The 112,286-nt window shown below is 72.3% G+C and carries 104 protein-coding genes, 1 pseudogene and 1 riboswitch (2 of these 106 only partly in view); of the genes and pseudogenes, 61 read left to right on the top strand and 44 right to left on the bottom strand.

Annotation, left to right across the window (positions count from 1 at the left end; all coding sequences use genetic code 11):
• Window positions 1–655, bottom strand: partial view of an APC family permease gene (locus tag ACIO6U_RS08355; RefSeq protein WP_401716627.1) — the 5' portion only. It extends 608 nt beyond the left edge of the window; 655 of the gene's 1,263 nt are visible here — the first part of the coding sequence; its start codon is at window positions 653–655; its stop codon lies beyond the left edge, outside the window.
• A gap of 216 nt (window positions 656–871) precedes the next feature.
• On the opposite strand from ACIO6U_RS08355, the gene ACIO6U_RS08350 reads away from it, so the two are divergent.
• On the top strand, window positions 872–1,711 hold the full coding sequence (locus tag ACIO6U_RS08350) for a hypothetical protein (RefSeq protein WP_401716624.1): 840 nt from the start codon (window positions 872–874) through the stop codon (window positions 1,709–1,711).
• 114 nt (window positions 1,712–1,825) lie between these two features.
• On the opposite strand, the gene ACIO6U_RS08345 is transcribed toward ACIO6U_RS08350, so the two are convergent.
• The 3 genes from ACIO6U_RS08345 to ACIO6U_RS08335 form a co-directional block, all read right to left on the bottom strand.
• Window positions 1,826–2,866, bottom strand: coding sequence for a rod shape-determining protein (locus ACIO6U_RS08345; RefSeq protein WP_355336408.1), 1,041 nt, complete (start codon window positions 2,864–2,866; stop codon window positions 1,826–1,828).
• Window positions 2,863–3,378, bottom strand: a complete 516-nt coding sequence (locus ACIO6U_RS08340; RefSeq protein WP_355336409.1) for a hypothetical protein — start codon at window positions 3,376–3,378, stop codon at window positions 2,863–2,865. Before ACIO6U_RS08340 ends, ACIO6U_RS08345 begins: the two co-directional genes overlap by 4 nt.
• A 226-nt stretch (window positions 3,379–3,604) precedes the next feature.
• Entirely contained in the window at window positions 3,605–3,832 is a 228-nt protein-coding gene (locus ACIO6U_RS08335) for a dodecin (protein WP_355336410.1), read from the bottom strand.
• A gap of 161 nt (window positions 3,833–3,993) precedes the next feature.
• On the opposite strand from ACIO6U_RS08335, the gene ACIO6U_RS08330 reads away from it, so the two are divergent.
• Window positions 3,994–5,100, top strand: a complete 1,107-nt coding sequence (locus ACIO6U_RS08330) for a PP2C family protein-serine/threonine phosphatase (RefSeq protein WP_401716620.1) — start codon at window positions 3,994–3,996, stop codon at window positions 5,098–5,100.
• A gap of 13 nt (window positions 5,101–5,113) precedes the next feature.
• Here ACIO6U_RS08330 and ACIO6U_RS08325 read toward each other — a convergent pair whose 3' ends face one another.
• From ACIO6U_RS08325 to ACIO6U_RS08310, 4 genes are all read right to left on the bottom strand, one after another.
• Entirely contained in the window at window positions 5,114–6,514 is a 1,401-nt protein-coding gene (locus ACIO6U_RS08325; protein ID WP_355336412.1) for a glutamate decarboxylase, read from the bottom strand.
• A 134-nt stretch (window positions 6,515–6,648) separates the two neighbouring features.
• Window positions 6,649–7,173: a DUF664 domain-containing protein gene (locus ACIO6U_RS08320; protein WP_391043018.1), complete on the bottom strand. Its 525-nt coding sequence runs from the start codon at window positions 7,171–7,173 to the stop codon at window positions 6,649–6,651.
• A gap of 110 nt (window positions 7,174–7,283) precedes the next feature.
• Complete coding sequence (locus tag ACIO6U_RS08315) at window positions 7,284–7,649, bottom strand: YbjQ family protein (protein ID WP_355336414.1); 366 nt, start codon at window positions 7,647–7,649, stop codon at window positions 7,284–7,286.
• A 55-nt stretch (window positions 7,650–7,704) separates the two neighbouring features.
• Complete coding sequence (locus tag ACIO6U_RS08310; protein WP_401716616.1) at window positions 7,705–9,108, bottom strand: ABC transporter ATP-binding protein; 1,404 nt, start codon at window positions 9,106–9,108, stop codon at window positions 7,705–7,707.
• 165 nt (window positions 9,109–9,273) lie between these two features.
• On the opposite strand from ACIO6U_RS08310, the gene ACIO6U_RS08305 reads away from it, so the two are divergent.
• Window positions 9,274–10,008: a VTT domain-containing protein gene (locus ACIO6U_RS08305; RefSeq protein ID WP_355336416.1), complete on the top strand. Its 735-nt coding sequence runs from the start codon at window positions 9,274–9,276 to the stop codon at window positions 10,006–10,008.
• A 344-nt stretch (window positions 10,009–10,352) separates the two neighbouring features.
• A complete protein-coding gene (locus ACIO6U_RS08300) occupies window positions 10,353–11,771 on the top strand; it encodes a threonine/serine exporter family protein (RefSeq protein ID WP_391043026.1) in 1,419 nt (472 codons plus the stop codon).
• An 83-nt stretch (window positions 11,772–11,854) separates the two neighbouring features.
• On the opposite strand, the gene ACIO6U_RS08295 is transcribed toward ACIO6U_RS08300, so the two are convergent.
• Window positions 11,855–12,349, bottom strand: coding sequence for an inorganic diphosphatase (locus ACIO6U_RS08295; RefSeq protein ID WP_188283474.1), 495 nt, complete (start codon window positions 12,347–12,349; stop codon window positions 11,855–11,857).
• A gap of 87 nt (window positions 12,350–12,436) precedes the next feature.
• Here ACIO6U_RS08295 and dacB point away from each other — a divergent pair, with 87 nt between their 5' ends.
• From dacB to ACIO6U_RS08220, 15 genes are all read left to right on the top strand, one after another.
• Window positions 12,437–13,846 (top strand): D-alanyl-D-alanine carboxypeptidase/D-alanyl-D-alanine-endopeptidase, encoded by a 1,410-nt coding sequence (dacB, locus tag ACIO6U_RS08290; protein ID WP_401716612.1) that lies wholly within the window; start codon window positions 12,437–12,439, stop codon window positions 13,844–13,846.
• Window positions 13,847–14,277: 431 nt separating this feature from the next.
• Window positions 14,278–15,447, top strand: a complete 1,170-nt coding sequence (locus ACIO6U_RS08285) for a zinc-dependent metalloprotease (RefSeq protein ID WP_355337274.1) — start codon at window positions 14,278–14,280, stop codon at window positions 15,445–15,447.
• Window positions 15,448–15,620: 173 nt separating this feature from the next.
• Window positions 15,621–16,616: a tRNA lysidine(34) synthetase TilS gene (gene tilS, locus ACIO6U_RS08280; RefSeq protein ID WP_355337277.1), complete on the top strand. Its 996-nt coding sequence runs from the start codon at window positions 15,621–15,623 to the stop codon at window positions 16,614–16,616.
• A 54-nt stretch (window positions 16,617–16,670) separates the two neighbouring features.
• On the top strand, window positions 16,671–17,225 hold the full coding sequence (hpt, locus tag ACIO6U_RS08275; protein ID WP_355337280.1) for a hypoxanthine phosphoribosyltransferase: 555 nt from the start codon (window positions 16,671–16,673) through the stop codon (window positions 17,223–17,225).
• Window positions 17,226–17,483: 258 nt separating this feature from the next.
• Window positions 17,484–19,535 carry an ATP-dependent zinc metalloprotease FtsH gene (gene ftsH / locus ACIO6U_RS08270; RefSeq protein ID WP_355337283.1) on the top strand — a complete coding sequence of 684 codons (2,052 nt, stop codon included), beginning with the start codon at window positions 17,484–17,486 and terminating at the stop codon, window positions 19,533–19,535.
• Between the two features lie 145 nt (window positions 19,536–19,680).
• Window positions 19,681–20,289, top strand: a complete 609-nt coding sequence (gene folE / locus ACIO6U_RS08265) for a GTP cyclohydrolase I FolE (protein WP_188283469.1) — start codon at window positions 19,681–19,683, stop codon at window positions 20,287–20,289.
• A 222-nt stretch (window positions 20,290–20,511) separates the two neighbouring features.
• The gene (locus ACIO6U_RS08260; RefSeq protein WP_355337286.1) at window positions 20,512–22,356 is read left to right on the top strand and encodes a phosphatidylglycerol lysyltransferase domain-containing protein; all 1,845 of its coding nucleotides are present in this window, start codon (window positions 20,512–20,514) and stop codon (window positions 22,354–22,356) included.
• Between the two features lie 23 nt (window positions 22,357–22,379).
• The gene (folP, locus tag ACIO6U_RS08255; RefSeq protein WP_391043034.1) at window positions 22,380–23,249 is read left to right on the top strand and encodes a dihydropteroate synthase; all 870 of its coding nucleotides are present in this window, start codon (window positions 22,380–22,382) and stop codon (window positions 23,247–23,249) included.
• Window positions 23,246–23,779 (top strand): nuclear transport factor 2 family protein, encoded by a 534-nt coding sequence (locus tag ACIO6U_RS08250; protein WP_355337292.1) that lies wholly within the window; start codon window positions 23,246–23,248, stop codon window positions 23,777–23,779. The genes folP and ACIO6U_RS08250 overlap by 4 nt, the downstream gene beginning before the upstream one ends.
• Window positions 23,780–23,915: 136 nt before the next feature.
• Window positions 23,916–24,275 carry a dihydroneopterin aldolase gene (gene folB / locus ACIO6U_RS08245; protein WP_355337295.1) on the top strand — a complete coding sequence of 120 codons (360 nt, stop codon included), beginning with the start codon at window positions 23,916–23,918 and terminating at the stop codon, window positions 24,273–24,275.
• Window positions 24,272–24,895 carry a 2-amino-4-hydroxy-6-hydroxymethyldihydropteridine diphosphokinase gene (folK, locus tag ACIO6U_RS08240; protein ID WP_355337298.1) on the top strand — a complete coding sequence of 208 codons (624 nt, stop codon included), beginning with the start codon at window positions 24,272–24,274 and terminating at the stop codon, window positions 24,893–24,895. Before folB ends, folK begins: the two co-directional genes overlap by 4 nt.
• A 106-nt stretch (window positions 24,896–25,001) precedes the next feature.
• Window positions 25,002–25,496, top strand: a complete 495-nt coding sequence (locus ACIO6U_RS08235) for a DUF3180 domain-containing protein (protein WP_355337301.1) — start codon at window positions 25,002–25,004, stop codon at window positions 25,494–25,496.
• Between the two features lie 457 nt (window positions 25,497–25,953).
• Window positions 25,954–26,481 (top strand): cysteine dioxygenase, encoded by a 528-nt coding sequence (locus tag ACIO6U_RS08230; protein ID WP_355337304.1) that lies wholly within the window; start codon window positions 25,954–25,956, stop codon window positions 26,479–26,481.
• Window positions 26,478–26,918 carry a rhodanese-like domain-containing protein gene (locus ACIO6U_RS08225; protein WP_391043039.1) on the top strand — a complete coding sequence of 147 codons (441 nt, stop codon included), beginning with the start codon at window positions 26,478–26,480 and terminating at the stop codon, window positions 26,916–26,918. Before ACIO6U_RS08230 ends, ACIO6U_RS08225 begins: the two co-directional genes overlap by 4 nt.
• Window positions 26,919–27,361: 443 nt before the next feature.
• The gene (locus tag ACIO6U_RS08220) at window positions 27,362–28,396 is read left to right on the top strand and encodes a hypothetical protein (protein ID WP_401716603.1); all 1,035 of its coding nucleotides are present in this window, start codon (window positions 27,362–27,364) and stop codon (window positions 28,394–28,396) included.
• A 13-nt stretch (window positions 28,397–28,409) separates the two neighbouring features.
• Here the strand turns inward: ACIO6U_RS08220 and ACIO6U_RS08215 are convergent, their stop codons facing one another.
• The 3 genes from ACIO6U_RS08215 to ACIO6U_RS08205 form a co-directional block, all read right to left on the bottom strand.
• Window positions 28,410–29,390: a sigma-70 family RNA polymerase sigma factor gene (locus ACIO6U_RS08215; RefSeq protein WP_401716600.1), complete on the bottom strand. Its 981-nt coding sequence runs from the start codon at window positions 29,388–29,390 to the stop codon at window positions 28,410–28,412.
• Window positions 29,391–29,470: 80 nt separating this feature from the next.
• Window positions 29,471–30,613: an NADH-quinone oxidoreductase subunit D gene (locus tag ACIO6U_RS08210; protein WP_355337313.1), complete on the bottom strand. Its 1,143-nt coding sequence runs from the start codon at window positions 30,611–30,613 to the stop codon at window positions 29,471–29,473.
• A 59-nt stretch (window positions 30,614–30,672) separates the two neighbouring features.
• Complete coding sequence (locus ACIO6U_RS08205) at window positions 30,673–31,653, bottom strand: SAM-dependent methyltransferase (RefSeq protein ID WP_401717157.1); 981 nt, start codon at window positions 31,651–31,653, stop codon at window positions 30,673–30,675.
• A gap of 224 nt (window positions 31,654–31,877) precedes the next feature.
• On the opposite strand from ACIO6U_RS08205, the gene ACIO6U_RS08200 reads away from it, so the two are divergent.
• Window positions 31,878–32,912, top strand: a complete 1,035-nt coding sequence (locus ACIO6U_RS08200; protein WP_355337316.1) for a carbohydrate-binding protein — start codon at window positions 31,878–31,880, stop codon at window positions 32,910–32,912.
• Window positions 32,913–32,931: 19 nt separating this feature from the next.
• Here ACIO6U_RS08200 and ACIO6U_RS08195 read toward each other — a convergent pair whose 3' ends face one another.
• The 3 genes from ACIO6U_RS08195 to ACIO6U_RS08185 all read right to left on the bottom strand — a co-directional run bounded on the left by ACIO6U_RS08195 (window position 32,932) and on the right by ACIO6U_RS08185 (window position 36,179).
• Window positions 32,932–33,891 (bottom strand): 1-phosphofructokinase family hexose kinase, encoded by a 960-nt coding sequence (locus ACIO6U_RS08195; RefSeq protein ID WP_355337319.1) that lies wholly within the window; start codon window positions 33,889–33,891, stop codon window positions 32,932–32,934.
• A gap of 192 nt (window positions 33,892–34,083) precedes the next feature.
• On the bottom strand, window positions 34,084–35,247 hold the full coding sequence (nagA, locus tag ACIO6U_RS08190) for an N-acetylglucosamine-6-phosphate deacetylase (protein ID WP_355337322.1): 1,164 nt from the start codon (window positions 35,245–35,247) through the stop codon (window positions 34,084–34,086).
• Window positions 35,247–36,179, bottom strand: coding sequence for an ROK family protein (locus ACIO6U_RS08185; RefSeq protein ID WP_355337325.1), 933 nt, complete (start codon window positions 36,177–36,179; stop codon window positions 35,247–35,249). Before ACIO6U_RS08185 ends, nagA begins: the two co-directional genes overlap by 1 nt.
• 418 nt (window positions 36,180–36,597) lie before the next feature.
• Here ACIO6U_RS08185 and ACIO6U_RS08180 point away from each other — a divergent pair, with 418 nt between their 5' ends.
• The 3 genes from ACIO6U_RS08180 (at window position 36,598) to otsB (ending at window position 39,073) form a co-directional block, all read left to right on the top strand.
• Window positions 36,598–37,848, top strand: coding sequence for an extracellular solute-binding protein (locus ACIO6U_RS08180; protein WP_355337328.1), 1,251 nt, complete (start codon window positions 36,598–36,600; stop codon window positions 37,846–37,848).
• A 74-nt stretch (window positions 37,849–37,922) separates the two neighbouring features.
• On the top strand, window positions 37,923–38,159 hold the full coding sequence (locus tag ACIO6U_RS08175; protein ID WP_188285385.1) for a DUF3263 domain-containing protein: 237 nt from the start codon (window positions 37,923–37,925) through the stop codon (window positions 38,157–38,159).
• 71 nt (window positions 38,160–38,230) lie between these two features.
• On the top strand, window positions 38,231–39,073 hold the full coding sequence (otsB, locus tag ACIO6U_RS08170; protein ID WP_391043051.1) for a trehalose-phosphatase: 843 nt from the start codon (window positions 38,231–38,233) through the stop codon (window positions 39,071–39,073).
• Window positions 39,074–39,088: 15 nt separating this feature from the next.
• Here the strand turns inward: otsB and ACIO6U_RS08165 are convergent, their stop codons facing one another.
• Both ACIO6U_RS08165 and ACIO6U_RS08160 read right to left on the bottom strand, forming a co-directional pair.
• Window positions 39,089–40,510 (bottom strand): trehalose-6-phosphate synthase, encoded by a 1,422-nt coding sequence (locus ACIO6U_RS08165; protein ID WP_355337335.1) that lies wholly within the window; start codon window positions 40,508–40,510, stop codon window positions 39,089–39,091.
• Window positions 40,511–40,627: 117 nt separating this feature from the next.
• A complete protein-coding gene (locus ACIO6U_RS08160; RefSeq protein WP_391043052.1) occupies window positions 40,628–41,596 on the bottom strand; it encodes a glucosyl-3-phosphoglycerate synthase in 969 nt (322 codons plus the stop codon).
• 205 nt (window positions 41,597–41,801) lie between these two features.
• A riboswitch (SAM riboswitch) is annotated at window positions 41,802–41,931 on the top strand.
• A gap of 17 nt (window positions 41,932–41,948) precedes the next feature.
• On the opposite strand from ACIO6U_RS08160, the gene thrC reads away from it, so the two are divergent.
• From thrC to ACIO6U_RS08105, 11 genes are all read left to right on the top strand, one after another.
• A complete protein-coding gene (gene thrC / locus ACIO6U_RS08155) occupies window positions 41,949–43,241 on the top strand; it encodes a threonine synthase (RefSeq protein ID WP_401309971.1) in 1,293 nt (430 codons plus the stop codon).
• Window positions 43,238–43,513, top strand: a complete 276-nt coding sequence (locus ACIO6U_RS08150; protein ID WP_188285379.1) for a MoaD/ThiS family protein — start codon at window positions 43,238–43,240, stop codon at window positions 43,511–43,513. Before thrC ends, ACIO6U_RS08150 begins: the two co-directional genes overlap by 4 nt.
• Before the next feature lie 476 nt (window positions 43,514–43,989).
• On the top strand, window positions 43,990–44,196 hold the full coding sequence (locus tag ACIO6U_RS08145; RefSeq protein WP_093715500.1) for a cold-shock protein: 207 nt from the start codon (window positions 43,990–43,992) through the stop codon (window positions 44,194–44,196).
• A 308-nt stretch (window positions 44,197–44,504) separates the two neighbouring features.
• Window positions 44,505–46,130, top strand: coding sequence for a chaperonin GroEL (groL, locus tag ACIO6U_RS08140; RefSeq protein ID WP_188285378.1), 1,626 nt, complete (start codon window positions 44,505–44,507; stop codon window positions 46,128–46,130).
• Window positions 46,131–46,427: 297 nt separating this feature from the next.
• A complete protein-coding gene (locus tag ACIO6U_RS08135; protein ID WP_355337346.1) occupies window positions 46,428–47,609 on the top strand; it encodes an ATP-binding protein in 1,182 nt (393 codons plus the stop codon).
• Between the two features lie 8 nt (window positions 47,610–47,617).
• Window positions 47,618–48,022 carry a roadblock/LC7 domain-containing protein gene (locus ACIO6U_RS08130; RefSeq protein ID WP_355338031.1) on the top strand — a complete coding sequence of 135 codons (405 nt, stop codon included), beginning with the start codon at window positions 47,618–47,620 and terminating at the stop codon, window positions 48,020–48,022.
• Window positions 48,019–48,393, top strand: coding sequence for a DUF742 domain-containing protein (locus ACIO6U_RS08125; RefSeq protein WP_355337348.1), 375 nt, complete (start codon window positions 48,019–48,021; stop codon window positions 48,391–48,393). The genes ACIO6U_RS08130 and ACIO6U_RS08125 overlap by 4 nt, the downstream gene beginning before the upstream one ends.
• Window positions 48,368–48,985, top strand: coding sequence for an ATP/GTP-binding protein (locus ACIO6U_RS08120; protein ID WP_355337351.1), 618 nt, complete (start codon window positions 48,368–48,370; stop codon window positions 48,983–48,985). Before ACIO6U_RS08125 ends, ACIO6U_RS08120 begins: the two co-directional genes overlap by 26 nt.
• Before the next feature lie 54 nt (window positions 48,986–49,039).
• Window positions 49,040–50,389, top strand: a complete 1,350-nt coding sequence (locus ACIO6U_RS08115; protein ID WP_355337354.1) for a cytochrome P450 — start codon at window positions 49,040–49,042, stop codon at window positions 50,387–50,389.
• A 594-nt stretch (window positions 50,390–50,983) separates the two neighbouring features.
• Window positions 50,984–51,895, top strand: a complete 912-nt coding sequence (locus ACIO6U_RS08110; RefSeq protein ID WP_355337357.1) for a cytochrome P450 — start codon at window positions 50,984–50,986, stop codon at window positions 51,893–51,895.
• Between the two features lie 47 nt (window positions 51,896–51,942).
• On the top strand, window positions 51,943–52,707 hold the full coding sequence (locus tag ACIO6U_RS08105; RefSeq protein WP_355338034.1) for an enoyl-CoA hydratase/isomerase family protein: 765 nt from the start codon (window positions 51,943–51,945) through the stop codon (window positions 52,705–52,707).
• Window positions 52,708–52,725: 18 nt separating this feature from the next.
• On the opposite strand, the gene murQ is transcribed toward ACIO6U_RS08105, so the two are convergent.
• On the bottom strand, window positions 52,726–53,670 hold the full coding sequence (gene murQ / locus ACIO6U_RS08100; RefSeq protein WP_355337360.1) for an N-acetylmuramic acid 6-phosphate etherase: 945 nt from the start codon (window positions 53,668–53,670) through the stop codon (window positions 52,726–52,728).
• A gap of 40 nt (window positions 53,671–53,710) precedes the next feature.
• On the bottom strand, window positions 53,711–54,679 hold the full coding sequence (locus tag ACIO6U_RS08095) for an SIS domain-containing protein (RefSeq protein ID WP_391043062.1): 969 nt from the start codon (window positions 54,677–54,679) through the stop codon (window positions 53,711–53,713).
• An 89-nt stretch (window positions 54,680–54,768) separates the two neighbouring features.
• Between ACIO6U_RS08095 and ACIO6U_RS08090 the strand changes: the two genes are divergently transcribed.
• Together ACIO6U_RS08090 and ACIO6U_RS08085 are read left to right on the top strand one after the other, a co-directional pair.
• Window positions 54,769–55,122, top strand: a complete 354-nt coding sequence (locus tag ACIO6U_RS08090; RefSeq protein WP_391043064.1) for a hypothetical protein — start codon at window positions 54,769–54,771, stop codon at window positions 55,120–55,122.
• A gap of 25 nt (window positions 55,123–55,147) precedes the next feature.
• Window positions 55,148–55,414, top strand: a complete 267-nt coding sequence (locus ACIO6U_RS08085; RefSeq protein WP_355337366.1) for a DUF4031 domain-containing protein — start codon at window positions 55,148–55,150, stop codon at window positions 55,412–55,414.
• 15 nt (window positions 55,415–55,429) lie between these two features.
• Here the strand turns inward: ACIO6U_RS08085 and ACIO6U_RS08080 are convergent, their stop codons facing one another.
• Window positions 55,430–56,110, bottom strand: coding sequence for a hypothetical protein (locus tag ACIO6U_RS08080; RefSeq protein ID WP_355337369.1), 681 nt, complete (start codon window positions 56,108–56,110; stop codon window positions 55,430–55,432).
• Window positions 56,111–56,170: 60 nt separating this feature from the next.
• Here ACIO6U_RS08080 and ACIO6U_RS08075 point away from each other — a divergent pair, with 60 nt between their 5' ends.
• The 3 genes from ACIO6U_RS08075 to ACIO6U_RS08065 all read left to right on the top strand — a co-directional run bounded on the left by ACIO6U_RS08075 (window position 56,171) and on the right by ACIO6U_RS08065 (window position 57,861).
• A complete protein-coding gene (locus ACIO6U_RS08075; RefSeq protein ID WP_391043066.1) occupies window positions 56,171–56,881 on the top strand; it encodes a copper homeostasis protein CutC in 711 nt (236 codons plus the stop codon).
• A gap of 103 nt (window positions 56,882–56,984) precedes the next feature.
• A complete protein-coding gene (locus ACIO6U_RS08070) occupies window positions 56,985–57,404 on the top strand; it encodes a helix-turn-helix domain-containing protein (protein WP_391043567.1) in 420 nt (139 codons plus the stop codon).
• 52 nt (window positions 57,405–57,456) lie between these two features.
• Window positions 57,457–57,861 (top strand): VOC family protein, encoded by a 405-nt coding sequence (locus ACIO6U_RS08065; RefSeq protein WP_188285367.1) that lies wholly within the window; start codon window positions 57,457–57,459, stop codon window positions 57,859–57,861.
• Between the two features lie 43 nt (window positions 57,862–57,904).
• Here the strand turns inward: ACIO6U_RS08065 and ACIO6U_RS08060 are convergent, their stop codons facing one another.
• A complete protein-coding gene (locus ACIO6U_RS08060; RefSeq protein ID WP_401716586.1) occupies window positions 57,905–60,019 on the bottom strand; it encodes a HelD family protein in 2,115 nt (704 codons plus the stop codon).
• 415 nt (window positions 60,020–60,434) lie between these two features.
• Here ACIO6U_RS08060 and ACIO6U_RS08055 point away from each other — a divergent pair, with 415 nt between their 5' ends.
• Genes ACIO6U_RS08055 through ACIO6U_RS08045 form a run of 3 tightly spaced genes read left to right on the top strand, consistent with a single transcriptional unit; the run spans window position 60,435 to window position 62,508 of the window.
• Window positions 60,435–60,605, top strand: a complete 171-nt coding sequence (locus ACIO6U_RS08055; protein ID WP_391162493.1) for a hypothetical protein — start codon at window positions 60,435–60,437, stop codon at window positions 60,603–60,605.
• Window positions 60,606–60,664: 59 nt separating this feature from the next.
• Window positions 60,665–62,035 (top strand): glycosyltransferase 87 family protein, encoded by a 1,371-nt coding sequence (locus ACIO6U_RS08050; protein ID WP_401716583.1) that lies wholly within the window; start codon window positions 60,665–60,667, stop codon window positions 62,033–62,035.
• Window positions 62,032–62,508 (top strand): hypothetical protein, encoded by a 477-nt coding sequence (locus tag ACIO6U_RS08045; RefSeq protein ID WP_355337386.1) that lies wholly within the window; start codon window positions 62,032–62,034, stop codon window positions 62,506–62,508. The genes ACIO6U_RS08050 and ACIO6U_RS08045 overlap by 4 nt, the downstream gene beginning before the upstream one ends.
• Window positions 62,509–62,584: 76 nt before the next feature.
• Here ACIO6U_RS08045 and ACIO6U_RS08040 read toward each other — a convergent pair whose 3' ends face one another.
• The 3 genes from ACIO6U_RS08040 to ACIO6U_RS08030 form a co-directional block, all read right to left on the bottom strand.
• Window positions 62,585–63,172: a hypothetical protein gene (locus tag ACIO6U_RS08040; RefSeq protein WP_401716580.1), complete on the bottom strand. Its 588-nt coding sequence runs from the start codon at window positions 63,170–63,172 to the stop codon at window positions 62,585–62,587.
• 91 nt (window positions 63,173–63,263) lie between these two features.
• On the bottom strand, window positions 63,264–64,910 hold the full coding sequence (locus tag ACIO6U_RS08035) for a DNA repair helicase XPB (RefSeq protein ID WP_355337392.1): 1,647 nt from the start codon (window positions 64,908–64,910) through the stop codon (window positions 63,264–63,266).
• 172 nt (window positions 64,911–65,082) lie between these two features.
• On the bottom strand, window positions 65,083–65,703 hold the full coding sequence (locus ACIO6U_RS08030; RefSeq protein WP_401717196.1) for a hypothetical protein: 621 nt from the start codon (window positions 65,701–65,703) through the stop codon (window positions 65,083–65,085).
• A 19-nt stretch (window positions 65,704–65,722) separates the two neighbouring features.
• Between ACIO6U_RS08030 and ACIO6U_RS08025 the strand changes: the two are divergent.
• Window positions 65,723–65,842 (top strand): annotated as a pseudogene (locus ACIO6U_RS08025) (LPXTG cell wall anchor domain-containing protein); the annotation flags it as partial.
• 117 nt (window positions 65,843–65,959) lie between these two features.
• Complete coding sequence (locus ACIO6U_RS08020) at window positions 65,960–67,009, top strand: VanZ family protein (protein ID WP_401716577.1); 1,050 nt, start codon at window positions 65,960–65,962, stop codon at window positions 67,007–67,009.
• On the opposite strand, the gene ACIO6U_RS08015 is transcribed toward ACIO6U_RS08020, so the two are convergent.
• Window positions 66,972–69,500, bottom strand: a complete 2,529-nt coding sequence (locus tag ACIO6U_RS08015; protein WP_401716575.1) for a helicase-associated domain-containing protein — start codon at window positions 69,498–69,500, stop codon at window positions 66,972–66,974. The two genes, ACIO6U_RS08020 and ACIO6U_RS08015, sit on opposite strands and share 38 nt — an antisense overlap.
• Window positions 69,501–69,626: 126 nt before the next feature.
• Here ACIO6U_RS08015 and ACIO6U_RS08010 point away from each other — a divergent pair, with 126 nt between their 5' ends.
• Window positions 69,627–70,637 carry a hypothetical protein gene (locus tag ACIO6U_RS08010; protein WP_401716572.1) on the top strand — a complete coding sequence of 337 codons (1,011 nt, stop codon included), beginning with the start codon at window positions 69,627–69,629 and terminating at the stop codon, window positions 70,635–70,637.
• Window positions 70,638–71,047: 410 nt separating this feature from the next.
• Window positions 71,048–71,701 carry a haloacid dehalogenase-like hydrolase gene (locus ACIO6U_RS08005; protein ID WP_391043085.1) on the top strand — a complete coding sequence of 218 codons (654 nt, stop codon included), beginning with the start codon at window positions 71,048–71,050 and terminating at the stop codon, window positions 71,699–71,701.
• Between the two features lie 58 nt (window positions 71,702–71,759).
• On the opposite strand, the gene ACIO6U_RS08000 is transcribed toward ACIO6U_RS08005, so the two are convergent.
• A complete protein-coding gene (locus tag ACIO6U_RS08000) occupies window positions 71,760–72,008 on the bottom strand; it encodes a hypothetical protein (RefSeq protein WP_355337403.1) in 249 nt (82 codons plus the stop codon).
• 165 nt (window positions 72,009–72,173) lie between these two features.
• Between ACIO6U_RS08000 and ACIO6U_RS07995 the strand changes: the two genes are divergently transcribed.
• Window positions 72,174–72,557 (top strand): cold-shock protein, encoded by a 384-nt coding sequence (locus ACIO6U_RS07995; RefSeq protein ID WP_033173507.1) that lies wholly within the window; start codon window positions 72,174–72,176, stop codon window positions 72,555–72,557.
• Between the two features lie 155 nt (window positions 72,558–72,712).
• Here ACIO6U_RS07995 and ACIO6U_RS07990 read toward each other — a convergent pair whose 3' ends face one another.
• The 4 genes from ACIO6U_RS07990 to ACIO6U_RS07975 all read right to left on the bottom strand — a co-directional run bounded on the left by ACIO6U_RS07990 (window position 72,713) and on the right by ACIO6U_RS07975 (window position 76,348).
• Window positions 72,713–73,597 (bottom strand): 1,4-dihydroxy-6-naphthoate synthase, encoded by an 885-nt coding sequence (locus tag ACIO6U_RS07990; RefSeq protein ID WP_355337408.1) that lies wholly within the window; start codon window positions 73,595–73,597, stop codon window positions 72,713–72,715.
• Window positions 73,587–74,246 (bottom strand): futalosine hydrolase, encoded by a 660-nt coding sequence (locus tag ACIO6U_RS07985; RefSeq protein ID WP_401716568.1) that lies wholly within the window; start codon window positions 74,244–74,246, stop codon window positions 73,587–73,589. Before ACIO6U_RS07985 ends, ACIO6U_RS07990 begins: the two co-directional genes overlap by 11 nt.
• 77 nt (window positions 74,247–74,323) lie before the next feature.
• Window positions 74,324–74,815, bottom strand: a complete 492-nt coding sequence (locus ACIO6U_RS07980; protein ID WP_355337414.1) for a hypothetical protein — start codon at window positions 74,813–74,815, stop codon at window positions 74,324–74,326.
• Between the two features lie 153 nt (window positions 74,816–74,968).
• A complete protein-coding gene (locus tag ACIO6U_RS07975) occupies window positions 74,969–76,348 on the bottom strand; it encodes an MFS transporter (RefSeq protein WP_391043088.1) in 1,380 nt (459 codons plus the stop codon).
• 259 nt (window positions 76,349–76,607) lie between these two features.
• On the opposite strand from ACIO6U_RS07975, the gene ACIO6U_RS07970 reads away from it, so the two are divergent.
• Both ACIO6U_RS07970 and ACIO6U_RS07965 read left to right on the top strand, forming a co-directional pair.
• Window positions 76,608–77,516, top strand: a complete 909-nt coding sequence (locus tag ACIO6U_RS07970; protein WP_401716566.1) for a DUF3027 domain-containing protein — start codon at window positions 76,608–76,610, stop codon at window positions 77,514–77,516.
• A 114-nt stretch (window positions 77,517–77,630) separates the two neighbouring features.
• Window positions 77,631–80,867 carry a sacsin N-terminal ATP-binding-like domain-containing protein gene (locus ACIO6U_RS07965; protein ID WP_401716563.1) on the top strand — a complete coding sequence of 1,079 codons (3,237 nt, stop codon included), beginning with the start codon at window positions 77,631–77,633 and terminating at the stop codon, window positions 80,865–80,867.
• A gap of 21 nt (window positions 80,868–80,888) precedes the next feature.
• On the opposite strand, the gene ACIO6U_RS07960 is transcribed toward ACIO6U_RS07965, so the two are convergent.
• Both ACIO6U_RS07960 and ACIO6U_RS07955 read right to left on the bottom strand, forming a co-directional pair.
• Complete coding sequence (locus ACIO6U_RS07960; protein WP_401716560.1) at window positions 80,889–83,360, bottom strand: HAD-IC family P-type ATPase; 2,472 nt, start codon at window positions 83,358–83,360, stop codon at window positions 80,889–80,891.
• 30 nt (window positions 83,361–83,390) lie between these two features.
• Window positions 83,391–83,669: a DUF2530 domain-containing protein gene (locus tag ACIO6U_RS07955; RefSeq protein ID WP_355337425.1), complete on the bottom strand. Its 279-nt coding sequence runs from the start codon at window positions 83,667–83,669 to the stop codon at window positions 83,391–83,393.
• 173 nt (window positions 83,670–83,842) lie between these two features.
• On the opposite strand from ACIO6U_RS07955, the gene ACIO6U_RS07950 reads away from it, so the two are divergent.
• Window positions 83,843–85,252 carry a solute carrier family 23 protein gene (locus ACIO6U_RS07950; RefSeq protein ID WP_391043570.1) on the top strand — a complete coding sequence of 470 codons (1,410 nt, stop codon included), beginning with the start codon at window positions 83,843–83,845 and terminating at the stop codon, window positions 85,250–85,252.
• Here the strand turns inward: ACIO6U_RS07950 and ACIO6U_RS07945 are convergent.
• On the bottom strand, window positions 85,222–85,473 hold the full coding sequence (locus tag ACIO6U_RS07945; protein WP_401716557.1) for a ribbon-helix-helix protein, CopG family: 252 nt from the start codon (window positions 85,471–85,473) through the stop codon (window positions 85,222–85,224). The two genes, ACIO6U_RS07950 and ACIO6U_RS07945, sit on opposite strands and share 31 nt — an antisense overlap.
• 144 nt (window positions 85,474–85,617) lie before the next feature.
• Between ACIO6U_RS07945 and ACIO6U_RS07940 the strand changes: the two genes are divergently transcribed.
• From ACIO6U_RS07940 to thpR, 3 genes are all read left to right on the top strand, one after another.
• Entirely contained in the window at window positions 85,618–86,058 is a 441-nt protein-coding gene (locus ACIO6U_RS07940; protein WP_355337431.1) for a MarR family transcriptional regulator, read from the top strand.
• Window positions 86,059–86,302: 244 nt separating this feature from the next.
• A complete protein-coding gene (locus ACIO6U_RS07935) occupies window positions 86,303–87,832 on the top strand; it encodes an MFS transporter (protein ID WP_401716554.1) in 1,530 nt (509 codons plus the stop codon).
• Window positions 87,833–88,279: 447 nt separating this feature from the next.
• Window positions 88,280–88,873, top strand: coding sequence for an RNA 2',3'-cyclic phosphodiesterase (gene thpR, locus ACIO6U_RS07930; RefSeq protein WP_401716551.1), 594 nt, complete (start codon window positions 88,280–88,282; stop codon window positions 88,871–88,873).
• 325 nt (window positions 88,874–89,198) lie between these two features.
• On the opposite strand, the gene ACIO6U_RS07925 is transcribed toward thpR, so the two are convergent.
• Together ACIO6U_RS07925 and ACIO6U_RS07920 are read right to left on the bottom strand one after the other, a co-directional pair.
• A complete protein-coding gene (locus tag ACIO6U_RS07925) occupies window positions 89,199–90,194 on the bottom strand; it encodes an aldo/keto reductase (protein WP_401716548.1) in 996 nt (331 codons plus the stop codon).
• A gap of 103 nt (window positions 90,195–90,297) precedes the next feature.
• Window positions 90,298–90,978: a GDSL-type esterase/lipase family protein gene (locus tag ACIO6U_RS07920; RefSeq protein WP_355337443.1), complete on the bottom strand. Its 681-nt coding sequence runs from the start codon at window positions 90,976–90,978 to the stop codon at window positions 90,298–90,300.
• Between the two features lie 47 nt (window positions 90,979–91,025).
• Here ACIO6U_RS07920 and ACIO6U_RS07915 point away from each other — a divergent pair, with 47 nt between their 5' ends.
• Window positions 91,026–92,081: a hypothetical protein gene (locus ACIO6U_RS07915; RefSeq protein WP_401716545.1), complete on the top strand. Its 1,056-nt coding sequence runs from the start codon at window positions 91,026–91,028 to the stop codon at window positions 92,079–92,081.
• Between the two features lie 157 nt (window positions 92,082–92,238).
• Here the strand turns inward: ACIO6U_RS07915 and serC are convergent, their stop codons facing one another.
• On the bottom strand, window positions 92,239–93,357 hold the full coding sequence (gene serC, locus ACIO6U_RS07910; protein WP_391043108.1) for a phosphoserine transaminase: 1,119 nt from the start codon (window positions 93,355–93,357) through the stop codon (window positions 92,239–92,241).
• A gap of 193 nt (window positions 93,358–93,550) precedes the next feature.
• Window positions 93,551–94,651, bottom strand: a complete 1,101-nt coding sequence (locus ACIO6U_RS07905; RefSeq protein ID WP_355337452.1) for a citrate synthase 2 — start codon at window positions 94,649–94,651, stop codon at window positions 93,551–93,553.
• A gap of 364 nt (window positions 94,652–95,015) precedes the next feature.
• Here ACIO6U_RS07905 and pdxH point away from each other — a divergent pair, with 364 nt between their 5' ends.
• Entirely contained in the window at window positions 95,016–95,654 is a 639-nt protein-coding gene (pdxH, locus tag ACIO6U_RS07900) for a pyridoxamine 5'-phosphate oxidase (protein WP_401717153.1), read from the top strand.
• 353 nt (window positions 95,655–96,007) lie between these two features.
• Entirely contained in the window at window positions 96,008–97,504 is a 1,497-nt protein-coding gene (locus ACIO6U_RS07895) for a PAS domain-containing protein (protein ID WP_391162475.1), read from the top strand.
• Window positions 97,505–97,655: 151 nt separating this feature from the next.
• Here the strand turns inward: ACIO6U_RS07895 and ACIO6U_RS07890 are convergent, their stop codons facing one another.
• Window positions 97,656–98,417 carry an SIS domain-containing protein gene (locus tag ACIO6U_RS07890; RefSeq protein ID WP_355337455.1) on the bottom strand — a complete coding sequence of 254 codons (762 nt, stop codon included), beginning with the start codon at window positions 98,415–98,417 and terminating at the stop codon, window positions 97,656–97,658.
• 124 nt (window positions 98,418–98,541) lie between these two features.
• On the opposite strand from ACIO6U_RS07890, the gene ACIO6U_RS07885 reads away from it, so the two are divergent.
• Window positions 98,542–99,234 (top strand): metal-dependent transcriptional regulator, encoded by a 693-nt coding sequence (locus ACIO6U_RS07885; RefSeq protein ID WP_188279958.1) that lies wholly within the window; start codon window positions 98,542–98,544, stop codon window positions 99,232–99,234.
• Window positions 99,235–99,575: 341 nt separating this feature from the next.
• Complete coding sequence (locus tag ACIO6U_RS07880; protein ID WP_401310046.1) at window positions 99,576–100,574, top strand: alpha/beta fold hydrolase; 999 nt, start codon at window positions 99,576–99,578, stop codon at window positions 100,572–100,574.
• 115 nt (window positions 100,575–100,689) lie between these two features.
• Here ACIO6U_RS07880 and ACIO6U_RS07875 read toward each other — a convergent pair whose 3' ends face one another.
• The 5 genes from ACIO6U_RS07875 to ACIO6U_RS07855 form a co-directional block, all read right to left on the bottom strand.
• Entirely contained in the window at window positions 100,690–101,481 is a 792-nt protein-coding gene (locus ACIO6U_RS07875; protein WP_401716539.1) for a hypothetical protein, read from the bottom strand.
• The gene (locus ACIO6U_RS07870; protein WP_401716536.1) at window positions 101,478–102,383 is read right to left on the bottom strand and encodes a hypothetical protein; all 906 of its coding nucleotides are present in this window, start codon (window positions 102,381–102,383) and stop codon (window positions 101,478–101,480) included. The genes ACIO6U_RS07875 and ACIO6U_RS07870 overlap by 4 nt, the downstream gene beginning before the upstream one ends.
• Window positions 102,384–102,540: 157 nt before the next feature.
• Window positions 102,541–103,422 carry a hypothetical protein gene (locus ACIO6U_RS07865; RefSeq protein WP_401716533.1) on the bottom strand — a complete coding sequence of 294 codons (882 nt, stop codon included), beginning with the start codon at window positions 103,420–103,422 and terminating at the stop codon, window positions 102,541–102,543.
• Window positions 103,423–103,563: 141 nt separating this feature from the next.
• Window positions 103,564–104,907: a putative T7SS-secreted protein gene (locus ACIO6U_RS07860; protein WP_355337470.1), complete on the bottom strand. Its 1,344-nt coding sequence runs from the start codon at window positions 104,905–104,907 to the stop codon at window positions 103,564–103,566.
• A 5-nt stretch (window positions 104,908–104,912) separates the two neighbouring features.
• Window positions 104,913–105,134 carry a hypothetical protein gene (locus ACIO6U_RS07855; RefSeq protein WP_317452509.1) on the bottom strand — a complete coding sequence of 74 codons (222 nt, stop codon included), beginning with the start codon at window positions 105,132–105,134 and terminating at the stop codon, window positions 104,913–104,915.
• A 287-nt stretch (window positions 105,135–105,421) separates the two neighbouring features.
• Between ACIO6U_RS07855 and ACIO6U_RS07850 the strand changes: the two genes are divergently transcribed.
• Window positions 105,422–105,922 (top strand): hypothetical protein, encoded by a 501-nt coding sequence (locus ACIO6U_RS07850; RefSeq protein ID WP_391043120.1) that lies wholly within the window; start codon window positions 105,422–105,424, stop codon window positions 105,920–105,922.
• A gap of 39 nt (window positions 105,923–105,961) precedes the next feature.
• Here ACIO6U_RS07850 and ACIO6U_RS07845 read toward each other — a convergent pair whose 3' ends face one another.
• On the bottom strand, window positions 105,962–110,500 hold the full coding sequence (locus tag ACIO6U_RS07845; RefSeq protein ID WP_401716529.1) for an FtsK/SpoIIIE domain-containing protein: 4,539 nt from the start codon (window positions 110,498–110,500) through the stop codon (window positions 105,962–105,964).
• Window positions 110,501–111,006: 506 nt separating this feature from the next.
• Between ACIO6U_RS07845 and ACIO6U_RS07840 the strand changes: the two genes are divergently transcribed.
• Both ACIO6U_RS07840 and ACIO6U_RS07835 read left to right on the top strand, forming a co-directional pair.
• Complete coding sequence (locus tag ACIO6U_RS07840; protein WP_355337480.1) at window positions 111,007–111,672, top strand: hypothetical protein; 666 nt, start codon at window positions 111,007–111,009, stop codon at window positions 111,670–111,672.
• A 19-nt stretch (window positions 111,673–111,691) separates the two neighbouring features.
• Window positions 111,692–112,286, top strand: partial view of a hypothetical protein gene (locus ACIO6U_RS07835; RefSeq protein ID WP_391162466.1) — the 5' portion only. It continues 209 nt past the right edge of the window; 595 of the gene's 804 nt are visible here — the first part of the coding sequence; the start codon lies at window positions 111,692–111,694; the stop codon falls past the right edge of the window.

Here is a 112,286-nt window from a genome sequence, read left to right as displayed (position 1 = left end):
CGGTCCGCGCCGGGTCCTTCACCTCCTCGCCGAGCGTGGCGATCCTGGCGTACCCCGCGAAGGCGAAGAAGAGCAGACCGGCGGCCTGGAGCAGGCCGTGCGGGCCGGAGGCGGCACCGTCCCACGCCAGCCGTCCCGCGTCGGCCCGCGTACTGGTCAGGCACGCGGTGACCGCCGCCGCGAGGACCGCGAGGGTCACCGCCACGATCAGCCGGGTCAGCCAGGCGGCCTTCCGTACGCCCAGGCAGTTCACAGCCGTCAGGGCCACCACGGCCGCGACCGCCACCGCGCGGCGGTGCTCGGGCCACGCGTACGCCCCCACCGTCAGCGCCATCGCCGCGCACGAGGCCGTCTTGCCCGCCACGAAGCTCCACCCGGCCAGGTAGCCCCAGAGGGGGCCGAGCCGCTCCGTGCCGTACACATACGTCCCGCCGGAGCGCGGGTGGCGGGCCGCCAGACGCGCCGAGGACGTCGCGTTGCAGTACGCCACGACGGCAGCGACCGCCAGGGCCGCGAGGAGCGCGGTGCCCGCGGCGCGGGCCGCGGGAGCGAACGCCGCGAAGACCCCGGCGCCGATCATCGCCCCGAGGCCGATCACCACGGCGTCCCCCACACCGAGGCGCCGCCTCAACTCTCCCGCCGCCGCACCCGTCACGCCCGCATGCTCCCAGCCCCCGGGCGCCCCCCGCGATCCCCGCCGACCACATTTCCGCCCCCGGCCACGCCGTGTTCACCTCCGGCGGCCGCGGCGGCGGGAGCCGCGAGGACCCGCGCCGGTCAGTGGCGAGCGGCGGGCCCGGCTGCTGCAACTGGCGGGAGGTCGGGGGGCGTCCTGGGGGGAGAGGGCGGGTGGGAACACCGGGGGGGTGGCATGGGCCGACGGGTGCCGGACGGGGTGGCGGACTGGCTGCGGGCGAGGGACCCGGCGCCGGGCGGGCCGAGGACGACGGAGCCGAAACCGTGGCTGCGGGCCGACGTACCGGGAGCGTGTCCCGTACCGGACAGGGAGCGGGCCTGGACCGAGCGGTGGCTGCGGTGGTGCGCCGAGGAGTTCGGGCCCGCGACCGCGCACCGCGAGATCGCGCTGCCGGGCTTCGTCCCCGCGGACTTCAGCGGCACGCGGGAGCGGGTCGAGCCGCTGGTGCGGCGGATCGGCGCGGTGATGGGCGCGGACGTCTCCGGCGTCCGTGTGCTGCTGGTGGACTCCCCGGAGCAGGTCCCGGGCAAGAGGCACCAGGTCGCTGAATACCGCAAGGTGCTCGGCCGGGCGGTGATCGAACTGGACCGCGGTGTGGCCGCGCGGCCCGACGCGTTCGCGGGGCTCGTCGCCCACGAGCTGGCGCACGCCCGGCTGGTCGGCGAGCGGCGGGTGGCCGGGCTGGGCATCTCCCGCGCGCAGGAGGAGCGCCTCACCGACCTGGTGACCGTCCACCTCGGCATGGGCGTCCTGACGGCCAACGCCGCGGACGACTACGTGAAGGCGGCCGGGTACTCGGTGGTGCCGGTCGGCGATCTCACCGACCGGATGCTCACCGGCCGCGGGGACGAGCCCTGGTACCGGATGGGGTACCTGAGCCCGGCGGAGTACGGCTACGCCCTCGCCTGCTGGAGCACGGCGCGCGGCGAGACCGACCCGCCCTGGGCCCGGCAGCTGAGGGCGAGCGTGCGGGACGCCTTCGTACGGGGCCTGGCGTACCGGGCCGCGCGCTGAAGGCGCGTCCTGGGAGGGCACCCGCCGTGGGGGGAGGGTGCCCTCGGACGGCCCTGGGTGTAGGGACCCGGAGGGTTGTCGACGCGGGTGACGGGGGGCTGGTGGTCAATACGCCTAGACCGTCAGGGGGTCGAGGACCATGGGGCGGACCCGGCCCTCGATCATGGCGCCGAGGCCCTGGACGGCGACGGTGTCGGGGCGGGGGGCGATGTGGACGGGCATGCCGGTGGCCTGGCCGAGCATGAGGTCGAGGCCGGGCATGAGGGCGCTGCCGCCCGCCAGCATGATGCCCCGGTCGGCGAGGTCGGCGACCAGGTCGGGCGGGCAGGCGCGCAGCACGGTGGTGATGGCGTCGAGCACGGAGGTGAGCGGGGTGCGCATCGCGTGGCGCACGCCCTCGGTCTCGACGAGGACGGAGCGGGCGAGGCCGCTGACGACGTCGCGGCCGTGGACCTCGGTGGTGACCGTCCCGCCGGTGCCGGGGGAGCCGAGCATCTGGTGCAGCGGCCGTACCGACTGGCTGGGCAGCATCAACTCGTGGTGGTTGCGCAGGTGCTGCACGACCGCGCGGTCGATGGCGTCACCGCCGACCGGCACCGTCTCCGCGGCCACGATGGACCCCAGCGACAGCACGGCGACCTGCGTCGTACCGGCGCCGCACACCACGATCATCGTGGCCTCGGGGTGCTCGACGGGCAGCCCGCAGCCGACCGCCGCGGCGATCAGCGTGTCCACCAGCTCGACCTTGCGCGCGCCGAGCCCGTACAGCGTCTCGATGGCCGCGCGCCGCGCGATCGGCTCGCTGCCGTGCGGCATGCACACCGCGGCGCGCAGCACCGGCATGCGCCGCCACCGCTTGCCGAGCTTGTCGCCGAGCACGTGCTTGAGCATGCGCCGCGCCATCTCGATGTCGACGACCGCGCCGCCCGCGACCGGCCTGGCCACCCGGATGTGCCCGGGGGTGCGCCCGGCCATCTGCTCGGCGCGCTCGCCGACCGCGATCAGCGCGCCGGTGCGTACGTCGACCGCGGCCACGCTCGGCTCGTCGGCGACGACGCCGACGTTGCGGACGTAGACGCGGGTACGGGCGGCGCCGATGTCGACGGCGACCGTGCAGCGGCGGAGCTGTTCCAGTGTGGGGCTCGTGTACGTCACAGCCGGCCCCCGGCGCCCGGGGCGGAGGTGCCGTGCCGCCCGCCGTGCGAGCCGCCGTGCGACCCGTGACCGTGCCCGGCCGGTTCGTACGTGGCCAGCGCCCAGATGATGAAGACGTCGATGGCGATCATGACCACGGCCCAGACCGGCTGATACGGCAGGAACATGAAGTTCGCCACCAGGTTGAGCCCGGCGATCAGGATGCCGCCCCAGCGCGCCCAGGCGGAACCGGCCAGCAGGCCGAAGCCGACGAGGACGGCGACCACGCCGAGCGCCAGGTGGATCCAGCCCCAGGACGTGACGTCGAACTTGTAGACGTAGTCCCGCGTGGAGACGTACACCGAGTTCTTCCTGATGCCGACGATCCCCTCCAGGATCGCCAGCGCGCCGCCGAACACCAGCATCATCCCGGCGAAGACGGTGCCACCTGCGGCCCACGCGGACTCGCGGGGCGTGGGCGGCGGGGGTGTGTACCCCGGCGGGGGCGGCGGGGTGGGCGTCTCCTGGCTCATACGGGCTCCCGAGAGTGCGTCAGCGTCCACGGCGGGGCCGAATCCGGCTATGACCCGCCTTAATGACAAAAGGATCTGACGCCCTGTCGGATACGGCGACCGGTGATACGCCGAACGGGGGCCGGGCCGCGCCGAGCGGGTGACGCCGTACGGCCGACCGGGGCGGTGCCGCACCGCCCGTCGCGGGCCCGGCGCCCCTGACGGGGCGCACCCCGTGCGGCGGGCGCTACCCGGCGGAGCCGTCCGTGTCCTCCAGACGGAACCCCACCTTCAGCCCCACCTGGTAGTGCTCGACCTCGCCGTCCACGATGTGCCCGCGGACCTCGGTGATCTGGAACCAGTCGAGACCGCGCAGCGTTTGCGCGGCCCGCTTGACGCCGTTCCTGACGGCGGCGTCCACGCCTTCGTGCGAGGTGCCGACGATCTCGGTGACCCGATAGGTGTGCTCGGCCATGACGGACCTTTCCTTCGGAGGTCCCTCCACCGTGCCGCAGACGGGCGCGGCCCGCATCACCGCGGGACGCATCCGTCCCGTTCCGTCCCGGACGGCTCCGCCGGGGCATCCCCTTCACCCCGAATCGGGCATATTATCCTCAAGTGGACGATGTGCGGACTGTGACCCCTTGGCCCACCGCCATGATGCGCTGGGTCCCGGCCGCCATGATCGTCGGCGGACTGGTCTTCGACCTCGTCACGCCCAATCCCTACACCGGCGACACGATGCTGGCCGGAGCCTGTGTCCTGGCCGGCGCGATCCAGTCCGCCCGCATCGCGGTCCTCACCTGTCTGGCGTCGCTGGTGGGCGTCTTCGTGCTCACCGTCCACGGCGGCATCATCCGCGAGGGCGTCGGCGTGGCCGAGATCCTGAACGTGGTGCTCTCCGCCGTCATCGGCCTCGCCGTCAACCGGGCGCTGACCCGTTCGGGGCGGCGGCTCGCCACCGTGCGGGACGTCGCCGAGTCGGCCCAGCGCGCCCTGCTGCCCGACCCGCCGCCCCGGATCGGCCCGCTGGCCATAGCCGCCCGGTACGAGGCCGCCCAGAGCGGGGCGCGGATCGGCGGTGATGTCTACGCGGCCGAGCAGACCCGCTACGGCGTACGGCTGCTGATCGGGGACGTGCGCGGCAAGGGGATGGGCGCGGTCGCCAGCGTCGCGGTGCTGCTCGGCGCCTTCCGCGAGGCGGCCGACGAGGAACCCGACCTGCCGGGCCTCGCGCGGCGCCTGGACCGGGCGCTGGACCGGGACCGGGAGCGGCGCGGCGGCGGCAGCGGCGAGGAGTACCTGGAGGGCTTCACCACCGGGCTGCTGGCCGAATTCGTCCACCGCCCCGAGGACCCCGAGGAGGTGTGCGACACCCTGCGGCTGCTCAACCGCGGCCACCCGCCGCCGTACCTGCTCGACGGCGGCACCGTACGTACCCTCGAAGCCGCCGCCCCCGACGTGCCGTTCGGCATGAGCGACCTCGGCGGAGTCCGTACGGTGCCCGAAGAGCTGTCCTTCCCGCCGGGCGCCACACTGCTGCTGGTCACCGACGGCGTGACCGAGACCCGCGACCGCGAAGGCGTCTTCTACGACCCCGAGATCCGGCTCTCCGGCCTCGGCCCGGTGACCGGCCCGCAGCACGCCATCGACGTCCTGCTGCGGGACCTGGTCACCTGGACGGGCGGCGCGCCCGTCGCCGACGACCGCGCGGTGCTGGCGGTGAGCCTCAGCCAGCCGTGAGACCCCCGGACAGCTAGTGGTGGAAGGCGGTCGCCACGTTCTCCGGGCGGTTCAGCGGGTGCGGCTGGCGGCGCAGCTCCGGCAGCAGGCGGCCCAGGTCCTCCATCAGCAGGTCCGCCAGGTCCTCGGAGAAGCCGTTGCGGCAGACGATGCGCAGCACCGCGAGATCGGTGCGGTCGGCCGGATAGGTGTACGCCGGGACCAGCCAGCCGCGTTCGCGCAGCCGCCGCGACACGTCGAAGACGTCGTAGTTCTCCACCCCCGGCGCGGTGGTGAAGGCGAAGACCGGCAACTGGTCACCCGCGCTGACCAGCGTGAAGTCCTCCAGTTTCGCGATCCGCGCCGCCAGCGACATCGCCACGTCCCGGCTGGCCTGCTGCACCGCGCGGTAGCCGTCCCAGCCCAGCCGCAGGAAGGAGTAGTACTGCGCCACGACCTGCGCGCCCGGCCGCGAGAAGTTCAGCGCGAAGGTCGGCATGTCACCGCCGAGGTAGTTCACCCGGAAGACCAGCTCCTCCGGCAGTGCCTCCGTGTCCCGCCACAGGGCCCAGCCCACGCCCGGGTACACCAGGCCGTACTTGTGGCCCGAGGTGTTGATCGACGCCACCCGCGGCAGCCGGAAGTCCCACACCAGGTCCTCGTCGAGGAACGGCGCGATCATGGCGCCGGACGCGCCGTCGACATGCACCGGGATGTGCGTACCGGTCCGCTCCTCGTACGCGTCCAGCGCCGCGCAGATCTCCGCGACCGGCTCGTACGACCCGTCGAAGGTCGAGCCCAGCACGGCCACCACACCGATGGTGTTCTCGTCGCACAGGGCGAGCGCCGACTCCGCGTCCAGGTGCAGCCGGTCGCCCTCCATCGGCGCCAGCCGCGCCTCGACCTCCCAGAAGGCGCAGAACTTCTCCCAGCACACCTGCACGTTCGCGCCCATCACCAGATTGGGCCGCGCGGTCGCCGGATAGCCGGGCGTGCGCCGCATCCAGCGGCGCTTGAGGGCCATCCCCGCGAGCATGCACGCCTCGGACGAGCCGGTGGTCGAACAGCCCACCACCGAGCTGGGGTCCGGCGCGTTCCACAGGTCGGCGAGGATCGCCACGCAGCGGCGCTCCAGCTCCGCCGTACGCGGGTACTCGTCCTTGTCGATCATGTTCTTGTCGGCGCACTCCGCCATCAGCACACTGGCCTGCGGCTCCATCCACGTCGTGACGAACGTCGCCAGATTCAGCCGCGAATTGCCGTCCAGCATCAGCTCGTCGTGCACGATCTGGTACGCGGTGTGCGGCGGCATGGGTCCGTCCGCCAGCTTGTGCTTGGGCGGAGCCGTCATCCGGCCGTCGACCGGGTCCGCCTCACCGAAGAACGGGTTGACGGCGATGTTGCGGGCGGAGTCCGTGCCTTTGTGCAGTGACATGTCAGCCTTCCGTGGCGAGCCCGGCAGCGCGTGCGCGGGCGTCTTTCCCGACCCGCCCAGCCTGCACCCGCCCGCCGCCCCGCGCCCGCTCCCGCCCCGGAACTTCCCCCAGGAGACTGGGCCGCGCGTCCGGCTCAGGACTCGGTGAGCACGAGCCACTTCCTGCCGTCGATCAGCTCACGGACGGCGTCCAGGTGACCCGCGTGGCAGGCCGTCTCCACCGTGACGTGCAGGATCGCCTCGCGCAGGTCCCGAATGCCGCCGTCGGGCCCGAAGAGTTCGGTCGGCCACCAGGCCGGGGCGGCGCTCGGCGCCGTCGAGGTGATCACGGCGTCCGCGAGCGCCGTCTCCTGGCGGTAGAGGTCGAGCACGCCCTTGGCCGAAACCTCCGGGCCCACCTTCCAGGCATCGTCGGGGCCGGTCAGCGCCGCGTCGATCACGGCCTTCTCCCCGGCCACCACCCCGCGGAACCAGAAGCGCTCCACGTCCAGCGCGAGGTGCCGCACCAGCCCCGCGCAGCTCCACCCCGACGGCAGCACCGGCCGGTGCAGCGCCTCCTCGTCCAGCCCCTCCAGAATCCCCAGCACGTGACGCCGCTGGGCGTCCAGGTACGACAGCAGCATCGTGGTCTCGGGGTCCGGGGACGAGGTGTCCTGCATGGCATCCTCCTTGAGGTCGGCGACGCCCAGCATTCCACCGGGGTACGACAAGACCCCGGACCGGGCGCCGCCCCTCAGGTGCCCCGGACCTCATGCGCCCCGCGCGGCGGCTACTCGCGGGCGAGGACCACGGCGGTGCCGTACGCGCAGACCTCGGTGCCGAGGTCCGCGGCGTCGGTGACGTCGAAGCGCATCATGAGGACGGCGTTGGCGCCGCGCGCCTTGGCCTGTTCGACGAGGCGCTCCATGGCCTGGTTACGGGTCTGCACCAGTGTCTTCGTCAGGCCCTTGAGCTCGCCGCCGATCATGGACTTCAGCCCGGCGCCGATCTGACTGCCCAGGTGCCGCGAGCGGACGGTGAGGCCGAAGACCTCACCGATGACCCGCTCGACCCGGAAGCCGGGCACGTCGTTCGTCGTGACGACAATGATCTCGGCGCCCTGCTCCTGGCCGCCGCCGTACTCTTCGATTCCCATATCGGCAGCCTGCCCCGCACCTCCCCGCTCCGCACCCGCGAATACGCCGACGCGGCTATTCCAGGCGGGGGGCCTGGACCGGGGCGGGACAGATGCGCTGGCCCTCGTGGTCGAAGACGTACAGGTGGGCGAGGTCCACCAGCAGGGGCACGCGGTCACCGCGGCGGACGCGGATGTCGGGGCCGGTGCGGACCACGAGGTCGCCGGTCTGGGTCTCGGGCGCGCCCAGGGGGCGGTCCATCACCGTCACCGGAGCGCGGCCGGGCGCGTGGTTCGGCCGCGGCGGGACGCCGCCGTTGGAGCCGCCGTCCCGCGCCGGCACCGACGCCTGGATGCGCCGCGCGGCCTTCTGCGCGAGCTTGCCGAGGCTGGTGCCCGAGCCGTTCGCCGCGCGCCGGTTGCCCGAGCGGGACGGCGCCTGCGCGGGCCGCGGGGCCTCCAGCTCGGGGACGACGGCGGGCCGCGACCCGGTGTTGAGGTGCACCAGGGATTCGTGGCCCTGGTACTCCACGTGCTCGACGATCCCGCTCAGCACGACCTCGCCCGCGTGCGCCTGGCTCGGCTGCGCGATGCGGACGGCCTCCGAGCGCAGCCCGACGATGATGCGGCGCCCCTGCTGGATGCGGAGCATCTGGTGGTCGAGGCTGAGCGGTTCCGGCATGCCGAGCCGCTGGCGGCCGAAGTCGATCCACATGCCGCCGCCGAGCGGCGCCAGGACCGTCGCCTGGAGGAGATTGATCCGGGGCGTGCCGACGAAAGCAGCGACGAACACGTTCTCCGGCAGGTGATACGCCTCACGCGGCGTGCTGATCTGCTGGAGGACACCGCTGCGCATGATCGCGACGCGGTCGCCCAGCGACATGGCCTCGGCCTGGTCGTGCGTCACGTACACCGTCGTGACGCCCATGCCGTGGGTCAGCCGGGCGATCTCGGCGCGCAGGTGCGCGCGCAGCTTCGCGTCGAGGTTGGACAGCGGCTCGTCCATGAGGAAGACCGAGGGGTGCCGGGAGATCGCCCGGCCCATCGCGACCCGCTGCCGCTCGCCGCCGGAGAGCTGTCCGGGGTAGCGGTCCAGGATCTCCTCGATGCCGAGGATGCGGGCGGTCTCGTCGACCCGGGGCCCGTGCTCCTCACCGGGCATCTCGAAGCGCAGCGGGAAGCCGATGTTCTCCCGGCTGGTCATGCTGGGGTACAGCGCGAAGTTCTGGAACACCATCGCCATCCGGCGGTCGCCGGGTGCGAGGTCGTTGGAGTACTCCCCGTCGAGCAGCAGCTCGCCGGTGGTGATGTCCTCCAGACCCGCGATCATGCGCAGGACCGTGGACTTGCCGCAGCCGGACGGGCCGAGCAGCACCAGGAACTCTCCGGGTGCGATGTCGAGCGAGAACCGGTCCACAGCAGGCGACGGCTGCTTCGGGTAGTACTTGGAAACTTCGTGCAGTGCGATGGCGCGAGTCATAACGGGAGCCGCCAGGTGGTCGGACGCGGTGACGGGGCACGTGGGGGGAGAGATGCCAGACTTGCGAAACTTAGGGTGGTGCGTGGATGACGCTGCGGAGAAGGTAGTGCACCAACCGCAGGTTGCGGAACGTTTGTATCAACACTGGATTGATAGTTTTGGTCCGTGACGACCATCGCGCTCGGCCCGAGCTGGCTCGACCCGGACCATCTGATCAACACGTACGGCCTGTGGGGCGTACTGCTGATCGTGTTCGCCGAGTCCGGGCTCCTCATCGGCTTCTTCCTGCCCGGAGACTCACTGCTGTTCACGACCGGTCTGCTGGTGGCGACCGGCACGCTGCACCAGCCGCTCGCGCTGGTGGCCGCGCTGATCGCGGTGGCGGCGGTGCTCGGCGAACAGGCGGGATATCTGTTCGGCCGCAAGGTCGGACCCTCGCTGTTCCGCAGGCCCGACTCACGCTTGTTCAAGATGGAGAATATCGAGAAGGCACATGCCTTTTTCGAGCGCCATGGACCCAAGGCGATCGTGATGGCCTGCTTCGTGCCCATCGTACGAACGTTCACCCCAATCGTCGCAGGCGTCAGCCGAATGAACTACCGCACCTTTGTCACCTTCAACCTCATCGGCGCGACACTGTGGGGTGCGGGTGTCACCGTACTCGGATACTGGCTCGGCCAGATCGAATTCGTGCACAAGAACATCGAAGCGATGCTCGTCCTGGTCGTGCTGCTCTCGGTGGTGCCGATCGGCATCGAATACCTGCGGTCGCGCGGCAAGGCGAAAAAGGAGGCCGTGATTCCGGGGGCGGGCGCCGGTGCGGGCCCGGCGGCGGGTGGCCCCGAGCCGGTTCCCGCCGCGCCGCGCACCCCCGGCCGGCACCGCGCGCAAAAGCGCTGACCTGCGGGAACCGACGCCGTAACGGGGGAACGGGGGCGTCGGCGGGATTCCCGTGATTCACAGGATTCACAGAAACGCGGATTGCGGAAAGGAGAGCACGACCGGTGTCCGACGACGGAAAACCTGAGTCGGACGAGGTCCGCTCCGAATTCACACCCCCCACAGGCACCACATTCCCCCCGGTCGTCACGGGCAGCGCATTCGCCCCGCCCGGCGGAACGGCGGGAACAGCGGGAACAGCGGGAACGCCCGGAGCAACAGGAGCACCGGGAACAGCCGGAGCTTCCGGAACAACGGGTACGACGGGCCCGACAAGCCTCACCAGCACCACCGGGAGCATTCCGATGGTCGTCCTGCCGCCCACCGACGCGCGGTGGCAGGACCGGATGCGGGCCATGGTCCGCATCCCCGTCACCGAGCGCCCCGCACCCGAGACCCCCGCGGACCGCCAGGAAACCGCGCACCTGGTCCCCGTACCGCGCGTCCTCGACCTGACCCTGCGCATCGGCGAACTGCTGCTCGCGGGCGGCGAGGGCGCCGAGGACGTCGAGGCGGCGATGCTCGGCGTCAGCTACGCGTACGGACTGGCCCGCGTCGAGCCGAACGTCACCTTCACGCTGCTGGGCATCTCCTTCCAGCCCTCGCTCACCGACCCGCCGCTGACCATGAGCCGCACGGTGCGCCGCCGCGGCACCGACTACACCCGGCTCGCCGCGGTCTTCCAGCTCGTCGAGGAGATCACCGCGCACGAGGCGACGCTGGAGGACGCGTACCGCCGGCTCGCCGAGATCCGCCGCAACCGGCACCCGTACAGCTCCTGGGCGCTCACCGGCGCCGCCGGGCTGCTCGCGGGCGCGGCCAGCGTCCTGGTCGGCGGCGGCCCGGTCATCTTCGCCGCCGCCGCGCTGGCCGCGATGCTCGGCGACCGGCTCGCGTGGCTGCTCGCCGGGCGCGGGCTGCCGGAGTTCTACCAGTTCGCGGCGGCGGCGATGCCCGCCGCCGCGATGGGCGTCCTCATCGACCGGTACGCGCACTGGATCCCCGGCGCCAACGGCGTCCAGGCGTCGGCGGTGATCACCGGCGGGCTCTTCGCGCTGCTGCCGGGCCGCGCGCTGGTCGCCGCCGTCCAGGACGGCCTCACCGGCTTCTACATCACCGCCTCCGCCCGGCTGCTGGAGGTGATGTACCTCGTCGTCGGCATCGTCATCGGCGTCACCGTCATCCTCTACGCGGGCTTCACCACCCTCGGCGCCGACCTCAACCCCGACCAGGCGCTGCGCGCGTACGACCACCCGTGGGTGCAGCTGCTGGCCGCGATGGTGCTGACCCTCGCCTTCGCGGTGCTGCTCCAGTGCGAGCGCGGCGTCCTGCCGCTGGTCACCCTCAACGGCGGCATCGCCTGGACGGTCTACGGCGTCCTGCACCAGCAGGCGGGCGGCAACCAGGTCGCGGCCACCGCCGCCGCGGCCGGACTCGTCGGCCTCTTCGGCCAGTTGATGGCCCGCTACCGGTACGTGTCCGTGCTGCCGTACGTCACCGCCGCCATCGGCCCGCTGCTGCCCGGATCCGCCACGTACTTCGGGCTGCTCGCCCTCACCAACAACCACTCCGACCAGGCGTTCACCCTGCTCACCCGGGCCGCCGCCCTCGCCCTGGCCATCGCCATCGGCGTCAACCTCGGCGGCGAGCTGGCCCGCCTGGTCCTCAAGCCGCCGGGCCCCGCCGCCCCGCGCGGCGCGGCCAAACGCACCCGCGGCTTCTGACCCCGCTCGGGCACGGAAACGCCGGGCGGCCGACACGTCGCTGATGACGTGTCGGCCGCCCGGCGTTCAGGTGCGGCGGGGCTTCAGTGGCCCGGGCCCTGCTCCTTCAGACGGCGGAAGGACTCCTCGATCTCCGTCTCGGCCTCGGTGCGGCCGACCCAGTTGGCGCCCTCGACGGACTTGCCGGGCTCGAGGTCCTTGTAGACCTCGAAGAAGTGCTGGATCTCCAGCCGGTCGAACTCGCTGACGTGGTGAATGTCACGCAGGTGCTCCACGCGCGGGTCCGACGCGGGCACGCACAGCACCTTGTCGTCGCCGCCGGCCTCGTCCGTCATGCGGAACATGCCGATCGCCCGGCACGTGATGAGGCAGCCGGGGAAGGTCGGCTCGTCCAGGATGACCAGCGCGTCCAGCGGGTCGCCGTCCTGGCCGAGGGTGTTCTCGATGAAGCCGTAGTCGGCCGGGTAACTGGTCGAGGTGAAGAGCCTGCGGTCCAGGCGGATACGACCGGTCTCGTGGTCCACCTCGTACTTGTTCCGCGAACCCTTCGGGATCTCGATCGTGACGTCGAACTCCAAGGCCCTACTCCTCCATGATCAGCGCATACTGCGGGTGATTAAGTGTCTCCCACGCATGTGGGTGGTCGCGAAAGGGGCTGGTCGGGGGTGCCGCACGGCAAGACGTGGCAGGTCGTGGCGGGGTCGGCCGCGATAGGTCTGGCGGTGGCGGCCGGGGCGGTGGCCGCGGCAGGCCCGTGGGACGCAGGCCAGCGTACGGCCGAGCGCGAGCACGCGGCCGACCGGGACCACGTCGTGGCCTCGGGACCGCGCACCGCCGTGCCCACGCCCCGGATCACCCCGCCCGCGCCCTCCGCCGCCCCCGTACTGGCCCCGGTGCCCGCCGCCGCGCCCGGTACGGGCAAGGGCTCGTCCGCCGGTACGCCGCCGGACCCGGCCGCCCTCAAGGCCCTCCTCGACCCGCTGATGAACGCCGACGGGCTCGGCACCGTACGCACCGGGACCGTCATCGACGTGGCCACCGGGACCGTCGTGTACGACCACCGGGCCGGTACGCCGTCCACCCCCGCCTCCACCACCAAGCTCGCCACCGCGACGGCCGCGCTCGGCACGCTCGGGCCCGGCCGCCGCCTCACCACGACCGTGGTGGTCACCGCGGTCGGCCGGGTCGTCCTGGTCGGCGGCGGCGACCCGACCCTCGAACTCGGCGGGCTCGCCGACGACACCGCCGCCGCGCTCAAGGCGCGCGGCACCACGTCCGTACGGCTCGGCTACGACACGTCCCTGTTCAGCGGCACCGCGCTCCACCCCATCGGGCCCAACGAGAACCTCGCGCCGGTCACCGCGCTCATGGTCCGCGAGGGGCGGCTCGACCACAGTTCGAGCGGGCCCGCACAACGCGCCGACGATCCGGCCGAGTCGGCCGCCGACGCCTTCGCGGACCTGCTGCGGGACCGGGGGATCAGGGTCAAGGGCGAGGCGGCGCCCGCCAGCGGGCACGGGGGTACGCGGCTGGCGGCCCATCAGTCCGCGCCGCTGTCGGAGCTGGTGGAGCGGATGCTGACCGACAGCGACAACGACGTGGCCGAGGCGCTGGCCCGGCATGTGGCCCGCGCGCTCGGGCGGCCCGCCAGTTTCGCCGGGGCGGCGAGCGCCATTCCCGACGCCCTGCGGCGGCTCGGGGTGCCGCTCGCCGGCGCCGCCTTCCACGACGGGAGCGGGCTCGACGGGGACGACGCGCTGTCGGCCACCACGCTGGCCCGGATTCTCGCGCTCGCGGCGAGTCCCGCGCATCCCGAGATGCGGTCGGTCCTGACCGGGCTGCCGGTCGCCGGTTTCACCGGCACGCTCGCCGACCGCTTCCGGGGCGGCGGGGGCGCCGGGGTGGTCCACGCCAAGACCGGGACGCTCACCGGGACCAACACGATCGCCGGCACCGCCGTGTCCCCCGCGGGGCGCCTCCTCGCCTTCGCGTTCCTCACCCACGGCACGGATTCGCCTGGCGGCGCGCAGAAAGCCCTCGACCACCTGGCCGCCGCCCTCACCACCCACCCCTAGCCCGCGTCCCCGATGTCCTCAATCGCCGGACGGGCTCGAAGAAACGGGCGCGGGCCACGGGCCGGTGTCCTCAATCGCCGGACGGGCTCGAAGAAGCGGGGTTGGGGCACGGGCCGGTGTCCTCAATCGCCGGACGGGCTGAACCGTTGCTTCTGGCGCGCCCGCCAGGCCCTGGCTTCGTCCGCGAACGCCGGTCGGGCTGAAACATTGCTTCTGGCGCGCCCGCCAGGCGCTGGCTTTGGCCTTGAACGACGTCTCCGGCTGGGGTGCCCCCCCGGCAGGGGGAAGGGCGGGTGGGTGGGGGGAACAGCCCCGCCGGCGTTTGAGGCGGCGTTAGCCGGAGGGGCTGAAGCCGTATTTCGGGGGGCGGCCGGAGGGGGAACCTGTTGGCGGGGGAGCCCAAAGGGGGAGCGGCAACGTACCGTGAAGGCATGACGAGCATCGGTGGAAGCGAGATGGTCGACTGGAACCTCGCCGTGGCGACCGCGCAGCGGTTGACGCGGCCGGGGCCTGAGGTGAGCCGGGACGAGGCTCGGGCCATCGTGGCGGAGCTGCGGGCGCACGCGCAGGAGTCGGAGGCGCACGTCAGGGAGTTCACCCGGATGTACGGGGACGCGGAGGTGCCACCGCACGGCACCCCGGTGCTCATCGTGGACCGGGCGGGCTGGGTGAAGGCCAACGTGGCCGGGTTCCGGGAGGTGATGAAGCCCCTGCTCGGAAAGATGCAGGCGCGCCGCCCCGGCGGCCCCGGCGGAGTCGTGCTCGGCACGGTCGGCGGCAAGGTGACCGGCGTCGAGGTCGGCATGCTGCTGAGCTTCCTGTCCTCGCGGGTGCTCGGCCAGTACGAGACCTTCGCGCCGCCGAGCCGCGACATGCCCGCGGGACCGGTCAAGCCGGGCCCCGGCGAGTCCCGCGCCGGACGGCTGCTGCTGGTCGCGCCGAACATCGTGCACGTCGAGCGCGAGCTGGACGTCGACCCGCACGACTTCCGCCTGTGGGTGTGCCTGCACGAGGAGACGCACCGTACCCAGTTCTCCGCGGTGCCGTGGCTGCGCGACCACATCGAGGGCGAGATCCAGGCGTTCCTCGGCGAGACCGAACTGGACGCCTCGACGGTGATCGAGCGGGTCAGGGAGGCCGTGCAGTCCTTCACCGGCTCCGGCGGCGGCAAGGAAGAAGACGCCGACAAGGACCGGGACGAGGACCGCAGCCTGGTCGACCTGGTGCAGACCCCCTCCCAGCGGGAGATCCTGGCCCGGCTGACCGCCGTGATGTCGCTGCTCGAAGGCCACGCGGACTTCGTGATGGACGGCGTGGGACCCGAGGTCGTGGCGACCGTCGCCGAGATCCGGGAGAAGTTCAGCCAGCGCAGGGCCAGCGGCGCGGGCCGCCTGGACCAGGCGCTGCGCAAGCTCCTCGGCCTGGACGCCAAGCTCCGCCAGTACCGCGACGGCGAGCGCTTCGTCCGGGCGGTCGTCGACGAGGTCGGCATGGACGGCTTCAACCGGGTGTGGACCTCGCCCAACACGCTGCCCACCAAGGCGGAGATCGCCAAACCCGCCGAGTGGGTCGCGCGGGTGCACAGCCGTAGCGAATCGTGAGGGCGTAACCGCTCATGAAGGCCGTGTCCGCCCTCGGGTTCACCCGTCCGAGGGACCGTAGGCGCAGGGTAGCGCGTGCGATGCTCGGGTAAGCCCCGAGCTTCTGTCACCATCTGGATACCCTGCGTCACTTCGGCGCTTTCCTCATAGCCTCCTCAGGAGGGAAACCGGACATGGGACCCCACCCCACGGTCGCGGCGATACGCCTGGCGGTCCGCCGCGTCCTGCACGACGTCCTCACCGCGTCCACCGACCCGCACCCGTTGGTGCTCGCCGCGTGCAGCGGCGGAGCCGACTCCATGGCGCTGGCCGCCGCCCTCGCTTTCGAAGCACCCCGGCTCGGCGTGCGCGCCGGAGCCGTCACCGTCGACCACGGCCTCCAGGCGGGCTCCGCCGGCCGCGCCCAAGAGGTCGCCGGGCGGCTGCGCGGCCTCGGCCTCGACCCGGTCGACGCGATCGGCGTCACCGTCGGCCGCCAGGGTGGTCCCGAAGCCGCCGCCAGAGACGCCCGGTACGCGGCGCTCGACTCCGCCGCCGAATCGCACGGCGCCGCCGCCGTCCTGCTCGGCCACACACGTGACGACCAGGCAGAAACGGTGCTCCTGGGCCTCGCCCGCGGCTCCGGCACCCGCTCGCTGGCCGGAATGGCCGCGGTCTCCGGTACCGGCGGCCGGTACCGGCGCCCCTTCCTGCTGCTGGACCGCGACACCGTACGCAAGGGCTGTCTCGCCCAGGGCATCACCGTGTGGGAGGACCCGCACAACCACGACCCCGCGTACACCCGCTCCCGTGTCAGACACGAAGCCCTGCCCGTCCTGGAGAAGTCCCTCGGCAAAGGCGTCGTCGAGGCGCTGGCCCGCACCGCGCAGCTCTCCAGGGACGACGCCGACGCGCTGGACCAGTGGGCCGCGGACGCCGAGGCCGACGCGGCGGGCGACGACGGCAGCCTGGACGCGCTGCGGCTGCACGGCCTGCCCGCCGCCGTACGCCGCCGCGTCCTGCGCCGCGCCGCCATCGCCGCCGGCTCGCCCCCCGGCTTCCTCTTCGCCCGGCACATCGAGGAGGTCGACCGGCTGGTCACCGGCTGGCACGGACAGAAAGCCCTCAACCTGCCGGGCGGCGTCGCCGTTCTCAGGGCCAATGGCAGACTGGTGTTCTCGCCGTCGTAGAGCTGCCGTCGCCCAGCGACCCGGGAGCCGACTACTTGAGGGACATACCGCGCAGTGAACGAGAACGACATGGGCGCCGATCTTGAGAAAGTGCTCATCTCCAAGCCAGAGATCGACGCGAAGCTCAGCGAGCTCGCCGCGCAGATCGACCGGGACTACGCGGGCAAGGACCTGCTGATCGTCGGTGTCCTCAAGGGCGCCGTGATGGTGATGGCGGACCTCGCACGGGCGCTGTCGAGCAACGTGACGATGGACTGGATGGCGGTGTCCTCCTACGGCGCCGGCACCAAGTCCTCGGGTGTGGTGCGCATCCTCAAGGACCTGGACACCGACATCGCGGGCCGTGACGTCCTGATCGTCGAGGACATCATCGACTCCGGGCTGACGCTGTCCTGGCTGATCAGCAACCTGGGCTCGCGCGGCCCCGCCTCCCTGGAGGTCTGCACGCTGCTGCGCAAGCCCGAGGCGGCCAAGGTCCAGCTCGACGTGAAGTACACCGGGTTCGACATCCCCAACGAGTTCGTGGTCGGATACGGCCTGGACTATGCGGAGAAGTACCGCAATCTCCCGTTCGTGGGCACACTCGCCCCGCACGTATACGGTGGCTGACTCCCGTCGGCCCGCCGCCGGCGGTCCGGCGCGGCACAGTCATGACGTCGGCCACACCCCGTTCGGCCCCGGGAACCCCAGTCGGTTTCCCGCCGTTGGAGCAGGGGAAGGCGGGATTGTTAACGGTCGGCGGCAACCTCGGGTGACAATGCTGGGGTACCGTCCGAAGGTCGGGTCATACACCGGCATGCACGCGCGGCCAGCAGGCGGCGGTGCCTCACTGTGGCAGGAGGGACGGGGCGACTTCGCCCCGCATGGATGGACGTGAAGCGCTATTTCCGTGGGCCAGTCATGTGGATCGTGCTGGCTGTCCTCGCCGTGGTCGTGTTGATGCAGGTCGTCGGGTCCGGCGGCGGCTACAAGACGGTGGATACCGGCGAGGTTCTACATGCGATCGAATCAAACCAGGCCAAGTCCGCCGAGCTGACGACAGGCGACGACAACTCCATCAAGATCCAGCTCAGGGACGGATCCAAGGTCGAGGGCAGTTCCAAGGTCCGCGCCAGCTACATCGGCAACCAGGGCTCGGCCATCGCCGCGGAGCTGCAGAACATCGTCGACGGCAAGGTGAAGGGGACCACCCTTCCCGACGGTTACACCGTCTCGCCGTCGAAGCAGAACGCTTTCGTCGGCATTCTGCTGTCGCTGCTCCCGTTCGTCCTCATCGTCGTGGTCTTCCTGTTCCTGATGAACCAGATGCAGGGCGGCGGCTCGCGCGTCATGCAGTTCGGCAAGTCCAAGGCGAAGCTGATCACCAAGGACACGCCGAAGACGACGTTCTCCGACGTGGCCGGCTGCGACGAGGCGGTGGAGGAGCTCCAGGAGATCAAGGAATTCCTCCAGGAGCCCGCGAAGTTCCAGGCCGTCGGCGCCAAGATCCCCAAGGGCGTGCTGCTGTACGGCCGTCCGGGTACCGGCAAGACCCTGCTGGCCCGCGCTGTCGCGGGTGAGGCGGGCGTGCCGTTCTACTCGATCTCCGGCTCCGACTTCGTCGAGATGTTCGTGGGTGTCGGCGCCAGCCGCGTCCGCGACCTGTTCGAGCAGGCCAAGGCGAACGCCCCGGCCATCGTCTTCGTCGACGAGATCGACGCCGTCGGCCGGCACCGCGGTGCGGGTCTGGGCGGCGGTCACGACGAGCGCGAGCAGACCCTCAACCAGCTCCTGGTCGAGATGGACGGCTTCGACGTGAAGGGCGGCGTGATCCTCATCGCCGCCACGAACCGGCCCGACATCCTGGACCCGGCGCTGCTGCGTCCCGGCCGTTTCGACCGGCAGATCGCGGTCGACCCGCCGGACCTCCAGGGGCGCGTGGAGATCCTCAGCGTGCACCAGAAGGGCAAGCCGGTCGCACCGGACGTCGACCTCATGGCCGTCGCCCGCCGCACCCCCGGCTTCACCGGCGCCGACCTGAGCAATGTGCTCAACGAGGCGGCGCTGCTGACCGCGCGCAGCAACAAGAAGGTCATCGACAACGCCACGCTGGACGAGGCGATCGACCGCGTCGTGGCCGGTCCGCAGAAGCGCACCCGGATCATGTCGGACAAGGAGAAGAAGATCACCGCGTACCACGAGGGCGGACACGCCCTGGTCGCGGCGGCCTCGCCGAACTCCGACCCGGTCCACAAGGTGACGATCCTGTCCCGCGGCCGCGCGCTGGGCTACACGATGGTGCTGCCCGACGAGGACAAGTACTCCACGACGCGCAACGAGATGCTCGATCAGCTCGCCTACATGATGGGCGGCCGGGCGGCGGAGGAACTGGTCTTCCACGACCCGACCACCGGCGCGTCGAACGACATCGAGAAGGCCACCGCGACCGCCCGTGCCATGGTCACGCAGTACGGCATGACCGAGCGGCTGGGCGCGATCAAGTTCGGTTCCAGCGACTCGGAGCCGTTCCTCGGCCGTGAGATGGGTCACCAGCGCGACTACTCGGAAGAGGTCGCCGGGCTGGTGGACGAGGAAGTCAAGAAGCTCATCGAGACGGCGCACAACGAGGCGTGGGAGATCCTGGTCGAGAACCGGGACGTCCTGGACAACCTCGTTCTGAACCTGCTGGAGAAGGAGACCCTGAACAAGGAGCAGATCGCCGAGATCTTCGCTCCGATCGTCAGGCGTCCCCCGCGTCCGGCCTGGACGGGCTCCGCCCGTCGTACGCCGTCCACCCGCCCGCCGGTGCTCTCTCCCAAGGAGCTGGCACTGACCAACGGCTCGCAGCCGGCCAACGGCATCACGACGGGTTCGGTCAGCACGACCAAGCCCGTCGCGGAGCCGGTCGACCGTCCCGAGGACGGCACGCCGGAGAGCTGACCGGCGCGAGCCGGTCAGGCACGAGAACAGGCAGTCCGGGCCGGACCCGGAATGCAGGCAGTGGCCCCAGGGTTTTAACCTTGGGGCCATTGCCGTTTTTGGGCCAGCTTTCCCACTTCGCCGAACTTCGGAGGAACGAGGCATCATGACCGACCCCGTGACGATCGACGGCGAGGGTTCGATCGGCGAGTTCGACGAGAAGCGGGCCGAGGCCGCGGTGCGCGAGCTGCTGTACGCGGTCGGCGAGGACCCCGACCGGGAGGGCCTGCGGGAGACCCCGGCGCGGGTGGCGCGCGCGTACAAGGAGATATTCGCCGGGCTCTGGCAGACGCCGGAGGACGTGCTGACCACCACCTTCGACCTCGGGCACGACGAGATGGTGCTGGTGAAGGACATCGAGGTGATGTCGTCCTGCGAGCACCACCTGGTGCCGTTCGTCGGCGTCGCGCACGTCGGCTACATCCCGGCCGTCAGCGGCAAGATCACCGGCCTGTCCAAGCTGGCCCGGCTGGTCGACGTGTACGCCCGCCGCCCACAGGTGCAGGAGCGGCTGACCACGCAGGTCGCCGACGCCCTGATGCGCATCCTGGAACCGCGCGGGGTGATCGTGGTCATCGAGTGCGAGCACATGTGCATGACGATGCGCGGGGTCCGCAAGCAGGGCGCGAAGACCATCACCTCTGCCGTACGCGGCCAGCTCCGCGACCCCGCGACCCGCGCGGAGGCGATGAGCCTGATCCTCGGGCGCGGCTGACCGGGCACGGGCTGCCTCCGGGCACGGGCTGCCTCCGGGCATGGGCCTGCTCGGGCACGGGCCTGGCGGCCCCGGTAGGCACGGTGCGGTACCGGGCCGCCGTAGCCGTTACGTAGACGCGCCGTAGCTGTCACAGTTGCGTTGCCCGCGAAGGAACCCACAGACAGGGTTTCGCGTCCTACTGGGCGCCACTCACTCGCTCGTACTGGACCCTGGTGAAGCATGTCCGCTGACCGTGCCTGTGCCCCGCGTTCGCGCCGCTGGCGGCTGCGACCCTCCGCCGTCCCGGGGATCATCGGCAGCGCCGCCGCGGTCATCGGGCTGCTGGACGTGGTCTCCGCGGTCTTCCCGGCCTTCCGCAACGGCCGGATGCACCACATGGCCGCGGTCTTCCCCGGCACCGTCAGCTCGCTCGCCGCCGCCACCGCGGTCGTCACCGGCGTCCTGCTGCTGATGCTCGCGCACGCGCTCAAGCGCGGGAAGGTCCGCGCCTGGTGGGCGGCCGTCGTGCTGCTGCCGGTCGGCGCGGCCACCCAGCTCGTCTACCGGCACTCGATCTTCGGGGCCCTGGTCTCGCTCGGCCTGCTGTGGGTGCTGATCTCCTACCGCGACGAGTTCACCGCGCTGTCCGACCCGCGCACCCGCTGGCGGGCCCTGCTGAACTTCGTCGGCCTCAGCACCGTCGCCTTCTCCCTCGGCCTGGTCATCACCAGCGCCCACCCGTCCTCCGAGCGCGGCAACCCCGGCTTCCTCGACCGCTGCGAGCACGTCCTGCTCGGCCTGTTCGGCTTCGAGGGACCCGTCACGTACACCAGCGACCGGGTCAACGACCTGGTCGGCTACTCGCTGGGCGGCCTCGGCCTGCTCATCGCGATCTCCACCGCCTTCCTCGCGCTGCGCCCCGGACGCCCGGTCGCCGAGCTGAGCGAGGCCGACGAGGACCGGCTGCGCGCCCTGCTGGCCCGGCACGGCGCCCGCGACTCGCTCGGCCACTTCGCGCTGCGCCGCGACAAGTCCGTGGTCTTCTCGCCCAGCGGCAAGGCCGCCGTCTGCTACCGCGTGGTGTCCGGCGTCATGCTCGCCAGCGGCGACCCGATCGGCGACGTCGAGGCGTGGCCCGGCGCCATCGAGCAGTACATGGAGCTGGCCCGCGCGCACGCCTGGCTGCCCGCCGTCGTCGGGTGCAGCGAGACCGGCGGCGAGGTGTGGACCCGCGAGACCGGCCTGGACGCCCTGGAGCTGGGCGACGAGGCGATCGTCACCACCTCCGCCTTCACCCTCCAGGGCCGCGCCATGCGCAATGTCCGCCAGATGGTCAAGCGCATCGAGCGGTCCGGATACGTGTGCCGGGTACGCCGGGTGCGGGACCTCAGCGAGGACGAGAAGCACCGCGTACGGCTGGCCGCGGACGCCTGGCGCGGCACCGACACCGAGCGCGGCTTCTCCATGGCGCTCGGCCGCTTCGGCGAGGATCTGGACGGGGACTGCGTGGTCGTCACCGCGCACAAGGACCGCGAGCCCGGCGCCCCGCACCCCGAACTGGGCGACCTGCGGGCCGTGCTGCACTTCGTGCCCTGGGGCGCGGACGGCATGTCCCTGGAGCTGATGCGCCGCGACCGGGCCGCCGACCCCGGCCTGAACGAACTGCTGATCGTCGCCGCGCTCCAGGAGGCGCCCGCCCTCGGGATCGCCCGCGTGTCGCTGAACTTCGCGATGTTCCGCTCCGCGCTGGCCCGCGGCGAGCGGATCGGCGCGGGCCCGGTGCTGCGCGGCTGGCGCGGTCTGCTGGTGTTCCTGTCCCGCTGGTTCCAGATCGAGTCGCTGTACAAGTTCAACGCGAAGTTCCAGCCCGAGTGGGTGCCGCGCTTCCTGGTCTTCCCCAACTCCCGTGACCTGCCCAGGATCGGCTTCGCCATCATGCAGGCCGAGGGCTTCGTCACGCTGTCCCTTCCGCTGCCCGACGCCGTCCAGCGTTTCCTGCCCGGGCGCGCCACCCGCCCCCCGCACCGGCACAAGCCCGGCTACGCGACGTCGGTGGACGCGACCGAGCGGAGTGCGGTGGCGTAGGGCGTAGCCCCTACGCTGGGCGCATGAGTACGTTGCTGGGCCGCGTCAGGCCCGTCGGACTGCCGGAGTGGGACCGCTGCGCGGTCATGGGCGTGGTGAACGTCACGCCCGACTCGTTCTCCGACGGCGGGCGGTGGTTCGACCCGGAGCTGGCCGTCAAGCACGGCCTCGATCTCGTGGCGCAGGGCGCCGACATGGTGGACGTGGGCGGCGAGTCCACCCGGCCCGGCGCCAAGCGGGTCGACGAGGCGGAGGAGTTGCGCCGGGTCGTGCCGGTGGTGCGGGAGCTGGCCGCGGCCGGGGTGCTGGTCAGCGTCGACACGATGCGCGGCTCGGTCGCCGAGCAGGCGGTCGCCGCGGGCGCCCGGCTGGTCAACGACGTGAGCGGCGGCCTCGCCGACCCCGCGATGGTCCCCGCGGTCGCCGCCGCCGGGGTGCCGTTCGTCGTCATGCACTGGCGCGGCCAGAGCATCGACATGAACAACCGGGCCGTCTACACCGACGTGCTCGGCGAGGTCGTCACCGAACTGCGCGCGGGCCTGGACCGGGCGGTGGCCGGCGGCATCGACCCCGGCCTGGTGATCCTCGACCCGGGCCTGGGCTTCGCGAAGACCGCGGACCACGACCTGACGCTGCTGGCCCACCTGAGCGCGCTGCGCGAACTGGGCCGTCCGCTGCTGGTCGCCGCCTCCCGCAAGCGGTTCCTCGGCCGCATCCTGGCCGGTGACAACGGCGAACCGCCGCCCGCCAGGGAACGCGACGCGGCCACCGCGGCCGTCACCGCCATCGCCGCCCGCGAGGGCGCCTGGGCGGTCCGCGTCCACGAGGTGCACGCCAGCGCCGACGCCGTCCGCGTCGCCCGCGCCATCGAGATCGGGGGGGTCCGCGCATGACGCCGCGCACCGCGGAGGCCCGCGCCGTCGAGCGGGCCAACCAGGCGTTCTACGACGCCGTGGAGACCTCGGACCTGGACGCGCTGGAGTCGGTGGTCCTGGACGGGCCGCTGGCCGAGTCGGTGGCCGTCGTGCACCCCGGCTGGCCGGTGCTGCGCGGACGCCGCGAGGTCATGCGGTCGTACGCGCTGATCATGGCCAACACGGACTACATCCAGTTCTTCCTGACCGACGTGGAGGTCGCCGTCGACGGCGACAGCGCGGTGGTCACCTGCACCGAGAACATCCTGACCGGCGGCCCGGCCGAGGAGGACGGCTCCGCGGGCTCGCTCGTCGGCGGCCTGGTGGTGGCCACCAACGTCTTCCGACGCACCGCCGACGGCTGGCGGATGTGGGTCCACCACGGCTCGCCGGTGCTGGCCGAGGACGACGACGAGGACGACGAGGACGGCGAGGGCCCCGGCGGATCCGGCGGTCCCGGCGACGATCTGCTGGACGACGAGGGCTTCGACGGGACGGCGGGAGCGTGACCGCGGGCCGCCCGTGACCGGCTCTGTCGGTGACCGACGGTAGATTCGGAGCAGACGACGGGGCGGACCGCCCCGTCCGCCGCCGGCCGGGGCACCCCGGACGGCGGCCGTCCGACCGACCGGCGGGAGAGAGTTCGTGGATCGTGTCACGCTGCGGGGCCTGAAGGCCCTGGGCCACCACGGTGTGTTCGAGCACGAGCGCGAGGACGGCCAGGTCTTCGTCGTGGACCTCGTGCTGGGCCTCGACACGGCCCCCGCGGCGGCCGATGACGACCTCACCAGAACCGTGCATTACGGTGTGGTCGCCGAAGAGGTCACGGCCGTCGTCTCCGGCGAACCGGTCGACCTCATCGAAACCCTCGCCCAGCGCATCGCCGACACGTGCCTGGCGCACGACGTCGTGCAAGAGGTCGAGGTGACCGTGCACAAACCGGACGCGCCGATCACCGTGCCCTTCGACGACGTGACCGTGACCATCACCCGGAGGCGCCCGTGAACTCCCCCCGTCGGGAGCACGCCCACAAGCCCGCGTTCGACCCGACCGTGCAGCCCGTACCGGCCTCCGTGGTCGCGCAGGTCGACGCGGCGGACTTCACCCTGAACAACCCCAAGACCGCGGTGATCGCCCTCGGCGGCAACCTCGGCAACCGGCTGGAGACCCTGCAAGGCGCGGTCGACGCGCTGGAGGACACCCCCGGCGTCCGGGTCAAGGCCGTCTCGCACGTGTACGAGACCGAGCCCTGGGGCGTGCCCGAGGGCTCCCAGGCCACGTACTTCAACGCGGTGGCGCTGGTGCGCACCACGCTGCCGCCCGAGTCGCTGCTGGAGCGCGCCCAGGCCATCGAGGAGGCGTTCCTGCGGGTGCGCACCGAGCGCTGGGGGCCGCGCACCATCGACGTCGACATCATCGCGTACCAGGACGTGGCCTCCGACGACCCGGCGCTGACACTTCCGCACCCGCGCGCCCACGAGCGTGCCTTCGTGCTCGTGCCGTGGTACGACGTGGACCCGGCGGCCGAACTGCCGGGGCACGGCCCGGTCGCGGAACTGATCGGGGCGGTCGGCTCCGCGGGGGTGCGACGGCGCACGGACGTGGAACTCCGGCTGCCCGAATAATCGTTGGGACCTGCGTACCGCGCATCCGCCACGGGCGGGCGCGGGCGGACGAGCGCACACAGGCGCGCGGACGGCGCACTGCACAGAAAGTGGAGGCGGGCACTCGGTGAGGACGCTGCGGATCAGGACGCTGGCGGGGCTCTTCGCGGTGGCGGGCGTGCTCTCATGGGCCGCCGCGCGGCTGTGGGACCACGTCGGGACGCTGCCGGGCGTGCCGGTCGCCGCGCCGATCGTGCTCGCGCTGATCGCCGTCGCGCTCCTGGCCACCGCGCTGTCGCTGCGCGCCCGGCTCAAGGCGCAGCGCGAACGGCACCCGGGCGCCAAGGGCGTCGACCCGCTGGCCGCCGCCCGCGCGGTCGTCTTCGGCCAGGCCAGCGCCCTCGTCGCGGCCCTCGTCGTCGGCATGTACGCGGGCACCGGGCTCTACCTGGTGATGTACGACCTCGACATGGACCCGCGCCGCCAGCAGGCCATCTACGCGGGCCTGGCCGTCGTCGCCGGGATCGCGGTGATCGCCGCCGCGATCTTCCTGGAGCGGGTCTGCCGCCTCCCCGAGGACGACGACACGGTGCCGCACGGCACGACCCCGCACCGCCGCTGACCCGCGCCCGAGGTGCCCGCGTCCCGGCCGCACCTCCCGCCCCGGGGTACGTATCCCGCATCCTGAGACGTATCCGACACCCGTGGTCCCCGCCGTTGCGGGGCCGACGCCACCACTCGGACGTCCGGCTTGACCGGCGGGCGGGTGGCGTGGTTCAGTCCGCTACGTGAGCGAACCCGGATGGCATCTGCACCGGAAGGTCCACCTGGACCTCGTCCGGTACGCGGGCTGCATCTGTACGACCGCGCGCTGACGCGCGCCTCCGACGTCCTTCGTTCATCTTTCGCGTCGTAGCCGCAGCCCCGGCCTGATTTTCGTACGAACCCGGCACGCTTCATTCTCAAGGGATCTCTCGTACGCACGCCCCCGCTGCCCGCCGACGCGGCGTATCCCCGGGTGGTGTCCCTTGAATTCCGCTGCTCCCTCGTCCGAACCCGCCGCCGCTTCCGCCTCCGCCGTGTCCACTGTCTCCACCGCGCCCTCGACCGCTCCCGCCGCGCCCACCGCCGCCGATCTCCTCGACTTCGCCCGCAAGGTGGCCGCCGACCCCGCCGTCGTCGGCGATCTGCCGCTCGACCCCGAAGGCCGCACCTGGGTACGGCTGGAGGGCCCCGGCGGCGCGGAGGCGTGGCTGATCGGCTGGCCGCCCGGCGCCGAGACCGGCTGGCACGACCACGGCGGCTCGTACGGCGTCTTCGTCACCGCCGCCGGTGAGCTGACCGAGCAGTCGCTGTCCGTGCCGCTGCCCTCCGAGGGCTGGCGCTCCCTGGAACTGGCCGAGGGCCTGGACCGCAGGCGCGTGCTGCCGGAAGGCGTCGGCCGCGCCTTCGGCCGCAACCACGTCCACCAGGTCACCAACAGCTCCCCGTCCTCGCACGCCGTCTCGGTGCACGCCTACTACCCGCCGCTGCCGCTGATCCGCCGCTACAGCCGCAAGGGCAGCACGCTGCGCCTGGAGCTGGTCGAGCGCCCGGAGGAGTGGTGACCGCGCTCGACGCGCGCCTGGCGGCCGTACGGGCCCGGCTGGACCGGCTGGGCCCCGAGGCCGCCGCCCGCGCCGCGGAACACGACGGCGCCCTGCTGGTCGACATCCGCTACGGCGCGCTGCGCGACCGCGACGGCACGATCCCCGGCGCCGTCATCGTCGAGCGCAACGAACTCGAATGGCGGCTGGACCCCGAGGGCACCCACCGCCTCCCGCAGGCGACGGGCCCCGGCCTGACCGTCGTCGTGATCTGCAACGAGGGGTACGCGTCCTCGCTCGCCGCCGCCTCCCTCCAGGACCTCGGACTGCGCGCGGCCACCGACCTGGACGGCGGTTTCCAGGCGTGGCGCGCGGCGGGCCTGCCGGTCACCGCGCCGGACGGCACCCCGACGGTCCCCACCGCGCACATCGCGGCACAGGCCGAAGGCGCTTTCTGATCCGCTACTGATCCCGCTACCGATCGCGACTCTGATCGCGGCACTGATCGCGGCTCTGATCCCGTCGCGGGGAAGCTCAAGATCAAATTCCCGGAGTGCGTCGGGGAATACCCCAACAACCCCTTCCGTGAACCGGAGTTGACGTCGGACCCAGGTCGCCGAACCTGGGTATCGGCGCCGCCGTAATCGCCCGCGCGGGCCCGGCACCGGACCCCGCGCCGGGCCCAACGGGGGCGGCCCCGGGGCCCGGTGGGGCGGCGCGGACGGCCCTCGGCGCCGCCGCGGCGGCACATGAGGACGGCATTGGCCGACGGCACATGGGGGGACACATCGTGCAGCGCCGAATGCCCTCCGTATTCGCCGGACGAATCGCCGTGAGAATCCGCCCAGATATTCGGGACCCGCCTCCCCACGATCCCTTCACACACGCTAAATTTCTGGCCATGCCCCGTGGACGTCACCGCCATTCGCAGCCGCTGCACCGGATGCTGCCGCCGCTGACCGTCGTCGGCAGCGCCGCGGTCCTCGCCGCCGCCGCCCTGTTCTCCGGCGATACGGGCGTGATCCGGGTGCTCACCGTCGCCACCGCGCTGACCGCGTGCGCGGGCGCCGCCCTCGCCCGCACCTGGGACCGCTCCGCCGGCCGTACGGTCGCCGAACTCGAAGCGGCGCGCGTCCGCGAGGAGTGGCGGACCGACGAGCGGGCCGCCGAGTTGGAGACGGACCTGGAGGAGTCCCGCGAGATACGCGGGCGCCTGGAGCAGAAACTCCGGGCCAAGCGCGGGGAATTGGCCAGGCTCCGCACCGAGCACGCCGACCTGCTCCGCCGGTACGCCACCGCCGAGAGCGAGCGCGCCCAGGTGCTGGAGAGCCGCCGTCAGCTCCAACTGGACTCCGCCCCGCGGCAGCTCGCCCTCACCGGCGGTGCCTCGCCGGTCGGCCCCGCCGCCTTCCTCAAGGCCGATCAGGCGCTGCGGGACCTCGGCCGCAACGCCGCCCGCCAGCAGGCCAGGCGCACCGTCGAGGACGCCCGCCGCCGCGACACCGCGGGCCCCGAGGACGAGCCGCAGGGCCGCCACGCGGCGGAGGCCGAGAGCCACACCCGGACCGCCGCGCCCGCCACGTCACCGGCCGGACTGCCGGTCCGCGAACACCGCCTCGTCCCGGCCGTCGCCGCCGCCGTCCTGCCCTACGCGCAGCCCCAGCGCTCGCCGGGCGCCCCCGGCGGCAACGGCAGCCGGGCCATCGGCGGCTTCGACTTCTTCGGCACGCAGAAGCCCGCGGCCGGTGCGGACCCGGAGGACGTCTCCGGGGTGGACGCGCTGGACGACGTGGCCGACCTGGACGACGTCGTGGGGGACGAGGCCGTCGCGGAACACGCCCAGGCCGTCGCGGAGTCGGGCCCCGAGGTCATCGACCTCACGGCCCACGACGAGACCGAACAGCTCGACATGTCGGAACTGCGCGCCCAGGCCTGACGGCGCGGGGGATTCACGCCAGCGGGCGCACGTCCAGCGCGGCCAGCCGCCCCGGCTCGGTGACGATGTCGACGGCCGTGATCCGCCCGTCCGCCGCCGAGACCGCGAAGGTCAGGACCCGCGCGTCGGCGGTGTCCAGGTCCACCGCCGCCGCCAGGAGCCCGTCGACCAGCACCAGCCGCGCCGTGGAGGCCATCGCGGCGTAACTGACCGCGCCGCGCGCGACGTTGGCCGCGCCCCGGCGGGTGGAGGTGACGCCGGGCCGCCCGGGGACGTCTGAGCGGACGGTGACCTCGGGGTCCAGGACCGCGAGGAGCGCGTCGAAGTCCCCGTCGCGCGCCGCGGCGAGGAACGCCTCGACGGCCGCGCGCCGCAGCGCCGGGTCGGGGTCGGAGACCTCGGTGCCGCCCTGGACGCGGCGCCGGGCGCGGCTGGCGAGCTGGCGGGCGGCGGCGGGGGTGCGCTCCACGATGGGCGCGATGTCGTCGAAGGGCACGGCGAACATGTCGTGCAGCACGAAGGCGAGCCGTTCGGCCGGGTCCAGGGTCTCCAGGACGACGAGCAGGGCGAGCCCCACCGAGTCGGCCAGCAGGGCCTGTTGCTCGGGCCCCGGCGCGGGCAGCGTCACCGCGCCCACGTACCCGTACTCGTATCCGTCCGGCGCGGTGATCGGCTCCTCGCGGCGGGTGCGGCGCGAGCGCAGCATGTCCAGGCAGATCCGGCCGACCACCGTGGTCAGCCAGCCGCCGAGGTTGCGGACCTCGGCGGCGTCGGTGCGGTTCAGCCGCAGCCACGCCTCCTGGACGGCGTCGTCCGCCTCGTCGGCCGAGCCGAGCATCCGGTAGGCCACGGCCCGCAGATGGGCGCGGTTCGCCTCGAACCGCGCCGCCAGCAGCTCTCTGTCGTCCTTGCCGTCGTCCCTGCCGTCTTCAAGGCCGTCGGGCACGCCGTCGTGCCCACCGTCGTCCAAGCCGTCGTCCATGGGTGCGTCCATCGGTCGGTCCTCCGTCACATGCCGTCACTCTCCTGACGGACCAGTGACCCCGAATGTGACGCGCGGACCGCCCGGCGGCGCTACTTGTCGACGTCGCCGACCACGAAGAACATCGACCCGAGGATCGCGACCATGTCCGACACCAGCGTGCCCGGCAGCAGCACCGCCAGCGCCTGGATGTTGTTGTACGACGCGGAGCGCAGCTTCAGCCGGTACGGCGTCTTCTCGCCCTTCGACACCAGGTAGTAGCCGTTGATGCCGAGCGGATTCTCGGTCCACGCGTAGGTGTGCCCCTCGGGGGCCTTGAGCACCTTCGGCAGCCGCTGGTTGATCGGCCCCGGCGGCAGCTCCGCCAGCCGGTCCAGGCACGCGTCCGCGAGGTCCAGCGCGTTGTGCGTCTGCTCCAGCAGCACCTCGAAGCGCGCCAGGCAGTCGCCCTCGGTCCTGGTGACCACCCTCAGGGTGTCGCCCAGCTCCCCGTACGCCAGATACGGCTCGTCGCGCCGCAGGTCGAAGTCGACGCCGGAGCCGCGCGCGATCGGCCCGCTGACGCCGTACGCGTGCACGGCCTCGCGGGACAGGACGCCGACACCGCGGGTCCTGCCGCGGAAGATCTCGTTGCCGAGCACCAGGTCGTCGAAGCGGCCCATCCGCGACCGCACCCCGGCGACCGCCTGGCGCACCCGCCCCTGCCAGCCGTTGGGCAGGTCCTCCTTCAGGCCGCCGACCCGGTTGAACATGTAGTGCATCCGGCCGCCGGAGACCTCCTCCATCACGTGCTGGAGGTTCTCCCGCTCGGAGAAGGCGTAGAAGATCGGCGTGATCCCGCCCAGCTCCAGCGGGTACGAGCCCAGGAACATCAGGTGGTTCAGCACCCGGTTCAGCTCCGCGAGCAGCGTCCGCGTCCACACCGCGCGCTCCGGCACCTCCATGCCGAGCATCCGCTCGACCGACAGCACCACACCCAGCTCGTTCGCGAACGCCGACAGCCAGTCGTGCCGGTTCGCCAGCATCACGATCTGCCGGTAGTCCCGCGCCTCGAACAGCTTCTCCGCGCCCCGGTGCATGTATCCGACGATCGGCTCCGCGCTGCGGATCCGCTCCCCGTCCAGCACCAGCCGCAAGCGCAGCACCCCATGCGTGGACGGGTGCTGCGGCCCGATGTTCAGCACCATGTCGGTGCCCTCGGCCGCCCCGCCCACTCCGATCGTGGTCTCCGTCATGCCGCCATCCTCTCAGGACTCCCCACCCGTATCCCACGGGCGGTGCCGGGCCCGCGGGCTCAGCGCGCCCGCGGCGACCGCCGTGCGTCCGCCGAGTCCTGAACCGCCGCCAGGACGCCGGTCACGCCGACCTCCGTCACCAGCCAGGTGAAGTCGCCGAGGCCGCCGCGGGCGGTCAGTTCGGCGGCCTCGCCCGCGGCGGCGAGGCCGCGGACGTAGGCGGCCGGGTCGGTGGCGGCCAGGGCGAGCGGGGGGCGGGCGGCGGAGAGGCCGAGGGAGCGCAGGGCGGCGCGTTGGGGGAGCGCCGTGCCCGGCAGGGCGTCGAGGGCGACATGGGCGGTGAGGTCGCGGGAGCCGTCGGGGACGGGCTCCACCTGGCGGCCGTCGCGGTAGCCGGTGAGCGTGCCGTACGGGGGCCGCGCCGCGCGCGTGTGGGCGTAGTCGACGGCGACGGCCGCCCCGGCGTCCAGCGAGCCGACCGCCTCGGCCCAGGCGGCCTCGCGCGGCAGCCCGATCTCGGCGCGGGCGCCGGGCTCCGGCGACGGCGGCCACCACCGCTCCAGCCACCGCGCGTCGGCGCCGCGCACCGGCTCACCGAGGCGCTCCGCGCCGTCGGCCGGGCGGACCAGCACCTGGCGGGGCACGCCCGCCCCGTCCGTCTCGGCGACGTCGAGCGGCACATTGTCCAGCCACTCGTTGGCGAAGAGCAGGCCGCGCACACCGCGCGGCGGCCGGTCGCTCCAGGTGATCCGCGGGTCGAGGCCCGGCGGGCGCGGCGCGCGTTCGACGGCGTGGACGCGTACGCGGCCGGCGACCGGCGCGGGGAGCGCGGCCAGCACCCCGGAGCACAGCTCCGCGCGGCCCGCGCCCATGTCGGTGAAGGCCAGCGCGGCCGGGTGCCCGAGGGCCGCGTCGACCCGGACCAGCAGCTCGGCGACGGCCCCCGCGAAGAGCGCGGAGGCGTGCACGGAGGTACGGAAATGCGCCGCGGGCCGCTCCCGCACGAAGAAGCCCTCGGGGCCGTACAGGGCGCGGTCCATGGCCTCCCGCCAGGGCACCCACCGCTCCCGCCACTCGCTGTCCACGGGGTTAACGGTACGTGTCCGGTGAAGTGTGCCTGCTCACAGGGGAACCTTCCTGACCTGGAGATGCGTCGAAGGCTTGAGCGGGGTGTCTCTCGGGGCCGGTAGTGTTCCGGAGATACCACAGGCGCCGCGACGGCGTGTGCAGCGTGTGTGCAGTGCAGTGAGGGAGTGGACAGCGGATGACTGCCGGAAACGACGGCGCCCCTGAGAACGACGACCCGTTCGGTTATCTCTACCGGTCGGAGGGGGGCGAGCAGCAGCCCGAGCAGGCCCCGGTGCAGCAGCCGGGCATGCCGCGTACCTCGCACCACCAGATCCAGCGGGTCGGTGAGCGTCGTCCGCAGCCGCCGCAGACACCCTCGGGCTACGGCTACCCGCAGCAGCAGTCGCCCTCCGGTTACGGCTATCCGCAGCAGACCCAGCAGCAGACGCAGGCGTACGGCCAGCAGCCCGGCCAGCAGCAGTACGGCGGCCAGCAAGGGCAGCAGGGCCAGCAGGGATATCCGGGTCAGCAGGGTTATCCCGGTCAGCAGCCTCCCGCGCAGCCCCCGCACACCCGTCGCGCGGGCGGCGGCGGCCAGCAGGGCGGCGGCGCGCCCAACCGCAAGGGCCTGCTGATCGCGGCGGTCGCCGTGGTCGCGGCCGTGGCCATCGGCATCGCCTTCGCGATGACCAACGGCTCGGGCGACGGCGACAAGAAGGCCAGCGACAAGCCCTCCAGCCCGGCGGTCACCTCGGCCGCGCCCACGGAGACGACGCCGTCGGCCTCCGCGGAGCCGACCCCGTACGACTCGAAGAAGACCGACGCCTCGACGCTCGTCCTGACGGGCGGCGCGCAGACGAGCACCGAGCACCCGGGCGCGAGCGCGGCGGGCGGCACCTATGTCGACCACCTGACGCAGGTCGGCGCGACCGTGACGTGGACGGTGACGGTGCCGAAGGACGGCCCGTACACGCTCTTCACGTACTACGGGAACGCGGGCGACGACGCGACGCTCACCCTCGGGGTGAACGGCAAGGCGCGCAGCGGCCCCGTCAATCTGAAGAACTACGGCCACTACACGGACTGGGCGAAGGCGTGGAACAACCACACCTACTCCTGGATCGACCTCAAGGAGGGCTCCAACACCGTGACGCTGAGCTGCCAGCAGGGCAATCAGTGCGCGGTCAACCTGGACCAGTTCGAACTCAAGCAGGGCCAGGTCACCGAGTAGCCGCCGCCGGGGCCCGCCCTCACACCGCCGCGCCGGGCTCCGCGGGCACCACCGTCACCTGGGGCAGCAGCTCCGCGTAGACGGCCGCGTCGAATTCGCCCGCCGCGGGCGCCGCGACCGTGGCCGCCGACAGCGCGACCGCCCGCGCCAGCCGCCGCGGCCACGTCAGGCCCTCCGCGAGCCCGGACAGCAGCCCCGCCACCGCCGAGTCGCCCGCGCCCGTCGGATTGCCCGCCAGGCGCGCGGGCGGCAGCGCCTGCCAGCCGCCCTCCTCGGTCAGCGCCAGCATCCCGTCCTCGCCGAGCGAGGCGGCCACCGCGCGGGCGCCGCGCCGCCGGGCGTCACCGGCCGCGCGGGCGGGCTCGGAGAAGCCGGTCAGGCCGGTCAGCTCCACCGCGTTCGGCTTGATCAGGTCGGGGCGCGCGGCCAGCCCGCGGCGCAGCGGCTCCCCGCTGGTGTCCAGCAGCACGAACACCCCGGCGGCCCGCGCCTCGCGCACCAGCTCCGCGTACGCGCCCACCGGCAGCCCCGGCGGCAGGCTGCCGCACAGCGCCACGGCCGTCGCGCGGCCGTCGGCGAGCAGCGCGCGGTAGCGCTCCAGGAACCCGCCCCACTCGCGCGGGGTGACCGTGGGCCCCGGTTCGTTGAACATCGTCGTGTCGCCGGTCGTGTCGTCCACGACGCCCACCGTGCGGCGGGTGGTGCCCGCGATGGGCACCAGCGCGTCGGTCAGCAGCCCGTCGTCGTACTCGGCGGCCCGCTCGGCGAGCCGTTCGCGCAGCTCGGCGCCGACCGGGCCGCCGACGAAGCCGGTGACGACGGCGGGGCGGCCGAGCGCGGCCAGCACGCGGGCGACGTTGAGTCCCTTGCCGCCGGGGCGTTCCGCGGTGTGGGTGACCCGGTGGGTGGAGTGCGGTCGGAGCGACGGGACCCGGTAGGTCACATCGAGGGCGGCGTTCAGCGTGACGGTGATGATCACCTGACGATGATGACAAAAGTACGGCGGTCGGCCCAGTGCGCGCCGACCGCCGTTACGCAGCTTTTAGCGAGAATCCGCGAAAATCGGGTGAACTCACCGCCCGGACGCCCCCGCACTCACCGCCCGGACACCCCCGCACACGCCTGCCGGACGCCCCCGGACACACCTGCCGGGCGCACCCTCCGGCGACGGCTAGTCGGGCCGGACGACCCACTCGCCCTTGCGCATGACGCCCACCAGGTCGTACGCCGCGTCCAGCACCACCAGGTCCGCGTCCTTGCCGGGCTCCAGCGTGCCGATGCGGTCGTCCAGGCCGAGCAGCCGCGCCGGGTTGGTGGAGATGGCGCGTACGGCGTCGGTCAGCGACAGCCCGTCCAGCGTGACGGCCCGCTTGAAGGCGGTGTCCAGGGTGAGCGTCGACCCGGCGATCGAGCCGCCCTCGACCAGCCGCGCGACCCCGTCGAGCACCTCGACCTTCATCGGGCCCAGGTCGTAGTGGCCGTCGCCGAAACCGGCCGCGTCCATCGCGTCGGTGATGAAGGCGACCCGCCCGGCGCCCGCGCTCCCGAAGGCCAGTTCCAGGACGGCCGGGTGCAGATGCGTACCGTCGTTGATCAGCTCGACGGTCACCCGCTCGTCCTCCAGCAGCGCCGCGATCGGGCCGGGCGCGCGGTGCTGGAGCGGCGGCATCGCGTTGAACAGGTGGGTGGCCACGGTCGCGCCCGCGTCGATGGCCTCCAGCGTCTGCTCGTACGTGGCGTCGGTGTGGCCGATCGCCGCGATCACGCCGAGGTCGGCCAGCAGCCGTACGGAATCGATTCCGCCGGGCAGTTCGGCCGCCAGGGTGACCATCCGGACGGCCCCGCGGCCCGCCTCGACCAGCTTGCGCACATCGGCCGGGTCGGGGTCGCGCAGCAGCGCCTCGTCGTGCGCGCCCTTGCGGCACGGCGAGATGAACGGGCCCTCGTAGTGGATTCCGGCGAGGTCGCCCTGCTCCACCAGCTCGGCCAGCAGCCCGGCCTGCTTGGCCAGGACGTCCAGCGCGTTGGTGACGGTCGAGGCGACCACCGTGGTCGTGCCGTGCGCGCGGTGGGTGCGCACACCGGTGAGGATGTCGTCGGCGGTGCCCGAGGTGAAGGACGCGCCGCCGCCGCCGTGGTTGTGGATGTCCACGAAGCCGGGCACGACGGTGTGGCCCGCGAGGTCCACGGTGGCCGTCGAGACGTGCTCGTCGGCCTCGTTCGCCGCGATCCGGGTGCCCTCGACGGTCAGCCGGCCGCCTTCCACCACACCTGACGGCAGGACCACACGGGCACCCGCCAGCACCGTGCGCTGCGTTGTCGTTACGGGGGCCATCAGGCGGTTACCTCCACGGAGAGTAGATCCCAGGCGAGCAGGCCGGCGCCCAGGCATCCAGCGGTGTCCCCCAGCGCGGCGGGGACGATGAGGGGGAGTTTCTGGAAGGTGATACGTGCCTCCACGGCCGCGCGCAGCGGCCCGAAGAGGGTGTCCCCGGCCTCCGCGAGCCCGCCGCCGATGATCAGCACGCGCGGGTCCAGAAGGGTGAGCCCGGTGACCAGGCCGTCGGCCAGCGCGCCGATCGCCTCGCCCCACACCGCGAGCGCCCGCGGGTCGCCGGTCTCGACGGCGCGCGCGCAGTCCGCGGCGTCCGCGTCCGGGTCGCCGCTCGCCTCGGCCCAGGCGCGCGAGACCGCGCCCGCCGAGGCCAGCGCCTCGAGACAGCCGCGCTGCCCGCAGCCGCACTCCGGGCCGCCGGGGCGGACCACGATGTGCCCGATCTCGCCCGCGTAGCCGTGCGCGCCCGCCTCGATCCGGCCCTCGATGCCGATGGCGCCCGCGATGCCGGTGCCCAGCGGGAGGAAGAGGAAGCGGTCGGCGCCGTTGCCCGCGCCGATCCGGCCCTCGGCGAGGCCGCCGGTGCGGACGTCGTGGCCGAGCGCCACCGGTACGCCGTCCAGCCGCTCGGACATCAACGCCCGCAGCGGGACGTCCTTCCAGCGGAGGTTCGCGGCGTAGACGGCGATCCCGTTGACGTCGTCGACGATGCCGGGCACCGCGACCCCGGCCGCGGCGGCGGGTTCGCCGTACTCGCGCACGCCGTGGTCGCGCAGTTCGGCCGCGAAGTCGAGGATCGCGGCGACCACGGCGTCGGGGCCGCGTTCTCTGCCGGTCGGACGGCGCGCCTGGTGCAGGAGCGTTCCGTCCGCGCCGACCAGCGCGGCCTTCATTCCGGTGCCGCCCACATCGAGAGCGATGACATGTCTCACGGGGACAGTGTCGCGGCTAACACCTAAAAAGGTCTAGTCCACTCCGCGAGGAAAGATCACGCGTCAGGCGGCGTTTGCGGAGCAACGGGACACTCGGGCGCGCCGCGACGGGACATCCGGGGGACACACGACGGACGCCCGCCGGACGTACGCCGGTTCCGTGCCGCTTTCCGTGCCGCTTTCCGGGCCGGTCCCGCGCAGGTCGCGTGCCGCTCTCCCGCCGGTCCCGGAGCGCGCCCGTCGCCGGTCCGCGCGCGGACCCGTCGCCGGTCCGCGCGCGGACCCGTTGCGCAAGCGATACCACTCATGGTGTAGACCTTGGGCAAAGGTGTGGGGAAGACTCGACGCTTCCGTAGCGGTACGCGAGCAAGTGTGCAAGAAGGCGGTAGGAACGGTGCAGCGGCGACGACTTCACGGCTTGGCGGCGATCGGCATCACGTCGGCCCTGGCGATCACCACTCTTACGGCGTGCGGCAACAGTTCACCGCTGAACAGCGACGTCACCCTGCACTTCGTCGCCGCCGACTACGGCGACCCGAAGACGAACAACAGCTCCAAGACGTACTGGGACGACCTCGCGCGCTCCTTCGAGGCGCGCAACCCGCACATCAAGATCAACGTCGAGATCATCGACTGGGACCACGTGGACGACAAGGTCGCCCAGATGGTCAAGGCGAACAAGGCCCCCGACGTCGCGCAGATCGGCTCCTACGCGGCCTACGCCGCCGGCAAGCAGCTCTACAGCGCCGACGAGCTGTTCCCGATCAGCATGCAGTCGGACTTCATCCCCTCGATGGTCAACGCCGGTTCCGTGGACCGCACCCAGTACGGCATACCCTTCGTCTCCAGCTCGCGCATGTTCTTCTACAACAAGAAGCTCTTCAAGAGCGCGGGCATCAAGCACGCCCCCGAGACCTGGGACGAGCTCAAGGCCGATGCGGTCAAGCTCAAGGCCGACGGCGTGAAGGTGCCCTACGGACTGCCGCTGGCCCCCGAGGAGGCGCAGGCCGAGTCCCTGATGTGGATGCTCGGCGCGCAGGGCGGCTACACCGACACCGTCGGCAGCTACACCTTCGACTCCGCGCCCAACGTCGAGGCGTTCGCCTGGGTCAAGAAGAACCTCGTCCAGACCGGCCTGGTCGGCCCGACCGACCCCGCCAAGACCAACCGCCGCGACACCTTCGCCGCCTTCCTGGCCGGCAAGGCGGGCATGGTCATGGGCCACCCCACCCTGCTCACCCAGGCCAAGGCCGCCGGTATCGACGTCGGCGTCGTCCCGCTGCCCGGCCAGAGCGGCCCCAGCAGCGACACCCTCGGCGTCGCCGACTGGATGATGGCGTTCAAGCAGAACGGCAACCGGGACGCGGACGGCAAATTCCTCCAGTTCGTCTTCAACGAGCAGAATTCGCTGAAGTTCCTCAACCAGTACGGGCTGCTGCCGGTGACCATCACCGCGTCCCAGGCGATGCGGAAGAACCCGGCCAACAAGGACCTGGTCCAGTTCCTGAACCTGCTGCCCGACGCCGTGTTCTACCCGGTCAACAAGACCTCGTGGGGCCCGGTCAGCGACGAGGTCAAGAAGAACATCGGCCAGGCCGTGCACGGCGACCCGAAGACGGTCCTGTCCGACCTCCAGCGCTTCGCGCTCACGACGGACTCCGGCAAGTAGCGGCCCGCGGCGGTACGGTGACGGCCGTCGGGTACGCCGACGGCCCGACCGCACCGACAGGGGAGAGGGGCGCCATGACACGGGAAGAACCGCTCTCCGCGCGCGACATCGCCGTCCTGGCCATCGCCGCCCGCACCTGGACCGGACCGGGACCGCGCGAACGGGCCATACGCGAACGCCTCGGCATGTCCCCGACCGCGTACTTCCAGCTCCTCAACGCCCTGCTGGACGACCCCCGGGCCGTCGCCCACGACCCGGTGACGGTCAACCGGCTGCGCAAGGAGCGCGACGCCCGCCGCGACCTGCGCTGACGGCCCGCGGGGGGCGCGCGTGCCACCGTACGCCGGGCATGCGCCCGGGGGACGCGGGTAGGGTCGGCTGCATGGCCTCCGCCGACATCCCCGCCCCCACCACGCCCGAGGGAAAGGAAGGTCTCGCGGCGCTGCTCGCGCGGCCGGAACGCGCCGTCGTCGCCCTTGACTTCGACGGCACCCTCGCCCCGATCGTGCCCGACCCCGAGCAGGCCCGCGCCCACCCCGGCGCCGTCCCCGCCCTCGTCAGGCTCGCCCCGCACCTCGCCGCCGTCGCCGTCGTCACCGGCCGCCCGGCGGGCGTCGCCGTACGCTACGGCGGCTTCGCCGGGGTCGCGGGACTCGAACACCTCGTCGTGCTCGGCCACTACGGCGCCGAGCGCTGGGACGCGCCCACCGGCTCCGTCCACACCCCCGGCGACCACCCCGGCGTCACCTCGGTCCGCGCCGAGCTGCCCGGCTTCCTCGACCGCAACGGCGCCTGGCGCGGCACCTGGGTCGAGGACAAGGGCCGCGCGGTCGCCGTCCACACCCGCCGCGCCGAGGACCCCGACGCCGCCTTCGAGGCGCTGCGCGGTCCGCTGGCCGAACTCGCCGCCAGGCACGGCCTCATGGTCGAGCCCGGCCGCTTCGTCCTCGAACTGCGCCCGCCCGGCGTGGACAAGGGCGTCGCCCTGGCCGCCTACCTCCGCGAGGTCGGCGCCGGCTCGGTGCTCTACGCGGGCGACGACCTCGGCGACCTCGCCGCCTTCGCCGCCGTCCAGGCCCTGCGCGAGGACGGCCTGCCCGGCCTGCTCGTCGCCAGCGCCGCGCCCGAGACGCCCGAGGAAGTCCTCCGCGCCGCCGACCTCGCCGTCCCCGGCCCCGAGGGCGTCGTCTCCCTCCTCGACGCCCTCGCGGACGCCCTGGACTGAGCCCGGACCCTGTGCTCAGCCGTCCAGGGCGTGCAGCTGGTCCAGGAACCAGCGGGACGGGGGGAGCGCGGTGGCCGCGTCGGCGAGGCGCTTGGTGCGCTCGGCGCGGTCCGCCTCCGGGAGGGTGAGGGCCGTGTGCAGGGCGGCGGCGGTCTCGCGGATGTCGTACGGGTTGACGACGATCGCGTCGTCGCCCAGCTCGGCGAAGGCGCCCGCCTCGCGGGACAGCACCAGGGCCACCCCGTTGTCGGAGACGACGGGGACCTCCTTGGCGACGAGGTTCATGCCGTCCCTGATCGGGTTGACCAGGGCCACGTCGGCGAGCCGGTAGGCGGCCAGGGAGCGGGCGAAGTCGTCGTCGACCTTGAGCAGCACCGGCTGCCAGTCGGGCGTGCCGAATTCGGCGTTGATCTCCTCGGCCAGCCGGGCGACCCCCTCGGTGTACTCGCGGTAGACCGCGAGATCCTGCCGGGAGGGGTAGGCGAAGGCGACGTGGACGACCCGGCTGAGCCATTCGGGGTGCTCCTGGAGGAGCTGCCGGTAGGCGAGCAGGCCGCGCACGATGTTCTTGGACAGTTCCGTACGGTCCACGCGCACGATCAGCTTGCGGTCGGCACCCGTCTCCGACCGCAGCCGCGTGATGCGCTCGGCGACGTCCGGGCGGTGCGAGCGCTCGCGCAGGAAGTCGCCGTCGGCGCCGAGGCCGTGCACGCCGAGCCGGGTCGTACGGCCGCGGTGGGTGACCGCCCGGCCGTCGTCGCCGAGCGTGGCGCCCAGCACGCTGACGCAGCACGCGGCGAAGGCGTCGGCCCAGCGGCGGGTCAGGAACGCGGCGCGGTCCGCGCCGAGGATGCCTTCGAGCAGTTCTGCGGCGATGTCGTCGGGCAGCAGCCGGAAGTAGTCCGGCGGCGCCCACGGGGTGTGCGTGAAGTGGCCGATCCGCAGGTCGGGGCGGCGGGCCCGGAGCAGCGCCGGGACCAGCGACAGGTGGTAGTCCTGCACCAGGACGTGCGCGCCGTCCGCCGCCTCCTCCGCCAGCGCCTCGGCGAACGCCTCGTTGTACGCCTGGTACGCCGCCCACTGGCCGCGGAAGTCCTCGTCGAAGAGCGGCTCGAACGGCGTCTGGTAGAGCAGGTGGTGGACGAACCACAGCACCGAGTTGGCGATGTCGTTGTACGCGGCCTCGAAGACGCTCTCCTCGACGGCGATCATCCGGGCGCCCGGCTCGCCGACCCCGCGCCGTACCGCCTCACGGTCGCCCTCGCCCAGGGCCGCGCACACCCACACCGCGTCCGCCTCGGGTCCGATCGCGCTCAGGCCCGACACCAGGCCGCCGCCGCCGCGTCTGCTGCTCAGCTCCCCGTCGTCCCCCAGCGCATACGAAACCGGCCCCCGATTCGAAGCGACCAGAATCCGTGCCGCACGCGTTTCGACCATGCCGCCAGCCTAGCCGCGCGGGCTCCGCCCCAAACGTCGTGGACCCTCCTGCTCCGTAGGAGACCGCGCCGGTCAGCCCCGCGGCCCCGGCGGCGCGGGCGCCTGGAGGGGGAGCCGTCAGGCGGCGCGGCGGGCGAGGTATTCGGGCAGGTGGGCCATGGGCGGACGTTCGTCGACGTCGACGGGGTGGGTGAGCGGGGTGAACCCCCCGGAGGGGTCCCGGTGGAACTGGGTGAGGCGGGGGCGGACCAGGGGCGCCCGGGACAGCCGCAGGCTCGCCGTGCGATAGATGGCGGCCGACATCCGCCCGAGCGCCTGCCCGTCCTGATGCCGGTGGTGCCGGACGCCCACGTCCACCTGCCCGAGCGCGTCGAGCCCCGCCAGGGACAGGGCGTCGATGAGCATGCCCAGCTCCACGCCGTACCCGACGGGGAACGGCAGCCGCTCCAGCAGCGAGCGCCGCGCCGCGTACTCCCCGCCCAGCGGCTGGACGAAGCCCGCCAGCCGAGGCCAGTGCAGATTGAGCAGCGGCCGGGCGACCAGCTCGGTGACCCGCCCGCCGCCCGCCGGCACCACCGCGCCGCCGGTCTCCAGCGGCCGGTCGTACATCGCCTTGACCAGCTCCACGTCCGGCTCGGTGAGCAGCGGCCCGACGATCCCCGACACGAAGCGCGAGTCGAACGAGCGCAGGTCCGCGTCCACGAAACAGACGATCTCGCCGCGGGTGACCAGCAGCGACCGCCACAGCACCTCGCCCTTGCCGGGCAGCGCGGGCAGCCGCGGCAGGATCGCGTCGCGCTGCACCACCCGCGCCCCGGCCCGCGCCGCGACCTGCGCCGTACGGTCGCGGGAGCCGGAGTCGACCACGACCAGCTCGTCGACCAGCGGCACCTCGTCGGTCATCAGGTCGCGGCGGATCGCCGCGACGATCTCGCCGACCGTCGCCTCCTCGTCGAGCGCGGGCAGCACCACGCTGACCGTGCCCTGCGGCCCCGCGGCCCGCTTCGCGGCGAGCAGCAGGTCGAGCGGCCGGTCGGCGGCGGACCAGGACCGCCGCTCCAGCCACCGCTCCACCTCATCGAGCACGATCCCGTCCCCTTTTCGTACGGTGGGAGCCCTCAGAAACCAGCCGGACGGCCGCCCCAGCGGCCATCTCGCCGTTCGGACGACTATCTCAACTGTCACGCTTGTCGGTTACAGTCTTGAACAACGCGTATGACCGCCGCATGCCGGGGGTCGTAGCGCGGGACAAACGCGTCGCCGCCGCACAGAAGGCGGGCAGGCGCCATACCGCTCATCCAGAGGGGCAGAGGGAACGGCCCGTTGAAGCCCCGGCAACCCTCCCGCCGACCGCGAGGTCACACGGTGGGGAAGGTGCCAATTCCGTCTTGTGGCGACGTACGTCACAAGGAAGATGAGGAGAAAGGGCCTCGCCATCATGGCTGTGCAGACCGTCGCCAGCACCCACGACAGCACCAGCACTCCCCCCTTCGGACCGGCCTCCGCGCTGTCCTGCCGGGAGTGCGGCACCCGCTTCCCGCTGAGCCCGGTCTTCGCCTGCGAGGAGTGTTTCGGGCCCCTCGAAGTCGCGTACGACCTGCCGCTCGGCGACCCCGAGTCGCTGCGCAAGCGGATCGAGGCGGGACCCACCAGCATCTGGCGGTACGCGCCGCTGCTGCCGGTCCCCGCCGACGTCACCGACAAGCCCAACCTCCACCCGGGCTGGACCAAGCTCGTCAAGGCCGACAACCTCGCCCGTGAACTGGGCATCACCGGCGGCCTGCACATCAAGGACGACTCCGGCAACCCGACGCACTCCTTCAAGGACCGCGTCGTCGCCATCGCCCTGGAGGCCGCCCGCACCTTCGGCCTCACCACGCTCTCCTGCTCCTCCACCGGCAACCTCGCGGGCGCCGTCGGCGCCGCCGCCGCGCGCGCCGGTTTCCGCTCCTGCGTGTTCATCCCGCACGACCTGGAGGCGGGCAAGGTCGTCATGGCCGCGGTCTACGGCGGCGAACTGGTCGGCATCGAGGGCTCGTACGACGACGTGAACCGCTTCTGCTCCGAGCTGATCGGCGACCCGATCGGCGAGGGCTGGGGCTTCGTCAACGTCAATCTGCGGCCCTACTACGGCGAGGGCTCCAAGACCCTGGCGTACGAGATCTGCGAACAGCTCGGCTGGCGCATCCCCGACAACCTGGTGATCCCGATCGCGTCCGGCTCCCAGCTCACCAAGATCGACAAGGGCCTGCGCGAGCTGATCGCGCTCGGCCTGGTCGAGGACAAGCCGTACAAGATCTACGGCGCCCAGGCCGAGGGCTGCTCGCCGGTCTCGGCGGCGTTCAAGGCGGGGCACGACGTGGTGCGGCCGGTGAAGCCGGACACCATCGCCAAGTCGCTGGCGATCGGCAACCCGGCGGACGGCCCGTACGTGCTGGACATCGCCCGGCGGACCGGCGGCGCGGTCGACGACGTGAACGACGAGCAGGTCGTGGACGCGATCAAGCTGCTCGCGCGCACCGAGGGGATCTTCGCGGAGACCGCGGGCGGGGTGACCGTGGGGGTGCTGAAGAAGCTGATCGAGACCGGGCAGCTCGACCCGGCCGCCGAGACCGTCGTCCTCAACACCGGCGACGGACTGAAGACTTTGGACGCGGTGGCACCGACCACCGGCCCGACCGCCACCATCCGCCCGACCCTTGACGCGTTCCGAGAGGCTGGCCTCGCATGAGTGCTTCTGTTCGTATCCCCACCATTCTCCGCACCTACACCGGCGGCCAGGCCGAGGTTCCGGCCGAGGGCGGCACGCTGGCCGAGGTGATCGACTCGCTGGAGAAGAATCACGCGGGCATTTCGGCGCGCGTTCTCGACGACACCGGAAAACTCCGTCGTTTCGTGAACGTCTATGTCAACGACGACGATGTTCGCTTTTCCGACGGTCTCGCCACCGCTGTCCCCGACGGCGCGAGCGTTTCGATCATTCCGGCGGTAGCGGGCGGCTGATCAACTTCCCGTAACGGCCCGGCTACACCTGCCGTTTTGTGCCCCATTCACCCTTTTGCGGTGGATGGGGCACAGTGCTGTAGGGGGGCCGGACCGGGCCGAACGGCCGTGTCCGGGGCGGTAGTTGAAAGGTTGTACTGTTGCCACGGGCAAGTTGCCGCCGCGAACGGTCAGTGCGGCGATTTATCGCCAAATTCACGTGTGGATTGTCGCATAGGCGACGTATGTCCGGTCCGAGATGCCCCGCCATAGCGCCCTATTCTGGTGTATTTCCGATCGGTCGCTCCCCGAATTCTCGTCCGATTGACCTGTTGCAGAGGGCATCCGTGCAGATACATTCAGCCGCGGTCGACGCGTTCCGGCGCACACCACCAGGGATCCCCTGTCGCTCAGACAACGGCTTCCCCGGCGGTGAGGTCTGACCCGGACCCGCGGAGTGCGGGGCCGCGATAGGGCCAGTAATAGGGGAGTTAGGAATGGCTCAGGGCACCGTCAAGTGGTTCAACGCGGAGAAGGGCTACGGCTTCATCGCGGTCGACGGTGGTGCGGATGTCTTCGTCCACTACAGCGCGATTCAGATGGACGGTTACCGCACCCTCGAAGAAGGCCAGCGGGTCGAGTTCGAGATCTCGCAGGGTCAGAAGGGGCCGCAGGCGGACATGGTCCGGCTGGCCACCGCCTGACGGCCCGGCGCGCTCGGCGACCGACACGACGCACTCACGCACCAAGGGTCCGTACCTCTTAGGGGGGACGGGCCCTTCGTGCGTGGCCCGGAGTTGTCCACAGGCGCTTGCACTCGATGGGGTCGAGTGCTAATCATTGGCGTTAGCACTCTCCTAGTGAGAGTGCTGAAGGACCGGGTCGGTGAGGCCCGCCCGGCCGCCGGGAAGGAACCGGCGACCAGGTCGGCCGTCCGTCGCGGGCACCACACGGTCCGAGCCGTCGCCCCCTGCTCCGGTGGGGGAACCCCAGTCCGCGGAGGACACTTCACATGGCAAAGATCATCGCGTTCGACGAGGAGGCACGGCGCGGTCTCGAGCGCGGGATGAACCAGCTCGCCGACGCCGTCAAGGTCACCCTCGGCCCGAAGGGCCGCAACGTCGTCCTCGAGAAGAAGTGGGGCGCCCCCACGATCACCAACGATGGTGTGTCCATCGCCAAGGAGATCGAGCTCGAGGACCCGTACGAGAAGATCGGCGCCGAGCTGGTCAAGGAGGTCGCGAAGAAGACCGACGACGTCGCGGGTGACGGCACCACCACCGCGACCGTCCTGGCCCAGGCCCTGGTCAAGGAAGGGCTGCGCAACGTCGCGGCCGGCGCCAACCCGATGGCCCTCAAGCGCGGCATCGAGAAGGCCGTCGAGGCCGTCTCCGCCGCTCTGCTGGAGCAGGCCAAGGACGTGGAGACCAAGGAGCAGATCGCTTCGACCGCCTCCATCTCCGCCGCCGACACCCAGATCGGCGAGCTGATCGCCGAGGCCATGGACAAGGTCGGCAAGGAAGGCGTCATCACCGTCGAGGAGTCGCAGACCTTCGGGCTCGAGCTCGAGCTCACCGAGGGCATGCGCTTCGACAAGGGCTTCATCTCCGCCTACTTCGCGACCGACCTGGAGCGTATGGAGGCGTCGCTCGACGACCCGTACATCCTGATCGTCAACTCCAAGATCTCCTCGGTGAAGGACCTGCTCCCGCTGCTGGAGAAGGTCATGCAGTCCGGCAAGCCGCTGCTGATCATCGCCGAGGACGTCGAGGGCGAGGCCCTGTCGACCCTGGTGGTCAACAAGATCCGCGGCACCTTCAAGTCCGTCGCCGTCAAGGCGCCCGGCTTCGGTGACCGTCGCAAGGCCATGCTCGGCGACATCGCCATCCTCACCGGTGGCACCGTCATCTCCGAAGAGGTCGGCCTCAAGCTGGAGAACGCGGGCCTGGACCTGCTCGGCCGCGCCCGTACCGTCGTCATCACCAAGGACGAGACCACCATCGTCGACGGTGCCGGTGACAGCGACCAGGTCGCCGGGCGGGTCAACCAGATCCGCGCCGAGATCGACAACAGCGACTCGGACTACGACCGCGAGAAGCTCCAGGAGCGCCTGGCGAAGCTGGCCGGCGGCGTGGCCGTCATCAAGGCCGGTGCCGCCACCGAGGTCGAGCTCAAGGAGCGCAAGCACCGCATCGAGGACGCGGTGCGCAACGCGAAGGCCGCCGTGGAAGAGGGCATCGTCGCCGGTGGCGGCGTGGCCCTGCTCCAGGCGACCGCGGTCTTCGAGAAGCTGGAGCTCGAGGGCGACGAGGCGACCGGTGCCAACGCCGTGAAGCTCGCGCTGGAGGCCCCGCTGAAGCAGATCGCCGTCAACGGTGGTCTCGAAGGCGGCGTCATCGTCGAGAAGGTGCGCAACCTGCCCGTCGGCCACGGCCTCAACGCCGCGACCGGTGAGTACGTCGACATGATCGCCGAGGGCATCATCGACCCGGCGAAGGTCACGCGCTCCGCGCTCCAGAACGCGGCCTCCATCGCCGCGCTGTTCCTCACCACCGAGGCCGTCATCGCCGACAAGCCGGAGAAGGCCGCCCCCGGCGGCGCTCCGGGCGGCATGCCCGGCGGTGACATGGACTTCTGATCCACGGGGCGCGAGCCCGGATCAGCAGGACCGCACGACGGCACCCCCCGGTCACCCGGGGGGTGCCGTCTTTGTGTCCGGCGCATTGTTCGGAACAACTCACCAAGACTGTCCCAAAACGGGGCAATTTTGAATTACCGTCAGATGCCGGTAGCAGGACAAGTACGGGGGGTACCGGGGTCAAACCTGCTGCTAGGCTCTCATTGCTTGGCAAGTGTCATGCGCAAGTGTTCCGCATTTTTGTTCGGATTTGAAAGAGATTCCGCAAATGGCGGCCCCTCGCCTGAAGAGAGCCTCATGACGTCCTACTTACATGATCCAGCACTTTGGGGCCTGATCGCAGGTACTCCTGTCGCCGCGACCGCGATTGCGCTCAGCCGGAAAACTAATGCGAAGCTCCGTGCCGCGCTCGCCGAGCAGTCGGCGCGCCGCGCCTCCCTGGAAGTCGGCCGCGAGCAGATCGTGGATGAGGCCAGACGCCGGGCCGAGGAGGGCACCAAGAGCGTGCTCAAGGCCGCCATGCGCACCCTCCAGGGTCTGGCGGGCGAGCAGCAGGTCGCCATCGCGAAGCTCCAGCGGGAGAACGGCGAGCACGCGGCGCTCCAGGGCCTGTTGGACGTGGACCACGGCAACGCGCAGTTCACCCGGCGCGCCCAGTCCATAGCCGTGCTCTGCGACGGCTGGCTCGGCCGCCGCAAGAACGCGGCGTCGGTCTACGACGTGGTCCGCAGCGCCAAGGGGCGCATCCGGCATTTCACGCGCGTGGAAATCCGTTCGCAGAGCAATTTCGCGGTGGTGAGCCGCGCGGTCGAACCGGTCGCACTCGCTCTTTCCGAACTGCTCGACAACGCCACGAGTTATTCGGCCCCTGAAACGTCCATCGAAATCAATATCCAGCCCGTGCCCAAGGGCGTCTGCATCGTCGTCGACGACGCGGGTGTCGGCATGAGCGACGAAGAGAAGACGCTGGCGGGAGAACTCCTCACCGGCCAGCGCACTCCGGGTGTCTCCGGCCTCGGAAATCCGCCGCAATTCGGTTTCGCGGTGATCGGCGTACTCGCCAACCGTTACGGATTCAGCGTCTCGGTGGATTCCACCTCGCCGTACGGCGGAGTGCGCGCCGTGCTGCTGCTCCCCGACGAACTCCTCACCACCACCATCGAGCCCGAGGAGACTCCCGTCGTGGGTGAAGCGTCCGAGCCGGTGGAGCAGAGCGCGCCCGAGCCGGTGGTGCCCGCCACCACCTTCGGCGGCCTGCCCAAGCGGCGGCGCTTCCGGCACCCGATCTCGATAGTGCCCACGGCCGAGGAGCGGTCCGACGACAGAACCGGTGACAGAGCCGGGGACAGAGTCGAGCGGGCGCCCGAGCCGGTGCGCGACAGCCACGAAGTCGCCTCCCGCATGGGCGCGTTCCAGCGGGGCACTCAGTCCGGCCGCCGTTCCATCGGCGCGAGCAGCGAAGGGCAGGACGCCCAATGAGCCCAATGATCGGAAGAGATCTGTCGTGGATGCTCGACAGCGCCCTTGAGGTGCCCGAGGCCCGGCACGCGATCCTGGTGTCGGCCGACGGTCTGCTGATGGCCCGCTCCAACGAGGTCGGCAGGGACCACGCCGACACCGTCGCGGCGGCGATGAGCGGCATGCAGTCGCTGAGCCGTACGGTGTCCGACTTCGTCGGCGGCGACGACCGCCGCCAGGAGTGGCGGCAGACCCTGGTGGAGTTCGACCACGGCTGGGTCTTCCTCATCTCGGCAGGTGAAGGCGCCTATCTCGCGGTCTCCGCGTCCCCGGACGCGGACCTCGCGGAGATCACCTTCCGGATGCAGCAGCTCGTCGGCCAACTCGGCAAGGTGCTGACCACACCTCCTCGCGAGAACGCTGACGTCAATTGACGGGCGAACCGGAGCTGGAGTTAGAAGCCACGGAATTAGTACGCCCGTATGTGATCACCAACGGTCGCGAGCTTCCGGTCGACGGCGGCTTCACGATGATCACACTGGTCGCCGTATCCGAAAACGCGCCCCGGACAAGGGTTCTTGATCCCGAGAAGCTGCGGGTGATGGAACTGTGCTCGGGCGGTTATCTCGCGGTCGCGGAGATCGCCGCGCACACCGGGCTGCCGATGGGCGTGGTCAAGATCCTTCTGTCGGATCTGGTGGAGGACGGGTATCTGCTCGCGCGGGCACCCGTTCCCCGCGCGCAGTTGGTCGAGAGGGAACTGCTGGAGGAGGTGCTGCATGGGCTCCGGGCTCGCTTCGGATAGGGACAGTGCTCCCCAGACGCCGCGCGAGAACGTCTATCTGCCCAGTTCGGTACGGACGGTCGCCAAGATCCTCGTGGTCGGGCACTTCGCCGTGGGCAAGACGACGTTCATCGGCACCATGTCGGAGATCCCGCCGCTGCGCACCGAGGAAGTGATGACGCAGGCCAGCGCGGACATCGACGACCTCAGGGGCGCGCCCAACAAGACCACCACCACGGTCGCGATGGACTTCGGCCGGCTGACCCTCAGCGACGAACTGGTGCTGTACATGTTCGGTACGCCGGGCCAGCAGCGGTTCGTGCGGCTGTGGGAGGACCTGTCGCGCGGCGCGCTCGGCGCGCTCGTGCTGGTCGACCCGCTGCGGCTCCAGGAGTCCTTCCCCGTGATGGACCTCGTGGAGCGGCACGGTCTGCCGTACGCCATCGCCGTGAACCGCTTCGACGGTGCGCCCCCGCACTCGCTCGAAGAGGTGCGCGAGGCGCTGGATCTGCTTCCCGAGACCCCCGTGGTCTCGTGCGACGCACGCGACGAGCGGTCATCGGCGGGTTCACTGATCGCTCTGGTGCAGTATTTGCAGTCTCGCCTCAACTAGTAGGTCACCGCAGGTAGTTCAGGTAGCTCAGGTATTTCAACGAGGAGCACAGGCATGCAGACCCCTCCGGACTTCCAGGCCCCGCCGCCCGGCTGCCCCGCGCACGACAGCGGCCAGAGTGTGCCGCTGTACGGCCCGGAGTTCGCCGCCGCTCCGGAGGCGTTCTACTCCTACATGCGGCAGTTCGGCCCGAGCGCTCCGGTGGAGCTGGCGCCGGGCGTGGAGGCCGAACTCGTCACGGACTACACCGAGGCGCTGCGGGTCCTCCAGAACCCGGGCACCTTCGCCCGCGACTCGCGCCGCTGGCGCGCGATGAACGAGGGTCAGATACCGGCGGACAGCCCGGTGATGGGGATGATGGCCTACCGGCCGAATCTGCTGTTCTCCGACGGCGCCGAGCACATGCGGCTGCGGCAGGCGGCGACCGACAGCCTGGCCATGGTCGACTCGCACCGGCTGAGCCGGCACGTCGACCAGGTCGCCTCGTATCTGATCAGCCAGTTCAGCGCCAAGGGGCGGGCCGACCTGGTCGCCGACTACGCGCAGCAGGTGCCGCTGCTGGTCTTCAACGACCTCTTCGGCTGCACCGAGGACATCGGCAACCGGCTGGTGTTCGGGATCTCCGGCATCTTCGATGGCATCGATGTCGAGAAGTCGCTGGAGGTGCTGACCGGGGCGCTGGTCGAACTGGTCGAGCTGAAGCGGACCACGCCGGGCGAGGACATCACCTCCTGGATGATGCAGCACCGCTCCGCGCTGACCACCGAGGAGATGATCCACCAGCTCTTCCCGATGATCGCCGCGGGTACCGAGCCGGTGCAGAACATGATCTCCAGCGCGCTGCGGCTGCTGCTGTCCGACGACAAGTACGCCGACAGCCAGCACATGGCGGGCCTGCTGGTCGAGGACGCGCTCAACGACGTGCTGTGGAACTACCCGCCGATGGCCAACTACGGCGTGCACTACCCGGTGCACGACGTGGACCTCGCCGGGATCACGCTGCGCGCGGGCGACCCCGTGGTGATCAGTTACGCGGCGGCCAACACCGACCCGAGCCTGGGCGGCGGCGGCCAGACGATGAGCAAGCGGGCGCACCTGGGCTGGGGCGCGGGTCCCCATGTCTGCCCGGCCAAGGACCCGGCCACGCTGATCTCGCTGCGGGCCATCGAGAAGCTGCTCAACACGCTGCCGGACATCGACCTGGCGGTGCCGGTGGAGAGCCTGACCTGGCGTCCGGGCCCCTTCCACCGCGCGCTCACCTCGCTGCCCGCCCGGTTCACCCCGGCGCGGCAGCCGGTGCGCTCGCAGGAGAGCCAGTCGGCTCAGGCTCCGGCCGACCACACGCAGGGCAAGCCGAAGGCGGCCAGCCGCTGGAGCTCGTTCCTCAACTGGCTCAAGGCGTAACACGCGGCGACGCACAAGTCGAAAACCGGCCGACCGCGGCTTCGCGGTCGGCCGGTTTCGATAAAGAACGGACCTGGCCGGAAATCATCGCCGACGGTGTGACGCTTGCCACAATTACGAGCAGTGTCCGATCGGATACGCATCTCGTGCCCGGGGTATGCAGGACAGGTCAATCCGGCCTGGCATTGAGGACCAAGGAGAAATGCCGCCATGGTCACACCGTATTCGGTCGCCCCCACCGACCGGCGAAGAGTTGTATCACTTTTTTCCCGACTCCGTAAGCCCGGCGGACAGGAAAGTCCGCTGCCTCTTTACGACGAGCTTCGCTCGATGGGGGATGTCGTCCCAGCGCCCTGGGGCGGCCACCTGATCACGTCGTTCGGCCTCAGCGACCAGGTGCTGAGGGACCGGGCCTGGCGTGTGACCGACAACGAATGGGCCGCCAGGCAAGGCCAGGGAACGCGCTGGAGCGCGCCTTCCTCACGGCAGATCGGTCAGACTCTGGTCCGGCTCAATCCACCGCATCACACATTGATGCGCCGCTCGGTCGGAAATATGTTCGACCGGAGGGCGCTCGGTGACATTCGGATATCGGTGGAAAAGACAACGGACCGCCTGGTCGGCCGGCTCGCGGAACGCCTGCGCGACGGAGTGGCCGATTTTGTCTCACTGGTGAGCGAGGAGCTGCCGGTGCGCGCGATAGGGGAGTGGATGGGTTTGCCCTCCGCTGACTTCCCCCTTTTGCGGGACTTGACCCACGCCCAGGTGTTCACCCAGGAGCTGCTGCCCACCCCGAGCCAGCTCGCGATCTCCGACGAAGCCACCGTGACACTGCACCAGTACTTCGCCGCGCTGGTGCGCGAAAGGCGCAGGTCACCGGGGGACGACCCGGTCTCGCAGTGGCTGCGCACCTGGGACGGGCTGGAGCCGGACCGCGACCGCGCCGACGAGGCCGTCTACTACCTCGCGCTGCTGGTGGTGCTCGCCGCCCTGGAGACCACCTCCAATCTGCTGTCCACCATGACGTGGCTGATCGCCGAGCACCCCCGCCAGATGGGCTGGCTGCGCGCCCACCCGCAGGACATCCCCGGCGCCGTCGAGGAGGTGCTGCGCTACGACCCGCCGATACACGTCGTGACGCGGGTCGCGGGCGACGACATGACGCTCGCGGGCATCGAGGTGCCCAAGGACGAGACCGTCCACCTGATGCTCGCCGCCGCCAACCACGACCCCGCGCAGTACGCCGACCCGCACATCTTCGACATCCGCCGCAAGGTCAGCCACCTCAGCTTCGGCGGCGGCATCCACTACTGCGTCGGCGCCCCGCTGGCCAGGATGGAGGCCACCGCGCTGCTGACCGCGCTGCTCAGGAAGCTGCCGGGACTGAGCGTCCACCGCGACCCCGAGTGGGCGCCGCGGGTCGCCTTCCGGCGGATGACGACACTGACGGTGTCCGACTCCGCGTCCGCCCGCGTCCCCGAACAGGCGGGCCCCAGAGACCTGTAGGCCGCACACGGCACGACCGTACGAGAGAACCGGTGGCGAACGACAGCATGATGAACTACTTCAAGGTCCTGCGCGTCAGCCAGGAAGGAGCGCTGCTGCGCGTACGGCTGAACACCCCGGAGACCGGGAACGCCGTCACCGGCCCGGTCCTGGACGAACTGCTGGCCGTACTGCGCTCGGTGCAGGACCACCCCGGCATACGGGTGCTCGAACTCTCCGGCGCCGGCGAGCACTTCTGCCTCGGCGGCGACCGCAGGGAATTCGCCGAGTCGCTGGCCGCCGACCCCACGGGGTCCGGCCTGCGCACCATGGGCAACAAGGCGCGGCAGGTGTGCGAGGCGCTCGCCACGCTCGGCGCCGTCACCGTCGCGCGGGTGCACGGCGACGTGATCGGCGCGGGCGTGGCGCTCGCGATGTTCTGCGACCTGCGGGTCGGCGCCGACACCAGCCGGTTCCGGCTGCCCGAGCTGGCGTTGGGCCTGCCGCCCGCCTGGGGCGGCATCCTGCCCCGGCTGCTCAACGAGGTGGGAGCCGCCCGCATCCGCGAACTCGTCCTCACCGGCGAGGCGTTCGACGCGGCCAGGGCCGTCGAGCTGTCCGTCCTGCACAAGGCCGTGCCGGAGGCCGGGCTGGACGCCGCCGTCGACCAGTGGGCGCGGCCGATGCTCCGCCGCTCCCCGGCCGCGCTGCGCGCCGCCAAGACGATGCTCAACGCGTACGGCGGCGCCCACCGCCTGGCGGACGCCACCCTCTTCGACGGCGAATGGCTGGCCTCGGTGCTGATGGCGGCCGAGTCCGCCAAGCGCCAGTGAACTCCCGCTCCCGCGCGGCTACTTCGGCGCGGCCTCCAGCGCCTGCCGCAGGTGGCCGCCCGACTCCGTCAGCAGCCGGGCCGCCGTGGCCGCGTCCACATGGGCGAGCAGCGTCAAGATCGCGTGCTTGACCTCGCCGTCGGTGGCGGTCAGCGCGTCCTCGATCGCCTCCTCGTCCGCGCCGGTGGCCAGCGCGACGATCCGCCGCGAGCGCGCCCGCAGCTTCTCGTTGGAGGCCCGCACGTCGACCATGAGGTTCCCGTAGGTCTTGCCGAGCCGGATCATCGTGATGGTCGAGAGCATGTTGAGCACGAGCTTCTGCGCGGTGCCGGACTTCAACCGGGTGGAACCGGCGATCAGTTCGGGCCCGACGACGACCTCGATGCCGTGGTCGGCCGCCGCCGCGAGCGGCGAGTCAGCGTTGCAGGACAGGCCCACGGTGAGCGCCCCCGTGGCGCGCGCGTACTCCACCGCGCCGACCGCGTAGGGAGTGCGCCCGGAGGCGGAGACGCCGACGACGCTGTCGGCCGGGGTCAGTCCGAGCGCGGCGAGGTCGGCGGCGGCCAGCTCCTTGCTGTCCTCCGCGCCCTCGATGGAGGTGATCATCGCGGACGGGCCGCCCGCGATCAGTCCGAGCACCTCGCGTCCCGGCGTGGTGTTGAAGGTCGGCGGGCACTCGCTCGCGTCGAGCACGCCGAGCCTGCCCGCCGTACCGGCGCCCGCGTAGATCAGCCGTCCGCCGCGTTCCATCCGGGCGGCGATCCCGTCGATGGCGGCGGCGATCACGGGCAACTGCCCGGCGACCGCGGCCGGAACGGTGGCGTCCTCACCGTTCATGGTCCGCGCGATCTCCAGGGTGGGCATCCGGTCGATCTCGGCGAGCTCGGGCCGGAACGCCTCGGTGGTGAGGGTCTCCAGCTCGCGGCGCAGCTCGGTGTAGTGCGACATATGCGGCTCGTTCATCCTTCTGCTGTGGGGGTCGTGGAGTGGTGCGGACCGGCCGTCAGGCGCGGCCCGAGCGGGGACTGTGCCGGTGCGCGAGCGCTTCGTACGAGGCGGACAGCGCCGGGGCCGCGGTCTCGTAGGTGCGCTGCGCGACGCCGATGAACAGACAGTCGACGACGAGGAGCTGACTCGTACGACTGGACATCGCGGCGGGCCGCAGCTCGCTCTCGCGGGAGGTGGACGTGGTCAGGACCAGATCGGCGTACTGCGTGACCGCGCCGTCCGCCCGGCCGGTGATGGCGATGGTCGTCGCCCCCCGGTCGAACGCGGCCCGCAGCGGCTCGATGACGTCGTGCGTACTGCCCGAGTGCGTGATGGCCAGCGCCACGTCGCCCGGCTTGAGCTGTACGGCGTTGGTGACCGCCAGGTGCGGGTCGGCGTGCGCGTGCGCGATCAGGCCGATCCGCAGCAGCTTCTGCGCCAGGTCCTGGCCGACCAGCGCGGACGCGGCTATCCCGTAGATGTCGGTCCGCCGGGCGGCGGCCAACGCGGCGACGGCGGCCTCCAGTTGGCCCATGTCGAGCTGGGCGGCGGTGTCGGCGAGGGTCTGCTGCTCCTCCATGGCCAGCTTGGTGACCACGTCGGCGAGCGGGTCGTCGACGGCGATGTCGGCGGTGACGGCGGGCGGCGCCCCGGTGGCCTGCTGGGCGGCGAGCGCGGCCAGCGCCAGCCGCAGATCGCGGTAGCCGGGGTAGCCCAGCAGCCGGGCGGTGCGGACGACGGTCGCCTCGCTGGTGCCGGTACGCACCGCGAGCGCCGTGACGGTCAGATGGGCACAGCCCGCCGGATCACCCGCGACGGCTTCCGCGACCCGGTGCATGGACCGGGTCATCGACGGCGCGAGGGTGCGGACCTTGGCGGCGAGGGCCCCCGGGTCGGGGGGCGTGACGGGGAGGACGGGCGCGCCGGACACGCCGCGGAGGGCGCGGACGCTCGGGGAGAAAGTTTCCTTCACGCTATAGGTCACCTTCTGAAAGGTATTTTCAGAGACGGCCGTACGTCAAGGCACCCGACGATCACGGCGTCCGCGTCCGCCGGGCTTGCGACAATGGAGGGATGGAAGGTGAAACCGTGCTGCATGGTGCCCGCGCTCTCGTGCTGTCCGACCTCAGCGCCCGCGGTGTCGCGGAGGCCGATATCGTCTCGCTGGTCGAGGACGCCGTCAGCAAGCGCCGCTGGTGGCTGGAGCAGTGGCCGGACGGCGCGGAGTACATCCCCGGGCTGCTCGCCCAGGACGTCCAGGACGCCCTGCTCGAACGCTACGGGCGCTGGCCGCTGTGCCCGGACTGCGACGACCCGCACGCCCTGGCCGTCGAACCCGAGCTCGGCCCCGACCCGCACTGGGTCTGCGAGGCCCGCGGCGCCGTCGTCGCCCCCGTCGGCGCCCTGACCCCGGTGAACCCGGTATGACCCACGACACCGAGTCGGACCCCTCATGACCCTCTACATCGACCCGCCGACCTGGCCCGGCCACGGCCGCCACTGGTCCCACCTGGTCAGCGACGTCTCCTACGCCGAACTGCACGCCTTCGCCGCCCGCCTCGGCGCCCCGTCCCGCGCCTTCGAACGCGACCACTACGACATCCCCTCCGAGCGGTACGCCGACGCGGTCGCCCTCGGCGCGGTCGAGACCGGCAGCAAGGAGATCGTCCGCCTGCTGACCGCCGCGGGCCTGCGGCGGCGCAAATACGTCAGGCCGTGAGCAGGTCCGGCTCCGTCAGGCCGTGAGCAGCTCCAGCTCCGTCGTCAGATTGCGGCGGGCCGTGCGCTCCCACTGGTCCTTGCCGTAAGGGGTGCGGAACAGGGCGGGGAGGGCGAGGAGTTGGCGCAGGACGGCGGCGCGGCCGGCGCGGAAGGCGTCGTCGGGGACGAAGCCGTACTCGGAGCGGACGGCGGCGGCGTAGGCCGCGTAGGCGGCGGGGTCGCCGGCCAGGACGGCGAGGTCGGCGTCGCAGAGGACCTCGCCGTTGTGGTCGCCCTCGGCCGGGTCGTGGGTGACCGTCAGACGCACCAGGCGGGCGACCTCGGCGGTGCGGTCGGCGGCCACGCCCGCCTCGGGCAGGGCGCGTTCGGCGAGGTGGGCGCTGCGCTCCTCGTTCTCCGAGCGGTCGGGGCGGTAGACCGCGTCGTGGAACCAGGCGGCGAGGGCCACCGCGTCCGGATCGGCGGCGTACGCGGTCAGTTCGGTGGCGTGGTCCAGGACCGCCTGGAGATGGTCCAGCGTGTGGTAACGCCGCTGCGGTTCGGCCCAGCGGCCGAGCAGATCGGCGCCGTACGGCGCGGGGTCGGGGGCGGGCGCGTCGTCCGCTGTCGGCTCCTGGCAGCGGCGCAGCAGGTCGCACCACTCGGCGAGCAGGGCGTCGTAGCGGGGGTGAGGGGCGGCGGGCGTGAAGGACATGCCGGTAATTGTGCGCTACACGTCTCGCGCGGGAGTGACGCATGTGGCACCCTTGCTCATATGTCTAGACCAATCTTCGAGGTGATCGCCCTCGGCGCGGACGATGCCGTAGCGGCCCGGGACGGCGGCGCGGACCGCCTCGAACTGGTCACCGACATGGCCGCGGACGGGCTCACCCCCTCCCGCGCCACCTTCGGGGCGATCAGGGCGGCCGTCGACATCCCGCTGCGCGTCATGCTGCGGCTGTCCGACGGATTCAGCGCCGGTGACGCGCGCGACCTCGACGCCCTGTGCGCCGCCGCGCAGTCCCTGCGGTCCGAGGGCGCCGACGAGTTCGTCCTCGGCTTCCTCGACGACGGCGGGCGCGCCGACCTCGACGCCGTGCACGCGCTGGTCGACGTCATCGACGGCTGCCGCTGGACCTTCCACCGGGCCATCGACCGCGCCGCCGACCGCGACGCGCTCCGCCTCCAGCTCGCCGGGCTGCCGGGCCTCGACACATACCTCACCGCGGGCGCCGCGGACGGCGTGCCCGCCGGGCTCCCGGTGCTCTGCGACGAGGCCGCGCGCACCGGCGAGCCGGGGTACGAACCCCAGCTCCTCGTCGGCGGCGGCCTGCTCCTGGAGCATGTGCCGCACCTGCGCGGCGCCGGGCTCGACGGCTTCCACGTCGGCGGCGCCGTGCGCCCCGCGGGCTGGGCCTCCCCGGTCGACGTCCGCGCCGTCGCCCGCTGGCGCGCCGCCCTGGACACCCCGGTCCCGGTCTCCTGAGGCCGGGCGGTACGGCCGTCGCGCCGCCCCGGACGGTCCCGCCGGGCCGGGGCGCGTACCGGCGGTTGTCGTACCCCCGCGCCACAATGGAGCCATGAGCGTCATGGACCTGGACGAGCTGCGGCTCCTTCGGCGTGCCCGCGACCGTATGGACCGCGAGTACGCCCAGCCGCTCGACGTCCCGGCCCTGGCCCGGACCGCGCTGATGTCGACCGGCCACTTCAGCCGCCAGTTCCGCGCGGCGTACGGCGAGACCCCGTACTCCTACCTCATGACCCGCCGCATCGAGCGCGCCACCGCCCTCCTGCGGCGCGGCGACGTCAGCGTCACCGACGCCTGCTTCGCCGTCGGCTGCACCAGCCTCGGCTCCTTCTCCGCCCGCTTCACCCAGATCGTCGGCGAGACCCCCAGCGCCTACCGCGCCCGCGACCACAGCGACTTGGAGGTCGTCCCCGGCTGCCAGGTCATGCTGGTGACCCGCCCCCGCAAGACGGGCGGCGCCGCCGCGCGCTCGCCGCTGTGAGCCCGCGCCCGTCGCCTCCGATATCGGCCGCACAGGCCCTAGCATCGGCCGTATGACCGTTTCCATCAGTGCCGTGCACGTCTTCGTCGACGATCCCGACGCCGCCCTCGTCTTCTACCGGGACACCCTCGGTCTCACCGTGCGCAATGAGGTCGAGCACGACGGCTTCCGGTGGATCACGCTGACGACCAAGAGCCAGCCGGAGATCCAGATCGTGCTGTCGCAGCCGCACGCGGGGCGGTCGAAGGAGGACGGGGACACGCTGGCGGCGCTGCTGGCCAAGGGGGAACTGCGGCCGCTGCACTTCCGCAGCGACGACCTCGACGCGACGTTCGAGGCCGTCGCGGGGGCGGCGGGGGCCGAGGTGCTCCAGGAGCCCGCCAGCCAGCCGTGGGGGGTACGGGACGGCGCCGTACGGGATCCGGCGGGCAACTTCTTCCGCATCGAGCAGGCGTAGCGCGCAGCGGCGCGCCCGCCAGACGAGACCTTGCGGACGCGGCCTAGGCCGGGGCCAGGGCCTCGGGGAGCGGCGCGGTGTGCAGCACCGCGAGGCCGGAGACGGCGCGGGTGAGGCAGACGTACAGGCGTCGCAGGCCGGTGCGGACGTCGGGCTCGGCGGCCACGATGTCCGCGGGCTCGTCGAGCACGACGTAGTCGTACTCCAGGCCCTTGGCCAGGGACGCGGGCACCAGCGTGACGCGGGCCTCGGCGGAGGTCTCCTCACCGGGCGAGACGTACTGGATTCCGGCGGCGTCAAGTGCCGTGGCCAGTACGGGAATTCGCGGGTCGGCGGCGATCAGGCCGACGGACCCCTCGTGCCGGAGCGCCGTGTCGCAGGCCGCGAGCACGGCCGCGTCCAGCGCGCCGGCGGCGACGGCCCGTACCGACATCGTGCCGGCCGCCTCACGGACGGACGTGGCGGGCGCGAGGCCCGGCGCGATCTGCGGCAGCAGCCGCGTGGCGTACGCGATCACCTCGCGCGGCACACGGAAACCGGCCGTCAACTCCTCGACGCGGGCGTCCGGTTTGCCGAGATGGCCCAGCGCCTCGGCCCACGAGCCGGTGGCCCAGGGCGTGGTGCCCTGCGCGAGGTCGCCGAGCACGGTCGCGGACCCGGTCGAGCAGCGCCGCCCCACCGCGCGGTACTGCATCGGCGACAGGTCCTGCGCCTCGTCCAGCACCACATGCCCGAGCGACGACGTCCGCTGCACGAGGTCGTACGCCTCGTCGATCAACACCGCGTCGGCGGCTGACCACTTGGCCGACGCGAGCCCCCGCGCGGGCTTCGCCCACAGGATCGTCCGCTGCTCCTCGGCGTCCAGCACCCCGTCCGCCGCCTCGGCCAGGAACTCCGGGTCCGACAGCAGCCGCAGCACCGTCTTGGCCGGATCGACCGCGGGCCAGCACGCCTTGACGGCCGCCTTCACGGCGGGAGTTCGCGCCACCGCGTCCTGCACGCGGTCGTCCGGCGCCTCGCCCGAGCGCTCCATCTGTACGAGGACGACGTGCGCGATCCGCTGCGGCAGCGCGTCGTGCGCGGCGCCGTACCGGATGTCGCGGGCCGCCAACTCCTTGACGATCTCCTCCAGTTCGTACGCCGGGACCCGCCAGCGCCGCGAGCCGCGCACCACCATCACCGGCTCGGTGGGCATCCGGATGCCGGACCGCACCGCCCGTCGCAGCACCTCCGCCATCCGCGCGTCGCCCTTGACCGTGGCCGCCGCCGCCGAGTCGGTGCCGCGCACCTCGACATGGGCCACCAGGTCGTCCACGGTGGCCTGCTTGACCTGCAACTCGCCCAGCGCGGGCAGCACTTGCTCGATGTACTGGAGGAAGGACCGGTTCGGCCCGATCACCAGCGTGCCGGTCCGCGCCAGCCGCTCGCGGTGCGCGTAGAGCAGATACGCGACCCGGTGCAGGCCGACGGCGGTCTTCCCGGTGCCGGGCGCGCCCTGCACGCAGACGCTGCCGGTGATGTCGGCGCGGACGATCTCGTCCTGCTCGGGCTGGATGGTGGCGACGATGTCGCGCATGGGGCCGACGCGGGGCCGTTCGATCTCGCTCTGGAGCAGCTTGCTCGACGTCCCCGGATCCGCCGCGCCCTCCGGCGGGTCGGTGAGGTACTCGTCCTCGTACGCGGTCAGGTCCCCGCCGGTGTAGCCGAACCTGCGGCGCAGCCGTACGTCCATCGGCTTGCGGCGCGACGCCTGGTAGAAGGGCTGCGAGACCGGCGCGCGCCAGTCGATCACCATCGGGTCGCCGTCCGCGTCGTGCACATGGCGGCGGCCGATGTAGAACTGCTCGCCGGTCGCGCCCTCGGCCAGTTCCGTGCCGGGCGCGTGCAGGTAGTCCAGGCGGCCGAAGAAGAGCGGGGTGTCGGCGAGGTCGGAGAGCGCCTTGATGCGGTCGTCGATCTCGGCGGCGAGGATCTTGGCGTTGACCCAGTTTCCCGTCACGTCCGTGATGTCGAGCGACTCCACGTCGTGCCGCATGGCGCGCAGCGCGGTACGGGACGAGGCGAGGTGGGAGCGTTCCCTGCCGAGCGGGTCGGGGGAGTGGTCGGTGCGGTCCTGCGGGCTGGGGCTGCTGCCCTGGGTCGGGACGTGCGAGGGCACGGCTTTGCCTCCGGCTGATACGAGTGCGTACGCGAGGGGTCGTCGGCGAGGCGACGAGCCGACCGGTTTCCGTCCGGCCGGCGGCACTCCCGTGGGGAGGCGGCAAGACCGGCGATCATACGCGTCCGCGCGGGGAGCCGCGAATGAATTTCGCCCCCCGTTCGACCTGCGGTCGGACGGGGCGGGGGCGGGGCTCGGGCCGGGCGGGGACGCGGCGCGGGCGGGGCCTGGGCGGGGTGCGGGCGGCGCGGCGGCGCGGGGGATCGGGGCCCGGGGGAGCCGCAGGTCGTAGGGCCTCAGGGTGACCCTGATACCCGGGTCAGGGTCCGGTGTCAGACCAGAGTCGGACACGGAGCGTGCGAGTTAAGCCCTGAGCCCGACGTAGGCCGTATGCCTGATTTCGTACGGTGGATTCATGACCACCACCACCGTTGCCCCAGGTCCCACCGTCCACGGCGGCACCGCTCTCGGTGCCCGCCCCGATCACCCCCGCCACCTGCTGGGAAGCACGCTGCGCGCGGTCCGTGTCTTCGCCGTCACGGCCGTCGAAGTGGTGCTGCTCGGCAACGAGGGCAAGCGCCACTGAGCGGCGGCCCCGCGCCGCGTTGACGATCACCGGCGGGCAGGTCCACTACTGTCGCCGCGGTGACCGCTCCCGCGCTCGGCCCGGCGCCCCCCGCCGACCGTCCCGCCGACCCTCGCCGTCCCCGTAGCGCCCGCTGTCCCGGCACCACCGCGCTGGCGCTCGCCGCGCTCGCGCTCTCCCTCGCCCTCTTCGCTGCCTGGTGGCTCCGCCGCCCGGTCCCGATGGCCGACCTTCAGGTCTACCGCGCCGAAGGCGCCGCCGTACTCGGCGGCCGGGACCTGTACGGATTCCGCGTCACACGCTGGCGGCTGCCCGCCACGTATCCGCCCTTCGCGGCCCTGCTCTTCACCCCGGTCGCCCGGCTCCCGCTGTCGGCCGCCCGCGCGGCCTGCGTCGCCGCCAATCTGGCCCTGCTGGCCGCCCTCGTCCGCCTCTCCCTGCGGCTGGCCGCGGACACCGGGACCGCCGCCGCCGACGCCGTACGGTCCCGGCGGTACGCGGCGCCCGTCCTGCTCGGCACCGCGGGCGCGCTCTGGCTCGAACCCGTCTTCCAGACGGTGGTCTTCGGGCAGATCAACCTCGCCGTCGCCGTCCTCGTCCTGTGGGACCTCACCCGCCCCGAGGGCGCGCGCGGCAAGGGTTTCGCGCTGGGCCTCGCGGCGGGCGTCAAGATCACGCCCGCGCTGCTGGCCGTGCACCTCGCGCTCACCGGCCGCCGCCGGGAGGCGGCCCGCGCCGCCGCCGGATTCGCCGCGAGCGCGGCGCTCGGGCTCGCCGTCCTGCCCGGCGCCTCGCTGGACTTCTGGACCGCCCGGCTCTACGAGACCGACCGGGTCGGCGAGGTCTGGATCGTCGACAACCAGTCCCTCCAGGGTCTGCTCGCCCGTGTCCTGCACACCCCGGCCCCCGGCCTGCTCTGGGCCGCGTCCGCCCTGGTCACCGCCGCCGCGGGACTCGCCGTCGCCGCCCGCGCCCACCGCGGCGGCCGGCCCGCGCTCGGCCTGCTCTGCGCGGCCGTCACCGCGCTGCTGGTCTCGCCGGTGAGCTGGTCCCACCACTGGGTCTGGTGCGTGCCCCTCCTGGCGTTCCTGGCCACGCGCCTGTCCGCGGAGGGCCCGGGCCCAGGCAGCGGGCCTGGCCCCGGCTCCCGTACGGCACGGTCGCGCGGCCCGCGCGCCGCCGTCCTGCTCGGCCGCCGCGCCGCGTTCCTCGGGTGCGCCGCCGTCTTCTACGGCCGCAGCATGTGGCTCGTGCCGCACCAGGGCGACCGCGACCTGCGCTTCTCCTGGTGGGAACAGCCCCTCGCCGCCCCCTACCCCCTGCTCGGCCTCGCCCTGCTGGCCGGAACCGCCCTGAGTACCCGCCCACGCCGACCTGAGTACGACGCCGGATCCGGCCCGGCCGTCCGGTCCGTTGAATGGATGACATGACCAACAGCCGCCCGTACGTCCCGCAGGACCCGTACGGCCCGCCGCAGCCGCACGAGTGGCAGCACGGCGCGGGCGCCCGTCCGCAGGTCCGGCAGAGCCCCGCCTACGGCCCCGCCCCCGTCATGCCTCCCTTCGTGCCCCGCTTCAGGCCGCCGGACCACGACAGCCACGCCTACGTCGCCCCGCTGATCGCCACCGTCCTCGGCGGCCCGGTCATCGCCTTCTGCGGCCTGATCGCGATGTTCTCCCCGATGGCGACGGACTCCTGCACGCCGAACGGCTGCCAGGCGCTGACCACCATGCTCCTGGTCGCCCCCGCCGTCCTCCTGCTCGCCGTCGTCGCGCTCGTCGTGTCCTGGGCCCTCCCCTGGCGCCTGCGCCACCGCACGACCCGCGCCGTCGCCTCCCTCGCCGCCCCGCTCCTCGCCGTCACCACCCTCCTGATCTACTTCCACCTCCCCGCCGCCGGCTGAGCCCCGTCGTCATGACGCCGGGCCCGCACGGCAGCGGTCGCAGTCGCCTCCGCGGACTTCCGCCCGCCGCCTGGATCTACGGCGGCGGCCACCGGACTCCGTTTGCCGCCAAGCGGTTCCGATGCCGCGCGAGTCTGAGCCGCGCGATGCCGAGCCCGATCAGGTACACGGCGAAGAAAGCCAGCCATACGCCCGCGCCGACGAGGACGTGACGCACGGTGTATCCGGGAAACAAGAGGACGACCGCTATGACGACGAGCAGCACCAGGATGTTCTTCCGCACCCGTCGGCCGTAGCGCAGGCACGCGTCGACGACCATCCGCGAATGGATCAGGCGCACCTCACCCGCCGCCGACTTCGCGGGCCGCAGTCCGCGTCCCTCGACCATCCCCGGCAGCGGACCGCCCCCGGCCGGGTCGGGATACCGGGCCGCGGTCCGCGCGGCCAGATCCCCCGACTCCGGGCTCCGCCGGAAGGTCATCAGCGGCTGGTTCATCGAACGGCTGCCGGGCGCCGGGCCCGCGTACCGGTAGCCGAACTGCTCGGCCACATAGGCGTAGGCGGCGAGTTTCCTCAGGCCCGGAGAGGTGAGCCGCACCTCGTACTGGTCGCGTCCTGTGGCGACGGCGTCCCTCAGCGCGGTGAGCGCAGTCCCGTGTGGCATGAAGCGCTGCTCACCGCCCTCTCCCCGGCTGTCGGACGCCGTGTCCGCGCATACGGAGATCCCCTTCGTGGCCTTGGAGATCGGAAACGGTCTAGGCCGTCTCGCCTTCCAGGAGGCCGTCGGCGTCGATGATGCGATAGGCGTAGCCCTGTTCGGCGAGGAAGCGCTGGCGGTGGGCGGCGAAGTCCTGGTCGATGGTGTCGCGGGCGACGACGGAGTAGAAGCGGGCCTCGTGGCCGTCGGCCTTGGGGCGCAGGACGCGGCCGAGGCGCTGGGCCTCCTCCTGGCGGGAGCCGAAGGTGCCGGAGACCTGGATGGCGACGGTGGCCTCGGGGAGGTCGATGGAGAAGTTGGCGACCTTGGAGACGACCAGGACGGAGATCTCGCCGTTGCGGAAGGCGCCGAAGAGCTTCTCGCGCTGGGCGTTGGTGGTCTCGCCCTTGATGACGGGGGCGTTGAGGTGCTCGCCCAACTCGTCGAGCTGGTCGATGTACTGGCCGATGACGAGGGTCTGCTGCCCCTTGTGCTGGGCGACCAGGGCCTCGGTGACGCGCCGCTTGGTGGCGGTCGTGGCGCAGTAGCGGTACTTCTCCTCGGGCTCGGCGGTCGCGTAGGCGAGCCGCTCGGAGTCGGTGAGGTTGACGCGGACCTCGACGCAGTCGGCGGGCGCGATGTAGCCCTGCGCCTCGATCTCCTTCCAGGGCGCGTCGAACCGCTTCGGGCCGATGAGGGAGAAGACGTCGGACTCGCGGCCGTCCTCGCGCACCAGCGTCGCGGTCAGGCCGAGCCGCCGCCGGGCCTGGAGGTCGGCGGTGAACTTGAAGACCGGCGCGGGCAGCAGGTGCACCTCGTCGTAGAGGATCAGGCCCCAGTCGCGGGAGTCGAACAGCTCCAGGTGCGCGTAGACGCCCTTCCGCTTGGTCGTCAGCACCTGGTACGTGGCGATGGTGACCGGCCGGATCTCCTTGCGGGTGCCGCTGTACTCGCCGATCTCCTCCTCGGTCAGCGACGTCCGCTTGATCAGCTCGCTCTTCCACTGCCGCGCCGAGACGGTGTTCGTCACCAGGATCAGCGTGGTCGCCTTGGCCTCGGCCATCGCGCCCGCGCCGACCAGCGTCTTGCCCGCGCCGCAGGGCAGCACGACGACACCGGAGCCGCCGTGCCAGAAGTTCTCCACGGCCTGCCGTTGGTACGGCCGCAGCGCCCAGCCGGTCTCGTCCAGCTCGATCGGGTGCGCCTCGCCGTCCACGTAACCGGCGAAGTCCTCGGCAGGCCAGCCGAGCTTGAGCAGCACCTGCTTGATCTGGCCGCGCTCGGAGGGGTGCACCAGCACCGTGTCCGGGTCGATCCGGGCGCCCACCAGCGGCTGGATCTTCTTCGAGCGCAGGATCTCCTCGAGGACCGGGCGGTCGGTGCTGGTCAGCACCAGGCCGTGGGTGGGGTGCTTGCTCAGCCGCAGCCGCCCGTAGCGGTCCATCGTCTCGGCCACGTCGACCAGCAGCGCGTGCGGCACCGGATAGCGCGAGTACTCGACCAGCGCGTCCACCACCTGCTCGGCGTCGTGGCCCGCCGCCCGCGCGTTCCACAGGCCGAGCGGGGTCAGCCGGTAGGTGTGGATGTGCTCGGGGGCGCGCTCCAGCTCCGCGAAGGGCGCGATGGCCCGGCGGCAGGCGTCCGCCTGCTCGTGATCGACCTCCAGGAGGAGCGTTTTGTCGCTCTGCACGATGAGACAGGACACGCATTACCTCCGCTGACGGGACCGAACAGAGAATTGTACTGCGAATGGCGGTCAAGACCGCGTGTCGCGGTTCACCCCGATGGCGGCCAACCCTGCGCGCAACCGTTCGCCATCCGAGCGAAGCTGCGCCGATCGCGTACGTGGCGACCGGCGCGTCGCACCCGACCTGCTGTTATCTGCCCGCTATGGACAACCCACTGTCTCCTCCCCCCGCGCTTCCCCCCGCAGACCCGCGTGAGCGGGGGAAGCTGCGGGCCGTAGCGGCCTCCACAGCCGTCGTCGGCGCCGCGGTCATGGCCGCGGCCGGGCTGCTGCTCCCCGGTTCGGCGGCCGGCGCGGCCCCGAGCCCGGCGGACGGGCCCTCGTACAGCGATACGGGATGGTCGTCCGCCCCCGACACCGGGTGGCCGTCGCCCAGCGAGAGCACGTCGTGCCCGCCGACGACCCCGCCGTACTCGTCACCGCCCACGACGCCTCCCACGACGCCTCCGACCTCGCCTCCCACGTCCCCGCCCACCACGCCGCCGACGACGGGCTGGACGACGCCGCCGACGACGCCGCCCACCTCGCCTCCGACCACGCCCCCCACGACCCCGCCCACGACGGGCTGGACGACGCCGCCCACCTCGCCTCCGACCACGCCTCCCACGACGCCCCCGACCTCCCCGCCGACCACGCCCCCCACCTCACCTCCGACGACACCCCCCACCACTCCGCCCACGACGGGCTGGACGACGCCCCCCACCACTCCGCCCACGACGGGCTGGACGACGCCCCCGACCTCCCCGCCCACGTCCCCTCCGACCTCGCCCCCCGGACACCTCCCGCACACCGGTGCGGAGACCGAGTGGCTGGCCGTCGCGGCGGCCGGAGCGCTGGGAGCGGGCGGGCTGCTCGTCGCGGCGACGCGACGCAGGGGCCGCCACGGCTGAAGTCCCCTGCCGCCCAAGGAGATCGGCCGTCCGAGTCGTCGTGTGCGGACGGCGTACGGCGGCCGGTCGCGGGTATGCGCCGCCATGACGGTGCCTATCCGAGGGGGGCAAGGGTTCATGGCGGTGAGGATGGCGCTGTTCCGCACGGCGCCGAAGGAACCGAAGGACGGGCCGAAGGCGAAGGCGCCGAAGGCCACGACGGACCCGGCCCCCACGGCGAAGTCCGCGGCCAAGCCCGCACGCACCCCCGTACGCAAGGCCGCCCAGCCGCGTACCAGCGCCCAGGCCAGGACCCGTCAGAAGGCACCGGCGAAAGCACCCGCGAAGACGGCAGCGACGGCACGGACGACGGCTCGGGACACGGCGCCCGCCCGGACCTGGCCCTGGACGAAGGCCGCGCCCCCGGCCGCCGAGGCCGGTCCGAAGGCGACCCCGCAGCCCGAGCCGAGGCCCACGCTGAAGTCCAGGTTCGGGCCGAAGCCCAAGGCCGCGCCCGTCGTCGAGCCCGAGCCGGTCGAGGAGCCGTACGTCCCCCTGCTGCAACGCCGTTCGTGGGGCGCGACGCTCGCCCGCGTGGTGGTGCTCGCGGCGGCGATCGTCGGGATGGTGGCCTTCGCGGTGGCGCTGGCGAAGGTCACGCTGGTGCCGTCACCGGCGTCCGTCTCGCTGATCCACTCCAACCTGCATCCGGGCCACTCGATCAGGGCCTACCTCAACGGGCCGAGCACGCGCGACGCGGTGAAGCAGATCGGCGGGAACATCCTGCTCGGCGTGCCCTTCGGAATCCTGCTGCCGATGCTGTTCCCGAAGGCGCGCGGCCTGCTCAGGGTGGGCGTGCTGACCGGTCTGGTGATGCTGACGGTGGAGACCACCCAGGGCGTCATCATCGTGGGCCGGTCCTTCGACATCGACGACGTCATCCTCAACACCGCGGGCGCCCTCATCGGCTACCTGCTGCTGGGCCTGCGCCTCGGCCGCGCCCTCTACCCGCGCCGCCACCACTGGTGGCAGCGCAGGCGCCCGGACAGCGGACCGCGCCAGGACGGGCGCCGCGACGGACGCCGGGACGTCCGGCGGGGCCTGCGGCAGGAAGGGATCGCGCGGCCGGAAGGGACCGTGCGGGCGCGCGTCAGGCCGGGTCGTCGGCCAGCTCCGAAACGCCCGTGACCCGGTGCAGCGCGAAGGTGCGCACCTCGTCCACGGTGTGGTCGTACGCCGTCACATAGCCGCCCTCGACCCGTACCGGCGCGATCACCCGCTGACTCGCCGCGCCGTCCGCGTTGACGTAACCGATCCACAGCGACTCGCCGCTCAGCACCGCCGCCTGCATGGTGGCGAGCGTGTCGGCCGCTGGCGTACGGGGCAGGCCGCCGTCCGCGCTCCCGGCGGCGGTCGAGGACACCGCGGAGTCCGGCGAGCGGCGCACGGCGGTCGAGGCGCGGTCGCCCGCGCGGACCGCCTTCACCGCGGCCCCCAGCAGCGCCTCCGCGGGCACCGGCGGCCCGTCCGTGACGGGCGTGGGCGGCGTACGCGGCGGGGTGCGGCGGGCGTCGGCGCGGGTGATCAGCACATCGCCGTCCGCGGACTCGGCGGCGGGCGCCAGGCCCATCGCGCGCAATTTGTCGAGCAGCACGGCCGGTTCGGACTGGGCCGCGAGCACCGTCGGCGCCAGGCGGCGCAGCCCGAGGCCCGACGCGCGCCGGTCGGCGAGCAGTTCGGTCAGCAGCGCGTCGTCGTCGCAGCGCAGATACGCCGACGCGGCCCCCACCCGCAGCGTGCCGTGCCTGCGCGCCACGTCGTCGATCAGGTAACTCAGCGGCTGCGGCACCGGCGTGCGCGAGTGCGAGGTCAGGAAGTCCTGGAGCTCCGCCGCCGTGCGCCCGGCGTCCAGGGCGCGCCGTACCGACTCCGGTGTGAAGCGGTAGACCGTCGCGCCGCCCTTGGACTCGATGTCGGCCAGCACCCCGAGCGTCTCGGCGAGCGGCGCCATCAGCGGCCCCGGCGCGACCGCCGTCAGGTCGGCCTGGAGCAGCACGTGGTCCAGCGGCTCGGGCAGCAGCGGCGCGAGCAGCCCGGCCGCGGCACCGGCCGCCGCGGCGGACTCCGCCGCCGTGCGGGTCCCCGCGCCGCCCAGCAGCGGCCTGGCGTGCGCGGCGAGCGCCCCGCGCCCGGTCAGGCCCAGATTCTCGGCGTCCTGGAGCGTCCAGCGCAGCAGGTCGGCGCGGAGCGCGTCCGCGCCGGGCCGCAAGGGCCGTTCCCAGCGCAGCCGGGCCAGCAATTCGTCGGGGGCCGCTGCCGAGCCCGGCGGCAGATCGGCGAGGACGCGCAGCGCGCGGCGGCGCACCCGGGGCGCGAGCGACCGGTCGAGGTCGGGGCCGAGCGCCGACAGCGCGCGGCCCTTGGCGTCCTTGCTGCCGACCACGCCCGGCGTCCGCGTCGCCGTCAGCCAGGCGCTGGCCAGCGTCGCCCACCGCTCCTGCGCGGGCAGCAGCAGCCACTCGTCGGCCGCGGGCGTCGGCGCGTACGCCTCGTCCAGCTCGCCGTCCGTCGCGATCAGCCCGGCCGCGTAGGCCAGCTCCAGCCAGAAGGCGGCCTGCGCCTCGGTCAGGTCGAGCGCGGTCGCGGTCCGCTTGAGGTCGCGGACGCTGATGCCGCCCGCGCGCAGGACCGAAGGACCGCCGGTCTGCCACTCCTTCAGCAGCTCGCCGACCGTGCTGACGGCCGTGAACGCCTGCCCCGCCGCCGTCATGTCCACGGTCCGCTCGGTACGCGGCACCGGCGCGACGGCGGGCGGCAGCGGCTCCGGCGTACGGTGCGCCCGGCCGCCGCGCAGGCTCAGCGCGGCCTCGCGCGGCAGCAGCACATTGTGCTGGCCCGCGGGCAGCAGCAGGCCGCGGGCGAGCAGCCACTGCACGGGCGTCACCGCGTCCGCGGCCCGCACCGGCACGGTCGCGTCCCGTACCTCGCCGTACGGCGGCCCCCACACCAGCCGGTCGAGCACCTTGCGCGCGTCCCCGTCCGGCGCGGTGTCCAGCAGCGCCGCCGTGCGGTCGCGGTCCGCGAAGAGTCCGGCCAGCGCGGTGACCGCGCTCATCGGGTCGTGCGTCGGATCGAGCCCGGCGTCCGCCAGGATCTCCTGGAGCCGGGAGGGCGACATGCCCGAGGTCGCCTCGCTCACCGAGGGCCCGAGGCCGGTCGCGGACGGCACGGTGGCGGCGGGCGCCAGCACGTCCCGCGCGGTGCGCACCAGCCGCAGCCGGTCGTCGGGGCCCCACAGCAGCGCCCGCGCCCGCAGGACGTCCACGGCGCGCGGCAGCGCGGCGGTCACCGCGGCCACCAGCTCCGCGTCCAGCGGCTCCGCGTGCCCGGTGCCCTCGGGGCCGCCCGTCATCAGCGTGAGCAGCGTCCCGTACGAGCACGGGTCCCGCGTCACCGACAGGGCCTCGGCGACCTGCTGCGTGAAGCGGTCCAGGTGCTCCAGCGCGCGGACCACCGACGTACGGGTGGAGGCGCGGGTCGCGAGCTGCGTCAGGTCGTTCGGTACGGGGCTCAGCAGGTCCGGCCGGGCGCGCAGCAGCCGCCCCAGCGCCTCGTCGTCACGTGCGCGCAGGTCCTCCGCGAGCGTGCGCGGGACAGATCCTTGCCCTCCGGTCGTCATCCGTTCCACATTAGCCCCCCTCGTCGCGGCGGCCATGGATGGCGGCCGCGGATGAGGACAGCGGTGACGGCGGACGGGTACGGTCGGTGCAGGGTCGGACACGGGCGCGGACAAAGGGGCTTGGCGGTGGGTGTCGAGAGCGACCAGATGGTGTTCGACTACCTCAGCCGGATCGGCGACCTCGCGCAGACCGCGCTGCCCGCCTCCCAGCGCATGCGGCTGGTCGCGCAGCTCCGCACCGACATCGACCGGGAGCGCAAGGACAGCGACAACCCGGCGACCGTCCGCCGCATCCTGGGCCGGATCGGCAGCCCGGACGCCGTCGTGGAGGCCGCGGCAGGCGGCTCCGGCGACGCCTCGTCCGGCGCCGCCGCCCCCGAGGTCCCGGCCCCGCCCTCGTCCCCGTCCGCGCCCGCCGGGGGCCCCTACGGCCCGTACGGCGTGCCGTCGATGCGGAAGACGGCGGGCAGGGACGGTACGGAGAAGGCCGACGGCGGCAAGGGCGGCGGCGGCAGGGGCGCGGGGAAGAAGGACGACTGGTGGGACCGGGACGAGCGCCGCGACGGTCACCTCAGGGCCGGTGACGAACTCACGGGCCTGCCCGGTATGACCGGCGGCGTCTTCATCCCCTTCGACGACGAGGATCTGGACGACGACGGTGAGACCCGGGCCAGGGTCAGGCCCGGGGCGCCGCGTGCGCCGGTCGAGGAAGAGGCCGAGGAGGAGGCCGCGTACGAGGAGGAGGTCGCCGCCCGTCCGCGCCGCCGCTGGCTGCCGCGCCGCCGCGCCGCCCGTACCGTCACCTGGGGCAGCCCGCTGCTCCTGCTCGCCGCCGCCCTTCTCGTCGCGGGCGCCGTCATCGGCTCCTGGATTCCCCTCGGCCTCGGCTGGCTCGCCGGTTATCTCTCCCGCCAACTCACCCGACGCCAGGCCAAATTCGGCATCCTCGGGATTCCCGGGGCCGCCGCCCTCGGGCTCGTCGTCTGGGTCTGGGGGCGCGACACCGGCAAATGGGGCGATCCCATCGCCCAGGGGCAGATGGGCCACGCCTTCCAGGACGCCTATCCCTTCGCGGTCCGCGTCGCCGCCGTTGGCTCCGCCCTCTACCTGATCCTCCGCGCCCGCCGCCGCGCCTAGGGCTCCGCCCCGGTACGGCCCCCCTCGCGAAGGCCGGTTCTCCCCGGGGCGCGGCCCCGATCGCCCCCTTTGCGCCGGGCGGCGGCCCGATCTTTCAGGGGCGCGGCCCCAGGCGGTCCCTTTCCGCTGGGCGGCGGGCCGATCTTTTAGGGGCGCGGGGAACTGCGCGCTCAGCCACGATGCTCCCGCAGGTCACCACCGGCCCCAGAGGGGCAATTCGGTGGTGTCCCGACCACCGGCCGGTGGGGGCGGGCCGCGCAGTTCCTCCCCCAGCTACCGCTGGGAGGTGCCCCCAGCGCCCCTTCGGGGGCACGATCCGCCGTGCGGACAGCGCGCCGCCGCGACGGCTGGTCGCGCAGTTCCCCGCGCCCCCTACGGGGACGAAAATCGGGTTGACCCGGCAGGGGAGAATGGAGGGCGTGACCAGCGACCTCAGCCCCGTACCGCCCCGGCCCACCCTCACGGTGGGCTTCGACCTCGACATGACCCTCATCGACTCCCGCCCGGGGATCAAGGCCGTGTACGACCGGCTCTCGGCGGAAACCGGCGTGTGGATCGACTCGGAGCTGGCGGTCACGCGGCTGGGCCCGCCGCTGGACGACGAGCTGGCGAACTGGTTCCCCGCGGAGCGCGTGGCCGAGATCGGCGATCTGTACCGGGCGCTGTATCCGGACCACGCCATCGCGCCGACGCCCGCGATGCGCGGTGCGGCGGAGGCGGTCGCGGCGGTGCGGGCGGGCGGCGGGCGGCCGGTGGTGGTGACGGCGAAGTACGGGCCCAACGCGGAACTGCACCTGGCGCACGTCGGGATCGAGGCCGAGGTGCGCGGCTGGCTGTGGGCGGAGCAGAAGGCGCAGGCGCTGATCGAGTACGGCGCGAGCGTGTACGTCGGCGACCACGTCGGGGACGTGCGCGGCGCGCGGAAGGCGGGCGCGCTGTCGGTGGCGGTGGCCACGGGCCCGTGCGACGCGGCGGAACTGCGGGCGGCCGGAGCCGATGTCGTCCTGGACGATCTCACCGAATTTCCGGCCTGGTTCGCGGCCCACACGTCCGCGGCTGCCTGAGCGCACCGGGGACGGCGCAAGCCGCCGCCGGCTTCGGCGGGAGAGCCCGGCGGCCGGTTCAGGAACCGGCCGCGCCCCGCTCCCGTGAGGTCTGCCGCTGCGCGAGGGCCGACCGCAGCAGCCCGCACAGCGCCACCGCCATACCCACGCCCATCAGCATGGACACGAAATACGCGGGCGTCGGCAGCGTATGCGTGCCGAGCAACAGCGGCGCGACGGTGACGAGAGTGCCGACCGCGCCCACGAGGAAGACGATCGCGCCGACACGGACCAGGAGGTCACCGGCGCCCATGGTTTGTTTGCTCACCGGACAAGGGTAGATCCGTTCAGGGGGCGGTCGAACGGCCGGGGAACGGGACCTTGGCGTCTTGTCACACAGCACCAGGCCATTAGCCTTGGTGCCAGCGGGTCTCCGATGGACCCGCTGAAGTCTTATTCAGAGTCGTTTCGAGCAATGAGGACGAGGTCGGACGTGCCTACCGGCAAAGTCAAGTGGTTCAACAGCGAGAAGGGCTTCGGCTTTCTCTCCCGCGATGACGGCGGCGACGTCTTCGTGCACTCGTCGGTGCTGCCTGACGGAGTCGCTGCGCTCAAGCCCGGCCAACGCGTGGAATTCGGCGTCGTCGCAGGACAGCGCGGTGATCAGGCGCTTTCGGTGACACTTCTGGATCCCGCTCCCTCGGTGGCGGCGGCACAGCGCCGTAAACCCGATGAGCTGCTGCCGATCGTCCAGGACCTCACCACGCTGCTCGAAGACGTCGCGCGTTCCCTCCAGCGCGGCCGGTATCCCGACAAGGCGCACGGACACAAGATCGCTTCCGTACTGCGCGTTGTCGCCGATCAGCTCGACGTATGAGTCCGCTATGACGTAGGGAAGTCGACCGTTTTTAGCGCCGCTTTGCCGGAAGCCCGCCTTCCGGTAAAGCGGCGAAGTGCCGAAGTACGCAAGTGCCGAAGTGCGCAAGTGCGCAACGGGCACGGTGAATTCCGGCCACCCGACGAAAATCTCGGTCAGAATGCGAGCGCGTCGGGGGCGAGCGGCGGCACCAGTCCCTCGGCGGCGGCCCGCGTCAACAGTCCGCGTACGGCGGCGTATCCGTCCTCGCCGAGATCGGCGGTGAACTCGTTGACGTACAGCCCGATGTGCTGGTCCGCGACCGCGGGGTCCATCTCCTGCGAGTTCTCCAGCACGTAGTCGCGCGACGGCTCCGGGTCGTCCCACGCCATCCGCACCGACGTACGGGCCGACTCGGCGAGCGCGTGCAGCCGCTCCTTGCCGAGCGAGCGCTTGGCGATGATCGCGCCCAGCGGGATCGGCAGCCCGGTCGTCGCCTCCCAGTGCTCGCCCATGTCCGCGAGCTTGTGCAGGCCGTAGTTCCGGTACGTGAAGCGCGCCTCGTGGATCACCAGACCGGCGTCCACCCGGCCGTCCCGTACCGCGGGCATGATCTCGTGGAACGGCAGCACCACGATCGCCCCGACCCCGCCCGGCACCTCGGTCGCCGCCCAGAGCCGGAACAGCAGATACGCCGTCGACCGCTCGCTGGGCACCGCGACCGTCTTGCCCGCCAGGTCCGCGCCCGGCTCCCGGGTCAGCACCAGCGGCCCGCAGCCGCGCCCCAGCGCCCCGCCGCACGGCAGCAGCGCGTACTCGTCCAGCACCCACGGCAGCACCGCGTACGACACCTTCAGCACGTCGAACTCGCCGCGCTCGGCCATCCCGTTGGTGATGTCGATGTCCGCGAAGGTCACGTCGAGCGGCGGCGCCTGCGGCACCAGGCCGTGCGCCCACGCGTGGAAGACGAAGGTGTCGTTGGGACAGGGGGAGTACGCGATCCGCAGCGCGGCGTCGTGCGGCGCCCCGGCCGGGCCCGTGTTCGCGGTGTCAGTCGTCATGTGTGGCTTCAACCTCCAAGGCGGCCGGGAGCTTCCCGAACGCCACCGTCAGGGCCGCCAGCGCGTCGCCGATCCGCCACGCCTCGCGGTCACGGGGGCCGACGGCGTTCGACACCGCGCGGATCTCCAGCATCGGCACGTCGTGCGCCGCGGCGGCCTCCGCCACCCCGAAGCCCTCCATCGCCTCCGCGACGGCGCCCGGGTGACGGCCGCTCAGCTCCGCGGCCCGCTCCCCGCTGCCGGTGACCGTGCTCACGGTCAGCAGCGGGCCGTACGCCGCGCCCAGCGCCCGCGCCACGCCCCGGCTCAGCCGCGCGGGCGGCCGGTGCTCAGAGGTGCCGAAACCCAGCTCCACGACCGGTACGAAGCCCTCGTCGGTCTGCGCGCCCAGGTCCGCCGCCACGACCGTCTCCGCGACCGTCACATGGCCCACGGGCGCGACCGGCGCGAAACCGCCCGCGATCCCGGCGCAGACCACCAGGCCGTACGGAGCGCCCGCCGCCTCGGCCAGCGCCAGCGCGGTCGCGGTGCCCGCCGCCGCTGCCGCCGGACCCACACCGGCGGCGATCACGTCCGCCGTCACGGCGGGCGGTGGCGCCGCGCTCAGCCCGGCCTCGACGGCCGCGCGTTCGGCGTCCACCGCGGTCACGACGAGGAGCCTGCCATAAGGCGCGGGCGCGGGACCGGGTTCCGGGCCGGGCGCGGGACCGGCGGCGCGGTCGGGTGTCACTTGCCGCGGACGAGCTTGATCTTCCAGATGCCGTACGTCTTGCGGCCCGTCAGGTCGCCGGACTCCACGATGTTCAAGGTGACTTCCTTGACCTGCGTGGACTGGCCGGTCTGCTGGTCCTGCACGGTGAACAGGGTGCCGCTGTCGAGCGTCCAGTACGTCTGGTTCTTGAGCAGTTCCTGCGTGACGAGCTGGGTGCCGTTGGCGAGCAGCCAGCCCTTCTTCGCCAGCTTCGGGTCGACGCCGATGCGTACCTGGTCGCCCAGGCCGACCGTGAGGTGGTGCTTGGGGGCGGCCGTCAGACACGCCTCGAAGATCGCCTGGGGGAGCAGCTTGCCGTGGGCGTAGCACTTGTCCACGGCTTCCGCGGTCACGGACCGGGTGCCCACGGTCACGGTTGCCAGGGGGGTCGGCTTGTCGCAGGCGGTCAGGGCGACGAGCCCGAGGGAGACGGCACCGATGGTGGTGGCAGCGCGGCGAATGCTCATGGCAGGAGGCTACCGGGCTGTTGCCCCCAGGCTGCGCGGGGGTGGGACGTGTCCCGCGACGGCCCGGCGATCACCGCCGCCGTACACCCGTACCGGTTACGGCCGGACCCCCGCCGCGTACGCCAGGGCCCCTACCGCGTACGGCCGGTGTCCTTACGCCACCCGTGCCGACGCCGTGTTGCCGCCGCGCCGCGCCGAGCCGAACAGGCCGCGTACCGACACCACGAACGCCACCAGCACCAGACAGGCCGCGACCGACATGCCGAGCTGGCCGTTGAGCGGGAGCACTATGCCCAGGCCGCCGCCGACCACCCAGGAGAGCTGGAGGGCGGTCTCGGAGCGGGCGAAGGCGGAGGTGCGCACCAACTCCGGCACGTCGCGCTGGATCAGCGCGTCCAGCGACAGCTTCGCCAGGGCCTGCGAGATGCCCGCGACGGCCGCCGCGGCGGCGACGGTGACCAGGCCGTACCAGGTGGCCGCGGCGATCGTCGCCGTCAGCGAGCAGATCAGGACGCTGCCGATGATGATCTCGGGGCCGCGCGCCTTCAGCCACGCGCCGAGCGCCGTGCCCAGCGCGTTGCCCGCGCCGGCGGAGACGACCACGACGCCCAGGGAGGTCGCCGCGGTGAGGCCGCCCAGCGGATGCTCGCGCAGCATGAACGCCAGGAACATCGTCAGGAAGCCGGACAGCGAGCGCAGCCCCGCGTTGCCCTGGAGGGCGTGCAGCACCGAGGAGCCGACGCCCAGCAGGCTCGGCCGCTTGCCCGGAATCCCCGACGGCTCCGGCGGCGCCTCCTCGTCGGCCGACAGCCGGACCTTGCCCTCGCCGCGCGAGGAGTCGACCTTCGAGGGCAGCGACATCGACAGCAGCGCGCCGACGATGAAGATCACGAAGGCGCCGTAGAGCGGCCACTGCGGGCCGAAGGCGTGCAGCCCCGCGCCGACCGGCGCGGCGATGGCCGTCGCGAGCAGACCCGCCAGCGTCACCCGTGAATTGGCCTTCACGAGTGTCGTTCTGTCCGGCAGAAGCCGTGGCACCACCGCGCTTCGCACCACGCCGTACGCCTTCGACGCCACCAGGACGCCCAGCGCCATCGGATACAGGCCGAGGCCCGCGGTGCTGATCACCCCGGCCATCGTCCAGGCCAGCACGCCGCGCGCCATCATCGCCATCGCTATGGCCGCCCGGCGGCCGTGCTGGAGCCGGTCGAGCAGCGGACCGATCACCGGGGCCAGGAGCGCGAACGGCGCCATCGTCACGAGCAGGTAGAGCGCGACCCGGCCGCGGGCCTGTCCGGTCGGGACCGAGAAGAACACCGAACTCGCGAGCGCGATCGTGATCAACATGTCGCCCGCCGAGTTCACGGCGTGCAGCTCGATCAGCTTCGCCAGCCCCGACTCGCCCGCGCCGCCCGCGTGTGTCGTACGCCTGATACGACGGCGCAAGGCACCGCCGGACCGCCCCACGCCGTTAGCGAGGGCGCGTCCGGCCCTGCGCACGGGCCCTGGGCCCGCAGTCACCGTTCGTGCCACGACAGCAATCCTGCCCCAATCGGAAGACCACGCACCCCCTCCTTTGCGCACGTGGTGCGCACAGGTAGCGTGCGATCGCGCAGAATGGGTGACAACAGGTGCGCCCGAAGACGCTCGGGCAGGGCCACGAAGGCAGAAAACCAAGGCGTCGAAGCGGTCCGCAGGTCCGCTCCGCCCCGGTTTTCCGCGTCGGGTCCGTCGCGTCGCGGCGCACACGTGAGACGGCGTAGAGAGAGAAACGATTTCTGTGAGTGCTGCGATGCGAAGCCGTACCCCTGACCGCCTGTGCGCCGAGGCGGTCGATGTCGCGCTGGCTGTGACGGAGGAGGCGGCGGGGCCGCAGTCCGTCGGCGAGCACCTCGGCGTCGTCGCCGAGGGGGACCGCGTCGTCACCCACTACTTCGCCTGTAAAGAGCCCGCCTACCGCGGCTGGCGCTGGGCCACCACCCTCACGCGGGCCTCCCGCGCCAAGGTCGTGACCATCGACGAGACGGTGCTGCTGCCGGGCGACGACGCGATTCTCGCGCCCGAATGGGTGCCGTGGAGCGAGCGGCTGCGGCCCGGCGACATGGGCCCCGGCGACCTGCTGCCCACCGAGGCCGACGACCTGCGCCTGGAGCCGGGGTGGACCGGCGAGGACGACGAGCGCTTCCCGGGCTTCCCCGACGGGTCGGCCGACGCCCCGGACGGCTCCGCGGGTCCCGAGAGCGCCGCGGACGCCTCCGACGCCGACTTCGTGGTGCCCACGCCCGCGACGATCACCGCGGTCGCCGCCGAGATCGGCATGGGACGGCCGCGGGTGCTCTCCCGCTACGGTCTGCACGCCGCCGCCGACCGCTGGGAGGAGCAGTTCGGCGCCAAGACGCCCATGGCCCAGGCCGCGCCCGCCAACTGCGTGAGCTGCGGCTTCCTCGTCGCGATCAAGGGCTCCCTCAGCCAGGCGTTCGGAATCTGCGCCAACGAGTTCTCGCCCGCCGACGGCCGCCTGGTCTCCCTGTCCTACGGCTGCGGCGGCCACTCCGAGGCCGCCGTAATGCCCAAGACCCCCACCCCGCCGCCGATGGTCCTGGACGACATGGAGGAGACCGAGCAGGTCTCCCTGCACCCCGGCCGCGTGTCCCCGGCGGACGACGACGCCGCCGCGGCGGACGGGCCGGGCCGCTCGTAGCCGCGGTACGCCCGCCCGTGCGGGCGACCGCGCCGCGCGGGCGCGGCGCCATTGGCGGTACGGTCGCCCCGACAGGGGCCCGGCCGCGGGCCGCAGCAACAACCGGAGGGCCACGTGAGCCGCGCAGGGACCCGACCGACGGTCGTCACGGAAGCCACCAGCGACCCCTTCGGCACCGCCGCGCTCCGCGCGGGCGTGACCACCGCCTGGTCCGCGTCGGCCGCCCGCTTCCGTGAGGACGCGAACGCCGAGGAGGACCTGGCCCTCGGCGGCTACCGCGACCGCCTCGTCGTGGAACTGGCCCAGAACGCCGCCGACGCGGCGGTACGGGCCGGCGTCCCCGGCCGCCTGCGGCTGACCCTCCACGGGGCCGGTGAGGGCGATGACGACCCCGCCCTGCTGGCCGCCGCCAACACCGGCGCCCCGCTCGACGCCGCCGCCGTCGAGTCGCTGTCCACGCTCCGCGCCTCCGCCAAGCGCGACGACGGCCCGGCCGCCGTCGGCCGCTTCGGCGTCGGCTTCGCGGCGGTGCTGGCCGTCAGCGACGAACCGGCCGTGGTGGGCCGCACCGGCGGCGTCCGCTGGTCGCTGGCCGAGGCCCGCGCGCTGGCCGCCGAAGTCCCCGGCCTGACCGATGAGTTGCGGCGCCGCGACGGCCATGTCCCGCTGCTGCGCCTGCCGTTCCCCGCGGAGGGCCGCGCGCCCGACACGTACGACACCGTCGTGCTGCTGCCGCTGCGCGACGGCGCCGCAGGCGACCTCGCGGCCCGGCTGCTGGCGGCCGTGGACGACGCGCTGCTGCTCGCGCTGCCGGGCCTGTCCGAGGTCGTGGTGGAAACCCCGGACGGGGTACGGACCCTGACCCGCCGTCAGACCGACGACGGCGACGTGGTCATCGAGGACAGCGACCGCGACGGCGCCGCCCGCTGGCGTGTGTCGTCCGCCTCCGGGGCCCTCACCCCCGACCTGCTGGCCGACCGCCCCGTCGAGGAACGGCTGCGCCCCGTCTGGTCGGTGACCTGGGCGGTCCCCGTGGACGAGGAGGGCGCCCCGGCCGCGCCCCGCACCGCGCCCGTCGTCCACGCGCCCACGCCCACCGACGAACCGCTCGGCCTGCCCGCGCTGCTGCTCGCCTCCTTCCCGCTCGACCCGACCCGCCGCCACGCCGCCCTCGGCCCGCTCACCGACTTCCTGCTGGCCCGCGCCGCCGAGTCGTACGTGGCGCTGCTGGCCGGCTGGCGGCCGGTCGGCACCGGCGTGGTCGACCTGGTGCCGGGACCGCTGGGCAAGGGCGAACTCGACGCCGAGCTGCGCCGCAGAATCCTCGCCGAGCTGCCCCGTACCGCCTTCCTGCCGCGCGCCGCCGAGCCGCGCCCCGACGACGGCCCCGACGGCCCCGAGGCGGCGGAGAAGGCCGCGGACGACGGCTCCTGGGACGGCGGCGGCCCGCTGGCCGGTGAGGCGCCCGCGCTGCGCCCGGTCGAGGCCGAGGTTGTGGAGGGCGCCACCGCGCAGGCCGTACGCGTCCTGGCCGAGGTGCTGCCGACGCTGGTCCCCTCCACGCTCGAACGGCGGCCCGCGCTGCGCCAGTTGGGCGTCGCCCGGCTGACCCTCGCCGACGCCGTGGACCGCCTCGCGGGCACCGAACGCCCCGCGGGCTGGTGGTGGCGCCTGTACGACGCGCTGGCCGGAACCGACGCCGACGTCCTCAGCGGCCTCCCGGTGCCGCTCGCCGACGGCCGTACGGTCGTCGGCCCGCGCCAGGTGCTGCTGCCGTTGCCGGGGGAGGGGGACGACGGCGACACGGGCGCGGTGGACCCCGCCGCGCTGGCCCGCCTCGGCCTGCGCGTCGCCCACGCCGACGCCGTGCACCCGCTGCTCGAAAAGCTCGGCGCGTCCCCCGCCACCCCGCGCGCCGTCCTGACCACCCCTCAGGTCAGGGCCGCCGTGGCCGCCTCGCTGGACGACGAGGGCGCCGCCTGGGACGACGAGAACGCCCTGGACACCGAGGAGTTGGCCGACACCGTCCTCGCTCTGGCCCGCGCGGCGGGGCTCGCGCCCGGCGAGGAGCCGTGGCTCGCCGCCCTCGCGCTGCCCGACGAGGAGGGCGAACTCGCCCCGGCCGGCGAGCTGGTCTTCCCCGGCAGCGCCCTGGAATCCGTCCTGCGCGAGGGCGAACTGGCCGCCGTGGAAGCCGAGTTGGCCGAGCGCTGGGGCGAACAGCCGCTCGCCGCGGTCGGGGTGCTCGCCACCTTCGCGCTGGTCCGCGCCGCCGACGTCGTCCTCGACCCCGACGACCTCGAACCGCGCGACAGCGACTGGGCCGAGCCCGACGACATCGGCCTGCTCGACGCCGTCGACGTGTGGTGCGAGGACGTCCTGGACCGCCTCCCCGAGACCGACGTGCCGCCGGTCGCCACCGAGGTGATCGGCGTCCGCGACCTCGACCTGGTGGACGACGACGCCTGGCCGCAGGCGCTGGCGCTGCTCTCCCGCCCCCCGCTGCGCGACGCGATCACCGCGCCCGTACGCGTCCTGCTCCCCGACGGCACCACCGACTCCGTACGCCCTTACGCCGCCTGGTGGCTCCGCGACCACCCCGTGCTCGACGGCCGCCGCCCGGTCGGCCTGCGCGCGGCGGGCGGCGACCCGCTGCTCGCCGGGCTCTACGACGAGGCCGCCACCGGCACGGCCGTGGACGAGCAGGTGCTGCGGGCGCTGGGCGTCCGCACCTCCGTACGCGCGCTGCTGGACGAACCGGGCGGGGCCGCCGAACTCCTCGCGCGGCTGGCCGACCCCGAGCGGCGGGTCACCCCCGCCCAGCTCCACCACCTCTACGCGGCGCTGGCCGAACTCGACCCCGAGCAGGTCACGCTCCCCGACGACCTGCGGGCCGTCGTGGACGGCGTGCCCCGCGTGGTCGACGCCGCCGACGCGTTGGTCGCCGACGCCCCCGACCTGCTGCCGCTCGCCGCGGGCCGCGCCCTGCTGCCCGTGCCGCCGCGGCTGGCCGCGGACCTCGCCGACCTCTTCCAGGTCCGCCGCCTCAGCGACGCCGTCGAGGCCCGTGTCGTCTCCGAGGGCGAGATCCACGACGTGCTGCCCGCCGTTCACGACCTGCTCCCCGGCGCCCCCGCCACGTACATCGAGCACGAGGAACTGCTCGTCACCGGGGACGTCGAACTCTCCTGGCGCTACGTCGACGGCACCCTGCACGCCTCCACGGTCGAGGGCGTGGCCGCGGGCCTGGCGTGGGCCACGGCCCACTGGCACCGCCGCTTCGAACTGGCCGCACTCCTCGAAGACCCCACCCGTACCGAGGAGTTGGCCATGGACCGCTGGTTCGACTGACGGACCCTCAGGCGTGGGGGCTCACGCCGTGTCGCGCCTGCGCACCCACCCCCACACCACTTCGAGCACCAGTCCGCCCGCCACCGCGATACCGACGGCCGTCCACGGCATCTGCGCGCCCACCAGCTTCAGCGCGAAGAAGGACTGGAGCCACGGGACGACCAGCACGATCAGGAAGCCGACGCCCATCGCCAGCACCAGCGCGATCCGCCACCAGGTGTAGGGCCTGGCCACGATCGCCAGCACCCACACCTCCAGCAGGAACAGCGTGAGCGTGGCCGCGCTGGTCTCGGCGTCCAGCGCCCCGCTGCCGGAGTAGTGGTGCCGGGCCAGCAGGTACGACAGCATCGCCGCGAGCCCGCAGATGATCCCCGCGGGGGTCGAGTACCGCATGACCCGCCGGACGAAATGCGGCTTGGCCCGCTCCTTGTTGGGCGCGAGCGCCAGAAAGAAGGCGGGCACGCCGATGGTGAGCGTGGACAGCAGCGTGAGGTGCCGCGGCAGGAAGGGGTACGGCACCTGCCAGCACACCACGAGCACCGCGAGCAGCACGGAGTAGACCGTCTTGGTGAGGAACAGCGTGGCGACCCGGGTGATGTTGCCGATCACCCGCCGGCCCTCGGCGACCACCGAAGGCAGCGTCGCGAAGCTGTTGTTGAGCAGCACGATCTGCGCGACCGCGCGGGTGGCCTCGGAACCCGACCCCATGGACACGCCGATGTCGGCGTCCTTGAGGGCGAGTACGTCGTTGACGCCGTCGCCGGTCATCGCCACGTTGTGCCCGCGGGACTGGAGGGCGCCGACCATGTCCCGCTTCTGCTGCGGCGTGACCCGCCCGAAGACGGCGCCGTCCTCCAGCACTTGCGCCATCTCGTCCTGGTCGGTGGGCAGTTGGCGGGCGTCCACCGGGGCGTCCGCGCCCGGCAGCCCGAGCTTGCCGGCGACCGCGCCGACCGACACCGCGTTGTCGCCGGAGATGACCTTGGTCTGCACATTCTGCTCGGCGAAGTACCGCAGCGTGTCCCCGGCGTCGGGCCGCAGCCGCTGTTCGAGGACGACCAGCGCGTACGGGGTGACGGTCTCGGCCACCCGCGGGTCGTCGAGCGGGCGGTCGGTGCGGGCCAGCAGCAGCACCCGCAGGCCCTCGTTGTTGAGCTGGTCGATCTCGGCGAGCGAGCCGTGGCCGGTGGGCAGCAGCACGTCGGGCGCGCCGAGCAGCCACGTACTGCTGGTGCCGTCGGGCTCGTTGAAGGCGGCGCCGCTGTACTTGCGGGCCGAGCTGAAGGGCAGTGCCTCGGTGCAGCGCCAACCGCCGTCCGCGGCGGTGTCCTTGGCGGCGCTGTCGTCCTGGTGGCCGCCCTGGGCGCTGTCCTCGGAGCCTGCCTTGGAGCCGTCCTTCGAAGCGCTGCCGCCCGGCCGGGGGTAGGCGTCGATGATGGCCTGGAGGCTGGCGTTGGGGCGCGGGTCGGAGGCGCCGAGCGCGGACAGGACGCGGGCGACGTAGTCGCGGTCCGCGCCGTCCAGCGGGCGCAGGTCCGAGACGTCCATGCCGCCCTCGGTGAGGGTGCCGGTCTTGTCCAGGCAGACGATGTCCACCCGGGCCAGGCCCTCGATCGCGGGCAGTTCCTGGACCAGGCACTGCTTGCGGCCCAGCCGGATCACGCCGATCGCGAAGGCCACCGAGGTCAGCAGCACCAGACCCTCCGGCACCATCGGCACGATGCCGCCGACCGTACGGCGGACGGCCTCGCTGCCGTCGTGGCTCTCCACCGTGAACTGGCTGATGATCAGGCCGACCGCGGTCGGCACCATCATCCACATCACGTACTTGAGGATCTGGCTGATGCCGTTGCGCAGCTCGGAGTTGACCAGCGTGAAGCGGGACGCCTCGTCGGCGAGCTGCGCCGCGTACGCCTCCCGGCCGACCTTGGTGGCGGTGAAGGCGCCGCCGCCCGCCACCACGAAGCTGCCCGACATCGCCTGGTCCCCGGCGTGCTTGAGCACGGGGTCGGCCTCACCGGTCAGCAGCGACTCGTCGATCTCCAGGCCGTCGGCCTCCTCGATGACGCCGTCCACGACGACCTTGTCACCGGGGCCCAACTCGATGAGGTCGCCGAGGACGATCTCCGAGGTGTGGATCTCGGCCGACGCACCGTCACGGCGCACCGAGGGCTTGGACTCGCCGATCACGGCGAGGCTGTCCAGGGTCCGCTTGGCGCGCAGCTCCTGGATGATGCCGATCGCGGTGTTGGCGACGATCACGAAGCCGAAGAGGCCGTCCTGGATCGGACCGACCACCAAAATGATCAGAAAAAGGAAGCCGATGATCGCGTTGAACCGGGTGAAGACATTCGCCCGGACGATCTCGGAAGTTGAGCGGGAGGAGCGTACCGGTACGTCATTGACCTCGCCGCGCGCGACGCGTTCCGCGACCTCGCCGCCGGTCAGTCCCGGTTTCCGGGTGACGACCTCCGTGTCCGTGCGTTCCGTCATGGGTCCGACGGTACGTGGCGCCCGGCGCTTCTACCCGGCGGAGGTCCCTTCCTGACCGCGCGCCGCGGCGGCGCGACGGATCGCGGCCCGCCGCGCGGTGACGTATTTCAGGCCGATCAGCCCGAGCCCCGCACCCGCCAGACAGGTCCAGATCAGCCACGTATGGCCGTGATCCGCGTACCAGCCGTAGAAGGGGAGCTGCACGACGAACAGCACGGCCCAGATGATCGTGCCGACTGTGACAGTGGCCACATCGTTGGCCTCCAGCGGCTCTGGGGCCTCGCGCAGGGGGGTCCGGTTGCTGCTCATGCGCCCATCGTAAGGGGGCCGGTCGCGGTGTCCGCGAGGTGGTGGCGGCCGTGCGGTTCAAGGATCTACGCGCGCAGATGGCGTTTGACAAGTTGTTTATTCATACTGAAGCAGCCACGCGCTGGCCGAATTTGTTCGTATGATCATCCAAGCTGAGCACCTTGAGGACCCGTATGCCGCCCGCCGCCCCCGGCCTTGACCGCTATTTCCGGATCTCCGAGCGCGGGTCCAGCATCCCGAGGGAGATTCGCGGCGGTCTCGCCACGTTCTTCGCGATGGCGTACATCATCGTGCTCAACCCGATCATCCTCGGCTCCGCCGTGGACAAGTACGGCCACCACCTGGTCGGCGGCCAGCTCGTCACCGCGACCGTGATCACCGCCGCCTTCACCACCCTGCTGATGGGCGTGGTCGGCAATGTGCCGATCGCGCTCGCCGCCGGGCTCGGCGTGAACACCGTCGTCGCCCTCCAGCTCGCGCCCAAGATGAGCTGGCCGGACGCGATGGGCATGGTCGTGCTCGCCGGTTTCGCGATCATGATCATGGTCGCCACCGGGCTGCGGGAGCGCGTGATGAGCGCGGTGCCGCTCGGCCTGCGCAAGGGCATCGCGATCGGCATCGGCCTGTTCATCATGCTGATCGGCCTGGTCGACTCCGGCTTCGTCACCCGTATCCCGGACGCCGCTCACACCACCGTGCCGCTCCAGCTCGGCTCCGACGGCCACCTCAACGGCTGGCCCGTGCTGATCTTCATCCTCGGCACGCTGCTCACCCTGGCGCTGATCATCCGCAAGGTCGCGGGCGCGATCCTGATCTCCATCGTCGCCATGACGGTGCTCGCGGTGATCGTGGACGCCGTCGCCGACATCCCCGCCGCCAACTGGGGTCTCACCGTTCCCAAGTGGCCCGGCAACCCGGTCGCCAGCCCCGACTTCGGCCTCATCGGCAAGGTCAGCCTCTTCGGCGGCTTCCACCAGGTCGGCATCCTGACCGGCGTGCTCTTCGTCTTCACCGTGCTGCTGTCCTGCTTCTTCGACGCGATGGGCACCATCCTCGGCGTCAGCGACGAGGCGGATCTGCTCGACGAGAAGGGCGACCTGCCCGGCATCAACAAGGTGCTGATGATCGACGGCATCGCCACCGCCGTCGGCGGCGCCTCCTCCTCGTCCGCCAACACCTGCTTCGTGGAGTCCACGGCGGGCGTCGGCGAGGGCGCCAGGACCGGTCTCGCCAGCATCGTGACCGGCCTGATGTTCGTGCTCGCGCTGTTCTTCACACCGCTGGCCACCATGGTCCCGGCCCAGGCGGCCACGCCCGCCCTGGTCGCGGTCGGCTTCCTGATCCTGGCGGGCTCGGTCCGGGAGATCGACTGGAGCGACTTCACCATCGCGGTGCCGGCGTTCCTGACCATGGTGATGATGCCGTTCACGTACTCGATCACCAACGGCATCGGCATCGGCTTCCTGAGCTTCTGCCTGCTGCGGCTGGCCGCCGGCCGCTGGCGCGAGGTGCCGGTCGCGCTCTACGCCGTGGCCGCGGTCTTCGCCTTCTACTACCTGATGCCCGCGCTCGGCCTGCTCTGAGCCGGTGCCTGAGAGGTGGGGGCGGGTCCGCTCAGCGGCCCGTCCTGCCCGTAGAACCGCTCCGTCTCGTCGACGGCCGTCTTGAACCGTTCGTCGAAGTCGTCACGGATGAGCGCCTGGACCACATAGTCCTGGGCGCTCATTCCGCGTTTGGCGGCATGGTCGCGGATCCGGTCCCACAGGTCTGCGTCTATGCGGAGGCTGAGCACTCTCGATGCCATACGCCCAAAGGTCCCCGGACGGGGGGCCGCCGCGGGGGACTTTCGGCGGCCATCTCACCCGTATGGGTGAGATAAGGGCACATGAGGGTTGAGTGGGGTCCCGCTTGGCCAAGTTTTACTTAGATTAGCTAATGAGCTAACCTAATGAACGTGACCGAACTGTCCGAGGACGACCGCGCCGCGGTGAATTCGCTGCGCTCCGCCGTGATGCGCCTGTCCCGCCGACTGCGCCACCAGCGTGTCGACGAGACGCTCAGCCCGACCGAGATGGCGGTGCTGGGCACCCTGGCCCGCTGCGGGTCCGCCACCCCTGGCGAACTGGCCCGCAGGGAACACGTGCAGCCGCCGTCGATGACCCGCATCGTGGCGATGCTCGAGGCCAAGGGGCTGGTCCGCCGGGAACCCCACCCCGACGACCGGCGCCAGGTGGTGGTGAGCCAGACCGAGCAGGCCGAGGCGATCCTCGCCGACGCCCGCGACACGCGGAACGCCTGGCTGGCCCGGCTCACCGAGGGGCTGACCGACGAGGAGCGCGCGGTGCTCCGCGAGGCGGCTCCCGTCCTGGAGAAGCTCGCTCACCTGTGACCGGTACGACGTCGTACGACGCGCGTGAACCGTATGACCGTATGACCAGCACGAAGCGTGTGACCTGCACGAACCGTATGACCGTATGACCTGCGCGAACCGTATGACCAGCACGACCAGCACGACCAGCACGAACCGCACGACCGTATGCACCGCACGAGCTGTATGACCCGTACGACACCTGTGCCGCGCGAGCCATCGGACAGCATGACCGACCACCTGTTGAAGGGGAGGCGAGACCCGATTGAGTTCGGCAGCCGGACCAGGCACCGCAACCGAACCTGACCGACCCGCGGACGGCAGGACGAGCACCTTCAGCTCGCTCAAGGTCCGCAACTACCGGCTTTTCGCGACCGGCGCCGTGGTGTCCAACACCGGCACCTGGATGTCGCGGATCGCCCAGGACTGGCTGGTGCTCAGCATCACCGGCTCGTCCTTCGCGGTGGGCATCACCACCGCGCTGCAATTCCTGCCGATGCTGCTCTTCGGCCTGTGGGGCGGCGTCATCGCCGACCGCTACCCCAAGCGGCAGATCCTGATCCTCACCCAGGCCGTACTCGGCCTCCTGGGACTCCTGCTGGCCGCCCTCACCCTCAGCGGTGTCGTCCAGGTCTGGCACGTCTACACGATCGCCTTCCTGCTCGGCATGGTCACCGTGATCGACAACCCCGCGCGGCAGACCTTCGTCATGGAGATGGTCGGCCCGAGCCATGTGCGCAACGCGGTCTCGCTCAACTCCGCGAACTTCCAGTCCGCGCGCCTGATCGGCCCCGCCGTCGCCGGTGTGATGATCACGGCCGTCGGCAGCGGCTGGGCCTTCCTCTTCAACGGCCTGTCCTTCATGGCCCCGCTCGTCGGCCTGCTGCTGATGCGCACCTCCGAGCTGCACCGGGTCGACCGCGTGCCCCGCGGCAAGGGCCAGCTCCGCGAGGGCCTGCGCTACGTGGCGGGCAAGCCGGACCTCATCTGGCCGATCGTCCTGGTCGGCTTCATCGGCACCTTCGGCTTCAACTTCCCGATCTGGCTCTCCGCCTTCGTCAACCAGGTCTTCCACAGCGGCGCCAGCACCTACGGCCTGCTCAACACCCTGATGGCGGCCGGTTCCCTGCTCGGCGCGCTGCTCGCCGCCCGCCGCACCCGCACGCGGCTGCGCATGCTGGTCGCCGCGGCCTGCGTCTTCGGGCTGCTGGAGGCCGCCGCGGCCGTGGCGCCCGCCTTCTGGATCTTCGCCGTCCTGCTGGTCCCGATCGGCATCTTCGGCCTGACCTTCAACACGACGGCCAACGCCACCGTCCAGCTCGCCACCGAACCCGTCATGCGCGGCCGGGTGATGAGCCTGTACATGATGGTCTTCGTCGGCGGCACCCCGATCGGCGGTCCGGTGATGGGCTGGGTGACCGACACCTACGGCGCCCGCGTCGGCTTCCTGTCCGGCGGCCTGATCTCCGCGGCGGCCGCGGTGGCCGTCGCCATCGTCCTGGCGCGGATCGGGGGCCTCCGGCCCCGTCTGAACCTGCGCCGCGGCAGGACCAAGGACCGGCCCCTGCTCTCCTTCGTGCCCCGCGAGCCGGTCACCGGCGACGTGGACGCCGAGGACGCGCCGGAGGCGGCGGGGGAGGGCGCTCCGGCGCCCGGCCCGGACGCGAAGACGCCGGCGCCTCAGGGCCAGGCGCGGGCCACGTCCCAGGCGCGGGACCGGTCTCAGTCCCAGGCGCGGCCTCAGACCCAGCCTCAGGGCGACGAGTCGGCACCCCGGCTCACCCCGGCCGTATGACCGCGCGGGTTCACGGAGCCGGTGCGGGCGGCTGCCCAGGCGCGGGACCGGTCCCAGGCTCAGTCCCGGACCCGGTCCCAGGCGCGGCCCGTATGAGCCCGCGCGGGTTCACGGAGCCGGTGCGGGTGGCGGCCCAGGCGCGGGACCGGTCCCAGGCTCAGTCCCGGACCCGGTCCCAGGCGCGGCCCGTATGAGCCCGCGCGGGCTCACGGGACCGGTGCAGGCGGCGGCCCCCGCCGGGTCGGTTCCGGCACGGTCAGTTCCGTCCCGGTCGGTTCGGGCACGTCTGCCTACGGCATGCCTCGCTCCGGCCCGGTCGGTTCGGGCACGGCTGGTTACGGCACGTCTGCTTGTGGCACGCCTCGCTCCGGCCCGGCGTGTTCCGGGCCGCCGCCCGGTCACGGCTCGCTGGGCCACGGCTCGCCCGGTCCCGGTACGGCCGGTGCCGTGAGGCTCTTCGTCGCGCTGCTGCCGCCACCGTCCGTCGCCGACGAACTGGCCGACGCGGTCGGCCCGTTGAGGCGTCTGCCCGACGCCTCGGCGCTGCGCTGGACCGCCCGGGAGAGCTGGCACTTCACCCTCGCCTTCCTCGGCGAGGTGGCCGACCCCGTCAGACCCGAGCTGGCGGAACGCCTCGGCCGGGCCGCCGCCCGTCACGAACCCTGCGCACTGCGGCTGTCCGGCGGCGGCCGGTTCGGCGACCGCGCGCTGTGGGCGGGCGTCGACGGCGACCTGACCGGTCTCGCCGCGCTGGCCGGCTCCGTACGGGCCGCGGCCCGGCGGGCGGGCGCGCCACCCGACGCGGAGCACGCCTTCCGGCCCCACCTCACGCTGGCCCGCACCCAGCGCGGCCACGCGGTGAGCCTGCGGCCCTTCGCCGACGCCCTCGCCGCCCTCCACGGGGCGGCCTGGAACGCCGACACCCTCCACCTGGTCAGCAGCGCCCTGCCGCGCTCCGGGGTCCCCGGCGAGCAGCCCCGCTACACGACGCAGGAATCCTGGCCGCTGGGCCGCCCGGCGGCCCACCGGCCGGAGGGGTGACCGGGGCCGGTTAACCTCGGGGTGTGGACCCCAAGACCCGTACTCGTGTGATGACCGCCGCCTTCGTCCTGATGCTCGTGGTGGTGGTCGTCGCCGCCGCGCTGGGCTGACCCGCGGCGGCACCCCGGACCGTCCGTCCACACCACCCGGCTGCGCGGGCCGCACAGCCGCCTGGCCATCCGGCCATCCGGCCATCCGGCCGTCCGGGCCGGATCACGGCTCGGCGGGCACGGCCGCCGCGGCTGTTCCGAGCGCCGCGCCCGCCGTACCCGCCGTGTTCCTCCGGGCTCCGCCGTGTTCCTCAGGGTTCCCTCGGTGCCGAGACCTACCAGGCGAAGGCTTCCGGGGACGGCCCAGGACCGGGGAAGATCTCGTCGAGCGCCGCCAGGAACTCCTCCGACAGCTCCAGCTCCAGCGCGCGCAGCGCCGAGTCGAGCTGCCCCTGGGTGCGCGGGCCGACGATCGGACCGGTCACACCCGGACGGGTGAGGAGCCAGGCGAGACCGACGTCACCGGGCTGGAGGCCGTGCTTGTCGCACAGGTCCTCGTACGCCTGGACCTGGTCGCGCAGCTTGCCGTCCTGGAGCGCCTTCGCGGTGTGCCCGCTGGTGGAACGCGCGCCGCCGCCCTCGCGCTGCTTGCGCAGCGCGCCGCCGAGCAGACCGCCGTTCAGCGGCGACCAGGGGATCACGCCGAGGCCGTAGTGCCGAGCCGCCGGGATGACCTCCATCTCCGCCCGCCGCTCCGCCAGGTTGTACAGGCACTGCTCGGTGATCAGACCGAGCGAACCGCGCCGCGCCGCCGCCTCGTTGGCCTGCGCGATGTGCCAGCCCGCGAAGTTGCTCGACCCGGCGTAGAGGATCTTGCCCTGCTGGATCAGGACGTCGATCGCCTGCCAGATCTCCTCCCACGGAGTGTCCCGGTCGACGTGGTGGAACTGGTAGACGTCGATGTAATCGGTGTTCAGCCGCTTGAGGCTGGCCTCGACGGCGCGCCGGATGTTGAGCGCGCTGAGCTTGTCGTGGTTCGGCCAGGGCTCGTCGGCGGTGCCCATGTAGCCGTTCACCTTGGTGGCCAGCACCGTCTTGTCGCGGCGGTCGCCGCCCTTGGCGAACCAGGTGCCGATGATCTTCTCGGTGCGGCCCTTGTTCTCACCCCAGCCGTAGACGTTGGCGGTGTCGAAGTAGTTGACGCCCGCCGCGAGGGCCGCGTCCATGATCGAGTGGCTGTCCGCCTCATCCGTCTCCGGGCCGAAGTTCATCGTGCCGAGAACCAGACGGCTGACCTTGAGGCCGGTACGTCCGAGCTGTGTGTACTCCATGGCGTTCAGCCAAGCTCTTGGAGTGCGCTCGAATCAAGGGGCAATCCGGGGGGCACCCGCGGCGTCGTCCGCCGTTCGGCCCGCGGTCCTGGCGCCGTTCGGCTCAGTACTCGTTGTAGGGCGCCCCGATGTCCCACGCCTGGTACATCGCGTCCGCGAAAGCCGCCGCCAATTTGTGCTCGCCCGCCGCGTTGGGATGGGTGCCGTCATAGGTGTGGAGCAGGATGTCGTACCCCTCGGGGCGGGAGGCCAGCAGCAGCGGCGAGGCGGGCGAGTCGTGCTCGGCGACCGCCTTCGCCATGCGGGTGTTCAGCTCCGCGCACTGGTCCGCGAAGCCCGGATCCAGATCGGCCCTGGTGTTGGGGATGACCGGCAGCAGCACCATCCGCAGTTCGGGGCCCGCCGCGCGGGCCGCCGCGATGAACCGCTCCACATTGCGCGCGGTCTGCTCGGCGTCGGTGTAGAAGCCGAGGTCGATCAGGCCGAGCGATATCAGCAGCACGTCCGGACGGTGCTCCCGTACGACATCGCCGATCATCGGCACCATGTGGTGCCAGCCCTCGCCCCAGCCCGCCAGATGCCGCCTGGCCCGCTCCGGGAACAACGGGTCGGCGTAGTCGGAGGAGACGGCCGCGCCGGCCGCCGTGTCGTACAGCGTGGTGCGCGGCCCCACCACCGTGAACGGCTCGCCCAGCTCGTTCAGGTGCTGCCACATGCGGTAGCGCCACGTGTAGTCGCCCGCGGCGCCCACGGTCATGGAGTCGCCGACGAATAGGTAACGCATGCCGGGCATCATCCCCGACCGCCCGCCGACCAGGGACACTGGGGTGCATGCGTGCGTATCTCCTGACGGCCGCCGCGTGCGCCGCCGTGGCCCTGGCCTGCGGCACCGCCGTACCCGCCGTCGCCGACAGCGGCCCCTCGGTCGCCTTCTCCCTCAGCGACCCGCGGATCACCGAGTCCAGCGGCCTGGCCGCCAGCCGCCTCCACCCCGGCGTGTACTGGACGCACAACGACAGCGACGACGGCCCGTACGTCTACGCCGTCGACTCGGCCACCGGCAAGACCGTGGCCAGGGTGACCATGCGCGGCATCCACGCGCGGGACGTGGAGGCGATCTCCCTGGGCCCCGACGGCGACCTCTACGTGGGCGACATCGGCGACAATCTGGGCGGCACCTGGCCCGAGGTCTGGATCTACCGCTTCCCCGAGCCGAAGCAACTCGGCGACCGCACCGTCGAGGTCACCCGCTACACCGTCCGTTACGACGCGGGACCCCGTAACGCCGAGGCCCTGATGGTGCATCCGAAGACGGGCCGGGTGTACATCGCCAGCAAGAATCAGGACGGCGGGGCGCTTTACGCCGGTCCGGCCGAGCTCAGCGCGGGCGGCGTCAACACCTTCCACCGCATAGCCGACGTCCCCTGGGTGACCGACGGCGCCTTCTCGCCCGACGGCACCCGCCTGGTGCTGCGCGGCTACCTCGGGGCGACCGGCTACCGCTGGGCCGACGGGGCCCCGCACAAGATCGGCAGCCTCGACGTCCCCATGCAACGGCAGGGCGAGTCCGTCACCTTCACCACCGACGGCCGGAATCTGATGTTCGGCAGCGAGGGCAAGAACAGCGACGTGTGGCGCGCGCCGCTCAGCGGCGACGAGCTGCCCGACAGTGTGGCCGCCTCGGCGAGCGCGTCGGCGGACGACCACAAGGGCGCCCAGACCTCTTCCGTGGCCTCTCCCGGGGCCTCACCGGGCACGGCCAAGGACACCGGCACCACGAGCACCGGCAGCAGGGTCGTGGGCATCGGGGTGCTCGCCGTGATCGGCGCCATCGGCGTGGGCGCCCGCAGGCTGCTGCGCCGCAATCGGGAACGCCACCGCGACTGACGCCGACTGGGCGCGGCGGTACGGGCGCACGGGCGTAGGGGCGGTACGGGCGTACGGGCGGTACGAGCGGTACGGGCGGTCCGACAATACGACGGTACGCCGCGACCCCGGCCGTCCTGCCTGGCCGGGGTCGCGGTTGCCGTGTGTGCGGCAGCGGTCAGAGCTGACCGATGACGTAGTCGATGCAGGCGGTCAGCGCCTCGACGTCGGCCGGGTCGACGGCCGTGAACATCGCGACCCGGAGCTGGTTGCGGCCCAGCTTGCGGTACGGCTCGGTGTCCACGATCCCGTTGGCCCGCAGCACCTTCGCGACGGCCGCCGCGTCGACGCCGTCCTCGAAGTCGATGGTGCCGATGACCTGCGAGCGCTGCGCGGGGTCCGCCACGAACGGCGTCGCGAAGGAGGACTTCTCCGCCCAGCCGTACAGCCGCGACGCGGAGTCGGCGGTGCGCTTGACCGCCCACTCCAGACCGCCCTGGCCGTTGATCCACTCGAGCTGCTCCTTGAGCAGGAAGAGCGTCGACAGCGCCGGGGTGTTGTACGTCTGGTTCTTCACCGAGTTGTCGATCGCCGTCGGCAGGTCGAAGAACGCCGGGATGTGCCGCCCGGACGCGGCGACCGAGGCCGCCCGCTCCAGCGCGGCGGGGGAGAAGGCGGCGACCCACAGGCCGCCGTCGGCCGCGAAGTTCTTCTGCGGCGCGAAGTAGTAGACGTCCGTCTCGGTGATGTCGACGGGCAGACCGCCCGCGCCCGAGGTGGCGTCCACCAGGACCAGGGCCCCGTCGTCCGCGCCCGCGACCCGGCGCAGCGGCGCCGCGACACCCGTGGACGTCTCATTGTGGGTGAAGGCGTATACGTCGACGCCCGCCTCGGCGACCGGCTCCGGGTGCGTACCCGGCTCCGACTTCACGATCGTCGGCTCCTGGAGCCACGGCGCGAGCTGCGCCGCCTTCGCGAACTTCGACGAGAACTCGCCGAAGGACAGGTGCTGCGACTTGCTGTCGATCAGCCCGTGCGTGGCGATGTCCCAGAACGCGGTCGAGCCGCCGTTCCCGAGCACCACCTCGTAGCCGTCGGGCAGCGAGAAGAGCTCCTTGACTCCCTGGCGGACCTGGCCCACCAGGTTCTTCACCGGCGCCTGCCGGTGGGAGGTACCGAGCAGGGACGTCCCGGTCGCGGCCAGCGCTTCGAGCGCTTCCGTCCGCACCTTGGAGGGGCCCGCCCCGAATCGTCCGTCGGCGGGCTTGATGTCAGCGGGAATCTCGATATCGGCCACGGTCGCAGCGTAGTCCGTCACGGGCGTGTTTCCGGGAGCGTTCCATCGGGTGAGACGGTGTCACACAGGGTGTGCGCCCCGGCCGGCCGGGCACCTGGCCCCGCGTCGCGCACCGGCGCGCGAAACGGCGAAGGGGCGCGCGAGGACCGGCCCGACGGCCCTCCCGCGCCCCTTCGCCGAAATGCGCCGCGGTTCAGTGCGCGATGCTCGCGAAACCCTCGATGTCCCGCGGTCCGCGGACACCGGGCCCCACGTAGCGCGCCGAGGGCCTGACAAGGCGGCCGGTACGTTTCTGCTCCAGGATGTGCGCGGACCAGCCGGCCGTACGGGCGCAGGTGAACATCGAGGTGAACATGTGCGCCGGGACCTCCGCGAAGTCCAGCATGATCGCCGCCCAGAACTCGACGTTCGTGGCGAGCACCCGGTCGGGGCGGCGGGCGTGCAGCTCGGCGAGCGCCGCCTTCTCCAGCGCCTCGGCGACCTCGTAGCGCGGCGCGCCCAGCTCGCGCGCCGTACGCCGCAGCACGCGCGCCCGCGGGTCCTCCGCGCGGTAGACGCGGTGGCCGAAGCCCATCAGGCGCTCACCCTTGTCGAGGGCGGCCTTCACGTACGCCTCCGCGTCCCCGGTCCGCTCGATCTCCTCGATCATGCCGAGGACGCGGGACGGCGCGCCGCCGTGCAGCGGGCCCGACATGGCGCCGACCGCGCCGGACAGCGCGGCGGCGACGTCCGCGCCGGTCGAGGCGATGACCCGGGCGGTGAAAGTGGAGGCGTTCATGCCGTGCTCGGCCGCCGATGTCCAGTACGCGTCCACCGCCGCGACGTGCTTGGGGTCGGGCTCGCCGCGCCAGCGGATCATGAACCGCTCGGCGATGGAGTGCGCCTTGTCGATCTCCTTCTGCGGCACCATGGGCAGCCCCTGGCCGCGCGCGGACTGGGCGACGTACGACAGCGCCATCACCGCGGCGCGCGCGAGGTCGTCGCGCGCCTCCGCCTCGTCGATGTCCAGCAGCGGCCTGAGACCCCACACCGGGGCGAGCATGGCGAGCGCGGACTGCACGTCCACCCGGATGTCGCCGGAGTGCACCGGGATGGGGAAGGGCTCGGCGGGCGGCAGACCGGGGTTGAACTTCCCGTCGACCAGCAGGCCCCACACGTTCCCGAAGGACACATGGCCGACCAGGTCCTCGATGTCGACACCGCGATAACGCAGCGAACCGCCTTCCTTGTCGGGCTCGGCGATCTCCGTTTCGAACGCGATGACTCCCTCGAGTCCGGGTACGAAGTCGGACATGAGGCGGCTCCTCTTGATGATCACGACAGTGCGGTGGTGCGGCAGTGCCTGATGAATGAGACGACGACGGTGCCCGGGGGTGTGCGGGCGGGAGTGTGCCGGACGGGCCGACCCCACGGTCATGCCCCGCCCGAGGGGCTGTCACCCTGCTCCATCCGGATCAGCCTGGACCGTCCCACGATCCGCCGGACAGGACCTGGCCCCGGCCGGTCATTCTCCTTGCTGCCGGACGCGCCGGACAGCGTGAGTTCCGGCACATTCGCGGACGTCGGCGCCGGGACCCGCCGTCCTGCAAGATGTGCCCGTGCGACAACCACATGAAGAGCGCCAGGTGCGGCCCCTCCCGGCCGCGGACCCGGCGGCGATGCGCGAGCAGTACCGGGCCGCGGGACTGACCGAGCCGGAGCTGGCGGCCGATCCCTACGAGCAGTTCGCCCGCTGGTTCGCCGACGCCGTACGGGCACGGGACGACGGCGCGCTCGCCGAACCCAACGCCATGGTGGTGTCCACGGCCGACGCCGACGGCGTACCCAGCTCCCGTACGGTCCTGCTCAAGGGCTACGACCAGCGCGGATTCGTTTTCTTCAGCAATTACGCGTCGCGCAAGGGCCGCGAGCTGGCCGCCAACCCGCACCTGGCGCTGCTCTTCCCCTGGCATCCGATCGCCCGCCAGGTGATCGTCGGGGGCTCGGCGGCGCGCGTGCCACAGGAGGAGACGGCGGCGTATTTCCGCAGCCGCCCGTACGGTTCGCGGATCGGCGCCTGGGCGAGCAAGCAGTCGGCCGTGGTGGCCTCGCGCGAGGTGCTGGAGGCGCGCTACGCGGAGCTGTGCGCGCGCTGGCCGGAAGGGACGGACGTGCCCGTACCGCCGTTCTGGGGCGGCTTCAGGGTCGAGCCGCGCACCGTCGAATTCTGGCAGGGCCGGGAGAACCGGCTGCACGATCGGCTGCGCTATACGCGCGGTGCGGACGGCGGATGGGGAATCGAGCGCCTGGCGCCGTAAAACGCGGGTGCCGGAGAGCTGGTGCCGGAACGCCGGTGCTGGAGCGTGGGTCCCGGAAGGCCGGTCCTTGAGGGCCGGTCCTGGAGCGCTGGTCCTGGAGCGCTGGTCCTGCCGGAACGCGATCGACCCGCGGGCTGCTCCCCGGAGCCAGGAGGCTCCGGGCACCGGCCGGACAAGTCCGACGAGCCCGCGGGTCGGGTGAACTGCGTGGGATTGGCGCGCTTCGCGCACGCCCAGTGCGCGGAGCTAGCCCGCAGCCACCTCACGTGTCCGAGTGCACTTCATGCGTCAGACCACCTCCCTTCGTGTGTCCCGCAACAGTAAGAAGCCGGCCGGAACCGCACAACCTATTTATGGAAATCTCGTGTGACGCAGCCCACACCAGAGTTCAATGTTGCGACGTGCAGCCTTTCGACGCGCAATCAAAGCCGCTCGATGACGGCGGCAGTGGCGACAACAGCGGTGGCGAAGTCCACGGGAGCCAGGGGGGTGGCGACGGCATTGCCCCGGACGGGGCCCATGACGGGCACGAGGGCGACGAGCACTTGCTCGCCGCGCTCCTCGACGGCATGGAAGCGGGCCTGTGCGCCTTCGACCGCCATGGCGTGATCACCCACTGGAACTCCGAAGCCGTCCGCATCCTGGGCTGGACCGCGCAGGACGCGATCGGGCGGCACGGATTCGCCGGCTGGGCGGCGCGTACGGCCGACGCCCGCGAGACCGAGGAACGCCTGCTCGGCGCCATGGACGGCCCCGGCCGCCAGGTGCACGAATTCGCGCTCGTCACCAAGGACGGCCGCCGGGTGCTCGTCCGTACCCAGTCGGCGGCCGTGCAGGGCGCCGACGGGCAGCCGAGCGGCGTCTATTGCGCCTTCTCCGAGGTGCACGCGCAGATCGACCTGGAACGGTCGATCGCTCTCAGCGAAGTGCTCTTCACCGACGCCTCATGGGGTGTGGTACTGATCGACGCCGATCTGCGCCCCGCCGTGGTCAACGCGCACGCCGCCCGCCTGCTGCGCACCGGCCGCGACTCGCTGCTCGGCAGGCCGCTGGGCGACCTGCTGGCCCAGGGCGTCGAGGAGCTGGAGAACGTACTCCAGCACGTGCTCTCCGAGGGCGCGCCGCCCGCCACCACCGACTTGTGGGTGACCGTGCGCGGCGACGAGACCGGCGGGCGCTACTGCTGGCGCAGCGGATTCGTCCGCCTCGGTTCGCCGCTGGGCGAGGAACCCGTACCGCTGGGTGTGGGCTGGCTCTTCCTGGACATCACCCGGCAGAAGGCGCTGGAGAAGGACGGGGCCCAGGTGCGGTTCCGCTACCAGCAGCTCCACCGCGCCGACCGCGCCGCCGCCGAGTGCGAGAGCGCCCTTGAGGCCGCGACCTTGCAGCTCGACTTCGCACTGGCCGGATTCGCCGACCACGCCCTGGTCGACATCACCGACGACGCGGGCCGCCTGATCCGGATCGCGGCGACCCCGGCGGGCGAGCCCGGTCCTGCCGACGCCACCGAGGACAACTCCATCCCGGTCGGCTACGGCGTCGCCCACCCCGTCCTCCAGGCGCTGGAGCGGATCGGCACCGTACGCGCCAGCTTCGGCGCGCTGACGGCGGACGAACCGGCGACCGGTGAACGGATCGACGAGTGGGCGGCGGCCAGGCGCTGGCCCTCCGGGACCGTGCACGGGCTGGCCACGGTGCTGCGCAGCAGGGGCCGTACGGTCGGCGCGCTCACCTTCCTGCGCGGCTCGGGTCGCAGGCTCTTCGACCGGGCGGACGCGGCGTACGCGGAGGACGTCGCGGCGCGGGTCGCCATGGCGCTGGACCTGGCGGGGCTGACGGGGGACCGCTGAGCGCCGACGCCCTTCGCGGGGCGTCGGCGGGCAGCGGACGAAGGCCGGTGCGGGCGGGCCTGCGGCCGGTCGGTGCCGGAACGCCGGTGCGGGCGGGCCTGCCGCCGGTCGGTGATGCGGGAAGGCCGGTGCGGGCGCGGCCCGTCGCCGGTCAGTGCCGGAAGAAGATCCGCTCCCGGTACTCCTCGAAGATCCGGCCGTTCCAGTCGTGGCCGCCGTCCACGTTGCCCGAGCGCAGCATGGGCGGGGTGACGCCGCGGGCGGCGAGCCCGGTGGCGGCGGTCGCGACGACGGCCTGCATCAGGGCGCTGATGACGACCGTGGAGGCGGGGGCGAAGGGCGCGGGGATGGCGTCGTCGGTCAGCTCCGCGTCGCCGACCGCGATCTTGGAGTCGAGGACGATGTCGCAGTGGTCCTTGAGGAAGGTGCCCGAGGCGTGCCGGGAACGCGTCTCCTTGGCGTACGCGACCGAGGTGACGCCGATCACGGTGAGGCCCAGGGCGCGGGCGTTCTGCGCCATCTCGACCGGCAACGCGTTGCGCCCGGACAGGGAGATCACGAACAGGACGTCGCCCGGCCGTACGGGGCTGGTGTCCAGGACGGCGCCCGCGAGGCCGTCGACCCGCTCCAGGGCGCTGCCCAAGGTGGCGGGCATCACGTCCACGCCGACGACGCCGGGAACAGCCAGTAGATTGATGAGGGCGAGGCCGCCCGCCCGGTAGACCACGTCCTGGGCGGGCAGCGAGGAGTGGCCGGCACCGAAGACGAAGACCCGCCCGTCCGCGGCGATGGCGTCGGCGACGGCGTCCGCGGCGGCCTGGATCCCGGCGGCCTCCTCGTCCCTGATCCGGTGCAGAAGGGTGATCGCGGCGTCGAAGTATCGGTCGGCCAGGGACTCGCGAGGCTCACTCATGCGGATCACCGTGCGGCCCCCGCGAGCCGGTGTCAAGAAAGGGCGACGACCGGATCGGGGACCGTTGTCGGCGCTATGGGTCAGAATTGGTTGAGGGCCACGCACGAACAAACGAGGGGCGCGCATGTCCGGATTGATCGACACGACGGAGATGTATCTCCGCACCATCCTGGAGCTGGAGGAGGAGGGTGTGGTCCCCATGCGCGCCCGAATCGCCGAGCGGCTCGACCAGAGCGGCCCGACGGTCTCCCAGACGGTGGCGCGGATGGAGCGCGACGGGCTGCTGCACGTCGCCAACGACCGGCATCTGGAGCTGACCGACGAGGGGCGCCGCACCGCCACCCGCGTGATGCGCAAGCACCGCATCGCCGAGTGCCTGCTGGTCGATGTGATCGGCCTGGAGTGGGAGCAGGTGCACGCGGAGGCGTGCCGCTGGGAGCACGTGATGAGCGAGGCGGTGGAGCGGCGCGTGCTCGAACTGCTGCGCCACCCGACCGAGTCGCCGTACGGGAACCCGATTCCCGGGCTGGAGGAGCTGGGCGAGAAGGGCGAGGCCGATCCGTTCCTGGAGGACGGCATGGTCAGTCTCAACGAGTTGCAGCCGGGCGCCGCCGGGGCGAGCGTCGTGGTGCGCAGGATCGGTGAGCCGATCCAGACCGACGCGCAGGTGATGTACACGCTGCGGCGGGCCGGTGTGCAGCCGGGCGCCGTGGTCAGCGTCACGTCGTCGGCGGGCGGAGTGCTCGTCGGCAGCGGCGGCGAGGCGGCCGAACTGGACGCCGAGATCGCCTCGCACGTCTTCGTGGCCAAGCGGTAGCCCCACGGCTTCGTGCCTTCCTGAAGGGTGAGGGCCCCGGCGCCGTCGAACGGCGTCGGGGCCCCTCCTCCCCTTGTCCCTCCCCTTGGGACCCCCTCGAAGGACCCGGGACCCCGAGCCTCCCGAGTGCCTCCCGCGGCCCGCTTCCCCTGCGCGCCGCGCCCCGCAGAAGTCCTCCCCTCGGCCTGAGCCGCCAATCCTTGAGCGTTGTCACTCGAAAGAGCGGTGTTGGGCGCGGGACGAGCTTGTTCGAATAAAAGTTCGATAGCGTGGGGGTCCTGGACGAGCCGGCCGCGAGCGTGCGGCCGGACGGACGAGATCGACGGAAGGGGGTGGGGCACATGGCCGGCCACGCGACGCGGCAGGCGGCTCGGCACACGACGCGGCATACGACCCGGCGCACCGAGGTGATCGGGGCCGACGGGGCCCGGCTCGCAGCCTGGGATTATGCGGCCGAGGTGGATTCCGGGGCCGGTTCCGCTTCCCGTTCCGGTGGCGCTACCCCTTCCCGTTCCGGAGCGGGTCCCGGGCCCGGTCCCGAATCCGGTGCCCGGCGTCCCGGCGTGCTCCTCCTGCACGGCCTGCTCGGCCGCGCCTCGCACTGGGCGCCGACCGCCCGCCGTCTCTCCTCGCGCTACCGGGCCGTCGCCCTCGACCAGCGCGGCCACGGACGCAGCGCGAAGCCGGAGGGCCCGTACACCCCGGAGGCGTACGTGGCGGACGCCGTCGCCGCCGTCGAACAGCTCGACCTCGGCCCGGTCACCCTGGTCGGCCACTCCATGGGGGCGCTCACCGCCTGGCAGGTCGCCGCGAGCCGTCCCGACCTCGTGGCCGCGGTGGTCATCTGCGACATGCGCGCGGCGGCGCTCGGCGAGGCCGGGCAGCGCGAGTGGGAGGACTGGACGCGGTCCTGGCCGCTGCCCTTCGACACGCTCGCCGACGCGCGCCGCTGGTTCGGCGTGGAGGACCCGTGGGCCGATCCGCCGAATCCGGCCAGAGGTGACTTCTTCGCCGAGGTCATGGAGGAGCGGGGCGACGGCTGGCGCCCGCTCTACGCGCCCCGCCATCTGCTGCGCTCCCGCGACCCCTGGATACGTGACGCCCACTGGGACGAGCTGGCGCGGGTCGGCTGCCCCGCCCTCGTCGTCCGCGGTCTCGACGGCGAGCTGGGCCGCGCGGAGGCCCAGGAGATGGTCCGGGTGCTGCCCCGGGGCAGTTACGCGGAGATCCCGGACGCCGGTCACCTCGTCCCGTGGGACCAGCCCGACGCGTGGTGCGAGGCGGTCGAGGGCTTCCTGCGGGGCGCGCTGGCGGAGCCGCAGACGGCGGAGAGCCGCTGAGACCGGGGAGTACGGGGGCGTTCGTCCGGCGGCGGTCGCGGGTGACTGTCGGGAGACGGTGGTGGCCGCGGTGCCGTCCGGCCGCCCTGCCGGTGGGGCAGGCGGTGGCGTTCGGTCAGGCGGAGGCGCGGGAGCCGTAGTCGGGGGAGGCCAGCCGACGGGGGTAGTAGCCGGGGTTCGGGCCCTCGGCGGGGCTGGCGGCGCCGGTCAGCCGGTAGCGCTCACCGACGGCGGTGGCGCGCACGATCGTGAGGACGAGCAGGAGGAAGGCGCCGCCGACGAAGCCGGAGAGGACCGGCGAGCCGTCCGTGCGATCGCCGAACGCGGGGGCGGCGATGCCGGAGGGGTCCTGTGTCACGGTGACGTGCTTGCCGACCGACGCCCGGTCGCAGCGGATCTCCCGGTCGACCATGGCGCCGCTGTCCAGCCGGACCCGGCACGACTCCCAGGACGTACGCAGCGTCGTGCGGTTCGTGTACTCGGTGATCACACCGGTGGACACCTCACCGCGCGCCGCGAACAGCGCGCTGGAGACGGCGTAACCACCGACGAACATGCAGAAGAGCAGAAGGAGGAAACCGCACATGACCTGACCGATGGAGCCGTGCAGCCAGTACAGCGTCAGCACCATGGTGACCGAGGCGGTCACCACGATCAGGGCGACGCCCGCCACGGCGAAGGAGCCCGCGTAGGTGGCGTGCGACCAGCCGATCGCGACCGCGACGGTGGCGAGCACGGTGAACAGCAGGGTGACGGCGCAGCGTGCCCAGGCGGCGCCGCGGGTCGGGGAGCCGATCCGGCCCGCTTCCCACACGCGGGCGAATCCGGCGGGGGGTCCGGCGGGGAGTCCGGTGGGGGGTCCGGCCGCTTCCGGGTCCTGGGGCGTGCCGGGAAGCGGCGCCGTCATCGGTCGGCCTGCGGTGAGGTTGTGCCGGTGGCTGTGCCGGTGCCGGTGCCGGTGCCGGGGCCCGTGCCCGTGCCCGTGTCGGCGCCCGTGCTTGCGCCGGGGCCGGTCGGCGTCACGGTCTGGCCGTTCCCGTTCCCGTTCCCGCTTCCGGGTCCGCCCTCGGCGGCGGATGCCGTTGCGGTGCCGTCGCCGACGGCGCCGTCGTCGTCCGCGAAGCTGACGCTGCGCAGGATGGCCATCGTCAGCTCGCTGAACTCGCCCCAGTAGTTGACGGCCGCGGTGTCCAGGGTGAAGACCGCGGTGTAGGGGCCGGTGGGGAAGGGCACGTACACCTGCACCTGGCCCATCTGGAGCTTGACCTCTTCGCCGCTGGCGGTGAGTTCGGCGCCGATGACGTATTCGCGCAGGGTCACGCAGGAGACGGCGGGGCCGCAGGGCAGGTCGAGCCAGCGGGCGTCGTTGGTCTCCTCGCGGACCAGGATCTCCCGGATGCCGAGCGCGGCGACCTCGGGGGAGGGGTGGTCGGAGGCGATCGCGGCGACCGTGAAGGAGCAGTGGGCTATGCCCTCGTCGATGGAGAACAGGCCCATCGCGGAGTACGCGAGTCCCCGGTCGCCCATCGCCTCGCCGAGCGCCGCGTAGTACGGGGCGGCGGGCGTCCACAGGTCGTCGTTGCCCTCCGGGTACATCTCCCGTACGAACTCCTCGGCGAGCGCGGCGCGCTCCTCGGGGGTGGCCGCGATCGGCAGTCCGTGGAAGGACTCGGGGACGACGAAGGACAGCGGGGGGACGTCCGACATCTCGACGGCCTGGAGTTCGAGGCCGGTGTCGTCCGCCGCGGCTGTCGGGCCCGCCGCGGCGGCGGTTTCCGGGGTGGTGGCGTCCGGAGGGGGAGTCGTCATGGTGGTCTCGCCTAGAGGTTCTGGACGGCAGAGGTCGTCAAGGGGAGTCGGGGCGTCGGGCGTCGGAGCGTTGGACAGCGGGGCGTTGGACGGCTGGGCGTTGGGCGGTGGGGCTTCGGGCGGTGGGGCTTCGGACGGCGGCCGAGGACCGTCGGGGTCAGAGGTCGCCAGGCTGCGGGCGGGCCGGTTCGCCGGACTCGCCCATGATGACGGAGTGGGTCTCGAACAGCCCCTTGCCGGCCTTCGCCGGGACCTGGGACTCGACGAGGACGGCGCCGCTGGCCAGCCGGAAGGCGCGCGGCGGCTGCGCCGCAGCGGGCAGTTCGCCGACGAAACGGGCCAGCCGCTCGCGCTGTCCCGCGGTCAGTTCGGACTCGGGCAGCGGCTTGCGCCGCTCGGCCAGCACCCCGGCGAATTTGTCGGCCGCTCCGGTGGACAGCCGCACCCACGACCCGTCGGTGAAGGTGACGCGCACATCGTGCCCGCCCTCGCTGAACGCCAACTGCTCGGCGCCGCCCACCGACTCGCGGGGCGTCTCCCACAGGACGGTGGCGGACGCCGTGAGGTCGGGCCCGACGCCCAGCAGCAGGAAGCGGCGCTCGGTGACGACCGCGTCCACGCGGGTGCGCTCCGCGCTGCGCGCGGGGTCCAACTGCCACGGCACGGTACGCGCGACGGTCCCCGGCGCGGCCCACATCACCGGGAAGTCCTCGGACTCGTTCGCCGGGTCCTGCGGCGCCGACCGCGACGCCCCGCCGACCTGCACCGAGTTGCCGCCGGTCACCGCCTCGACGGCGACATGCAGCGCGGTCACGATGCCGCCGAGCAGCCCGCCGCCGACCCGGTCGACCTTCTGCGTCGTCTTGGAGTGCAGGGTGTACTCCGGCCCGGCGGGCCAGCCCGGCAGCTCCGCCTGGATGTCGCGCCGCTCGGTGTCCCGGAACCACCGCGAGCCCGCCACCGGATGCGCGTAACCGGTGGCGAAACGGATCGGCGTACGTACCAGCGTGGATTCGTCCTGATCCGGGAACCAGTCCATCGTCGTGCGCCTTTCGGTCGGCTCTGAGCGGAGTCGCTGTGCGGGGTCACTGTGCGGGGTTCGCTGTCGACGTCGCCGTGGCGTCCTCGTGCGGCGGCCGTGCGGATACGACCGTACGCGGTCGCCGGTCGGCGCCGGTCGTCAGTTGGCGGTGGCCGCCCGGTCGAAGCGGTCGCCGAGGTGGACGGCCTCGCCGATGTGCTGCGGGATCGAGTAGAGCTTCGGCGCGAGCTTGAGCCCCACGTCGATGGAGCGGCCCACGTTGCCCATCGCGTCGATCGCCACCCGGCCGCCGGTGACCATCTTGATGCCCTTCGTACCGATCAACTGGCCACCGTGGTAAAGCTGCTCGGAAACCGTCTGCATACGATTGATGATCTTGCCGTCGGAGATGACCTGCCCGGCGGTCTTGAGGCCGCCGAACTCCAGCGTCACGTTCTTGAACAGCTTTATCTGCTTGCCGCCGGCGATGAAATCGCCCGCTTTGCCGACGAAGTTCCGGCTGATGGTGGTGACTCCGCGGAATCCCTCGCCGAGTTCGGCGGCGCGGGTGGCGGCGATGGCTCCGTCGGCGACCTTGGCGCCCTTGGCGAAGGCGCCGATTCCGGGTATCGCGCCCAGCGCGTCGAAGCCGATGCTGATCCAGCTCACGTCGGCGCCCGCGGCCATGGCGATCAGGTGGGTGATCAGCGCGGCGGCGCTGGTGACGACGGCCGCGGCGGCGAAGATCGCGCCCAGCGGCTCGAAGGGCGCGGTGATGATGGCCAGTACGCCGAGGAGGCCGCTGAGGTCGCTGAGCAGGTCGCCGATGAGTTTGATCATGTCGGCGTGGTCCTTGACCCACTGGATCGTGTCGTTCCAGGCGTCCTCGATGCCGTGCACCATGCGGCTGAACAGGCCCGGCTTGTCCGGGGCGATGTCACCGGCCTTGTCCAGGTCGTGGCTGATCGCGTTGGCGGCGCTGGTGAAACGGTTGTGCAGCTCTTCCGCGCGGTGGCGCACGCCGTCCAGCGCGTTGTTCGCGTCGGTGACGGCCTGCTGCTTCTTCTTCGCGTCGGCGGCGGCAGCCGGGTCCGGGTCGGGGGACGCCTGAGGCTGCGGGTGCGGAACGCTGTTGTCCGTGGGGATGCCCGCCGCGGTCTTCGCGTGGTCGAGCGTGCCCTGCTTGGTGGCGGCCTCCCGCTCCAGTGTGTCGGCCTCCGCCTGGAAGCCGTGGAGCTGCTCGGCCCAGCGGCCCAGCGCGCTGGACGCGCGGCCGAAGGAGTCGTGCGCCTTCTTGATCAACGGGGTGACATCGCTGTCGATGTGAGAAATGAAGGCCCTGGCGGCCTCGCCCTTCCAGTAACCGCAGTCGAGCCGGCCCAGTTCGGAGACCGTGGTGCTCAACTCGGTGTGCACATCACCGATCTGCCGGGCCAGTGAGCGGGTGCGCTCGACGTCCCCGGGCGTGGGGTCGAAGCCCAGATGCGGAAAGCTGCGCGTCACGCCCGTCACTTCCCGCCGGTCTTGAGGGAGTTGGCGAGTTGCAGGTCGGCGTCGTCGAAGGTCTTGCCGATCTGGTCGATCATGTGGACCGCGGTGTCGGCGTGCTGGCCGATCTGCTTGATGCCGTAGTGCCAGTCGTCGGCGAAGTCGTGGACGTCGTCTATCAGCTTGGGCGCGCCGACCGACTCGCCGTTGGCATTGCCCATCGCCCGGCTCACCGTGTCCATTCGGTCCGCAATGGTGGAGAACGTCTTTCGCAAGTCCCCCATCACCGTCCCGTTGATCTGCAAGTCCCCCATGGAAAATCAACCCTTTCTCGGCATTACGTAAGATTCCGCGGGCCGCGTGCGGATCTCAGGGCCCCTACTCTATTAGGCGTATGCGGGCCGTCGATGGCCCACTGGTCACGGTCCTGTGGCAGTCGCGTGTGTGCGCCGATTCACCCACGCCTGCTTCGGGGACCTGCTGGTAGCTTGCCGACGCCGGGTCCAGACAGCGACATGGGGGAGTTCAGGTGCTTCGTCGTACGTCCACGGGAGCGGGAATCGCCGCGGTGGCGGTCGTCACCGCACTCGCTGTGAGCGGGTGCGGCAGTGGCGGCGGGAACGAGGCGAAGAAGGCGCCGCCCGCGAGCGCGAGCGCGTCCGCGACCGGCACTCCGGGCACGGCGGCGAGCATGTCGGCCGAGCCGGGCGCGTCGGGCAGTCCCACCGCCTCCTCCGTCGTCGGCGGCGACTCGACGCAGGGCGTCGAGGGCGTCTGGCTGGCGACGCAGGGCTCGACGAAGGTCCAACTCGTCCTCGGCAAGGGCAAGGCCGGGCTGACCAGCAGCCACCTGTGCGGCGGCACCTACACCGACCGCGACGGCCTCGGCCTGACGCTGACCTGCATGGACGGCGACAAGGAACGCACCTCCGGCCGCGGCGAACTGACCGGTGACGGCAAGACCCTCACCGTGCGCTGGACCGGTGGCCCGACCGACACCTTCTCCCGCACGGGACTGCCGAGCAGCTGACCGGCGGCCCGTCAGGCCGCCGGTCCCCACGGCGGTCGCTCAGGTGGTCAGCGGCACCGTCACCGTCAGCGGCTCACCGTCGCCGAGGTGCAGTAGAGCCCGGCCCGGCGTGACCTGCCCGCCGACGCTGCTGCGGCTCAGCCGAGTACCGATCAGTTCACCGCTCATGGTCTGCTGCGGCGAGAGCAGCACACCGCGCCGCGCCTTCTTGGCGTCGACCTGCCAGCCGGAGAAGCCCGAGCAGATATCCTCCTCGCCGCCCGCGATGACCACGGCCCGGCCGTGGTCGGAACCGCGGGCGATGATCTCCTTCAGCACATCCTTGGCGTCGCAGTCGCGCAGCAGCTCCGCGTCGTCGGCCATGACGACCACCGGGCCGCCCTCGGCCTCCTCCAGCGCCTTGCCCAGGTCGTCGGCGGGTATGTCGCTGTCGGTGTACATCCGCAACACCCCTTCGCCGCGCGCCAGTTCGCGCAGCGGCGACGGGCGGGGAGCCGCGACGACCAGCTTCACGCCCTGCTGCTGGTAGCTGCGCGCGAGGGTGAGCAGCAGCGTCGAGCGGCCCGACTTGCCGGGGCCGCCGATGACGAACGCGGGCAGGCCGTCGGACAGGTTCGGCCCGTAGCCGGTGAGTTCGTCGCCGCCGACGCCGACGAGCGCCCACAGCGGATTGCGCGCCGCGTCGGTGTCGCGCATCTCCCACGCGTCGGCGAACGACAGCCGCGAGGGCAGCACGTCCACCCGGAACGGTCGCCGCGCCCTGGGCAGTGCCGCGTCCCGCTCGGTGGCGGCGGCGCCGATCGCGGCCAGCGCCGCGGCCTGGCCCTGACCGGTGGAGTCGTCGGTGAGCAGCGCGACCTGCGTCTCGATGCCGGACTCCGCCCGGTACGCGCGGCCCGGCTGGATCTCGTCCGGCACCTTGCGCGGATTGACCGAGATCAGCGAGAAGTCCGAGCGGTCCGCGAGCCGGAAGGCGATCTTGTCCTCGGTGAGCGTGGAGATCCGGCCCGCCATCAGCGTGCGGTCACCGGTGATGATCAGGTGGATGCCGACCGAGGCGCCCTCCCGCAGGAACATGAACAGCTCGTCGCTGAGCGCTCCGTGGTCCAGCTCGCCGAGCGAGGGCGTCCAGCCCTCCCAGCGGTCGAGCAGGATCACGATGTGCGGCAGCCGCTCCTCCTCGGTGGTCACCGCCGCGCGCTGCTCACCGATGTCCGCGAACCCGTCACCGGCCAGCAGCTCCTGACGGCGCGTCATCTCCGCCTTGAGTCGCCCGATCAGCCGGATCGCCCGCTCCGACTGCGCACGGCCCACGACCGCGCCGCAGTGCGGAAGCTTCGTCAGCGCGTTCAGCGCGCCGTTGCCGCAGTCGATGCCGTACAGGTGCAGATCCGCGGTGGAGTGCGTACGGGCCAGCGAGCCCGCGATCGTCCGCAGGAGTTGGGAGCGGCCGGAGCGCGGGGCGCCCGCCGCCAACAGGTGGCCGAAGGTGTGGAAGTCGATGGCCACCGGGCGCCGGGCCTGGAGCGCGGGCAGGTCCTCGATGCCGTACGCGGCGGGCGGCAGCGCCCCCGCGGCGACCGGCGTCGGCAGCTCGTCCAGCAGCAGACTGTCGGGCAGCGCGGGCAGCCACGGGCTGTGCTGCGGCGGGATCGCCATCCGCTCGTTGGCCTCGCAGATCGCCTCGACGAGCACCTTCAGGTCGGTGATCTCGTCCTCCTCGCCCTTGGCGCCCGCGGGGCGGCGGGGGGCCGAACGGCCGAGCTGCGACCAGTCGACGATGCCCACCCAGGGCGCCACCGTCACGTTCTCGACCGCGCCCGGCCGCCGTCCGCCGACCCGGCCGGACTGGAAGGGGACCAGCGAGGTCGCGCCGAGCCGCACATAGGCGCGGCCCGGAGTGGACTTGGAGATGTTGCCCGCGTCCGGGGCGTCGATGACGTCGGAGGACTCGCTGCCGTCGGTGACGCGCAGCGCTATCCGCAGGTTGGTGTTGGCCCGGATCTCCGGCGAGACGACACCGCTCGGCCGCTGCGTGGCGAGGATGAGGTGGATGCCCAGCGAACGGCCTCGCTGGGCGATGTTGACCAGACCGGTGACGAAGTCGGGCAGCTCACGGACCATCGAGGCGAACTCGTCGATCACGATCAGCAGCCGCGGCATCGGCTTCAGCTCGGGCTGGCGCCGCATCAGGTCGGTGTAGTCCTCGATGTCCTTGGCCCCGGCCTCGGCCAGGATGTGCTCGCGCCGCTTCAGCTCCGCGCCGAGCGACTCCAGCGCGCGCTCCACCAGGTGGGCGTCGAGGTCGGTCACCATGCCGACGGTGTGCGGGAGTTGCACACAGTCCTTGAACGCCGAGCCGCCCTTGTAGTCGATGAGCACGAACGTCATCGCCTCGGGGGTGTTCGCCACCGCGAGCGAGGCCACGATGGTCTGCAGCAGCTCCGACTTACCCGAACCGGTCGTACCCGCGATCAGGCCGTGCGGCCCGTCCTTGCGGATGTCGATAGCGAACGGACCGTCGTAGGACTCGCCGACCACCGCCTGGGTGGAGATCGGGCTCAGCCGCCAGCGCGAGGCGATGGCGTCGGCCGTCGGCGGCTCGATCTCCAGGACGTCCAGCAGGCGGCTGGCGGACGGGATCGCGGAGTCCTCGGCGTCACCGCTGATGTCCCGGATCGGCGACAGGCAGCGGGCCAGCCGGGAGCACCAGGCGGGCGAGACGAGGTCGGGCCGCACCTTGCGGATGCGTGCCACCCCCGCCTGCTCGACGCGCAACCGGAAGGCGCCGGAGGCTGGTTCCGCCGCCACCGCCTGGGCCTGCTGCGCGCCCGCGTACCAGGCGTTCACCGAGGGGAAGCCGCCCTGCCGGGGCGCGGCCGCCGCGGCGGTCTCCGGAACGGAAGCGACGGTCGCGTCCACGGCGGGCGCCTCGAACTCCGCAATCACCACGGCCTGGCACTCGCCGGGCAGGAAGCGCTCCTCGGAGTCCAGACAGATGGCGAACATCCCGACACCGGGGCCCTCGCGCAGCAGTTGCACCACGCCGGGCAGCGACCGCATCCGCCGCGACCCGTCGAGGATCACCACGATGTCCGGGTCCTTGAAGAAGGCCGCGTGATTGGCCGCGCTGCCCGCCTTCTGCTTCGCCTTCTGCCGTCCGTCCAGAATGGAGGTCAGCTCCGCGACCCGCGCCGCGACCGTCTCGGCGTCCGTGCCCAGCAGCGCGCTGGCGTCCTGCCCGTCGGTCGGCCGCGAGTGCGGCAGCCACCGCACCCAGTCCCAACTCTGCTGCCCCGACTGCTCGGTGAGCACATAGAACTGCACATCCATCGGGCTGCTCAGCGTCGCCATCTGCGCCACCGCCCAACGGCCCATCGCCCGCGCGTCGTCGCCGGGCGCCGCGAAACCGATCACGCCGAGCCTGCGCAACTCCACCGCGACCGGGGCGTCGTCGATCTCCCAGTTGACCTTGCGGCGGTGCTCCTCCTGCTCCGGGTCGTCCAGGATCACCTCGGACGGCAGCTTCGCCGTGCCGACCCTGATCAGCAGGTGGTCGGCGTCGCCGCGCCGCCGCTCCCACAGCCGGGTGCGCGGCCCCGTCGCGGTGTTGAGCACGGTTGCCGGGTCGGGCGAGGCCGCGGCCCGGTCCTTGCGTTCGAGGTCGAGCGCCTTGTTGGCGTCCTGCTCGATGCGTTCTTTGCGCTCGCGGAACTCGGTGACCGTCTTCGCGTACGACTTACGGCCGTTCTTCTTGTCCATGAAGTGGTTGCCGACCATGACCATCGGGCTGACGACCGCCATGAACAGGTACATCATGCGGTGCATCATGAAGGCCATCATCACGGCCATGAGCAGCGGCATGACCGCCATCAGCCACGGCAGCGGCCGTCCGGCCGGCTCTTTCGGCGGGGTCGGCAGCCGGAAGACGGTGGTCCGCTCGGGCGGTGACAGCCGCGGCGGACGGTTGTAGTCGTAGGTCGCCCCGTCCTCGCCGGGATGCAGCGCCGCGTTCGGCGGGATATAGGGGCCAAGCTCCAGAAGGCTGTTGCCGAGGGAGAGCTGGTCGCCGAGCGGCCATTCCTTCGTGTCGCCGCCGACCGTGACCTGGCACGTGCCGCCCATGCCCACGGTCAGCACCGCGGCGCGCTCCGCCAACTCCGAGTCGTCGATGCGGATGCGGGACGAGGCACCGCGCCCGATCTCCACCTTGCCGATGCCCAGACGGTGGACCGCGCCCGCGTCCGGGCCGCCCGCGACCCGCAGTTCGACCACACCGGCGGGCTCGCCCGGCAGGCAGCCCGCCGGGTCGTAGAGGCTGACCACCGCGCCCTCGCGCAGCGGTGACTGGGCCACCGACCAACTCGGGTCCACCGCGTACCCGTCCACGTACACCGCGGGCGAGCCGGGCGCGCGCGAGGGGCCGCCGGAGATCGAGATGATCTCCGCGCCGCCTGCGCCGACTTTCCGTCCGAGCTCGCGCGCGACATCCGCGACGGTCGACGCGGACTCGGTCTCCACCACAACATCGGCGCGGTCCCCGCCGAGCGGGTCGACCACGGTCAACGACAGACGCACGACGTTCCTCGTTCCCCCGGATTCGACTTGGTTTCTCAGGACGATATCCGCTGGAGGCCGGTCGTGGGACCTCAGGTGCCCGGCCTGTGGATAACCTGCACCGGTTTATCCACAGGCCGGGAACAGGGCTGGACACGGCCCCCGTCGCGGGTGGGACAGTGGTCCTCAGGCCGGAGGGAAGAGGGGTGGACGGGGCGGGTGGGGTAGCGTGCGGCCCGAGCGTGGGCATGTCACGGAAGCCGTTCCGTTCTGTTGCAAGGCTGTGAGTCGCTTGTCACGGGATGCGCCTTGAGGGTGTTTGTAAGGCGCTGATAGCGTGCGGTGACTTGACATCGGCCTGCGGGCTGTCGCCGGACAGGAGCGCGGCAGTCTCTCCCCACGCAACCGATTTCGAAGAAGCACGCCGGCTCGACGGGGGCAGTGACGTGAGGACCAGAGAACGTTCCGCTGCGGGCGGCGGCAGTAACAGCCGTCAGTCCGGATCCGCGCCCATGCATGGGGCGCCGATGGGCGGAGAGCGGCTGCCGACAGTGTCGCGGGAGCGCAAACCCGCGTTGGCCGCACTGGCCGTGCTGCTCATTCTCGTCGGCGCGCTCGGCGCCACCGTGATGGTCATGCGCGCGGGGAACAAGATCTCGGTCGTGAAGATCGACCAGGACATCCCGGTCGGGGACCGGATTCCCGCCTCCGCGCTCCGCGAGGTCATGGTCTCCGACGACTCCGGGGTCAACTTCGTGCTGTGGAAGCAGCGCGGCGACCTGGAGAAGAACTACCGGGCGTCCACGAACATCGTCAAAGGCTCCGTCCTGGTCAAGGAGATGGTGACGAACAGCAGCGCCCTCCCGGCCGGGAAGTCGCTGGTCGGACTCTCCCTCAAGCAGGGCGTGTTCCCCGACGGTCTCGCCAACGGCCACACCGTCGCCGCGTATCTGGTGGGGAACGACGCGGCCAAGGGGCAGAACGGCTCCTCGGGCGACAGCGGCGGAGCGAGCGCCAACACGCTGATCAGCGACAGCCTGATCATCAAGTCCGTGAAGTCCGACTCCTCCGGGCTCGGTGGCGGCGACACCCTGGTCACCGTGATCGCGGACTCCTCCGTCGCGGGCAAACTCACCCTCGCCGCCGCGGCGAACGAAGTGGCGCTCGTGCTCATGCCCGACAGCAAGAACTGAGCGAGCGGGCGAATACGTCATGGCACTGATCGCAATCGCCGCGGACAAGGGCTCACCGGGCGTCACCACCAGCGCCGTCGCGCTCGCCGCCGTCTGGCCGCGCCGTGTCCTGCTGGCGGAGGCCGACCCGGCGGGCGGCGACCTCGTCTACCGCTCACCCGCCGCGCACGGCGGCATGCTCGACCCCAACACCGGCCTGCTCTCGCTGGCCGCCACCGCCCGACGCGGCCTGGCCGCCGAGCAGTTGTGGGACCACGCTCAGCCGCTGGCCGGCGGACTCGACGTCCTCGTCGGCATCGGCAGCGCCGAACAGGCCGCCGGTCTGTCCGGACTGTGGCCGATGCTCGGCCAGGCGTTCGCCACGCTCGCCGAGTCGCCCAACGGCGCCGCCGACGTGATCGCCGACTGCGGCCGGATCGGCGCCGACTCGCCCACCCTCGACCTCTTCTCGCACGCCGCCCTCGTCCTCCTGGTGGCCCGCACCGAACCCGAACACCTCGCGCGGGTACGGGACAGGGCCGGTGCGCTGTCGGCCAAACTGCACGGCTCGCAGCGCGGCGCCGCCGCCGCGCTCGGCCACCCGCCGATCGGCATCGTGCTCATCACCGACCCCA

Source organism: Streptomyces sp. NPDC087422 (genome assembly GCF_044744145.1).
In the GTDB taxonomy this organism is placed as follows: domain Bacteria; phylum Actinomycetota; class Actinomycetes; order Streptomycetales; family Streptomycetaceae; genus Actinacidiphila.
The sequence above is the reverse complement of the archived record's forward strand: the minus strand, read 5'-3'. Positions and strand labels throughout refer to the sequence as shown.

Excerpts from the sequence above, each read along its gene's own strand:
- ACIO6U_RS08350 (WP_401716624.1), top strand. The coding sequence starts at position 872 with ATGGGCCGACGGGTGCCGGACGGGGTGGCGGACTGGCTGCGGGCGAGG.
- ACIO6U_RS08340 (WP_355336409.1), bottom strand. The coding sequence starts at position 3,378 with ATGAGCCAGGAGACGCCCACCCCGCCGCCCCCGCCGGGGTACACACCC.
- ACIO6U_RS08335 (WP_355336410.1), bottom strand. The coding sequence starts at position 3,832 with ATGGCCGAGCACACCTATCGGGTCACCGAGATCGTCGGCACCTCGCAC.
- ACIO6U_RS08325 (WP_355336412.1), bottom strand. The coding sequence starts at position 6,514 with ATGTCACTGCACAAAGGCACGGACTCCGCCCGCAACATCGCCGTCAAC.
- ACIO6U_RS08320 (WP_391043018.1), bottom strand. The coding sequence starts at position 7,173 with ATGCAGGACACCTCGTCCCCGGACCCCGAGACCACGATGCTGCTGTCG.
- ACIO6U_RS08315 (WP_355336414.1), bottom strand. The coding sequence starts at position 7,649 with ATGGGAATCGAAGAGTACGGCGGCGGCCAGGAGCAGGGCGCCGAGATC.
- ACIO6U_RS08310 (WP_401716616.1), bottom strand. The coding sequence starts at position 9,108 with ATGACTCGCGCCATCGCACTGCACGAAGTTTCCAAGTACTACCCGAAG.
- ACIO6U_RS08300 (WP_391043026.1), top strand. The coding sequence starts at position 10,353 with ATGGTCGTCCTGCCGCCCACCGACGCGCGGTGGCAGGACCGGATGCGG.
- ACIO6U_RS08285 (WP_355337274.1), top strand. The coding sequence starts at position 14,278 with ATGACGAGCATCGGTGGAAGCGAGATGGTCGACTGGAACCTCGCCGTG.
- tilS (WP_355337277.1), top strand. The coding sequence starts at position 15,621 with ATGGGACCCCACCCCACGGTCGCGGCGATACGCCTGGCGGTCCGCCGC.
- ftsH (WP_355337283.1), top strand. The coding sequence starts at position 17,484 with ATGGACGTGAAGCGCTATTTCCGTGGGCCAGTCATGTGGATCGTGCTG.
- folE (WP_188283469.1), top strand. The coding sequence starts at position 19,681 with ATGACCGACCCCGTGACGATCGACGGCGAGGGTTCGATCGGCGAGTTC.
- ACIO6U_RS08260 (WP_355337286.1), top strand. The coding sequence starts at position 20,512 with ATGTCCGCTGACCGTGCCTGTGCCCCGCGTTCGCGCCGCTGGCGGCTG.
- folP (WP_391043034.1), top strand. The coding sequence starts at position 22,380 with ATGAGTACGTTGCTGGGCCGCGTCAGGCCCGTCGGACTGCCGGAGTGG.
- ACIO6U_RS08250 (WP_355337292.1), top strand. The coding sequence starts at position 23,246 with ATGACGCCGCGCACCGCGGAGGCCCGCGCCGTCGAGCGGGCCAACCAG.
- ACIO6U_RS08220 (WP_401716603.1), top strand. The coding sequence starts at position 27,362 with ATGCCCCGTGGACGTCACCGCCATTCGCAGCCGCTGCACCGGATGCTG.
- ACIO6U_RS08215 (WP_401716600.1), bottom strand. The coding sequence starts at position 29,390 with ATGGACGCACCCATGGACGACGGCTTGGACGACGGTGGGCACGACGGC.
- ACIO6U_RS08210 (WP_355337313.1), bottom strand. The coding sequence starts at position 30,613 with ATGACGGAGACCACGATCGGAGTGGGCGGGGCGGCCGAGGGCACCGAC.
- ACIO6U_RS08205 (WP_401717157.1), bottom strand. The coding sequence starts at position 31,653 with ATGGACCGCGCCCTGTACGGCCCCGAGGGCTTCTTCGTGCGGGAGCGG.
- ACIO6U_RS08200 (WP_355337316.1), top strand. The coding sequence starts at position 31,878 with ATGACTGCCGGAAACGACGGCGCCCCTGAGAACGACGACCCGTTCGGT.
- nagA (WP_355337322.1), bottom strand. The coding sequence starts at position 35,247 with ATGGCCCCCGTAACGACAACGCAGCGCACGGTGCTGGCGGGTGCCCGT.
- ACIO6U_RS08175 (WP_188285385.1), top strand. The coding sequence starts at position 37,923 with ATGACACGGGAAGAACCGCTCTCCGCGCGCGACATCGCCGTCCTGGCC.
- otsB (WP_391043051.1), top strand. The coding sequence starts at position 38,231 with ATGGCCTCCGCCGACATCCCCGCCCCCACCACGCCCGAGGGAAAGGAA.
- ACIO6U_RS08165 (WP_355337335.1), bottom strand. The coding sequence starts at position 40,510 with ATGGTCGAAACGCGTGCGGCACGGATTCTGGTCGCTTCGAATCGGGGG.
- thrC (WP_401309971.1), top strand. The coding sequence starts at position 41,949 with ATGGCTGTGCAGACCGTCGCCAGCACCCACGACAGCACCAGCACTCCC.
- ACIO6U_RS08150 (WP_188285379.1), top strand. The coding sequence starts at position 43,238 with ATGAGTGCTTCTGTTCGTATCCCCACCATTCTCCGCACCTACACCGGC.
- ACIO6U_RS08145 (WP_093715500.1), top strand. The coding sequence starts at position 43,990 with ATGGCTCAGGGCACCGTCAAGTGGTTCAACGCGGAGAAGGGCTACGGC.
- groL (WP_188285378.1), top strand. The coding sequence starts at position 44,505 with ATGGCAAAGATCATCGCGTTCGACGAGGAGGCACGGCGCGGTCTCGAG.
- ACIO6U_RS08135 (WP_355337346.1), top strand. The coding sequence starts at position 46,428 with ATGACGTCCTACTTACATGATCCAGCACTTTGGGGCCTGATCGCAGGT.
- ACIO6U_RS08120 (WP_355337351.1), top strand. The coding sequence starts at position 48,368 with ATGGGCTCCGGGCTCGCTTCGGATAGGGACAGTGCTCCCCAGACGCCG.
- ACIO6U_RS08115 (WP_355337354.1), top strand. The coding sequence starts at position 49,040 with ATGCAGACCCCTCCGGACTTCCAGGCCCCGCCGCCCGGCTGCCCCGCG.
- ACIO6U_RS08105 (WP_355338034.1), top strand. The coding sequence starts at position 51,943 with ATGATGAACTACTTCAAGGTCCTGCGCGTCAGCCAGGAAGGAGCGCTG.
- murQ (WP_355337360.1), bottom strand. The coding sequence starts at position 53,670 with ATGAACGAGCCGCATATGTCGCACTACACCGAGCTGCGCCGCGAGCTG.
- ACIO6U_RS08090 (WP_391043064.1), top strand. The coding sequence starts at position 54,769 with ATGGAAGGTGAAACCGTGCTGCATGGTGCCCGCGCTCTCGTGCTGTCC.
- ACIO6U_RS08085 (WP_355337366.1), top strand. The coding sequence starts at position 55,148 with ATGACCCTCTACATCGACCCGCCGACCTGGCCCGGCCACGGCCGCCAC.
- ACIO6U_RS08080 (WP_355337369.1), bottom strand. The coding sequence starts at position 56,110 with ATGTCCTTCACGCCCGCCGCCCCTCACCCCCGCTACGACGCCCTGCTC.
- ACIO6U_RS08075 (WP_391043066.1), top strand. The coding sequence starts at position 56,171 with ATGTCTAGACCAATCTTCGAGGTGATCGCCCTCGGCGCGGACGATGCC.
- ACIO6U_RS08070 (WP_391043567.1), top strand. The coding sequence starts at position 56,985 with ATGGACCTGGACGAGCTGCGGCTCCTTCGGCGTGCCCGCGACCGTATG.
- ACIO6U_RS08065 (WP_188285367.1), top strand. The coding sequence starts at position 57,457 with ATGACCGTTTCCATCAGTGCCGTGCACGTCTTCGTCGACGATCCCGAC.
- ACIO6U_RS08055 (WP_391162493.1), top strand. The coding sequence starts at position 60,435 with ATGACCACCACCACCGTTGCCCCAGGTCCCACCGTCCACGGCGGCACC.
- ACIO6U_RS08045 (WP_355337386.1), top strand. The coding sequence starts at position 62,032 with ATGACCAACAGCCGCCCGTACGTCCCGCAGGACCCGTACGGCCCGCCG.
- ACIO6U_RS08040 (WP_401716580.1), bottom strand. The coding sequence starts at position 63,172 with ATGCCACACGGGACTGCGCTCACCGCGCTGAGGGACGCCGTCGCCACA.
- ACIO6U_RS08020 (WP_401716577.1), top strand. The coding sequence starts at position 65,960 with ATGGCGGTGAGGATGGCGCTGTTCCGCACGGCGCCGAAGGAACCGAAG.
- ACIO6U_RS08015 (WP_401716575.1), bottom strand. The coding sequence starts at position 69,500 with ATGACGACCGGAGGGCAAGGATCTGTCCCGCGCACGCTCGCGGAGGAC.
- ACIO6U_RS08005 (WP_391043085.1), top strand. The coding sequence starts at position 71,048 with ATGGAGGGCGTGACCAGCGACCTCAGCCCCGTACCGCCCCGGCCCACC.
- ACIO6U_RS07990 (WP_355337408.1), bottom strand. The coding sequence starts at position 73,597 with ATGACGACTGACACCGCGAACACGGGCCCGGCCGGGGCGCCGCACGAC.
- ACIO6U_RS07980 (WP_355337414.1), bottom strand. The coding sequence starts at position 74,815 with ATGAGCATTCGCCGCGCTGCCACCACCATCGGTGCCGTCTCCCTCGGG.
- ACIO6U_RS07970 (WP_401716566.1), top strand. The coding sequence starts at position 76,608 with ATGCGAAGCCGTACCCCTGACCGCCTGTGCGCCGAGGCGGTCGATGTC.
- ACIO6U_RS07960 (WP_401716560.1), bottom strand. The coding sequence starts at position 83,360 with ATGACGGAACGCACGGACACGGAGGTCGTCACCCGGAAACCGGGACTG.
- ACIO6U_RS07955 (WP_355337425.1), bottom strand. The coding sequence starts at position 83,669 with ATGAGCAGCAACCGGACCCCCCTGCGCGAGGCCCCAGAGCCGCTGGAG.
- ACIO6U_RS07950 (WP_391043570.1), top strand. The coding sequence starts at position 83,843 with ATGCCGCCCGCCGCCCCCGGCCTTGACCGCTATTTCCGGATCTCCGAG.
- ACIO6U_RS07945 (WP_401716557.1), bottom strand. The coding sequence starts at position 85,473 with ATGGCATCGAGAGTGCTCAGCCTCCGCATAGACGCAGACCTGTGGGAC.
- ACIO6U_RS07940 (WP_355337431.1), top strand. The coding sequence starts at position 85,618 with ATGAACGTGACCGAACTGTCCGAGGACGACCGCGCCGCGGTGAATTCG.
- ACIO6U_RS07925 (WP_401716548.1), bottom strand. The coding sequence starts at position 90,194 with ATGGAGTACACACAGCTCGGACGTACCGGCCTCAAGGTCAGCCGTCTG.
- ACIO6U_RS07920 (WP_355337443.1), bottom strand. The coding sequence starts at position 90,978 with ATGCGTTACCTATTCGTCGGCGACTCCATGACCGTGGGCGCCGCGGGC.
- ACIO6U_RS07915 (WP_401716545.1), top strand. The coding sequence starts at position 91,026 with ATGCGTGCGTATCTCCTGACGGCCGCCGCGTGCGCCGCCGTGGCCCTG.
- ACIO6U_RS07905 (WP_355337452.1), bottom strand. The coding sequence starts at position 94,651 with ATGTCCGACTTCGTACCCGGACTCGAGGGAGTCATCGCGTTCGAAACG.
- pdxH (WP_401717153.1), top strand. The coding sequence starts at position 95,016 with ATGCGCGAGCAGTACCGGGCCGCGGGACTGACCGAGCCGGAGCTGGCG.
- ACIO6U_RS07895 (WP_391162475.1), top strand. The coding sequence starts at position 96,008 with ATGGAAATCTCGTGTGACGCAGCCCACACCAGAGTTCAATGTTGCGAC.
- ACIO6U_RS07890 (WP_355337455.1), bottom strand. The coding sequence starts at position 98,417 with ATGAGTGAGCCTCGCGAGTCCCTGGCCGACCGATACTTCGACGCCGCG.
- ACIO6U_RS07885 (WP_188279958.1), top strand. The coding sequence starts at position 98,542 with ATGTCCGGATTGATCGACACGACGGAGATGTATCTCCGCACCATCCTG.
- ACIO6U_RS07880 (WP_401310046.1), top strand. The coding sequence starts at position 99,576 with ATGGCCGGCCACGCGACGCGGCAGGCGGCTCGGCACACGACGCGGCAT.
- ACIO6U_RS07875 (WP_401716539.1), bottom strand. The coding sequence starts at position 101,481 with ATGACGGCGCCGCTTCCCGGCACGCCCCAGGACCCGGAAGCGGCCGGA.
- ACIO6U_RS07870 (WP_401716536.1), bottom strand. The coding sequence starts at position 102,383 with ATGACGACTCCCCCTCCGGACGCCACCACCCCGGAAACCGCCGCCGCG.
- ACIO6U_RS07865 (WP_401716533.1), bottom strand. The coding sequence starts at position 103,422 with ATGGACTGGTTCCCGGATCAGGACGAATCCACGCTGGTACGTACGCCG.
- ACIO6U_RS07855 (WP_317452509.1), bottom strand. The coding sequence starts at position 105,134 with ATGGACACGGTGAGCCGGGCGATGGGCAATGCCAACGGCGAGTCGGTC.
- ACIO6U_RS07840 (WP_355337480.1), top strand. The coding sequence starts at position 111,007 with ATGGGCGGAGAGCGGCTGCCGACAGTGTCGCGGGAGCGCAAACCCGCG.